This is a genomic window from Effusibacillus dendaii, assembly GCF_015097055.1.
GTDB lineage: Bacteria > Bacillota > Bacilli > Tumebacillales > Effusibacillaceae > Effusibacillus > Effusibacillus dendaii.
In genome coordinates this window covers 230,686-346,028 of record NZ_AP023366.1, presented here as the reverse complement: position 1 = coordinate 346,028, position 115,343 = coordinate 230,686, and the positions used below count along the sequence as shown (strand labels likewise).

General features: G+C 49.0%; 119 protein-coding genes, 6 tRNA genes and 1 riboswitch (1 of these 126 running past the window's edge). Of the genes, 8 read left to right on the top strand and 117 right to left on the bottom strand.

All coding sequences use genetic code 11. From position 1 onward, the window contains the following. The 16 genes from gcvH to sleB form a co-directional block, all read right to left on the bottom strand. A protein-coding gene (gene gcvH, locus skT53_RS01800) for a glycine cleavage system protein GcvH (protein WP_200759506.1) crosses the window boundary here: on the bottom strand, nucleotides 1–301 show its 5' portion. It extends 83 nt beyond the left edge of the window; 301 of the gene's 384 nt are visible here — the first part of the coding sequence; the start codon lies at nucleotides 299–301; its stop codon lies off the left edge, out of view. Nucleotides 302–384: 83 nt separating this feature from the next. Further along, nucleotides 385–1,425, bottom strand: coding sequence for an NAD(P)H-dependent glycerol-3-phosphate dehydrogenase (locus skT53_RS01795; RefSeq protein ID WP_200760829.1), 1,041 nt, complete (start codon nucleotides 1,423–1,425; stop codon nucleotides 385–387). Nucleotides 1,426–1,441: 16 nt separating this feature from the next. Then, nucleotides 1,442–2,035: a glycerol-3-phosphate 1-O-acyltransferase PlsY gene (gene plsY, locus skT53_RS01790; protein ID WP_200759505.1), complete on the bottom strand. Its 594-nt coding sequence runs from the start codon at nucleotides 2,033–2,035 to the stop codon at nucleotides 1,442–1,444. Between the two features lie 56 nt (nucleotides 2,036–2,091). Next, nucleotides 2,092–3,408 (bottom strand): ribosome biogenesis GTPase Der, encoded by a 1,317-nt coding sequence (gene der, locus skT53_RS01785; protein ID WP_200759504.1) that lies wholly within the window; start codon nucleotides 3,406–3,408, stop codon nucleotides 2,092–2,094. Between the two features lie 132 nt (nucleotides 3,409–3,540). Further along, nucleotides 3,541–4,914: a DUF512 domain-containing protein gene (locus skT53_RS01780; RefSeq protein WP_200759503.1), complete on the bottom strand. Its 1,374-nt coding sequence runs from the start codon at nucleotides 4,912–4,914 to the stop codon at nucleotides 3,541–3,543. A gap of 109 nt (nucleotides 4,915–5,023) precedes the next feature. Next, the gene (locus skT53_RS01775) at nucleotides 5,024–5,215 is read right to left on the bottom strand and encodes a capping complex subunit for YIEGIA (RefSeq protein WP_200759502.1); all 192 of its coding nucleotides are present in this window, start codon (nucleotides 5,213–5,215) and stop codon (nucleotides 5,024–5,026) included. A 6-nt stretch (nucleotides 5,216–5,221) separates the two neighbouring features. Continuing rightward, nucleotides 5,222–6,109 carry a YIEGIA family protein gene (locus skT53_RS01770; RefSeq protein ID WP_200759501.1) on the bottom strand — a complete coding sequence of 296 codons (888 nt, stop codon included), beginning with the start codon at nucleotides 6,107–6,109 and terminating at the stop codon, nucleotides 5,222–5,224. Continuing rightward, a complete protein-coding gene (locus tag skT53_RS01765) occupies nucleotides 6,106–6,738 on the bottom strand; it encodes a YphA family membrane protein (RefSeq protein WP_200759500.1) in 633 nt (210 codons plus the stop codon). Before skT53_RS01765 ends, skT53_RS01770 begins: the two co-directional genes overlap by 4 nt. 62 nt (nucleotides 6,739–6,800) lie before the next feature. Continuing rightward, nucleotides 6,801–7,865: a type 2 isopentenyl-diphosphate Delta-isomerase gene (gene fni / locus skT53_RS01760; protein WP_200759499.1), complete on the bottom strand. Its 1,065-nt coding sequence runs from the start codon at nucleotides 7,863–7,865 to the stop codon at nucleotides 6,801–6,803. Between the two features lie 2 nt (nucleotides 7,866–7,867). Continuing rightward, complete coding sequence (gene rpsA, locus skT53_RS01755; protein WP_200759498.1) at nucleotides 7,868–9,037, bottom strand: 30S ribosomal protein S1; 1,170 nt, start codon at nucleotides 9,035–9,037, stop codon at nucleotides 7,868–7,870. A 95-nt stretch (nucleotides 9,038–9,132) separates the two neighbouring features. After that, on the bottom strand, nucleotides 9,133–9,708 hold the full coding sequence (locus tag skT53_RS01750) for a lysophospholipid acyltransferase family protein (protein ID WP_200759497.1): 576 nt from the start codon (nucleotides 9,706–9,708) through the stop codon (nucleotides 9,133–9,135). Nucleotide 9,709: 1 nt separating this feature from the next. Beyond that, nucleotides 9,710–10,402, bottom strand: a complete 693-nt coding sequence (gene cmk, locus skT53_RS01745; protein ID WP_200759496.1) for a (d)CMP kinase — start codon at nucleotides 10,400–10,402, stop codon at nucleotides 9,710–9,712. Between the two features lie 96 nt (nucleotides 10,403–10,498). Beyond that, nucleotides 10,499–10,987, bottom strand: a complete 489-nt coding sequence (locus tag skT53_RS01740) for a hypothetical protein (RefSeq protein WP_200759495.1) — start codon at nucleotides 10,985–10,987, stop codon at nucleotides 10,499–10,501. 56 nt (nucleotides 10,988–11,043) lie between these two features. Next, the gene (locus tag skT53_RS01735) at nucleotides 11,044–11,730 is read right to left on the bottom strand and encodes a flagellar brake protein (RefSeq protein ID WP_200759494.1); all 687 of its coding nucleotides are present in this window, start codon (nucleotides 11,728–11,730) and stop codon (nucleotides 11,044–11,046) included. A gap of 147 nt (nucleotides 11,731–11,877) precedes the next feature. Then, nucleotides 11,878–13,200, bottom strand: coding sequence for a germination protein YpeB (ypeB, locus tag skT53_RS01730; protein WP_200759493.1), 1,323 nt, complete (start codon nucleotides 13,198–13,200; stop codon nucleotides 11,878–11,880). A gap of 26 nt (nucleotides 13,201–13,226) precedes the next feature. Beyond that, nucleotides 13,227–14,018, bottom strand: coding sequence for a spore cortex-lytic enzyme (gene sleB, locus skT53_RS01725; protein WP_200759492.1), 792 nt, complete (start codon nucleotides 14,016–14,018; stop codon nucleotides 13,227–13,229). Between the two features lie 522 nt (nucleotides 14,019–14,540). On the opposite strand from sleB, the gene skT53_RS01720 reads away from it, so the two are divergent. Further along, a complete protein-coding gene (locus tag skT53_RS01720; protein ID WP_200759491.1) occupies nucleotides 14,541–15,506 on the top strand; it encodes an asparaginase in 966 nt (321 codons plus the stop codon). A 234-nt stretch (nucleotides 15,507–15,740) separates the two neighbouring features. On the opposite strand, the gene skT53_RS01715 is transcribed toward skT53_RS01720, so the two are convergent. Genes skT53_RS01715 through skT53_RS01705 form a run of 3 tightly spaced genes read right to left on the bottom strand, consistent with a single transcriptional unit; the run spans nucleotide 15,741 to nucleotide 19,354 of the window. Then, nucleotides 15,741–17,012: a Glu/Leu/Phe/Val family dehydrogenase gene (locus skT53_RS01715; protein WP_200759490.1), complete on the bottom strand. Its 1,272-nt coding sequence runs from the start codon at nucleotides 17,010–17,012 to the stop codon at nucleotides 15,741–15,743. A gap of 45 nt (nucleotides 17,013–17,057) precedes the next feature. After that, nucleotides 17,058–18,197 (bottom strand): trans-sulfuration enzyme family protein, encoded by a 1,140-nt coding sequence (locus skT53_RS01710; RefSeq protein WP_200759489.1) that lies wholly within the window; start codon nucleotides 18,195–18,197, stop codon nucleotides 17,058–17,060. Beyond that, nucleotides 18,194–19,354 (bottom strand): trans-sulfuration enzyme family protein, encoded by a 1,161-nt coding sequence (locus skT53_RS01705; RefSeq protein WP_200759488.1) that lies wholly within the window; start codon nucleotides 19,352–19,354, stop codon nucleotides 18,194–18,196. Before skT53_RS01705 ends, skT53_RS01710 begins: the two co-directional genes overlap by 4 nt. Nucleotides 19,355–19,448: 94 nt before the next feature. Further along, nucleotides 19,449–19,569: riboswitch (SAM riboswitch) on the bottom strand. A gap of 131 nt (nucleotides 19,570–19,700) precedes the next feature. Here skT53_RS01705 and skT53_RS01700 point away from each other — a divergent pair. The 3 genes from skT53_RS01700 to skT53_RS01690 all read left to right on the top strand — a co-directional run bounded on the left by skT53_RS01700 (nucleotide 19,701) and on the right by skT53_RS01690 (nucleotide 22,490). Further along, the gene (locus skT53_RS01700; RefSeq protein WP_200759487.1) at nucleotides 19,701–20,996 is read left to right on the top strand and encodes an MFS transporter; all 1,296 of its coding nucleotides are present in this window, start codon (nucleotides 19,701–19,703) and stop codon (nucleotides 20,994–20,996) included. A 103-nt stretch (nucleotides 20,997–21,099) separates the two neighbouring features. After that, nucleotides 21,100–21,975: a phosphosulfolactate synthase gene (locus skT53_RS01695; RefSeq protein ID WP_200759486.1), complete on the top strand. Its 876-nt coding sequence runs from the start codon at nucleotides 21,100–21,102 to the stop codon at nucleotides 21,973–21,975. A 59-nt stretch (nucleotides 21,976–22,034) separates the two neighbouring features. Beyond that, a complete protein-coding gene (locus tag skT53_RS01690; RefSeq protein WP_200760828.1) occupies nucleotides 22,035–22,490 on the top strand; it encodes a DUF441 domain-containing protein in 456 nt (151 codons plus the stop codon). A 101-nt stretch (nucleotides 22,491–22,591) separates the two neighbouring features. Here skT53_RS01690 and skT53_RS01685 read toward each other — a convergent pair whose 3' ends face one another. The 12 genes from skT53_RS01685 to skT53_RS01630 form a co-directional block, all read right to left on the bottom strand. Beyond that, entirely contained in the window at nucleotides 22,592–23,191 is a 600-nt protein-coding gene (locus tag skT53_RS01685) for an adaptor protein MecA (protein WP_200759485.1), read from the bottom strand. A gap of 122 nt (nucleotides 23,192–23,313) precedes the next feature. Further along, a complete protein-coding gene (locus skT53_RS01680; protein WP_200759484.1) occupies nucleotides 23,314–24,303 on the bottom strand; it encodes a substrate-binding domain-containing protein in 990 nt (329 codons plus the stop codon). Between the two features lie 116 nt (nucleotides 24,304–24,419). Next, nucleotides 24,420–24,502, bottom strand: a tRNA-Leu gene (locus skT53_RS01675). A 46-nt stretch (nucleotides 24,503–24,548) separates the two neighbouring features. Beyond that, nucleotides 24,549–24,624: transfer RNA gene (locus skT53_RS01670), tRNA-His, on the bottom strand. Between the two features lie 170 nt (nucleotides 24,625–24,794). Continuing rightward, nucleotides 24,795–24,870, bottom strand: a tRNA-Trp gene (locus tag skT53_RS01665). Between the two features lie 151 nt (nucleotides 24,871–25,021). Next, nucleotides 25,022–25,106 (bottom strand) — tRNA-Tyr (locus skT53_RS01660). 5 nt (nucleotides 25,107–25,111) lie between these two features. After that, nucleotides 25,112–25,187, bottom strand: a tRNA-Thr gene (locus tag skT53_RS01655). Between the two features lie 3 nt (nucleotides 25,188–25,190). Further along, nucleotides 25,191–25,265, bottom strand: a tRNA-Asn gene (locus skT53_RS01650). 41 nt (nucleotides 25,266–25,306) lie between these two features. Next, complete coding sequence (locus skT53_RS01645) at nucleotides 25,307–27,220, bottom strand: ATP-dependent helicase (protein WP_200759483.1); 1,914 nt, start codon at nucleotides 27,218–27,220, stop codon at nucleotides 25,307–25,309. Then, nucleotides 27,192–27,467 (bottom strand): hypothetical protein, encoded by a 276-nt coding sequence (locus tag skT53_RS01640; protein WP_200759482.1) that lies wholly within the window; start codon nucleotides 27,465–27,467, stop codon nucleotides 27,192–27,194. Before skT53_RS01640 ends, skT53_RS01645 begins: the two co-directional genes overlap by 29 nt. Then, entirely contained in the window at nucleotides 27,467–28,243 is a 777-nt protein-coding gene (locus skT53_RS01635) for a hypothetical protein (protein WP_226375305.1), read from the bottom strand. The genes skT53_RS01640 and skT53_RS01635 overlap by 1 nt, the downstream gene beginning before the upstream one ends. 8 nt (nucleotides 28,244–28,251) lie before the next feature. After that, a complete protein-coding gene (locus tag skT53_RS01630; RefSeq protein ID WP_200759480.1) occupies nucleotides 28,252–28,716 on the bottom strand; it encodes a SprT family protein in 465 nt (154 codons plus the stop codon). Between the two features lie 68 nt (nucleotides 28,717–28,784). On the opposite strand from skT53_RS01630, the gene skT53_RS01625 reads away from it, so the two are divergent. Further along, a complete protein-coding gene (locus tag skT53_RS01625; protein ID WP_200759479.1) occupies nucleotides 28,785–29,471 on the top strand; it encodes a metallophosphoesterase in 687 nt (228 codons plus the stop codon). Nucleotides 29,472–29,526: 55 nt separating this feature from the next. Here skT53_RS01625 and folE read toward each other — a convergent pair whose 3' ends face one another. The 3 genes from folE to skT53_RS01610 all read right to left on the bottom strand — a co-directional run bounded on the left by folE (nucleotide 29,527) and on the right by skT53_RS01610 (nucleotide 33,122). Continuing rightward, complete coding sequence (folE, locus tag skT53_RS01620) at nucleotides 29,527–30,105, bottom strand: GTP cyclohydrolase I FolE (RefSeq protein ID WP_200759478.1); 579 nt, start codon at nucleotides 30,103–30,105, stop codon at nucleotides 29,527–29,529. Between the two features lie 119 nt (nucleotides 30,106–30,224). Then, nucleotides 30,225–32,711 carry a penicillin-binding protein 1A gene (locus skT53_RS01615; RefSeq protein ID WP_200759477.1) on the bottom strand — a complete coding sequence of 829 codons (2,487 nt, stop codon included), beginning with the start codon at nucleotides 32,709–32,711 and terminating at the stop codon, nucleotides 30,225–30,227. Nucleotides 32,712–32,924: 213 nt separating this feature from the next. After that, nucleotides 32,925–33,122 carry a cold shock domain-containing protein gene (locus skT53_RS01610; protein WP_200759476.1) on the bottom strand — a complete coding sequence of 66 codons (198 nt, stop codon included), beginning with the start codon at nucleotides 33,120–33,122 and terminating at the stop codon, nucleotides 32,925–32,927. A 99-nt stretch (nucleotides 33,123–33,221) separates the two neighbouring features. Here skT53_RS01610 and skT53_RS01605 point away from each other — a divergent pair, with 99 nt between their 5' ends. Then, nucleotides 33,222–33,605: a hypothetical protein gene (locus skT53_RS01605; RefSeq protein WP_200759475.1), complete on the top strand. Its 384-nt coding sequence runs from the start codon at nucleotides 33,222–33,224 to the stop codon at nucleotides 33,603–33,605. Between the two features lie 182 nt (nucleotides 33,606–33,787). Here skT53_RS01605 and skT53_RS01600 read toward each other — a convergent pair whose 3' ends face one another. Next, nucleotides 33,788–34,573 (bottom strand): SDR family NAD(P)-dependent oxidoreductase, encoded by a 786-nt coding sequence (locus skT53_RS01600; protein ID WP_200759474.1) that lies wholly within the window; start codon nucleotides 34,571–34,573, stop codon nucleotides 33,788–33,790. Then, nucleotides 34,570–34,944: a Lin0512 family protein gene (locus tag skT53_RS01595; RefSeq protein WP_200759473.1), complete on the bottom strand. Its 375-nt coding sequence runs from the start codon at nucleotides 34,942–34,944 to the stop codon at nucleotides 34,570–34,572. Before skT53_RS01595 ends, skT53_RS01600 begins: the two co-directional genes overlap by 4 nt. 118 nt (nucleotides 34,945–35,062) lie before the next feature. Here skT53_RS01595 and skT53_RS01590 point away from each other — a divergent pair, with 118 nt between their 5' ends. Continuing rightward, nucleotides 35,063–35,584, top strand: a complete 522-nt coding sequence (locus skT53_RS01590) for a hypothetical protein (RefSeq protein ID WP_200759472.1) — start codon at nucleotides 35,063–35,065, stop codon at nucleotides 35,582–35,584. Here skT53_RS01590 and nth read toward each other — a convergent pair. After that, nucleotides 35,570–36,235: an endonuclease III gene (gene nth, locus skT53_RS01585; protein ID WP_200759471.1), complete on the bottom strand. Its 666-nt coding sequence runs from the start codon at nucleotides 36,233–36,235 to the stop codon at nucleotides 35,570–35,572. The two genes, skT53_RS01590 and nth, sit on opposite strands and share 15 nt — an antisense overlap. Before the next feature lie 127 nt (nucleotides 36,236–36,362). After that, on the bottom strand, nucleotides 36,363–40,925 hold the full coding sequence (locus skT53_RS01580; RefSeq protein WP_200759470.1) for a glutamate synthase-related protein: 4,563 nt from the start codon (nucleotides 40,923–40,925) through the stop codon (nucleotides 36,363–36,365). A 356-nt stretch (nucleotides 40,926–41,281) separates the two neighbouring features. Here skT53_RS01580 and skT53_RS01575 point away from each other — a divergent pair, with 356 nt between their 5' ends. Beyond that, entirely contained in the window at nucleotides 41,282–41,620 is a 339-nt protein-coding gene (locus skT53_RS01575) for a hypothetical protein (RefSeq protein ID WP_200759469.1), read from the top strand. 266 nt (nucleotides 41,621–41,886) lie between these two features. On the opposite strand, the gene skT53_RS01570 is transcribed toward skT53_RS01575, so the two are convergent. The 79 genes from skT53_RS01570 to hslU all read right to left on the bottom strand — a co-directional run bounded on the left by skT53_RS01570 (nucleotide 41,887) and on the right by hslU (nucleotide 115,328). Continuing rightward, nucleotides 41,887–42,069, bottom strand: coding sequence for a hypothetical protein (locus skT53_RS01570; RefSeq protein ID WP_200759468.1), 183 nt, complete (start codon nucleotides 42,067–42,069; stop codon nucleotides 41,887–41,889). A gap of 74 nt (nucleotides 42,070–42,143) precedes the next feature. After that, nucleotides 42,144–42,725, bottom strand: a complete 582-nt coding sequence (locus skT53_RS01565) for an MgtC/SapB family protein (protein ID WP_200759467.1) — start codon at nucleotides 42,723–42,725, stop codon at nucleotides 42,144–42,146. Nucleotides 42,726–42,749: 24 nt separating this feature from the next. Further along, nucleotides 42,750–45,110 (bottom strand): FtsK/SpoIIIE family DNA translocase, encoded by a 2,361-nt coding sequence (locus tag skT53_RS01560; RefSeq protein WP_200759466.1) that lies wholly within the window; start codon nucleotides 45,108–45,110, stop codon nucleotides 42,750–42,752. A 227-nt stretch (nucleotides 45,111–45,337) separates the two neighbouring features. After that, entirely contained in the window at nucleotides 45,338–45,565 is a 228-nt protein-coding gene (locus tag skT53_RS01555; protein ID WP_200759465.1) for a YlzJ-like family protein, read from the bottom strand. Then, the gene (locus skT53_RS01550; protein WP_318978582.1) at nucleotides 45,565–46,335 is read right to left on the bottom strand and encodes a ClpP family protease; all 771 of its coding nucleotides are present in this window, start codon (nucleotides 46,333–46,335) and stop codon (nucleotides 45,565–45,567) included. Before skT53_RS01550 ends, skT53_RS01555 begins: the two co-directional genes overlap by 1 nt. A gap of 107 nt (nucleotides 46,336–46,442) precedes the next feature. Continuing rightward, complete coding sequence (locus skT53_RS18745) at nucleotides 46,443–46,919, bottom strand: CocE/NonD family hydrolase (protein ID WP_200759464.1); 477 nt, start codon at nucleotides 46,917–46,919, stop codon at nucleotides 46,443–46,445. Further along, on the bottom strand, nucleotides 46,913–47,380 hold the full coding sequence (locus skT53_RS18740; RefSeq protein ID WP_200760826.1) for a CocE/NonD family hydrolase: 468 nt from the start codon (nucleotides 47,378–47,380) through the stop codon (nucleotides 46,913–46,915). The genes skT53_RS18745 and skT53_RS18740 overlap by 7 nt, the downstream gene beginning before the upstream one ends. A gap of 42 nt (nucleotides 47,381–47,422) precedes the next feature. Continuing rightward, the gene (locus skT53_RS01535; protein WP_200759463.1) at nucleotides 47,423–47,866 is read right to left on the bottom strand and encodes a CocE/NonD family hydrolase; all 444 of its coding nucleotides are present in this window, start codon (nucleotides 47,864–47,866) and stop codon (nucleotides 47,423–47,425) included. 237 nt (nucleotides 47,867–48,103) lie between these two features. Next, complete coding sequence (locus tag skT53_RS01530) at nucleotides 48,104–49,771, bottom strand: ribonuclease J (protein WP_200759462.1); 1,668 nt, start codon at nucleotides 49,769–49,771, stop codon at nucleotides 48,104–48,106. A 169-nt stretch (nucleotides 49,772–49,940) separates the two neighbouring features. After that, the gene (gene dapA, locus skT53_RS01525; RefSeq protein WP_200759461.1) at nucleotides 49,941–50,822 is read right to left on the bottom strand and encodes a 4-hydroxy-tetrahydrodipicolinate synthase; all 882 of its coding nucleotides are present in this window, start codon (nucleotides 50,820–50,822) and stop codon (nucleotides 49,941–49,943) included. Between the two features lie 35 nt (nucleotides 50,823–50,857). Then, nucleotides 50,858–52,069 (bottom strand): aspartate kinase, encoded by a 1,212-nt coding sequence (dapG, locus tag skT53_RS01520; RefSeq protein ID WP_200759460.1) that lies wholly within the window; start codon nucleotides 52,067–52,069, stop codon nucleotides 50,858–50,860. 16 nt (nucleotides 52,070–52,085) lie between these two features. After that, entirely contained in the window at nucleotides 52,086–53,123 is a 1,038-nt protein-coding gene (locus skT53_RS01515) for an aspartate-semialdehyde dehydrogenase (protein WP_200759459.1), read from the bottom strand. 40 nt (nucleotides 53,124–53,163) lie between these two features. After that, on the bottom strand, nucleotides 53,164–53,757 hold the full coding sequence (locus skT53_RS01510; protein ID WP_200759458.1) for a dipicolinate synthase subunit B: 594 nt from the start codon (nucleotides 53,755–53,757) through the stop codon (nucleotides 53,164–53,166). Between the two features lie 16 nt (nucleotides 53,758–53,773). Beyond that, on the bottom strand, nucleotides 53,774–54,652 hold the full coding sequence (gene dpsA, locus skT53_RS01505; protein WP_200759457.1) for a dipicolinate synthase subunit DpsA: 879 nt from the start codon (nucleotides 54,650–54,652) through the stop codon (nucleotides 53,774–53,776). Nucleotides 54,653–54,932: 280 nt separating this feature from the next. Further along, nucleotides 54,933–55,190: a YlmC/YmxH family sporulation protein gene (locus skT53_RS01500; RefSeq protein ID WP_200759456.1), complete on the bottom strand. Its 258-nt coding sequence runs from the start codon at nucleotides 55,188–55,190 to the stop codon at nucleotides 54,933–54,935. A 131-nt stretch (nucleotides 55,191–55,321) separates the two neighbouring features. Next, the gene (gene dut / locus skT53_RS01495; protein WP_226375303.1) at nucleotides 55,322–55,786 is read right to left on the bottom strand and encodes a dUTP diphosphatase; all 465 of its coding nucleotides are present in this window, start codon (nucleotides 55,784–55,786) and stop codon (nucleotides 55,322–55,324) included. A gap of 38 nt (nucleotides 55,787–55,824) precedes the next feature. Beyond that, nucleotides 55,825–57,063 (bottom strand): M16 family metallopeptidase, encoded by a 1,239-nt coding sequence (locus tag skT53_RS01490; protein ID WP_318978581.1) that lies wholly within the window; start codon nucleotides 57,061–57,063, stop codon nucleotides 55,825–55,827. Between the two features lie 155 nt (nucleotides 57,064–57,218). After that, nucleotides 57,219–58,145: a polysaccharide deacetylase family protein gene (locus tag skT53_RS01485; protein WP_200759455.1), complete on the bottom strand. Its 927-nt coding sequence runs from the start codon at nucleotides 58,143–58,145 to the stop codon at nucleotides 57,219–57,221. 389 nt (nucleotides 58,146–58,534) lie between these two features. Further along, the gene (pnp, locus tag skT53_RS01480; protein ID WP_404828922.1) at nucleotides 58,535–60,805 is read right to left on the bottom strand and encodes a polyribonucleotide nucleotidyltransferase; all 2,271 of its coding nucleotides are present in this window, start codon (nucleotides 60,803–60,805) and stop codon (nucleotides 58,535–58,537) included. A 138-nt stretch (nucleotides 60,806–60,943) separates the two neighbouring features. Beyond that, nucleotides 60,944–61,213: a 30S ribosomal protein S15 gene (gene rpsO / locus skT53_RS01475; RefSeq protein ID WP_200759454.1), complete on the bottom strand. Its 270-nt coding sequence runs from the start codon at nucleotides 61,211–61,213 to the stop codon at nucleotides 60,944–60,946. Nucleotides 61,214–61,286: 73 nt separating this feature from the next. Continuing rightward, nucleotides 61,287–61,508 (bottom strand): hypothetical protein, encoded by a 222-nt coding sequence (locus skT53_RS01470; protein WP_200759453.1) that lies wholly within the window; start codon nucleotides 61,506–61,508, stop codon nucleotides 61,287–61,289. A gap of 1 nt (nucleotide 61,509) precedes the next feature. Next, nucleotides 61,510–61,746 (bottom strand): hypothetical protein, encoded by a 237-nt coding sequence (locus tag skT53_RS01465; RefSeq protein WP_200759452.1) that lies wholly within the window; start codon nucleotides 61,744–61,746, stop codon nucleotides 61,510–61,512. Between the two features lie 151 nt (nucleotides 61,747–61,897). Then, a complete protein-coding gene (locus skT53_RS01460) occupies nucleotides 61,898–62,848 on the bottom strand; it encodes a bifunctional riboflavin kinase/FAD synthetase (RefSeq protein WP_200759451.1) in 951 nt (316 codons plus the stop codon). An 11-nt stretch (nucleotides 62,849–62,859) separates the two neighbouring features. Further along, nucleotides 62,860–63,774 carry a tRNA pseudouridine(55) synthase TruB gene (truB, locus tag skT53_RS01455; RefSeq protein ID WP_200759450.1) on the bottom strand — a complete coding sequence of 305 codons (915 nt, stop codon included), beginning with the start codon at nucleotides 63,772–63,774 and terminating at the stop codon, nucleotides 62,860–62,862. After that, entirely contained in the window at nucleotides 63,771–64,745 is a 975-nt protein-coding gene (locus skT53_RS01450) for a DHH family phosphoesterase (protein WP_200759449.1), read from the bottom strand. Before skT53_RS01450 ends, truB begins: the two co-directional genes overlap by 4 nt. 2 nt (nucleotides 64,746–64,747) lie before the next feature. Further along, on the bottom strand, nucleotides 64,748–65,101 hold the full coding sequence (rbfA, locus tag skT53_RS01445; protein ID WP_200759448.1) for a 30S ribosome-binding factor RbfA: 354 nt from the start codon (nucleotides 65,099–65,101) through the stop codon (nucleotides 64,748–64,750). An 83-nt stretch (nucleotides 65,102–65,184) separates the two neighbouring features. Then, nucleotides 65,185–67,584 carry a translation initiation factor IF-2 gene (infB, locus tag skT53_RS01440; RefSeq protein WP_226375302.1) on the bottom strand — a complete coding sequence of 800 codons (2,400 nt, stop codon included), beginning with the start codon at nucleotides 67,582–67,584 and terminating at the stop codon, nucleotides 65,185–65,187. Beyond that, a complete protein-coding gene (locus skT53_RS01435) occupies nucleotides 67,577–67,903 on the bottom strand; it encodes a L7Ae/L30e/S12e/Gadd45 family ribosomal protein (protein ID WP_200759446.1) in 327 nt (108 codons plus the stop codon). The genes infB and skT53_RS01435 overlap by 8 nt, the downstream gene beginning before the upstream one ends. Continuing rightward, the gene (rnpM, locus tag skT53_RS01430) at nucleotides 67,896–68,174 is read right to left on the bottom strand and encodes an RNase P modulator RnpM (RefSeq protein WP_200759445.1); all 279 of its coding nucleotides are present in this window, start codon (nucleotides 68,172–68,174) and stop codon (nucleotides 67,896–67,898) included. Before rnpM ends, skT53_RS01435 begins: the two co-directional genes overlap by 8 nt. 14 nt (nucleotides 68,175–68,188) lie before the next feature. Further along, on the bottom strand, nucleotides 68,189–69,304 hold the full coding sequence (gene nusA, locus skT53_RS01425; RefSeq protein WP_200759444.1) for a transcription termination factor NusA: 1,116 nt from the start codon (nucleotides 69,302–69,304) through the stop codon (nucleotides 68,189–68,191). 30 nt (nucleotides 69,305–69,334) lie between these two features. Beyond that, entirely contained in the window at nucleotides 69,335–69,808 is a 474-nt protein-coding gene (gene rimP / locus skT53_RS01420) for a ribosome maturation factor RimP (protein WP_200759443.1), read from the bottom strand. Between the two features lie 136 nt (nucleotides 69,809–69,944). After that, nucleotides 69,945–74,267 carry a PolC-type DNA polymerase III gene (locus tag skT53_RS01415; protein ID WP_200759442.1) on the bottom strand — a complete coding sequence of 1,441 codons (4,323 nt, stop codon included), beginning with the start codon at nucleotides 74,265–74,267 and terminating at the stop codon, nucleotides 69,945–69,947. 18 nt (nucleotides 74,268–74,285) lie between these two features. Beyond that, nucleotides 74,286–74,912, bottom strand: coding sequence for a glycosyltransferase family 2 protein (locus skT53_RS01410; RefSeq protein WP_200759441.1), 627 nt, complete (start codon nucleotides 74,910–74,912; stop codon nucleotides 74,286–74,288). 73 nt (nucleotides 74,913–74,985) lie between these two features. After that, nucleotides 74,986–76,698 (bottom strand): proline--tRNA ligase, encoded by a 1,713-nt coding sequence (locus skT53_RS01405; RefSeq protein WP_200759440.1) that lies wholly within the window; start codon nucleotides 76,696–76,698, stop codon nucleotides 74,986–74,988. A 50-nt stretch (nucleotides 76,699–76,748) separates the two neighbouring features. Further along, nucleotides 76,749–77,900, bottom strand: coding sequence for a 1-deoxy-D-xylulose-5-phosphate reductoisomerase (locus skT53_RS01400; protein ID WP_200759439.1), 1,152 nt, complete (start codon nucleotides 77,898–77,900; stop codon nucleotides 76,749–76,751). Between the two features lie 9 nt (nucleotides 77,901–77,909). Further along, a complete protein-coding gene (locus tag skT53_RS01395) occupies nucleotides 77,910–78,698 on the bottom strand; it encodes a phosphatidate cytidylyltransferase (protein WP_200759438.1) in 789 nt (262 codons plus the stop codon). 12 nt (nucleotides 78,699–78,710) lie between these two features. Then, nucleotides 78,711–79,466, bottom strand: a complete 756-nt coding sequence (locus tag skT53_RS01390; protein WP_200759437.1) for an undecaprenyl pyrophosphate synthase — start codon at nucleotides 79,464–79,466, stop codon at nucleotides 78,711–78,713. 76 nt (nucleotides 79,467–79,542) lie between these two features. Then, entirely contained in the window at nucleotides 79,543–80,100 is a 558-nt protein-coding gene (gene frr, locus skT53_RS01385; protein WP_200759436.1) for a ribosome recycling factor, read from the bottom strand. Continuing rightward, a complete protein-coding gene (pyrH, locus tag skT53_RS01380) occupies nucleotides 80,097–80,825 on the bottom strand; it encodes a UMP kinase (protein ID WP_200759435.1) in 729 nt (242 codons plus the stop codon). The genes frr and pyrH overlap by 4 nt, the downstream gene beginning before the upstream one ends. A 161-nt stretch (nucleotides 80,826–80,986) precedes the next feature. Next, nucleotides 80,987–81,637, bottom strand: coding sequence for a translation elongation factor Ts (gene tsf / locus skT53_RS01375; RefSeq protein WP_200759434.1), 651 nt, complete (start codon nucleotides 81,635–81,637; stop codon nucleotides 80,987–80,989). 94 nt (nucleotides 81,638–81,731) lie between these two features. After that, nucleotides 81,732–82,445: a 30S ribosomal protein S2 gene (gene rpsB / locus skT53_RS01370; RefSeq protein WP_200759433.1), complete on the bottom strand. Its 714-nt coding sequence runs from the start codon at nucleotides 82,443–82,445 to the stop codon at nucleotides 81,732–81,734. Nucleotides 82,446–82,657: 212 nt separating this feature from the next. Further along, entirely contained in the window at nucleotides 82,658–83,080 is a 423-nt protein-coding gene (locus skT53_RS01365; RefSeq protein ID WP_200759432.1) for a hypothetical protein, read from the bottom strand. After that, nucleotides 83,077–83,538, bottom strand: a complete 462-nt coding sequence (locus tag skT53_RS01360; protein WP_200759431.1) for a DUF6115 domain-containing protein — start codon at nucleotides 83,536–83,538, stop codon at nucleotides 83,077–83,079. Before skT53_RS01360 ends, skT53_RS01365 begins: the two co-directional genes overlap by 4 nt. 15 nt (nucleotides 83,539–83,553) lie before the next feature. Then, nucleotides 83,554–83,859 carry a hypothetical protein gene (locus skT53_RS01355; RefSeq protein WP_200759430.1) on the bottom strand — a complete coding sequence of 102 codons (306 nt, stop codon included), beginning with the start codon at nucleotides 83,857–83,859 and terminating at the stop codon, nucleotides 83,554–83,556. Nucleotides 83,860–83,913: 54 nt separating this feature from the next. Further along, a complete protein-coding gene (locus tag skT53_RS01350) occupies nucleotides 83,914–85,332 on the bottom strand; it encodes a flagellar assembly protein A (protein ID WP_200759429.1) in 1,419 nt (472 codons plus the stop codon). 21 nt (nucleotides 85,333–85,353) lie between these two features. Next, nucleotides 85,354–86,058, bottom strand: a complete 705-nt coding sequence (locus skT53_RS01345; RefSeq protein ID WP_200759428.1) for a FliA/WhiG family RNA polymerase sigma factor — start codon at nucleotides 86,056–86,058, stop codon at nucleotides 85,354–85,356. A 15-nt stretch (nucleotides 86,059–86,073) separates the two neighbouring features. Next, nucleotides 86,074–86,475, bottom strand: a complete 402-nt coding sequence (locus skT53_RS01340) for a hypothetical protein (RefSeq protein ID WP_200759427.1) — start codon at nucleotides 86,473–86,475, stop codon at nucleotides 86,074–86,076. After that, nucleotides 86,472–86,951: a chemotaxis protein CheD gene (locus skT53_RS01335; protein WP_318978580.1), complete on the bottom strand. Its 480-nt coding sequence runs from the start codon at nucleotides 86,949–86,951 to the stop codon at nucleotides 86,472–86,474. The genes skT53_RS01340 and skT53_RS01335 overlap by 4 nt, the downstream gene beginning before the upstream one ends. Next, a complete protein-coding gene (locus skT53_RS01330) occupies nucleotides 86,948–87,565 on the bottom strand; it encodes a chemotaxis protein CheC (RefSeq protein WP_200759426.1) in 618 nt (205 codons plus the stop codon). Before skT53_RS01330 ends, skT53_RS01335 begins: the two co-directional genes overlap by 4 nt. Continuing rightward, the gene (locus skT53_RS01325; protein ID WP_200759425.1) at nucleotides 87,565–88,053 is read right to left on the bottom strand and encodes a chemotaxis protein CheW; all 489 of its coding nucleotides are present in this window, start codon (nucleotides 88,051–88,053) and stop codon (nucleotides 87,565–87,567) included. Before skT53_RS01325 ends, skT53_RS01330 begins: the two co-directional genes overlap by 1 nt. A gap of 14 nt (nucleotides 88,054–88,067) precedes the next feature. Further along, nucleotides 88,068–90,113 carry a chemotaxis protein CheA gene (locus skT53_RS01320; protein WP_200759424.1) on the bottom strand — a complete coding sequence of 682 codons (2,046 nt, stop codon included), beginning with the start codon at nucleotides 90,111–90,113 and terminating at the stop codon, nucleotides 88,068–88,070. A 14-nt stretch (nucleotides 90,114–90,127) separates the two neighbouring features. Continuing rightward, the gene (locus skT53_RS01315; RefSeq protein ID WP_200759423.1) at nucleotides 90,128–91,207 is read right to left on the bottom strand and encodes a protein-glutamate methylesterase/protein-glutamine glutaminase; all 1,080 of its coding nucleotides are present in this window, start codon (nucleotides 91,205–91,207) and stop codon (nucleotides 90,128–90,130) included. A gap of 22 nt (nucleotides 91,208–91,229) precedes the next feature. Further along, nucleotides 91,230–92,105, bottom strand: a complete 876-nt coding sequence (locus skT53_RS01310) for a MinD/ParA family protein (protein ID WP_200759422.1) — start codon at nucleotides 92,103–92,105, stop codon at nucleotides 91,230–91,232. Next, entirely contained in the window at nucleotides 92,098–93,396 is a 1,299-nt protein-coding gene (gene flhF, locus skT53_RS01305; protein WP_200759421.1) for a flagellar biosynthesis GTPase FlhF, read from the bottom strand. The genes skT53_RS01310 and flhF overlap by 8 nt, the downstream gene beginning before the upstream one ends. Then, on the bottom strand, nucleotides 93,396–95,435 hold the full coding sequence (flhA, locus tag skT53_RS01300) for a flagellar biosynthesis protein FlhA (RefSeq protein ID WP_200759420.1): 2,040 nt from the start codon (nucleotides 95,433–95,435) through the stop codon (nucleotides 93,396–93,398). Before flhA ends, flhF begins: the two co-directional genes overlap by 1 nt. A 15-nt stretch (nucleotides 95,436–95,450) precedes the next feature. Beyond that, nucleotides 95,451–96,527, bottom strand: coding sequence for a flagellar biosynthesis protein FlhB (flhB, locus tag skT53_RS01295; protein ID WP_200759419.1), 1,077 nt, complete (start codon nucleotides 96,525–96,527; stop codon nucleotides 95,451–95,453). Then, nucleotides 96,524–97,315, bottom strand: a complete 792-nt coding sequence (gene fliR / locus skT53_RS01290) for a flagellar biosynthetic protein FliR (RefSeq protein ID WP_200759418.1) — start codon at nucleotides 97,313–97,315, stop codon at nucleotides 96,524–96,526. Before fliR ends, flhB begins: the two co-directional genes overlap by 4 nt. A gap of 12 nt (nucleotides 97,316–97,327) precedes the next feature. Continuing rightward, entirely contained in the window at nucleotides 97,328–97,597 is a 270-nt protein-coding gene (fliQ, locus tag skT53_RS01285; RefSeq protein WP_200759417.1) for a flagellar biosynthesis protein FliQ, read from the bottom strand. Between the two features lie 68 nt (nucleotides 97,598–97,665). Beyond that, a complete protein-coding gene (gene fliP, locus skT53_RS01280) occupies nucleotides 97,666–98,424 on the bottom strand; it encodes a flagellar type III secretion system pore protein FliP (protein WP_404828919.1) in 759 nt (252 codons plus the stop codon). Next, the gene (locus skT53_RS01275) at nucleotides 98,421–98,981 is read right to left on the bottom strand and encodes a flagellar biosynthetic protein FliO (RefSeq protein WP_200759415.1); all 561 of its coding nucleotides are present in this window, start codon (nucleotides 98,979–98,981) and stop codon (nucleotides 98,421–98,423) included. The genes fliP and skT53_RS01275 overlap by 4 nt, the downstream gene beginning before the upstream one ends. A 20-nt stretch (nucleotides 98,982–99,001) precedes the next feature. Continuing rightward, nucleotides 99,002–99,364 (bottom strand): response regulator, encoded by a 363-nt coding sequence (locus skT53_RS01270; RefSeq protein WP_200759414.1) that lies wholly within the window; start codon nucleotides 99,362–99,364, stop codon nucleotides 99,002–99,004. Nucleotides 99,365–99,383: 19 nt separating this feature from the next. Next, nucleotides 99,384–100,661 (bottom strand): flagellar motor switch phosphatase FliY, encoded by a 1,278-nt coding sequence (gene fliY, locus skT53_RS01265; protein WP_200759413.1) that lies wholly within the window; start codon nucleotides 100,659–100,661, stop codon nucleotides 99,384–99,386. Then, nucleotides 100,651–101,649: a flagellar motor switch protein FliM gene (gene fliM / locus skT53_RS01260; RefSeq protein WP_200759412.1), complete on the bottom strand. Its 999-nt coding sequence runs from the start codon at nucleotides 101,647–101,649 to the stop codon at nucleotides 100,651–100,653. Before fliM ends, fliY begins: the two co-directional genes overlap by 11 nt. Before the next feature lie 32 nt (nucleotides 101,650–101,681). After that, entirely contained in the window at nucleotides 101,682–102,122 is a 441-nt protein-coding gene (locus skT53_RS01255) for a flagellar basal body-associated FliL family protein (RefSeq protein WP_200759411.1), read from the bottom strand. Further along, nucleotides 102,109–102,339, bottom strand: coding sequence for a flagellar FlbD family protein (locus skT53_RS01250; protein WP_200759410.1), 231 nt, complete (start codon nucleotides 102,337–102,339; stop codon nucleotides 102,109–102,111). The genes skT53_RS01255 and skT53_RS01250 overlap by 14 nt, the downstream gene beginning before the upstream one ends. Nucleotides 102,340–102,442: 103 nt before the next feature. Beyond that, complete coding sequence (gene flgG, locus skT53_RS01245) at nucleotides 102,443–103,246, bottom strand: flagellar basal body rod protein FlgG (RefSeq protein WP_200759409.1); 804 nt, start codon at nucleotides 103,244–103,246, stop codon at nucleotides 102,443–102,445. An 81-nt stretch (nucleotides 103,247–103,327) separates the two neighbouring features. After that, nucleotides 103,328–103,714 (bottom strand): TIGR02530 family flagellar biosynthesis protein, encoded by a 387-nt coding sequence (locus skT53_RS01240; RefSeq protein WP_200759408.1) that lies wholly within the window; start codon nucleotides 103,712–103,714, stop codon nucleotides 103,328–103,330. Nucleotides 103,715–103,724: 10 nt separating this feature from the next. Beyond that, nucleotides 103,725–104,132, bottom strand: coding sequence for a flagellar hook capping FlgD N-terminal domain-containing protein (locus tag skT53_RS01235; protein WP_200759407.1), 408 nt, complete (start codon nucleotides 104,130–104,132; stop codon nucleotides 103,725–103,727). A 40-nt stretch (nucleotides 104,133–104,172) separates the two neighbouring features. Continuing rightward, the gene (locus tag skT53_RS01230; protein WP_200759406.1) at nucleotides 104,173–105,774 is read right to left on the bottom strand and encodes a flagellar hook-length control protein FliK; all 1,602 of its coding nucleotides are present in this window, start codon (nucleotides 105,772–105,774) and stop codon (nucleotides 104,173–104,175) included. 80 nt (nucleotides 105,775–105,854) lie between these two features. After that, nucleotides 105,855–107,318, bottom strand: coding sequence for a magnesium transporter MgtE N-terminal domain-containing protein (locus skT53_RS01225; protein ID WP_200759405.1), 1,464 nt, complete (start codon nucleotides 107,316–107,318; stop codon nucleotides 105,855–105,857). Between the two features lie 53 nt (nucleotides 107,319–107,371). Next, complete coding sequence (gene fliJ / locus skT53_RS01220) at nucleotides 107,372–107,818, bottom strand: flagellar export protein FliJ (RefSeq protein WP_200759404.1); 447 nt, start codon at nucleotides 107,816–107,818, stop codon at nucleotides 107,372–107,374. After that, nucleotides 107,815–109,140: a flagellar protein export ATPase FliI gene (fliI, locus tag skT53_RS01215; RefSeq protein ID WP_200759403.1), complete on the bottom strand. Its 1,326-nt coding sequence runs from the start codon at nucleotides 109,138–109,140 to the stop codon at nucleotides 107,815–107,817. The genes fliJ and fliI overlap by 4 nt, the downstream gene beginning before the upstream one ends. Further along, nucleotides 109,137–109,931 carry a flagellar assembly protein FliH gene (gene fliH, locus skT53_RS01210; protein WP_200759402.1) on the bottom strand — a complete coding sequence of 265 codons (795 nt, stop codon included), beginning with the start codon at nucleotides 109,929–109,931 and terminating at the stop codon, nucleotides 109,137–109,139. Before fliH ends, fliI begins: the two co-directional genes overlap by 4 nt. Continuing rightward, nucleotides 109,924–110,934, bottom strand: a complete 1,011-nt coding sequence (gene fliG / locus skT53_RS01205) for a flagellar motor switch protein FliG (RefSeq protein WP_200759401.1) — start codon at nucleotides 110,932–110,934, stop codon at nucleotides 109,924–109,926. Before fliG ends, fliH begins: the two co-directional genes overlap by 8 nt. 12 nt (nucleotides 110,935–110,946) lie before the next feature. Further along, nucleotides 110,947–112,467, bottom strand: coding sequence for a flagellar basal-body MS-ring/collar protein FliF (gene fliF / locus skT53_RS01200; protein WP_200759400.1), 1,521 nt, complete (start codon nucleotides 112,465–112,467; stop codon nucleotides 110,947–110,949). Between the two features lie 36 nt (nucleotides 112,468–112,503). Continuing rightward, a complete protein-coding gene (gene fliE / locus skT53_RS01195) occupies nucleotides 112,504–112,794 on the bottom strand; it encodes a flagellar hook-basal body complex protein FliE (protein ID WP_200759399.1) in 291 nt (96 codons plus the stop codon). 10 nt (nucleotides 112,795–112,804) lie between these two features. Continuing rightward, nucleotides 112,805–113,269, bottom strand: a complete 465-nt coding sequence (flgC, locus tag skT53_RS01190) for a flagellar basal body rod protein FlgC (RefSeq protein WP_200759398.1) — start codon at nucleotides 113,267–113,269, stop codon at nucleotides 112,805–112,807. 2 nt (nucleotides 113,270–113,271) lie between these two features. Further along, complete coding sequence (gene flgB, locus skT53_RS01185; protein ID WP_226375301.1) at nucleotides 113,272–113,682, bottom strand: flagellar basal body rod protein FlgB; 411 nt, start codon at nucleotides 113,680–113,682, stop codon at nucleotides 113,272–113,274. Between the two features lie 257 nt (nucleotides 113,683–113,939). Further along, nucleotides 113,940–115,328 (bottom strand): ATP-dependent protease ATPase subunit HslU, encoded by a 1,389-nt coding sequence (gene hslU, locus skT53_RS01180; protein ID WP_200759397.1) that lies wholly within the window; start codon nucleotides 115,326–115,328, stop codon nucleotides 113,940–113,942. Nucleotides 115,329–115,343 lie beyond the last annotated feature (15 nt).

The window sequence follows — 115,343 nt, the reverse complement described above, 5'->3', positions numbered from 1 at the left end:
TCCAACCGTCATTATAAGGAGATTCATTCACCTTTTCCGGTGAATCAGCCAACGATTCGTTTACTTCCAGGATCGTTCCGCTGACAGGCGCATAAAGATCCGATACGGTTTTCACCGACTCTACGGTACCAAACGTCGAGTTCGCCTGCACTTCATCTCCCGCATCCGGCAGTTCCACAAACACAATATCTCCGAGCTCCGACTGGGCAAAATCGGTGATGCCTATGTACGCTTTATTGCCTTCCACACGAACCCATTCATGTTCTTTTGAATATTTGAGTTCACTCGGCAGATTTGCCATTTTCGTTTCCTCCCTTTTGTTTCGATTCATTTCGGTAATAACTATGAGTCAGCAAGTATTGTAGCAAAAAAAACCATACGGCGCTATGATTTCCATTTCATTGACAAACGGGCAACTTCCTCAATTTCGTGGGTTTTGCCTCGCCCCATCAATTCTTCTACTGCCTGCCGGATGCGTTTCCCTTCAAACAAGACGCTGTAAATGGCAAATGTGATCGGCATGACGACCTGATGTCTTTCCGCAAGTTGGTAGGCCGCTTTTGTAGCATTGACACCTTCCACCACCATATTCATAGAGGCCAGCGCCTCTTCCAGCTTCTTTCCCTGCGCCAATTGAAAGCCGGTTCGCCAATTGCGGCTGTGTTTCGACGTACAGGTGACGATCAAATCCCCGACTCCTGCCAGACCGGCAAATGTCATTTGCGCCGCCCCCATGCTGACTCCAAGTCTCGAAATTTCCGTCAGTCCCCGTGTAATCAAGGCTGCTCTCGCGTTATCGCCAAATTCCAATCCATCTGAAAACCCGACACCAAGCGCGATAATATTTTTTAAAGCCCCTCCCAATTCGGTACCGATTACATCCGGATTGGTATAAACGCGAAAATAGGCGTTCATCAACAGATCCTGAAACAATTCTGCCGTCGCCTGCTTCTCGCTCGCCACTACGACCGTTGTGGGGGAACGGCGAGATACTTCCTCCGCATGGCTGGGGCCTGACAGCACCGCCATATCGAAAGGATGCAGCTGCGGAATTTCCTGCTCGATCACTTGGCTCAAACGTTCCAGATTCTGGCTGTCAAACCCTTTTGTCGCATGGAGGAGTTTGATTCCCGGTTTGATAAAAGGCGACATTTGTTTGATCGTTTCACGAAACGCTAGAGATGGGGTCACCACCAGCACTTGGTTCGTTCCCTCTAACACAAATTCCAAATCGGTCGACGCAACAATCGAATCGGGCAGTTTAACACCCGGTAAATACCTGGAATTGGTGTGCTCTGATAAAATTTCATCGACCACTTCCTGTCTTCTTGCCCATAACGATACCTTACATCCGTTGTCAGCCAAAACCATTGCCAGTGCGGTGCCCCAACTGCCAGCCCCTATAACTGCTACCGAACGATCCATAACAACCTCCGTCGGTTCATTTTGATTTTCCAATCCGGCTCTCCTTGCCCTCCAAAATGCGGACAATGTTGGAGCGGTGCCGCCAGTATGACAAGACAGCCGTTACGATTGAGCTCCAAAAATAAACGCTCGGGGCGCCAGACAACCAGATGGCAATAGGCAGAATGGTTTGGAACAACAATGAAAAAACGGATACCATGCGTGTAATCAGCAAAATCAAAATGGCGACAATTCCTGCATACAAGGAAGCCGTGGGCACAATGGAAATCATTACGCCAATTGTAGTGGCCACTCCTTTTCCGCCGCGAAAACCGAAATAAACCGGCCAGTTATGACCCACAATGGAAGCCAAACCTGCCAATGCCAGACCCTCTTCCGAATGAGTCAACAGATAACCGATCCAGACAGCGACCACTCCTTTCAGCACATCCCCCAACAGTACAAAGATTGCTGCTTTTTTCCCTAATACACGGAGCGTATTGGTCGCACCCGCATTCCCCGAGCCGTGTTCCCGGATATCGATGTTCATCGTAATACGTCCGATCAGATAGCTGAATGAAATCGATCCGAGAAGGTAACCCAATAAAATCGCTAAAAAGTACAGCAACAAAATCTCCTCCGCACCCGATTTCTCCTGCTCCTCACATACTTTGTCTTACACCCGTGTTATTGCGATTTTTTACGGATAAACAACCGGATGGGCGTGCCCTCAAACCCGAATGCATCTCGAATCCGGTTTTCCAGGAATCGTTCATAAGAAAAATGCATCAGTTCGGGATCATTTACAAAAATAGCAAAGGACGGCGGTTTTACAGCCACCTGTGTGGCATAGTTGATGCGCAGCTTGCGGCCTTTGTCAGTAGGCGGCGGCGTCATCATAACCGCATCTTCAATCACCGAATTGACCGTTGAGGTCGAAATCCGCATGGCATGATTTTCCGCCACTTTTAAAACCAGTTCGATAATTCTGGGTACTCGCTGCTTGGTTTGGGCCGAAACAAACAAAACAGGGGCCCAAGCCATAAAAGGAAACTCTTTGCGTATCTGCTGCTCGAAACGATGCGCGGTTTTATCGTCCTTCTCCACAAGATCCCACTTGTTGACGACAATCAACATCGCTTTTCCTTCTTCCAGAGCATACCCGGCAATCCGTTTATCCTGTTCGATGATTCCTTCTTCCCCGTTAATCACCAACACGGCCACATCGGATCGTTCGATGGCTCGCAGCGCGCGCAATACCGAGTATTTTTCGGTGGTTTCGTAAACTTTTCCACGCTTTCTCATGCCTGCCGTATCAATAATCACAAAATCCTGACCTTCCCGCTGAAACGGCGTGTCAATCGCATCCCGCGTGGTACCGGCCACCTCCGAAACCAATACGCGCTCTTCCCCTAATATAGCATTGACAAGTGATGATTTCCCCACGTTGGGACGGCCAATCAAAGCGAATTTGACTGTCTCGGGACTGTACTCCTCTTCCTCTTCCGGCGGAAAATGTTTTACCACTTCTTCCAGCAGATCCCCGATCCCGATCCCGTGGCCGGCTGAAATGGCAACCGGATCGCCAAGACCCAATTCGTAAAAGTCAAAGCGGTTGTTCAAACGCTCCGGATTGTCCAACTTGTTGACCGCCAACACAACCGGTTTGCGGGATTTAAAAAGAATTTCCGCCACTTCCTGGTCGGTGGAGGTCAATCCCGCTTCCCCATCCACCAAAAAAATAATCACATTCGCTTCCTGCATCGCCAATTCAGCCTGCTCCCGAATCCGCAGCAAAATCTCATCATCACTGCCAACTTCAATACCGCCCGTATCAATAATATGAAAGCTGCGATTCAACCATTCAGAATTGGAGTAGATGCGGTCGCGAGTGATTCCCGGTTTATCTTCCACAATCGCGATACGTTCTCCTGCCAATCGGTTAAAAAGGGTTGACTTTCCAACATTCGGTCGACCTACAATCGCCACAACCGGTTTTGGCATAAAATGAAACCTACCTTTCGTAAAGAAAACTTGGCTTTCGCCCAGTCCTGAGACACAGCGAAAGCCTTTGGTTGCCAGTATGTAAAATCAGAAAGTAAAACTTTCTGATTTGCCGAACAATCGACCGTGGGATCAGACTGCACAGCCAAACATGCCGCCGTTTGTCAGTGTGCTCTCATACCGTCTGCGCGGCGGCAGATTCTCTGTCATGCCCAACGCGCCTTTAATCAGGCCTGTCGCATTGGCTGGCATGATAAGAACCGGCATACCCAGTTCATTCGAGACACGCTCTACCGTATAGTCGTCGAGAAACACATCGGCATCATCTTTCAGCATAATATCCGGAATGATCAGCACATCTGCGCGGCGGGCATTTTTTAACTGGTTGACAATATCAGAGCCGGTGGTAAGTCCGGTCACCGTCACCATAGGTCCGTAAAATTCATTGCGGATTACATGGAGATCAACCGTCAGGTTCGCCACATCTTTCAACAATGCGATTCCGCGCCGGATCGTATTGGCAGGTGATGTGCCGGTGACGACCGCCACATGCCGTTTCTGATCAATCGCGGCAGGGATCTGTCCTTTTAGATCCTCCAATTCATCCAGGAAATTGCGGATCAGTCCGACCCCGTTTTCCGTTTGGGCAAACTCATCATAACGGTCGGCAGGCGGCACCTCCCGCTCCGCCATCACATAAAATTCGTCTGCTGCATGTACGAAAGCAGCCCCTTTTTGCCGCAAAAACGTTTCCTGCCAAGCTTCCACCTGGTCGATCACCCGATTGGCCTCTTCCGGCGTTACGGTGCGCAAGTCGTACAATCCCTTGCGATGCTTGGTGAGCCCCACCGGAACAACGGACAAGGTGCGTACAGCTGGCCAATTCACCGCCAATTCCCGAATTGTGCGATCCAATTCTTCTCCATCGTTGAGGCCGGGACAGAGTACAATCTGGGTATTCATTTCAATTTCGTGTTCCGCCAAATAGGCGATTTGGTTGAGGATTTCGCCCGCTTTCTTGTGTCCCACCATAAAATTCCGCAGTTCCGGATTGGTTGTATGAACCGAAATGTTAAGCGGTGACATCTTTAACCTAGCAATCCGTTCCAAATCGGCCTGTTTTAAGTTTGTCAGAGTTACAAAATTTCCATGCAAGAAAGACAGACGGTAGTCGTCATCCCGCATATTGAGCGTCTGCCTCATATTGCCCGGAATTTGATCGACGAAACAGAACACGCATTTGTTATGGCAAAGTTTGATTCGGTCAACCGTCGGATGCTCCCATTCAACGCCGAGCGTTTCATCATATTCTTTTTCCACGTCAACCAGCCATTCTTCGCCGTTTGACTTAATCACTTCCAGCTCAATGGCCTCATCCGTGACGGCAAATTGATAATCTATAATATCTTTAATCGGCTGCCCGTTAATCGACTTGATTTCATCCCCAGGCTCCAGTTCCAATTCTTCCGCCAAGGAACCGGGTCTTACGGACTGGATTTTTGGCATCCGGAATTCACCTCATTTCATAGGGGTGGCTTAACCACTCAATCAAATATTATCCTATAAAACAGCCCTTTCCGTCAACTAAACATTCAAATCTGACACTTTTATTGAATCAATGCCGGACAATAATAAATAGATTCGGGTTCACCTCATGCGCGATCCCGTCCAAAATTTTTTCCAGCGTAAAGGAAAGCGATTGCAGTTCTTGTTCGTCCACCGCATAAAAAATCGGACTGCCGCCGCCCACTTTATCGCGTGAAGTTGTAATGACAGCCAGAATCAGATTTTCAATGGTCGTTCCCATTAAGATTCACCTCAAACGCTGCATCGCTTTTGATTGGAGCGGCTTGCGAATCGAATTTTCCAATACAGGAGAACGGAGAATTACCCCTTTCGCCGCCTCCAAATCCCTTTCCAGCGGCAGCAGAAAGAAAGCCAATTTTCCAGAATCGAGGTCCAGTTTTGACAGGGGTGCAAACGATGGTGTCCCACTGTCCCGATAGACGCCCAATATGGTGGAAACTTCATGAATGATCGCTTGCCGCTGCCCCAGATGGGCTAATGTGGTTCGCGCGTTGGCGTTTTTCGGAATCAGGACGATGCCAATCCCCTTCTGCAAAATATGCTCTTGTGAATCTTTTAAACCGATGTTCATAATATGAATGTCGTCGACATACAGATTCGGACCGTCAAACCGCAAATCCCCTGCATGCAGGAATGCAATATCCCCCACTACATCACCTGACATGAAACGCGCAAAAAGCGCAAGTGCAATCAGCCCGACCGCCGCTCCCCCATACCAGTGAAAAAAATAGGTGGCCAGTGAAGACAGAAAAGCGGTCGCAATGACCAAATAGTTGCGGCTTTCAAACACCATCGCAATTCCTTCAATATACGTGATCCCTCTTGGCACCAGTTCATTCTGATCGACATTCAGGAGCATCTGCCGTTCCATATTCCGCACGTCGCGAAACTGTTGGGCAGCTAATGTCAGAAACGTAACTGCCGTATAGTTGTGATCAAAAAGGGCCGGTACTGCTACCGCCCCCAAGCTGGCCGCTATAAATCCCAGTGCGATATGGATGACACGCCCGTGCGGATAAGTGGGATATTGCCGATGGTCTGTCCGCAGCATGTAGAGTCGGGTTATCACCCCGATAATGGCACCGACCAGTATCATTTTGGTATAGACACTCATGTCGGATCCCCTTCCGCTGTTTCATGCCGACGCCACAATCGGTAAAACAACAGGTTGACCATATGGACAAGCTGATCCGTTACAAACGAGATGATCATTGTAGAGGCCAGCAGTTCCATAATATCCGAATCCCCGAATAGAAAGGTTCCCGTTTCGGTCTGGAACCGGTTATGTTGAATCACGCCTGCCATAAGAATCCCGAACAATGCGGCATTCATGCAAAACAGAGGTTTTCGTGAAAACAAGTATGCGGACATAACGGCCGCCAGCGGGTACACAACCTGTTCGTCAAACAGGTAAAACGCGGGATCTTGCGGAACCAATACCATAAACACTAAATCTACGGCGGCAACGGTGACTATCGCCAACAAAAATTGAATCTGCTGTTTCCAACTGCGGATAGAGCCAAAAAAAATTCCGATCAGCGCCCCCACAATCACCGCTCCCAGATTGAACACCAGATTCGCTTTTTCTAAATTAAAATCGCCCGCTGTCCCAATCAAAAGCAAAACCGCTGCAAATTGTCCGTTCTTTAATCCACTGCTTTCTACATAACGGTTGCCCCAACCGGTTGCAAACATAACGGCTGCTACCCAGAACGTGATCAATGCAAATACATCCGGCCGCATAAAAAACTCCCTCCTAGGAAAACATGGTTTCCTGATAGGAGAGAGTTCATACCCATTTCGCGCTATTTCGCTAACGACCGCTTCCCATAAGCCAACGACCGGATGTCAATCTGGCGTACCTCACACCAGTCTTTCGTTCTACCTGTTACTACCACAGGCACCTCACGCAAACTGTCAATCGACGGCGTTCCCAAAATGGTCATCAGGGTGCGGATTTGCTCATGCCAGTTCTGAATGGCATCGACCACTCCGGAAACTCCCTCCTTCTCCAGCAGACGGAGAATCGGGCCAGCCACCCCAACCGCTCTTGCCCCCAGAATCATACACTTGATCATATCAAGCGAATGGCGGATTCCGCCGGACGCCACAAACTCGAGTTCATGACATAAGGTGGCTTCCAAGAGAGATACGGCTGTCGACTGCCCCCAACCGGAGAGAAAATCAAACTCCTGCCGTTTCCGCCTGCGGTTTTCAATCGAGATAAAATTGGTGCCGCCGCTTCCTCCTACATCAACAATAGATACGCCACGATCGATCAATTGTCTGTAAGTCTCCCGGCACATGCCAAATCCTACTTCCTTCACGATCACAGGGACGTTCAACTCGGCCGTGACTTTTTCCACATTTGCCAATATGCCTGTAAAATCACGGTCACCCTCCGGCATGATCATTTCTTGCGGGACATTGATATGAAGCTGCAGCAAATCGGCTTCAATCATGTCCACCGCCCGTTTTACCTGTTCTGGTGGAGAGGCGGCTGAAAGGTTGGCGATTATAATTCCATTTGGGTTCGTCTGACGGACAATCCGATACGTATCCTCCAAGTCGGGATCCTGTAATCCTGCACTTTGTGATCCGACGGCAAGCCCGACACCTGTTTCTCTTGCCACTTCCGCCAACGCCCGGTTAATCCGCTTCGTGGCATCCGCCCCGCCTGTCATCGCATTAATAAAAATCGGCGAACTGAAAGGCAGCCCGCCGATGCTCGAATCGATTCGACAATCCTGCAGTTTTGTTTCCGGAAAGGAACGGTGAACAATCTGGATATCGTCAAAATCGGATATTTCAACCGGTTCCCCTGTTAAGGCCAACCGGACATGATCCAGTTTACGCTGTTCTCTTGCCACAGTTACCGCCACTCTCCATTGTTCTTGAAGAGGTCGCCAAACATATCGCCCAGTGTGACGCCAGTCCCTGTTGCCTGATTCGTTTGCTGCTTCTCCACATACTTTTCCACTTCTTTTCGTCGATTGTCTCCCTCTGCTTCCCGAATAGAAAGAGAAATCCTTTTTTCCGATTCATTCACATCAAGCACTTTTGCTTTTACTTCCTGCCCGATTTCCAGCACTTCTTGCGGAGTTCCAATATGACGGTTGGCAATCTGAGAAATATGAACCAACCCTTCCACGCCCGGTTGCAGTTCCACAAAAGCGCCAAACGGCACCAATCGTTTAACGGTTCCCGTCACGATATCTCCCGTGTGATACTTTTCGTTGACTCCTGCCCACGGACCGTCTTGCGCCTCTTTAATCGAGAGTGAAATCCGCCCTTGTTCCGGATCCACTTTCAAGACTTTCACTTTGACAACATCTCCTTCTTTCACAACATCCGCTGGAGAATCCACCCGATGCCAGGCCATTTCTGAAATGTGAACCAACCCGTCCACATCACCGCCCAAATTGACAAACGCGCCAAAATTGGTCAACCGCCGGACAGTTCCCTCGCGTATTTCCCCTGCTTGAATCGTGTTCAGAAATTGATGTTTGGTCTGTTCAAACTCCTCATCCAGTACCGCTCGGTGGGAAAGAATCACTTTATTTGCGGAACGGTCCAGTTCCGTAACTTTGACACGCAACGTTTTGCCTTTATAATCACTGAAATCCTCTACAAAATGACGTTCGACAAGAGAAGCCGGAATAAAGCCGCGTACGCCTACATCAACCACCAGGCCGCCCTTAACTACGTCAGCCACTTTCACTTCAAACGATTCTCCGTTTGCAAAACGCTGTTCCAATTGATCCCAAGCCTTTGAAGCATCCACCGCTTTTTTGGACAAAACCAGTTTGCCTTCTTCATCGTTGATGCGAAGGACCTTCAATTCCAATTCATCGCCCACGGAAACGGCATCTGCCACATTTTCCAGACGCAAGGAGGATAGCTCGCCAATCGGGATCACGCCGTCATATTTATAGCCGACATCGACCAACGCCTGACCGTCCTCGAGCTTTGTAATTCGTCCTTTGACGATGTCCCCTTTATTAAGTGTAATTACATTCGCTTCTTTCATTTCTTCAATCATGAATCAACAACCTCCTCATCTTGGTTCCCATTCAGACCGTCGTACCATGGGTAACTACTGGTAGTATGTAAAATGCTTGCTGGTTTGATGCCTAGTTAAACCAATCTGCGAATGTGCTCCATTATCAGATCGCTGATTTCATCCGTTACGGCAGCAGCGGATTTGCCGTTTCTGTAGGAACTGAGTTCAATCGGTGGACCGTACGTAATGGTCGTCTTCCTGAAGAGTTTGTAAGGTCCACGAATTCCTACCGGGATTACGGTCGCTTGGCTGCGCAAAGCGAAAAACGCCGCTCCCTTTTTTCCAGCTTCTACTTGACCTGATTTGGCACGCGTTCCTTCTGGAAAAATGCCTACGACCCCGCCTTTTTCAAGTACCTGTAACGTAGCGCTTAGCGCCTTTCGATCGGCTGCCCCCCGCTTCACCGGAATGGCCCCCAGACGGCGAATGGCAGCCCCCAGCAAAGGAACTTTAAACAATTCCTCCTTGGCAAAGAAGGACACCTTCCGTTTCAAATAAATACCGATAGCGGGCGGATCCAGCAGACTGATATGGTTGGAACAGAGCAGAACAGGCCCTTCATTCGGTACATGCTCGCTTCCCCGAAGCTGCAACGGATAAAAAATCCGATAAAAGATCCGCAATACTGCACGTGCAAATATATAAAACATTCTACTCTTCTCCTTGTAGATTCGTGCCTATGTGTGCCTTGCACAATTCAACAATTTGTTCCGCCACCTGCGAAACGGACAGGGAGGTGGAGTCGATTACATGCGCGTCTTCCGCTTTGCAAAGCGGCGAGAATTCTCTCTGACTGTCCCGTGCATCACGCTTCGCAATGCTGTTTTTCAATTCTTCCAGATTGACCGGCTCTCCCTTGGCTGCCAGTTCCTGCATCCTTCGTTCGGCCCTCTCCTGTAAAGAAGCGGTTAAAAAAATTTTCACCTCTGCGTTCGGAAGCACCTGCGTTCCTATATCCCGACCGTCCATCACAACGCCTTGTGTTTGCGCAATGCGCCGCTGGATTTTTACCAATTGTGCCCGTACACCGGGAATCGTCGCTATTTGTGAGACAGATTCCGTGACTTGTTGGGAACGAATCTGATCCGTCACATCCTGGTTGTTGACTACAACCCGTAATTGTCGGCCGTCGGGGTTCAGGCGAATGTCCAAGTCGGCTGCAAGACGGGTAAGACTTTCTTGATCTGACAAATCAATCCCCGCCTGAATCGCTTTTAAGGCGACCGCACGGTACATTGCCCCTGTGTCTATGTATAGCAAGCCGAGTCGTTCGGCTACAATTTTGGCAACGGTGCTTTTTCCAGCGCCGGCCGGCCCGTCAATTGCCACTTTCATCCGATTCATCGCGTGTCCTCCTATGCGGTCCTTCAATGGAAAAGAAAAAGCAGGCAGTGCCCGCTCGGTTCCATACTAGCACAGGGTCGTCAACTGACACAAGGGTTATCGACTGTTAATTACAGGTTGTATCACCGCTTGGTGCGATTCGCTTGTTTCTACATAGGTTCCCGGCGCCGGACTGGCAATGGAAGGATCATTGTGGTCGATTTCAAAACGATACACGCCAGATTGTCCGGACGTATCGATTTCGATTTCATCATTTTGGGTAAATTCAATGCTCACCTGCGAATGAACCAGTTTGGCGACCGGTGTGTTGTTGATTTTCACCCACGCCGTAACGGGTCCGTTTTCCGGCGCCGGGCGAATGGTCAGTTGTTTCGTTAGCGATCGGGTTGTATCCTGCGCGGCGTTTTTGTTTTCCAACTGATCCGTCTGAATGAGCGCGTCCCGCACGGTTGGAATCGATAACGCCAGTTGACTGGCCAAAATACCCATAAATCCAAGCATGGCCAAGCGAAAAAACAATCTTTCCAACTTGGTTGCAAAATCCAACACACGGTCCTCGTACGGCTTCGGACGTCTTAATTCCATTCTCTACCACCGCCTATACGATCATCGTATGCTTGTTCGAATCGTTTCATACATTGTCAGCGCGGAGTTTTTAACCAGCCCCGTTCCCGCATCTCGATTTCCCTGCGAAACACATATTGTATAATGAGTTGACGATGATCTTCACTCAGCTCGACAAACTGGAGCGATGCGGTTTTTCGCGACGAAATTTCGGACACGGGCATAAACGAAACGACCCTCGCTTTCGCCACCACTCGGCGAAACTGTCCGTCAACCGGTATTTCCATATTGACTCCGATCAAATCACCTGTTTTTAAAGGGTGATCCTGCCTTAAGACAACCGACAATCCGCCGCCTGAAATATTATAGGTAAGGCATTCAAGCCGGTGGAGTTGGTTGGTTTGCAGATCCATGACTACCAGTTCAACCGGCAAGTTGGCCGGCACCCGGACATACGCCCGCCTTTGGTGACGGCGAATAGCCGTAATTTCGGGACGTTTGACGAGCACCAACTGGCTCTTCCGGAACAGGTTGTCTCCAATTGTGGCATCAAAATCACACGGTGTATTTTTTTTATCTTTAAACTTTAACCTAATGGGCGTACCTTCCGGCAACAAACCAGTTCTGTGTGTTTCGGAATCGGCCGGCACATCGAGATAGAGCCAATTTTTGTCCATATCTTCAATACGGCTGAGATATTCTCCCTTAAACGGACCACTCGGGACTTCAATCGTAACCGTCTGTCCAATTCTTGGCATCGCCATCCCATTTCCCTCCCAGAACTGTTTGATTTTTTCTCCAGAATTTTTTCCCTTAAATTATACATGCATTTTTTTGATTCCACAAATCTGATCAAAACTCCTTTATCAAGTAAAAAGGAGTGAGCTCTCACTCACTCCCGTAACGCTTGCTTACAATTGCTTTAACTTTTCCACCTTTTCCTCATTGCCGTTGTTCGCGTTTATATAAATCCGATATGTGTCATTGTCCATGGTTCCGATAAACTCGTAGGTCAAAATTTCTTGTCCGATATCATTCTCCACCAGCGCCATATTTGACTCTTGGATTTTGGTTCTGTTTGATACATATGTCCGTGCCTGCTGCTCTGTCAGTTTTGGCTGCCCGATAGTTCGCTGTTTGTGGTGAAACAAATAGTCCTGCCCGTTAAACCCGATGATTTCCCCATTATCCAGTGCCACTTTCACCGACAGCGTATCCGGGTACACCAAGACATTTCCCTGTTTGGGCACAAATGTGTAAACAGCCGAATTATCATGCTGTTCCGATTTTATCATGCTAAGATTCGGATACCCTTTGGCAGACAACCATTTTTCCGCCTTCTCTTGACCTGCCACAAGATCCAAAGCCGCATCTTTCACGTCACGGTTATTAACAAACCAAGTGACGTGCCCTCCTTTGATTGTCATGTCCATGTATTCATTTTGGCCGTTTGGATGCTGAAGCGTTACAGAATAGGACGGGTATTGCATACCTTTTCCGTTTTTCTGGACTTTAATTCCATTTGTATCCGGTTTGTCGAGGAATGCAGCCGCCTTTCTGGCTGCTTCCTCCTGCGATACATTTTGGCCGGACACGTTCGCAATATGAGGGCCATTTCTCGATTTGAGAGCAGACAGCGTATCGGATTGGATTTCCGGAAAATCGGACACTTTTTTCTCCACCGCCCGGAACCCGTCGACAATTTGGTTATCTGTTTTCTTGTGCGTTTGTGTCAGGGCGAGTTCCGCGTCCATCCAGCGAAGATTTTTGGTCAGAACATCCGTCTGCAGTTTTTGAATGTCCTGCTCAATTGAATTTGCCTCCGCGTAAAGGCTTTTCAACGTTTTCCATTCGCCGTCCGCCAATGGTTGCTGCTGCTGATCACGGACAGCCGTCCGATAGGAAAAATCGCCAATATCCTTTAAAAAAGACTGCGTTCGATTAAATGGCATCAAATTTAACGGAAGTTGTCCCAAATCTGCTTGTGCCGAATAGGAAACTCGCCATATATTTGACAAGCAAGGCCCCAACTGTCGATTCGTATTGATCGCCAATGCTTTGCCAAGTTCATCCTGGAGAAGGTCCATATGGGAGGAAAGGTCATGAAATGCACGCTGATACTGATTCTCCGCTTTGATTAACAATGCCTGTTTTTGTTGGTGCTCCCGATATCCCCAAAAACCGACCACAACTAACGCAACAACTGCTACCATCGAGACAATCTTGCTGACCATGGGTAGTCCTCCTTGCCCGGCTAACTTTATAAACAGAAAATGTGCTTGCCGATTTTCTTGATCTGCGGACGCGACCAGATCCATTTCGAAGTCGCCGTTTCAGGATTAAAGTAGTACGTGGCTCCTCCCGACGGATCCCATCCATTCAGCGCATCTCTTACTGCTCTACGTGCCGTTTCATTTGGCGTTAGCCAGATTTGACCATCCGACACAGCGGTAAACGCTCCCGGTTGAAAAATAATTCCGGGAATGGTATGAGGAAATTGCGGGTGTTGCAATCGGTTTAGAATCACTGCCGCAATCGCCACCTGCCCGATATAAGGTTCGCCCCGCGCTTCTCCATAAACGGTTTGCGCCATCAGTTGTAAATCCCCTCTTGAAAATCGGCTGGAAGCCAAAATGGTCGACCCAGACCGCTGGCTCTCCGCCGCTCTATTTCCTCTGGCCGCATTATTTCGTCCGGCCGTATTTCCGCTCTGTTGCCATGGGTTATAATTAGGGGTCGCCCTTTTTAACATGTCAATCGTTCTCACTCCTGCTTTTCCGTCAACCGGCATACCGAACCTGTCCTGAAAATTGCGGACGGCCCAGTACGTTCTCCAGCCAAAGATACCGTCCACATTTGCTTTGTAAAATCCTAAAAGTTTCAAACGTCCCTGCAGTTCACGCACATCGATTCCTGTACTTCCTTTCACCAAAATGCGATTGGTAAACGTAGGGATCGCATGATTGAACTGTGCGGCTTGTTCCGTCTGAAACACGAGAACGGCAAAACACAAGGCAATACCGGTCAAACATATGCTCCATCTGAGACTCATGAGTTCCCCCTCCTGAAAACTAATCTCGCTTGTATTTTGAGGAAGAATTTGACCGTTTATGCCTGTTTTGGGAAGGAAAAAAAATACAGGAGCGTTCAGCTCCTGCAACGACGGGGATTAGCGTAGCGTTTCGATTTCGAAATCCTTTTCATTGTCGCAAAGACAACGTTTAAAACCAGTATCGACATGACCTTTAAAATCACAGGAACCTCGAAGAATGAAGCTTTCACCACATTTTCTGCATCGTATGTGCACCTTCACCCGATCATTGGCCCTCACAGCGGCATCATCTCCCTGCCATGATGAAGATTTAACGACCTCTCGCATAGGATGCCCCCTTTCGCATGACTCCATAGCTCATTATTGTCAGACGATTATACGATATATACCAAAAAAGTCCAGATGGTTTATTCACTCATACAACATTCGCGAGAACATCACGTTTTCCTGCAAAATTTGACAATTATTTTGATTGTTGGTTCTATAGGTACAACGGCTATTTTTCGTATATGGAGGGGTCAAATGAAACGGATTGTAATCGTCTCTGTCGGCGGCACCATCGATATGAAAACAGACGAGACCGGGGTAAAGCCAACTGACAGGCACACGGCGGAGCAGTTGCAGTACCGACTGTCAGAATTCGCTCACATTGAGCTGCAGCCGATTTTTAACCTGCCCAGCCCTCATCTCACGTTCGATCATTTAGAGAAACTTCGCGACTTGATTCTGGACATCCGGAATCGTCCTGACGTGGATGGCGTTGTGGTGACACACGGCACGGATACACTGGAGGAAACGGCCTATTTTTTGGATATCCAGCTTCCTCCGGGTATTCCGGTTGTATTGACGGGAGCTATGCGTTCCTCTGACGAAATCGCGGCCGACGGTCCTGCCAATCTCCTGCAAGCGGTTTGCACAGCAGCCTGCGGCGAATCTGCAAACAAAGGAGTACTGGTGGCATGGAACGGGGAAATTCACAGCGCCCATGATGTTGTAAAAACGCATACCAGCCGACTGGACGCTTTCCAATCGCCGCAGACGGGTCCGCTTGGATCAGTCGACAGCCGTTCTGTTACGTTTTATCATATACCAGCCAAACATGAATATTTTCCGTCTGCGCCCCTCACACAGTCAGTCGGATTGGTTAAAATGGCCATTGGTATGGACAGCGGAATCCTCCATTATCTGATCAACAAGGGAAGCAATGGGTTGGTGATCGAAGCGTTAGGGCAGGGAAATGTACCGCCTGCCGCCGTTCCCGGCATACAGGCGGCCATCGCGAAGGGGATTCCCGTGGTGATAGTTTCCCGCTGTTTACGAGGAAAACCGAAGGACGTGTACGGCTATGAAGGCGGCGGCAAACACCTGCGGGAGATGGGCGTCATTTTTTCAAACGGGATCAACGGACCGAAAGCGCGCTTGAAACTGATGGTTTTGCTCGGTTGCCAGTTCCCTCTTGATGCAATCCGGGCTGCGTTCGAACAGTAACTTTGCCGCGCGAGTACTATTGCCGGGCGGACCGGTTCGGAACAAGTGATTTGCGGCGTATGTAATACACCGTTCCGGGTCCAGTTTCGGCCACACGGTATGAGAGCCGGTTATGCATGTGCGTGCAGACGGCAGCCTTGTCTCCTGACTAAGCACAAAGATTTTTGGAGTGCATGCGCCAATCGTAAAAAAACAACCCGGCCGAGAGAACCGGATTGTGTTTACACTTGGTAATTACAGCCAGCCGCGCAGTTTACAAGCCTCTGCCGTACGTCTGACCCCCACCATATAAGCAGCCAACCGCATGTCAATTCGGCGGGATTGCGCGGTTTCATAAACGGTGCGGAATGATCGAACCAGGATTTCCCTTAGTTTGTTATCCACCTCTTCTTCTGCCCAATACAATCCCTGATTATTTTGCACCCATTCAAAGTAGGATACGATGACACCGCCCGCATTGCCCAATACATCAGGCACCAGAAGAACTCCCCGATCATGCAGTATTTTTGTGGCTTCCAACGTAGTGGGGCCATTTGCCGCCTCCACTATAATTTTGGCTTTTATATTTGCTGCGTTTTCCCGCGTAATCTGGTTCTCAACCGCGGCAGGGACCAGAATATCGCAATCCAGTTCCAATAACTCACGATTCGTGATCGTATTTTTGTAGAGTTTGGTTACAGTGCCGAAAGAGTCTCTCCGGTCGAGCAAATAATCGATATCCAGACCTTTCGGGTCATACAATCCGCCATACGCATCCGAAACACCGATTACAACGGCACCCGCGTCATGCATAAATTTGGCCAGATACCCCCCTGCATTGCCAAACCCCTGTACCACAACCCTGGCGCCTTTCAGGTCGATACCTGCCACTTTGGCAGCCTCCTGGATGGCAATCGTCACCCCTCTGGCAGTAGACCGGTCGCGTCCCAGCGATCCCCCCAACACCAGCGGTTTTCCTGTAATGAAACCGGGCGAATCAAATTCCCGAATTCGGGAGTACTCATCCATCATCCATGCCATGATTTGTGAATTCGTATACACATCCGGCGCTGGAATATCCTTATTCGGGCCGACGATTTGTGAGATGGCGTGAACATAGCCACGGCTCAATCGCTCCAATTCACGGAACGACATTTCACGCGGGTCGCAAATAATGCCGCCCTTTGCCCCACCGTAAGGGAGTTGTGCAATACCGCACTTTAAGGTCATCCAGATGGCAAGCGCCTTCACTTCATCTTCTGTAACGTCCGGATGGAAGCGGATGCCTCCTTTCGTAGGTCCGACCGCATCATTGTGCTGAGCCCGGTAACCAGTAAATACACGGGTGCTCCCATCATCCATTCGGACGGGAATTCGAACGGTCAGCATCCGAACCGGCTCTTTCAGCAGTTCGAACATATCTTCTCCATATCCTAATTTTTGCAGAGCTTCTTTTATGACCATCTGCGTCTGTTTCAATACATTCAATGTTTCGGTGGATTGATTGATATCCGCTTGGTTGATCATCCCTACACCCCGTTCTTTAATCGATCATTCGTTTCTCTTTTTCATTTATATTTTCTCCAATGCCTGCTCAATATCCTTCAACAAATCATTTACATCCTCCAAACCAACAGACAAACGGAGCAGCCCATCGCTGATTCCCCGTTTTTTTCGTTCTTGCGGAGGCATTGAGGCATGCGACATCCGTACCGGATAGGACAAAATGCTTTCCACCGCACCGAGACTGACAGCAAATAGCGGCAATTGCACATGCTCCACAAAAGTTTTCACTTTTTCCGCATTTCCCAGATCAAACGACAGTACCGCGCCAGGCCCTTTCGCCTGTTGAAAATGAATCTCTCTGTCCGGATGATCTTCCAGTCCCGGATAATACACCTGTCGGATACGCGGATGTTTCGCCAAATAACAGGCAATCTCCGTAGCAGACTGTTGACTTTCTTTCATACGAACAGCCAGAGTCTTGATTCCCCGCATCAATAGCCAACAATCCTGCGGACCCAGAATCCCCCCAAAACCGTTTTGAATGAGATAAATTTCTTTTGCCAAAGCCGGATCGTTAACCGTTACAAGACCTGCCACGACATCCGAATGGCCGCCCAAAAACTTGGTTCCGGAATGAACCACTACGTCGATGCCCAATTCATGCGGCCGCTGTAAGTAGGGAGACATGAACGTATTGTCGACTACGGTAACAATCCCTTTTTGTTTGGCAAGATCGGCCGCCTTCTTCAGATCGATAATCTTCAAGGTCGGATTCGACGGTGTTTCAAGCATCAGAAGTTTGGTATCCGGTCGTATAGCCGCTTCCATTTGTTCGATTCGACTGGCATCCACAAACGTCGTCTCAATGCCCAATCGGGAAAATACGCGTGTCAGCGCCCGGAACGTGCCTCCATAAATGTCTTCGCAAGCCACCACATGAGACCCGGTCGGGAGCGTCAGCAGGACGCCGCTGATGGCCGCCATGCCGGAAGCGAATGCATAGCCGTAACGGGCTCCTTCCAGCTCCGCAATGATTTTTTCCAAGGCCTGTCGGGTCGGGTTGCCGGAACGGGCATAATCAAACTCCTGATGCCCATCCCAATCCTCCTGGTGAAAAGTCGATGCCTGAAAAATCGGTACGCTGGAGGCGCCCGTCTGTTTGTCGATTTCAAATCCTGTATGAAGTGTTCGCGTCTCAAATTTCATTTGGCCGCCACCTCCGATTTGGCCGCCTGCAGCGCCTGCGCCAGATCATGAATAATATCGTCTGCATGTTCAATCCCGACAGAAAACCGCAGCAGTCGGTCGGTTACGCCGTAAGCTTCCCGCACCTCTTTGGGAATATCAAAATGGGTCTGTTTGGCCGGATACGTCATCAACGATTCGACGCCGCCCAGACTTTCCGCAAATGTAATCATTTTCAGATTTGCCAAAATCGGTTCAATCATGCTCTCATGTTCCACTTCAAACGAAAGCATGCCGCCGGCCCCTGTGCACTGTTGATCATGCACCGATTTGCCGGGCGCACCATCCAACCCTGGAAAATAAACAGTTGTAACAGCCGGGTGGGTGGCCAGCCAGGCGGCGACTTTTGCTGCGTTTTCCTGATGTTTTTCCATGCGGAGAGCCAACGTCTTCATGCCGCGGATCATTAACCAGCTGTCCTGTGGGCCCAAAACGGCGCCAATTGAATTTTGCAGGAAGAAAAGACGCTCGCCCAGCTTCTCGTCTTTTACCGCCAGCAAACCGCATAACACATCATTATGGCCGCCCAGATACTTTGTTCCCGAGTGCAGCACAATATCGGCTCCCAAATCCAACGGACGCTGAAAATAAGGGGTCATGAACGTATTGTCAACGATCGTAAGCAGTCCATGTTCGGCAGCAATCGATACACATCCTGCAATATCTGTGATTTTCATGGTGGGATTGGTTGGCGTCTCGATAAAAATCGCTTTGGTGTTGGGCTGTACCGCCGCCTTTACCTGCGACAGGTCGGTGGAATCGACATAGCTTGTTTCAATCCCTTTCCGCCGCAAAATCTGTTCAAACAACCGGTAAGTGCCGCCATACAGATCGTTTGTGGAGATCAGATGATCGCCCGGGTCGAACAGTTCCACCAGACAGGCAATCGCCGCCATACCGGATGCAAAAGCGAATCCCCGCTTCCCGTTTTCAAGATCGGCAATTGTTTCTTCCAGTACTTTTCGGGTGGGATTTAGCGTTCGAGTGTAATCAAAACCTGTGCTTTGTCCAAATGCCGGATGCGCAAAAGTGGTAGCGTGATGAATCGGCAACGAGACCGCACCTGTCAGCGGATCCTGCCGATTGCCTGCTTGCGCCAATTTTGTCTCAATGTTCATCTGAAAAATCCCTCCGAATTAGGCAAAATACAAAACAACAAAGGGCCTTCCCCATTAAGAGAAAGACCCTTGTCCGTAAATATCGACCCGTCCTCTCTTATCTGTCAGGAAATATTCCTGCAGGAATTAGCACCACAAATCGCACTCTTTGTGGAGGCGCGATTCCGGTTGCCGGGCTTCATAGGGCCAGTCCCTCAGCCAACTCTGGATAAGAGCGATTTTCAATTCTTGGATTCACTTTACAATTGTTCCTGTCTTTTCGTCAAGTGTTTTTAACAACAACTGCCTGCATTTTGCAACAGGAGGCGGAAAGAATAGAAGTACAATCGTGAAGGGGCTGAAACAAATGGAGCAAACAGCATCGAACGGAAAGAAACTTTCTTTGCTGCCTTTGATTGCCCTTGGCAGCGTCCCGCTCATTATGGTATTAGGAAACTCCATGTTGATTCCGATTTTAACAACGATGCAGGAAGAGCTGAACATCTCCAAATTTCAGGCCAGTCTTGTGATCACACTATTTTCAGTCCCTGCCGGTATCATCATTCCGTTGGCCGGTTTTTTGTCAGATCGATTCAATCGGAAAACGGTCATCATTCCCTCCTTGATTCTCTATGCACTGGGAGGGTTAATCGCCGGAGTTGCCGCTTGGCTTCTGGATAAGCCATTCGGGGTAATCATGGCCGGTCGTGTATTGCAAGGAATTGGCGCTGCGGGTACGGCACCGATTGCGATGGCATTGGCGGGTGACATTTTTAAAGGAGCGGCTCGCAGCCAAGCACTAGGATTAATCGAGGCTTCAAACGGTTTAGGGAAAGTGTTAAGCCCTATTCTAGGCGTTCTTGTCGCTTTTATTGTATGGTATGCCGCCTTCTTCGCTTTTCCGGTGCTTTGTATACCTGCCGCTCTGGCCATTTGGTTTTTCATTAAAGAACCGAAGAAAAAGAGTGAACCCCAATCCATTAAACAGTACGTATCGTCTTTAAAATCAATTTTTGAAAAAGAATGGAAGTGGCTGATGACTGCTTACTTTACAGGGGCGAGTGCTCTTTTTATTTTGTTCGGCGTATTGTTTTACCTCTCACAGATTCTGGAAGAACAATATAAAATCGACGGTCTTCCAAAAGGCGGTATTCTGGCGATTCCGCTGTTGGCCATGTCCTCTACCTCCTATATTACCGGCGCCAAAATCAAAAAACGAAAAGGCTTGATGAAAAGCTTGATTGTAACAGGCATGCTGCTTGTGGCAGTGCCACTGGGACTTGCCGCAATCATCAAAAATACGTATATACTCCTGGCGCTGCTCGTTATAAGCGGTATCGGAACCGGTCTCGTCCTCCCATGCCTTAATATGTTGATTACCTCCGCCGTCAATATGGAAAAACGCGGGATTGTTACATCGTTTTACGGTTCGGTTCGTTTTTTGGGAGTTGCGATTGGACCACCCGTATTTACTTGGCTGATGGAAATTTCAAGAGCTGTCATGTTTTTCTCAGTGGCAGGCTTGGCCCTGGTGGCAGCCGGTTTATCGATGTGGTTGATTCGGGTTCCCGACTCGGAAAAAAAGCCTCCTGCTCCCACCCCCGGTTCCATCCCGCACGAAACGATGCGAAATATATTGGCAAAAAAGAAAGCACGGGCGTAACACCTGCGTCCGTGTTCCGCATACGATATGGAAGCCCAGTAGGTTGAAATACCTTTCAGGAGGTTCTGCCGGGAATCTACGTTGGATGAAAGGAGATTTTTAAATGGCCGAAGTATCGTTGCAGAAACCTTGGGAATTTATCCTTGACGATCCGCTGCCTGGACGAAACGAAAAACCCCGCATCAGCGGATGGACCATGTTAATCGATACAGGTTTAGGAATACGGCAAACGATGGATTTGGCGGAAATCGCAAGTGGTTATATTGATTTTTTGAAAATCGGCTTTGGAACTTCCCAACTCTACGGAAAGTCATTACTGCTGAACAAAATCAACATGCTGCGTGATTATCAGATTCATGTGTACCCGGGCGGGACTCTGCTTGAATCGGCTGTCATGCAGAACCGTTGGAAAGAATTCATGCAAGAGGCGAAAAAAATCGGATTCTCCGCCATCGAGGTATCGGACGGTACGCTTTCTATTTCAAAAGGATTACGGAAACAGCTGATCGAAGAAGCAAGGGATTTAGGGTTTTTGGTATTGAGCGAAGTCGGCAAAAAAGAAGAGGGCACACATCTGCCAATTGCGGAACAATTGGAAATCATTGAGCAAGATTTGGAAGCAGGCGCCTGTAAGGTCATCATGGAAGGACGCGAATCAGGTAAATCAGTAGGAATTTATGAAGCAAACGGCAACATACGTGAAAATGATATGGATTTTCTGCTGAACAAAATTTCATCGCCTGATTTAATTATTTGGGAAGCCCCTCTTAAATCTCAACAGCAGGAATTAATCGCTCGGCTGGGGGGGAATGTGAACCTCGGCAATATCGCCCCGCATGACATTCTGTCCGTAGAAGCGTTGCGGCGGGGGTTGCGGAGCGATACACTGCGGCACGCTGTGCAAAACCAACGGGAGAGCGAGATGTATGTCGCGAATCCGAGCCGTTTCATGACCTCGATCTATGTCGAGGGACAATGATTTCCCCCGCATAACCCCCATCCCTCGTCCATATATTGTATGGAGGCTAAGGGGTGGGATTGATGACAGGGGAACTCATACTTGTTTTTTTGATTGTCATCGGCATTATCGGCAGGGCCAGTATTCTTGCAACCGCTGCCAGTGTATTGTTAATTTTAAAACTTACCAATCTGCAACGATATTTCCCGATGTTGGAGAGACGCGGTCTGGAGATCGGTCTGCTGTTTCTGATGATCGCGGTCCTGGTTCCATTAATCAACGGGAAAATACAGTCTAAAGAGTTATGGGGTACTTTTCTGACGATTTCCGGCATTTGTGCACTGCTGGGCGGTATTTTTGCCACGTATTTAAACGGGCAGGGCCTGACCATGTTAAAAATGGAGCCCCAACTGATGCTGGGTCTGGTGATCGGTTCCATCATCGGGATTGTTTTCTTGAAAGGGATTCCAGTTGGCCCCTTAATGGCGGCGGCGATCGCAGCCATGCTGATGAAACTGTACCAATGGCTTCGGTAAGAGCATACAACGGCTCGGTAAGAGCATCTCTACGGCTGAGGTCAAAGCCAATCCAGGTGAAAAGTAAAAAGACGGGAGAGTCCGTCTTTTTTGCTGTAGGTTTAATTGAAATACTGCAGGAGCGTTTCAATGGCGCGATCGGCCACAATCAGTTTTCCGTATTCATCCAGCACAGCTTTGGTTGTAACGGCCAAATTTCCGTATTCGTGGAAAATGGACCAAAGTGAGTCGGTATCCGTCTGTTCCAATTGACCATCAGATACGTACAGGTAGTAGCGATCCTTATAATGGTATAGGGATGCGCTTATGTCCAGCCAAGCATGCACCGCTTTGGCGGCAGACAGTACATTTTCAAAATCATCGAACACAAACAGAACGCCGTCCGCCTGATCGACAAGAATGACCGGTTCTTCATCCTCATCCGCCTCATCTTTCGACTTGTCCGCTTCTTCTGGAATCGCTGGAACCTGCGTTACGATTACTGCCACCCCTTCGGTTGGCATGGTGAACGCCTCCACAGCAATCGGTCCCATCACTTCAAAACCCACTTCCAAATAAGCGCGTTCCATCATATCCCAAAAAAGTTCCTGCACTTTTCGGCCATTTTGCCATATTTCATCACGGTCAATGCCACGTTCTTCCAAATCTTCGTAACTGATAAAAATTCGAACTTTATTTTTACCGAGTCTTTCTACCAGCATTTGAATCCCTCCTTTTATAGGATCCCTATTTTCAGTATAGCCCATTTGTCATCCCTTTTCTGTAACCGATGTTACGATGGCGAATGCGCCTCCGCACAGAAAGAGAGACTGATGGACCTGAATCAGGTAGATTTTCTGACGGTTATTTCGTAGGGTAAACGAAAGGAATATTCTTCTACGTTTTCATGGTGGATCAGTTTGGTCATGAATCGCATTGCGACGGCCCCCATATCATAAATGGGTTGTGAAATCGTTGTGAGTTCCGGCCGAACCATGACAGCCAGGCGTGTATTGTCAAACGAAATTACTTTTACCTGATCGGGCACCTGCAATTTGGCATCCAAACAGGCATGGATGGCAGCCACACCCAGTTCGTCGCTCACCGCTATGACGCCATCGGGCACGACGATTTGGTGAAATGATTCCCTGAGCATTTTCAGGCCATCCTCATAACGGAGACTTGGACATTCCAGAATTTGTGGTGGCAACCCGGCTTGCTTCAACGCTTTTTGATACCCTTCCTGACGAGGGGTGCCGACCACCGCATGATCCGAGCTTCCGCTAAGAAATAAAATTCTTTTGCAACCTTTTTCAATCAAAAAACGGGTAGCGTCGAAAGCAGCCTGCCGATTGTCAATGTTAACAGAAGGAATGCGTCCTTCCGGATCAATCGTCGAACAGAGTACAACCGGTAACTGCGCTTGCTCGAATGCCTGCAGCAACTCCTCTGTTACCTGACTGCCCATAAACAACACGCCATCTACCTGTTTTTCCCACATCGTACCGATGAGATCAATTTCCCGGTCTGCCTGTGCATCCGAATTGCTCAAGATGATCTGATAATTGTACATAGTGGCGATATCTTCCATGCCACGAACCATTTCCGCCACAAATGGAGCCGACACATCAGGTACAATAATTCCGATTGTTTTTGTTTTCTTGCTTGCCAGTCCGCGGGCCACCGCATTCGGTCGGTATCCAAGCGTTTGTATGGCGTCAAGTACCTTTTTTTTAGTTTCATCTTTAACAACCGCTGTCCCATTCAATACACGTGAAACGGTTGCCATCGAGACACCTGCTTCTCTCGCTACGTCATAAATCGTTGCGCTCATGCTGACCACGCCCTTTTATCGGAAGAAATGATCCTTTCGACTATCATAACATAGATACGGCAAAAAACACAGAAGCGAGTTCACTGCTCCTGTGTTTAGTTTGTTCGGGAGGAAATTGGTGCGGATGAGAGGACTCGAACCTCCACGGTTGCCCGCTGGAACCTAAATCCAGTGCGTCTGCCAATTCCGCCACATCCGCATATCAAAATGTGTCTTCTCATCCCGTCCTCTGAGATGTAACTTATTGGGGTGAGTGATGGGAATCGAACCCACGAATGTCGGAGCCACAATCCGATGCGTTAGCCACTTCGCCACACCCACCATAAAACAAGGATGTTTTACTCCGCGTTGATCACATGGACGTGATCGGTTTTAGCGGAGTTTCCTTAACTTATTTACCGCGTTGATCACATGGACGTGATCGGTTTAAACGGAGTTTCCTTAACGTTTTTATTCGGCTGTTTATACAGAGTTTCCCATAAAAACCAAATTGGCAGGGGCAGCAGGATTCGAACCCACGACATGCGGTTTTGGAGACCGCCGTTCTACCAACTGAACTATGCCCCTGGATAATCCCACCAAGTGAAGAGAAGCGTTGCTATTGCAAAGTTTCGCAGGCTACAAATGCAACGTCCTGTTGCAACGCCTGCATTAGCACGTCCTGTGCGTCACTTGGTGGGAACCCCGGAAAAGTGAATACGCTAAGCCAGCAAATAAGTGGTGGAGGGAGAAGGATTCGAACCTTCGAAGGCGAAGCCAACGGATTTACAGTCCGCCCCGTTTGACCACTTCGGTATCCCTCCCCATATGGAGCCAGCGACAGGAATCGAACCCGCGACCTACTGATTACAAGTCAGTTGCTCTACCTGCTGAGCTACGCTGGCGTGTGGCTCCTCGAGTAGGGCTCGAACCTACGACCCTCCGGTTAACAGCCGGATGCTCTACCACTGAGCTATCGAGGAATGGGAACAACGTGTAGAATAACACGAAAATCCGCTTATCGTCAAGGACCAACTTCAGCCAATCGGATAGTGTCCGCAATTTCTTTAAGAAACGGACTTTGTTTTACTTTTTCTCCCCGATACTGTTTGGGCGCCGACAGAATCAACCGGTCTTTCGCTCTTGTCAATCCGACATAAAACAGCCGCCGTTCTTCCTCCAACGCTTCCATCCCGTGTTTCGCTGACAATGATTTGTTATGCGGCACAATCCCATTCACCACCCCCACCAGGAAAACGGTTTTGAATTCCAACCCTTTAGCTCTATGGAATGTCATAAACTGGACACCATTGTCCGTTCCTCCCGCCTGATCAATCGCACTTCTCAGCTTCTCCACATGGGCTAAAAAATCAGCTACACTGCCAAACGGACGCACAATTTGTTCCAACAGTTCAACCGGTTCGAAAACGGTTTGCCTATTTTGTCCGGTCTGTGCCACAAAGCTTTCCAGATAGCGGTCATACCCGATCTTTTTGCGAACAAAACGGAGTGCCTCCTGCGGCGACATCCCTGTTATTTTCTTCAAATCCCACGTTAGTTCCTGCAACTTGTGACGTGGTTGGCGGGGAACCAGCGGCGATTTTGACAACTGCGCCAAATCCGTGTTTTGTGTTGGCGAAACAAGCCATGTCTGAAGTCCGGTTTCATTGATAAACCGATTGGGACGGTTCACGATCTGCTTGAAAGAATCCCAGTCGGACAGGTTGCAAGCCAGTTTAAAATAACAGACCAGATCGTGCACCTGCCAGCGACGGTAAAACTGGTCTTCCGATTCCTGCAAGGAAAACGGAATTGAACGAAGCGCCAACTGTTCGACGACAGCCTGTCCCTGCAAATTGGTTCGATACAGCACCGCTATATTGCGTGAGGAATCGCCATTTTGCAACATTCTGTCAATCCGCTTGGCAATTTCAACCGCTTCCCGATGTTCATCCGATGGCGTGATTAAAAGCGGACGTTCACCCGACCGATTGATCCCCGTATAATGTTTCGGTTCCCGCTTTTGATTATGATTGATAGACGCTTTCGCTGTCGCAATAATCGGTTCCGCAGATCGATAATTGGTCGCCAGGACGATTTTCGTCGCCCGATGCTGCTGCTCAAAAGACAGAAGGTAGTCCACTTCGGCTCCCCGGAAGCGGTAAATCGATTGATCATCATCCCCGACAAGAGTCAGTTCGGCTTTTGTTGACAGCATTTTTAAGATCGCGTATTGAACCAGATTCGTGTCCTGAAACTCATCGACCAAAATATGCCGGTAGCGCCCCGCATACTCGTTGCGTACGTCCGGCCGCTCTGCCAACAAGCGGTAACAGGCGACTTGAATGTCATCATAGTCCCATCGGTGATGCTCCTGTTTCCATTCCTCATACTGCTCAAAAATCTTTTTGAATTCAATGTTCTCCTGTTTTTTGGCACGAATCTGCTGTGGCATGATCAACTTGTTTTTACACAAGCCTATTTTAGCGGTCAGTTCGGCTGTTTCCTCCGGACTGCCTTCCTTCCCGGCAGCCAACAATAATTGACGGAGCACCTGCCTCTGTTCCCGGTCTTCAAGTAACTTCGGAACACTGCCCATGACTTGCAACAGAATCCGGAGAAATACCGAATGAAAAGTTCCAATTCGTGCGGATTGCGCCCGTATCGCATCCATACCGGGGAGAGAAGCCAATCGATCAGACATTTCCCGGGCTGCCGCCTTCGTAAACGTCACAATTAACAAATGGCGTGGTTCAATCTGGACAACCTGCATCAGATAAGACGCCCGGCAGGTTAAAACGGTCGTTTTGCCGCTGCCCGGTCCAGCAAATACAACAAGCGGTCCACCCTGATGGGTGACCGCCTGTTTTTGCAATTCATTCAGCTGTATGCCAACACTTTTCAGTTGGTTAAAAAAAGCTTCGTACGTTCTCATCATCCGTTTCCATCACTCCCAACATGTTGTTGTTGGGGCTTTCCCATTTTTGAATAAACTGTCTCAGACGTTCCGTTTGCTCCCGAAGCTGTTTTTTTGCAATCAGCAGCGATTCGATGCCTGAAAGATCTTCTTGGTCAAATAGTTCCAACATTTGACGAGGCATCGATTCCATTCGGTTTTCCCACTTTCGGACCACAATCTTCAGGCGCTCAAACCGCTGCTCAAGACCGTCCGAAAAAGTACGCATTAGACGTTAACCGAATCGGTTTGCCGACTCCATTTTGCAATCATTTCACGCAGATCGGAAGCAAACGAGGAAATACGTCTTTTCTCCTGCATCAAACGTTCAATTGACGAGAGATCCTCCAAATCAAACATTCGGATAACTTCCTGTGGAATCTCCTGTTCTCTTTGCGCCAACTGATCAAGATAACCTTCCAACTCGTGGGTTACCAGCTCCACTATATCATTTGTTTGACTCACTTTGGTTTCCTCCTTACCCTTTTTGGGGACATCAACAGTGTCCAGATCCCATTCGGTCAATACCCATTCCCCTTCTTCCAGCCGGGCAAACCGCCAATCTCTTTGCAGATCGACCTTCGACATCAATTCTCCTTTGCTTCGGTTCATTCGCTGCTGAAGCATCCGGAGCAGTTCCCCTTGCTTCATCGGTTGTTTTGACTGCTGGAAAAGATCATAAATCTCCTGGTGCAGCGCATCCGCGTCCACTTCCCGCAGCCTCCACCGATCTCCATCAGACACAAACGGCCCGTGTTGGGCTTGCAATGATTTCTGCAAACGAATTCGCAGAGATTCTTTCGATCGGCTTTCACGAAAGGAATATTCGTCCATCAAAATCGTTTCCAGTTCCTCTATTGACAGACTACTACGACGCAAATAAAAAATCCGTTTCAATGCCCCCTCCAGGCTGTATCGGTGTAAACTGATCACATCCTGCAAATGACAACCCTCCATCCAATCCCAAACCCCGACTGCCATTTTTTCTTCGACTTCACAGCGCATAAATCCTTCTAGGAAAGGCGCCGTTGCGAAATCAATTTAAATGAACCGCGGCATACTCCGCAGCAATATTTTCTCGTGTTTAATTTTCGTTTGCGTTCGAATTTCTGACCGCAAGCGGTACAAATGTATTCATAGCGTACTTTCACAGTTCGCCGAGCGCCCATGTCCTTGCAATAGCGGTGCCCGCCTACCTGCTGAAGCAGCTTTTTAAAATCGGCGTCTTTATGCCTGTATCCCGCTCGGCTTAAATGAAGATGGTAATGACAGAGTTCATGTTTCACAATTCCAATTAATTCTTCCATCCCATAAAGCTCCAAAGGACGCGGGTTGATTTCGATGTTGTGACTGCCCAGCAGGTAGCGTCCGCCCGTTGTCTGCAGGCGAGAGTTAAATAAAGCCCGGTGTAAAAAAGGCTTTCCAAAAAACCGGTCTGACAATTGTTCGACAAGTTGTTGCAGTTCTTCATTCGTCATAACAAAACCTCATGTTTCATCCAAATTTGAATTCAGGTACAATTTGGAGACAGAAAGGATGTGTTCATTTGCGAATCTTTGCGATAGGCGATCCGCATCTTTCCTTCGCGGTGCAGAAACCTATGGATATATTTGGTGAACAGTGGGCCGATCACCCGGTCAAAATTGAATCGAACTGGATACGTGTCATTTCCCGTGATGACTGGATATTAATCCCTGGTGATATCTCTTGGGCTTTGCATTTAGAGGAAGCGAAGCCTGATCTTCAGTTCTTGGCGAATTTGCCCGGCAAGAAAATTTTGATCCGGGGAAATCATGACTACTGGTGGTCAACCGTTTCAAAAGTCCGTCGCCTGTTGCCAGATTCGATGTATGCGCTGCAAAATGATTCAATCCAAATCGGCGATATTGCGGTGTGTGGAACGCGTGGCTGGAATTGTCCGGGAAGTTACGATTTCAGCGAACACGATCAACAGATTTACGAGCGGGAAGTCGGGCGTCTCAAGCTGTCACTGGATCAGGCAGACAAACGGGCGAAAGAACGATGGGTAATGCTGCATTATCCACCCACCAATGAGAAACATGAGCCCTCCGGTTTTATTGAGGTGATGCAAAAATATGACGTGTCCGTTTGCGTATATGGGCACCTGCACGGGGAAGGCCATCGAAATGCGCTGCAAGGAGAACATTTCGGCATCCGCTTTTATCTCACAGCTTGCGATTACCTCAATTTTCAACCGGTTCGTCTTTTATAAATGCTGTTGAAAAAACGTCCTTTGCAAAAAAGGACGTTTATCAGGCAAGCGGGCATTAATTGGACAATGAAGATTGACACATCAAAGCCATTGTTTCCTGTCGAGCATCCTTATTTTCCGCATAAATCCCCCGTACTGCCGTGGTGATGGTCCGGCTGCCAGGTTTGTTGACTCCCCGCATCGACATGCACATATGTTCCGCTTCTACCATGACAATTACGCCGAGCGCTTCCACTTTTTCAAATAAAACATCCGCAATGGTGGATGTGATTCGCTCCTGCAGCTGTGGTTTTCTAGCCACCGCTTCGACCAGACGGGCTAATTTGCTGAGTCCCGTTACACGTCCGTTACTCGGCAGATAAGCGACATGCGCTTTTCCAAAGAAAGGAACCAAATGATGTTCGCACATCGAGTAAAACGGTATATCCTTCACCAGTACAACTTCCTCATGCAATTCGTTAAATATCGCACTTAACTCTGCAGACGGGTCCTTATGTAAACCAGCAAATATTTCTTCGTACATACGGGCGACGCGATCCGGCGTGCCCCGTAATCCTTCCCGATCGGGATCTTCACCAACTGCTTCCAGAATCATCCGTACAGCTTGTTCAATCTTAGCTTTATCAAAAGACATGTGCACAACCTCCTACTGCTGACAAACTCTGACAATAATTTCAACTAACTATAACATACTTATTTGAAACCGTCTAAGCCAAAAGACCCCCTCCTGCAAGGCCGGGGGCTTTGGTTTCTTTAATTGGACGGCGTTGTTGGCAGCAGACCGCCGGAGGATGGTGTGGGAGTGAACAAGATGGAACCGTTTCCTCCATTATCAGTTCCGGTGGTGTTACCACCGGGATCCGAATTCGTTTGACCTGGCGGAACGGAAGGCGTCTGGCCCGTCCCCGGCGTGCCGTTTCCTGCTGGATTATTGTCCGATGAACTGCCGCCCGGGCTATTTTTGCCGTTTTTAGGATCTGTCTTACCGTTTCCAGGCTCCTGTTTTGACGGTTTGCCCGTGTCTTTCGGTGGAACGCCGTTTTTGTCATTTGATTTATCCGGATCATTCGCTGTCTTGATTGTTAAGGCATTTGATTCGCCAGCCTGTTTGTTGTCTTTCAAGTTAATCGCGCTAATCGCATAAGAATAAGTTTTGCCCGGTTGTACATCCGTATCCACAAACGTTGTGACATTGCCTTTGAAAATTGGAAGTGCGCCTTCCGTTTGTTGCGAACCTTCCGTCCGGAACACGTAATATTGGATATCCCCTTGTAAAGCAGTCCAGCTCAACATGACGGTCTTCCCGTTCCACGCACCGGTTAAACTAATCTCCTTCTTATCCGGTTTTGGCGGCTCTTCCGCAGGTGCCGTTGCGAAACTGCCCGACGGATAGGATTTTAAAACATCTGTCATCACTCTGCTAAACAGTCTTGCCGGGTAACCGCTCGATGTAATCGAACCGGAATCCTGCAAATAATAGCCATTTGAATTATCAAATCCCATCCAGACAGCGGCTACCAGTTCCGGTGAATATCCGACAAACCAAGCATCCCGGTTCGAACCGGCGATTTGGTCACTGTATTCGGTAGTTCCCGTTTTCCCCGCAATCTGACGTCCGGAAATTTGGGCCAGCGACCCCGTCCCTGATTGAACGACCGACTGCATTAAGGAGGTCAATGTGGCCGCCGTACTGTCCTTCATGACTTGCACGGAACGTGGGTTTGCCTGCGCCAGACTATCGCCTTTCGAAGTTTTGATCTGACGAATCGCGTACGCCTCAATTCGTTTGCCGCCATTGTCAAACGGTTGATAGGCATCGGCCATTTGCAGCGGCGACACCCCCACATTCAATCCGCCAAGTGCAATTCCCAATCCGGTATCGCTTTTGTCGAATGGAATTCCGGCCTTTTCCGCCATCTGTTTACCCGTATCGATTCCAATTTCGTTTAACAGCCAGACGGCTGGAATGTTGAACGACCATTTGACAGCTTCCCGCATCGTAACCGTATCGCCACGGGGAATTTGCTTATGATTGTCCCAGTCCCTCGGCGTATAAGGAGGGTTGCCAGGGAACGTAGTTCCCGGTTTATCGACCAAAACCGAGTTAGGGCCATATCGGCCTGTTTCAACAGCAGGGCCGTACACCACCAGTGGTTTAAAGGATGAACCAGGCTGTCGACGCATCTGAAACGCCCGATTGAAGTTCATAAAAGAAGTGGTATCACGTCCACCGACCATCGCGCGAATTCCGCCTGTTTTCGGGTCGACGATCACCATCGCGCTTTGGACTTGTGTTCCATCCTTCGCATTTGGCGGAAAATTGGATGGGTTGCTAAACTGCTTCTCCAACTGCCGTTGCGCGTTAAAGTCCAAATTGGTATAGATGTTTAACCCACCACGCAAAATTTGTTCCCGCGGAATCTGGTATTTCTGCTCCGCTTCCTGCAAAACGTACTCCACATAATGAGGGAATTGGAAGTTACTCGGATCACGCTTCAAATAATCCTTGGTTACCGGCTGTTTCGCCGCATCATCCGCCTGCTGCTGCGTGATATATCCCTGATCGACCATATTTTGCAGGACGATTTTACGGCGTTTAAGCGCTTCGTCCAGATTGTCATAATAATAACTCGGAGCCTGCGGCAATCCGGCCAAAAAAGCGGCTTCCGCCAAATTCAGATCTTTCGCCGACTTCCCGAAATATATTTTCGCCGCCAACTCTACCCCGACGGCTGAAGGGTGAAAATTCACCTTATTCAAATACATTTCCAGAATGTCATCTTTTGTATATTGCCGTTCAATCTGAGCGGCCAATGCAATTTCTTTCAATTTGCGAACAATCGTTTTATCCTGGTTAAGATACGTATTTTTCGCCAACTGCTGCGTAATCGTACTGCCGCCTTCCACAGCGCCGCCAGCCAGAATGTCACGAAAAAGCGCACGTGCCATCGACTTGAAATTAACGCCACTATGTTGATAGAATTCACGGTCTTCCGTAGCTATGATTGCTTGCTTCAGATATTCAGGAATCTGTTTATAGGGAACCGGCTCCGCCTGTTTCGCACTTAGTTCTATCGGTTTTTCGTTTTCATTGATACCATAAATTTTGGTTACCGTTGCTGGTGCTTCCAGTTTCGATGGATCGAGCGTCGGCAGTGCCACGGCGCATCCTACACCCAGAACGATCGCACCTGCAATGATGGCGGCCAGGATAAGGCTGCGTATCAGTTTTTTCCCCATTCAGGTTTCACCTCTCCCCGCCATTCTACCTTATTCTTCATCAACCTTCGACCGCAAGAAAACGGTATAATCCTTCAATCTGTCCGATAACTGGCTTAATCCGCCGTTTATGACCGGTTCTGGTCTGCCTTACAGCCTTTTCTGGTTTTTTTCGCAACAAAAAAACTCCGAATCGCTTGATTCGGAGCGACCGGAGCTATCTCAAAGCGGACTTTACATTTTAACAACATTTGCAGCTTGCGGTCCGCGGTTGCCTTCCACAATGTCAAATGAAACCGTTTGTCCTTCTTCGAGTGTTTTAAACCCGTCTGTCTGGATTGCGGAGAAGTGTACAAATACATCGCCACCGTCTTCACGCTCGATGAAACCGTAACCTTTTTCTGCGTTGAACCACTTTACTTTTCCTTGCATGGGAAACCTCCTACAGGTACATTAAAAATAGGCCTTTCATTAGACATTCTACCAATAGGTGCACGTGAAGTCAAATTAAGGATTAGGAGAAAAAACCAGATGAAAGATGCAAAATCGGTTCCGCTGCGAACCGTCTATTCCATTTTTGTTGAAGAGCCGGATGATTTTTATTTTCATCCGCGTGGAGTGCTTATGGTGGACGAAAAACTGAATATTAGCCTGTTTTGCTCTGATGCAGATCATAATTTTCTGCTGCGGGTGATTCGTAAGTTTCCCTACGCTGAACTGGAAAACGGGGTGGAATGGAACGGATATGAGTTTGAATGTAAAGATCAAACCGCCACAGCGTTCGAAAAACACGGGAATTCCCCGGATGCGATCCCGTTTATTTTAAAGGATATTTATGATTCCAGTCCCCGGCAGTATTTTTTTCTTGAGAAAGCTCTGAAAAATGGGCCGCTTTCTAACCATCTGTCGCCGTAAATCAGCGGACTGTCGGCAAATGGTCCTCCCTCAGATGGAGGACCCCTGCTCCCTTTAGTCGACAGGATTTTCTATATGTAATCCTCTCGACATAAGGGCAATGGATCCGATCGGGTGCCTGTCACTTTGTCGGGTGTAACTTTGGCTCGCCTACGCCAGCGGCTTGGCGAAGCCAGGTTTCTTTATGGTTTTCGCCGATATAGTTTGCCAGTCCCCCGCGCGAACAGGTTTGGCATCAATGCTTTGATTTTTATGACAGGCACCATTCCGCCTGGGATCACAACCTGCGGAATCTCCTGTTCGATCGCCCGAACAATCGACTGGGCCACTTTGTCCGGTTTTAACATAAACCGCCTGGCAATAGGCGGGATATGGTTCAGATCCGCCCTTTCAAAAAAAGGAGTGTCAATCGGACCGGGGTTTACGGTTGATACCAGAATCCCTTGCGGGCGGACTTCCTCTCGCAGCGCCTCGGACAGCCCGATCACGGCAAATTTTGTTGCGGCATAGGCACCATGAGTCGGGGCGGCCATAAATCCGGCCAATGAAGCAACATTTACGACATGGCCAAAATTTTGCCTAATCATAATCGGAACAACGGCTTGGATAAAACGAACCATGCCGAAATAATTTACATTCATCATCTCTTCGACAGTCTGCATGTCCATTTCAAGAACCGGTTTGAATACGCCGAATCCGGCATTGTTGACCAAAATATCGATTCGGGCATAGTGATTCCCTACAAGTTCGGCCGCTTGCCGAACAGAATCCGCATCGGTTACATCCGCGGGCGCAACGAAACATTCGCCGCCTTTCTTTCTAATTAGATCAGCCAGCTCATGCAGTTTGTCTGCAGATCGAGCTGTGACAGCCAGGCGTGCCCCTTTTTCGGCAAACGCCAGAGCTGTCTGCCACCCAATTCCGCTAGATGCTCCTGTTATCAATGCCACCCGGCCTTTTAGGTTCATTCGGTTCCATCCTCTTCGTAACCGACCTCAACAGCCGCGTTCACAATGTAAACCAGGTCGTTCTTATCCCCTTTATCGGCCAGTACCACACCGCTGGAACACAACAGCCCGCCGGCAACCGCTTCGATAGTTACCTGTCCGTACGGAAATACCGATTTCACCTGCTCCAGGTCAATTTTGTCAAGGTCAGCGGGAACCCCGAGCTTTACTCTTACCCGCATATTGTTCAGATCTTGCCCTGGCAATAAAGAGCGAAGACCTGGCATCGAATTGTGCTGAATCGCATTCCGCACCGCCCTCATAGACGCCACGGTAATGTCCTGTCCATGCAGGTCAATCCCCATTCCGATTTCAATAAACATCACTTTCATCGTAAGACCCCCTAAAATACGAACGTACGTTCTTGACAAACGTCTTCTGTTTTTTTACAATCAACCTACAACAAGATTTCAACAACTTTGACTTTCAAACGATAAGGAGTTGGATCCTATGTTGCTCGTCGCCGATCGACACCAAACGGCAAATCACCATCATTCCATTGCGCGCTATGTGTTGGAACGGTACTCTCAACCATTTGATACCGTTCTGTTAAACGGATTGCACGCCTCCCCGTCTATTCTGAGAATTGCCAAACAGGCGCTTCGCCATCCAGAAACGTATGCATCCCGCACAGGATTGGAATCTTTTCTTACGCGGGTTCCTGATCACTGTTTTCATCTGATTCTGTTTGACCCATCGGAATTTCTTTCAGATGATACGATTCAGCAGTCGAATCTTTTGTACCACATCATGCGTGTATTGCAGCCGGGCGGAAACTGCATGTTTGTTGCCAGCGACAGCCGCCGAAACGGCAAAATTGTTCCGAACGGATTTCGGCTTGTTCACCGATTCATGGCTGCTCAGTTTCAGTTAGCCAGACTCATCGGACAGGCGGCTGATGACTCCCTCCCGTTTCATCTGCATCCGCACCAATATCTGGCTGTATTCAGAAAACCGTTAGCGCCTGCCTGACCGTGTCTTTTCCGCGTTCTTTTGTTCTGCTTTAAAATAAGCGCAAATCTCTTGCATAGGACAAATTTCGCATTTCGGACTACGGGCAAAACAAACCCGTCTGCCATGCAAAATCAACGCATGATGAGCAAATGTCCACTTTTCCTTTGGCAATTTTCTCATCAAATCCCGTTCTGTCCCCAACACATTGTTTGCTTTTGTCAATCCCAGCCTGTGGGACAGCCGATTCACATGGGTATCAACCGCAATTGCGGGAACACCGAATGCGTTACTCATTACAACATTGGCCGTTTTCCTGCCAACCCCCGGCAAATTCACCAATGCATCATAATCGTTTGGCACTTCTCCGTTATGCTCGCTGACAAGAATTTGGCAAGTTTCCAAAATATGCTTTGCTTTCGACCTGAATAAGCCGATTTTACGAATTTCGTTCTCTAACTCCTCCTGCGACAAACTTAAAAAATCTTCCGGTTTCGGATATTTGGCAAACAAACCAGGGGTTACTTGATTTACCAACTTGTCAGTACATTGAGCGGACAGGATTACCGCAATCAATAGTTCAAATGCGTTGCGGTGGACCAGTTCGCAGCTTGCATCCGGATACAACTGTTCGAGATGACTCAATAGAATAGGAATTTCACTTTTTTTCATATTTTCAGTTTGCCCAAAACATTTCTTCGTGTCAATTTCATTTCAATCCCATTGTGATTTCAATTTTAATGCCTGACTAATTCAAGGCAGAAAAAAGACGGCGAAATCGCCGTCCTGCTTTAATCCATTATTCAGTTGCAATATCCTGATCGGTTTGTGCAGAAGCCGGTTTAACCATCATGAAATGTTGTTCCGGATGAGCCAGCAGCGCTTCCACTTGGTTTGCTTCTTCTTCTTGGCCGCTCCGTCGCAACTCTTTGACATAATTGCCGATCAGTTCTTCCAGATCACGTTTGCCTTGCGGGTCCAATTTCGACAGCGCCACTTTCGCGCCTTTCGCAATCCGTCTGCGCAGCGCATTTTCGTCCAACCCCATTTCCGGTTGTACCCGCAGGTAAATAACACCGCCCGTCATACCGGAACAGATCCAGGGACCGGGGTCTCCCAATACAACTGCCCGACCGTTTGTCATATATTCAAAAGCAAATCCTTTAATATTTGCCCGAGACCCAATCATACCGCGGGAATCTTCCACCGGTGCTTGCAGCTGACCGCCAATCACAATATCTGCTCCAGACAGCCGGATTCCAGCGCGTGAATCGGCATTGCCCTGGACGATGAACAAACCTCTTTGCGCACCGTAAGCCAGACCTTTTCCGACCGAGCCGTCTACAAATTTACCATATTTGTTTTTCCCTTTCAGAACAATCACTTTACCGCCAAGCGATGTTTTGCCGACACCATCCTGAGCACCGCCCTGGATACGGATATGAACCCCGGTTGTGTTATAGGCAGCAAAACCGTTTCCGCCAACCGAACCATTGTCAAAATTCACTTTCGCTTTGTTGAAAGAACTGATTTCACCCTGCTTCTTGCCGCGTGTCACAGAACCGGACAAGTAGCTGCCGATTACCCGATCACTCGCCAATGTAGTCCCTGCTTGACGAGTTACCGTATCAGACCCGGCGGCTACTTCCATCACCGTTTCCATGGCAAGCCGTTCAGTCAAGGAATTCACGCCAACTGACGATACGCGCAATTCTGGAACGGCGCCGCGAATTGGTGCCTGCGACTGCACCGGCGCCAATAAGTCAGACAGATCCAACCGATCCAGCTCACGTGTTTGCTCCAACAAATCGGACTGTCCTACCAGATCCTGCAAACGGGCAACTCCCAATTTTGCAGTAAGTTGACGTACATGTTCGCCTACTCCCTTAAAATATCCCATCAGGTGTTCAACCGCCAGATCGAATTCACGCGGCTTGAACATCTTTAATCCTTTTTCTTTTGCTTCTTCGATCGATTCCATCTGGGTTGCGATTCCTACCGGACAGGTGTCCTTATGACAAGCTCGACAGCTGATACAGCCGATAGCAACCATCGCCATGGTTCCAAAACCAACGCGGTTTGCACCCAGTAGTATCAGTTTCATTACGTCAAAGCCTGTTTTCACGCCACCGTCTGCCCAAATTTCAACTTTGTTGCGCAAGCCGGACTCAACCAGTTCACGATGAGCGAGTTTCACACCGATTTCGACCGGAAGACCCACGTATTTAAGAGCATGAGCACGGGCAGCACCGGTTCCTCCATCATAACCGCTCAATGTAATGATATCCGCTCCCGCTTTGGCAATCCCGACTGCAATGGTGCCGATATTTGGCACAACCGGCACTTTCACAGACACACGAGCTTTCGGATTGGCTGTTTTCAACTCGTCAATCATCTGCGCCAAATCTTCAATCGAGTAGATATCATGATTGTTGGAAGGAGAAATCAAATCGGTTCCCGGCTGTGCGTTCCGGGCGGCAGCGATTTTCGCAGTCACTTTCGAACTTGGAAGATGGCCGCCTTCGCCTGGTTTTGCTCCCTGTCCAATTTTAATTTCCAACAGGTTCGACGAATTGGTCAATTCAATATTGACGCCAAATCGTCCGGATGCAATCTGCATACCTCTGTGATTCGGATATTTTCCGATCAAATCTTTAATTTCGCCGCCTTCTCCATTCAGCGAAATCATGTTCAACCGATAAGCCGCTTCCGCATAAGCACGATATGCGGTTTCGTTCTGCGAACCAAATGACATGGACGAGATCAAGAATGGTAAGCTGTGCTCACCGATTGAGATATCCGTATCTTTCGGCTCCACTTTGGAAGTGGGATCGTTTTTTAGATCCAACACATGGCGGAGCGAAATTGGATTGTTCGTTTCCATCTCAACCATTTTGTCAGCCAAATCGGAGAAAGGCTTGTTGCCTGCAGCCACATCACCGGCCAACTTCCAGATACGCGGGAAATAATGGAACGTTTTCGCCATCTTTTTCGTTTCTTCTCCGGAAGCGATTCTGGACCGTTCTTCCGAATCAGACTGCAATTGATCCCAGCCGAATCCCGCTTGCTCTGAGCCGTAAAAGTTAACAGTTTGGAGAACCTTTTGAACTTCCGGTTTCAAACCGATCGACGAAAACAGACGATCGTAACCGCGCAACTCATGGATACCCAAGGTAGAAATCACTTTTTCTAAACCTTTGTGCAATGCCTGATACAGTTTTTTAATGCTTTCCTGCGGTTCCACCAGTCCTGCCGTTTCCCACATCATATACGGATTGACCGCATCAGCGCCAAGACCGATCGCCACGGAGATGTCATGCAAATTGCGTAGCGCTCCGGAACGCAAGACAATCGATGTGCGACGACGTAAGTTTTCAGCACCGGACGCTGTCGGATATTCCTTCAGCGCGTGATGCACTGCAGAAACAACCAGCATCGGATCGACATATCCGTTATCGTAACGGAATACATGCCGATCATCGATCACTAAAAGATGAGCTCCGGCCACAACCGCCTCGACTGCATTCCTTTCAATTCTGTGAACGGCATCCTTTACCGTTTCTTCCGCTTTCCGAACCGCATCAATTGCGATAATCGAATGCGGGCCCGCATTAAATTCACGGATCAGATCTTCAAACAGATAAGTACCTAATTCATGCGCCATAGGACGGTACTCATCGATCGAAAGCGGTGAACCATTTCGATGTCCGCCAACCAGCAGCGGTGTATGAATTTCCAATCGACGCAAAACGTGTTGATGGTGACCTTGCAGAGAAGGACGCGGCCCCAACACCACACGTGTGGAGAAATGCTCGATTTCCCGTTCACGGTCAATTGCCGGATTGGTAACCACCGCAACCGTTTCCTTAAAAAAGTCGGCAATATTTTGCCGTTCTCTCGACAACGCAGCCAGCGGCCCGTCAAACCCGAGCGAACGAACCGGTTCCAGTCCCGTATTCGCTTGCTGTTCAACCAAATCCAAATCAGCCGTATCCCAACCAAAAGCAGCAAGCAGACGGTCTCTCGTTTCAGCATCCGATGCAGGGTCTGCTGTTGGCAGGAAGAATTCACCTTCCAGCGATGGGGTTCCAAACCCGATCGTCTTCCGAAAACCCTTAAACCGATAGCGTTGTTTTGCAGAATGTAACACCTGTTGTTGCATTTCGCTATACGGAACAATCGTTGCGGAATGGGCGTTGCGGTCAATCTGTACCGCCACTTTCTCACCGGGTGCGATTGCTTTCGGGTCGTTTACCATTTCCGTTACAGGTACGACACCCTGTTCGGACGAGAAATAATAGGATGTGTCCGTCTCAACCAACCACACTGGACGCAGCCCCAGCGCATCAACCGAATAGAGGCACTGGTCCCCGTAACGGGAAACAATCCCAGCCGGTCCTTGTGCGAACGGTCCCCAACCGGAGCGGAAGAACATATACATATCCTGCAATTCATTTGAGAATTGTTTGATTTCATTAATAATAGGCGGGAAAATCATTTCCATCGCTTCAAAGAAGCTGATCCCATAGAGATGGATCATGCCCTCGATGGTACGGTTCATGTCCTGCGAGTCACTGCCGCCATGAACCAATTGAATGCCAAGCATCTGCGCTTCTTCGCGCAGCTTCTGAATCGTATTGATTTCCCCGTTATGCCCAAGCACCGAGAACGGTTGAACCCGTTCAAAAACAGTAGTGGTGTTTGTGGAATAACGGTTGTGACCCAGACTAATCACCGATCGGCAATCTTTACTCTGCAGATCGGGATAATAAAGGGGAAGAATATTGGCTGAACCCCGTACTTTGTAAATGGCAATGTGCGAACTTAAAGACACCACGTGGAACGGCATCTCCGCTTCGATTTGACATTGCAACTGGAACAGTTGTTTTTCCAATTCCTGTCCCTGCAATTTGTCATGATGGAGCGCGAGCTGCACAAACAGCGGTTCATCATGCCGCCCTTGCGGTCCAAGCACATCCGAGTTTACGTTAGCCTCCGTTGATACCAAAACCGAAAAACCGGCCTGTTGGAAAAATTCTCGCAATTTAGGCAACCAGTTTTCTTTTTGCGCTTTCTCTTCTTTCAATAGAAAAAAATGACCGACAGCAAAACCTGGCTGCTCCGATAGCGTAGCAGGCAGGTTGTTTCGCATCAGGTTTTTGGCCCATAGTTTACGGGGAATGTCGATCTGGATTCCGCATCCATCCCCTTCACCGTCAACAAAACCGGCCCGATGCGACATTTTGATCAGTGCATCAAACGTTTTTTGTATGTTGTCATGAGTCGGAGTCCCGTTCTTTTCAATCACCGAGACGATACCACATGCGTCATGTTCCTCTTTTACTTTGCGATTCTTCCACATCTGCAGCACCCCCAGTTGAATAAACAAAAAAGAACCCAGCCAATTGAGCAGGGAACCTGTCCGTCAGGTCTTTTAAACCTCCGGTGTAGCCATTGGCCTGCCCCGCTTGGTCCTGTCCATAAGGCCGGATCCCTAGGGGCACTTCCACTTAAGTAAGACTATACAACATAACGTATTATAACACAATATAAAGATTGATTAGGGAAGTAAATGGTAACAACCGGAATTTCTTAGAAAGGGAATTCAGGAGGTATATTTCTATTCAAGGAGCATATCATGGAATATGAGTCATTTTGACTCTTTGTTCAGTTGCACTCGGAAACTGACAGACACATAATACAGAAGAGGTGTTTGAAATGATGTCAGGTTCCGAAAATGAAAAAAATGTGGCGAAAGCATTACTTCAATTAAATACTTACCTGGAAGCTTTAGAGTTGCCATATAACGTCAAAGACGTCTACCGTTTGGCGTATAAGAAACGACTTGGAAAATATTACAACGACCAATGGATCGATCTGTTGTTGGATGATCCGAACCGTCAGGATATTTTGACTGAGCCGTATACGGTCTATTCCATTGCCGAGACATTGACCGAAAACGGCTACAAACCAATGATTTACGCACTGTTACGGATTGCCCATCAATTGGAAATCGGTTACTCCCACGCCTATGTGATTGGCATCGCACACGAATGAAAAAACCTGTTTGCATCCGACTGATTCGGAAGCAAACAGGTTTTTTGTTTAGTCGATAGGAATTTATAAATTTTGTCCTATCGACATAAGGGCAACTAAGGTTCGCCAGCCTTTGGCTTGGCGAAGCCAAGTTTTCTTTATCGTTTTTGCCTGCGTCGTCTGTATGTAGCCAAGTAGAGTACCAGAGTGACCGCCAGAACAATAGTACCGTACCAAATCCAATTTCCCCATGCCACCCAAGCCGGATGCATAAACACCCTCCTTATCTACGAAAAATGCCTGGACAATTCGGCAATAAAAGATTTCAGAGAATTCTCTGTTCCTTCACCGAAATCTGCGTCCAACGATTCATACTCTTTTAAGTCATTTTTAAGAACATCGAGAACGTGCTTAATAGTCGATTCCGGCACATCATAAAGATGGATGACGCGTGAACTTTCCGACCTCACAGGGTCACCCCTTCTCTTTTTCGATAGTTTTACCTGTCAAAGCTGTTGCCATACATATTGGATTTGGTTGTCTGTCACCGCTGACCGGTCGTTCTTCGTAAAATTCTCTGAGCGGGTCGCCCCAAACTTCGGGTACGCCGGGAAATGCGTGGGAGAGCATAATCGCTCTGCTGTTGCCCGATTCTGCTTCTTATCCGCCAGGTGAATGCTTTCGGAAAAAGCTGTGGAAAATCGAGCACAATATAGGCAAAGAGCGAGGCTATCAAGGCGGGTAAATACATTCCTGCTGACAACATCAAACCAATCGCGCTGGCTGTCCACATCCCGGCCGCCGTTGTCAAGCCTTTGATCTGTGATCCGTTTTTGAGGATCGACCCGGCTCCCAGGAATCCCACTCCCGCCACCACTTGCGCCGCGACCCGTCCAGTGTCGTGCATCATGCTTCCGATAGCGGGGAATCCGTATATGGAGGCGAGCCCAAACAGGCAAGACCCGAAACAGGTTAACGTATAAGTACGAAAACCGGCCCCCCGTTGTTCATTCACCTCCCGAAAATAACGTTCTCGTTCAAATCCCATGATGCCGCCCGCCAAAAACGCCAAAAACAACCGTAGCAAAACTTCTGACAGTGTATCGGGAAACAGTTGGGCAAACATAGAACCACCTCCACTCACGGTGAATTACAATCCATTTTGCATTTGCGACCATTGTTCTTTACTCAACAACACTTCACGCGGTTTCGAGCCTTCAAATCGGCCTACAATTCCACGCTCTTCCATTTGATCAACCAATCGCGCCGCCCGCGAATACCCGACTTTCAAACGTCTTTGGAGCATCGAAACAGAAGCTTGCTCGGACTCAACAACCAGCTTTACTGCTTCCCAAAACAATGAATCCAATTCTCCTTCCTCCGGCGTGGACTCCTCTTTCATCTCGCTCAAATCAAGATGGTAAGCTGCTCCTTGCTGTTCTTTCACATAGGAAACCAACCGTTCCACTTCCGCTTCAGATACAAATGCCCCCTGCACACGGACCGGTTTTGATTCCCCGACCGGCAGATAAAGCATATCCCCCCGGCCTAATAATTTCTCTGCCCCGCCCATATCCAAAATGGTTCGCGAATCCATCTGCGAGGAAACCGCAAATGCAATGCGGGACGGTATGTTTGCTTTAATAACACCTGTAATGACATCAACAGAAGGCCGCTGTGTAGCCAAAATCAAATGAATTCCCGCAGCGCGGGCCATTTGCGCCAATCGGATGATCGCCTCTTCCACATCGGTTGGGGCAACCATCATCAAATCGGCCAACTCGTCAATGATGACAACTATATACGGCAGTGGGCTTTTGTTCGCCTGTTGCATGATAGAGTTGTAGCTTTCCATGTTGCGTGTGCCTTCTGCGGCGAACAATTCGTATCGATGCTCCATTTCCTGCACGACTTTTTTCAGTGCGTAGGCAGCCCGTCGCGGATCTGTAACCACAGGAGCCAACAGATGAGGAATTCCGTTATAAACGTTCAATTCTACCATTTTCGGATCAATCATTATAAATTTAACTTCACTTGGTTTTGCTTTATACAAAATCGACGCGATAATACCGTTGATACAAACCGACTTCCCGGCACCTGTCGCTCCCGCTACCAACAGATGCGGCATTTTCGCCAAACTTCCGACAATCGGTTCTCCGCTGATATCCCTTCCCAACACGGTAGACAGCTTCGATGGTGAAGTGAGGAATTCATTCGATTCAATCACTTCCCTCAGCGTGACAATCGCCACTTCGCGGTTTGGAACTTCAATACCAACCGCTGATTTGCCAGGAATGGGAGCTTCAATCCGGATATCCTTGGCTGCCAATGCCAATGCCAAATCATCAGCCAGATTTACGATTCGTGATACTTTAACTCCGATTGCAGGCTGTACTTCATAGCGGGTTACGGTCGGTCCCCGATGCGCCTCGGTAACTTTCACCTGTACACCAAAACTGGCCAACGTTTCCTGCAATTTTAACGCGTTTGATTCCAAATCTTTATGGTCTCCACCCGTTCGCGGACCATAAGGAGCCTCCAAAAGATCCAGCGGCGGCAATTCGTACGTATTGTCTGCGGTCTGCATCTGGAGAACCAATGGATCTGTTTCTTCGTAATTCGGAACTTCGCTTTTAACGGCTTTGCCGGTTTGACGTTCTTTATATTTTATAGTGATCTGCCCATTTTGTTTACCGCCCGGCAGAACCTGCAGGTGTTTGGACGGCGATTCCACTTGATCGGCAAAATCCCTGATCTTTAAAGGTTGTTCATCATCAAAAACAGGCTCCGCTACAGCGGCGGCCGTTTGCGTTCGCGTTTCAGCCGGTCGTTTGACGTTCTTATTCTTAGCGGTTTCCTTCGGGGGTGATGATTTTAATACGTGCCACGCTTCCTTTACTTCTTTTGCCCATTTCCGCAGCCATCCCGCCGCAAGCTGGCGGCCTTTGCGCAAGCCAGCGGTAAGGGATTTGCCGGAAATCAAAATCAAGGAGATAACCCCCATGATCATCATGACAAAAAGCGTACCCGCTGTATCAAACAGCGTATGCAGTAAACTAAATCCCAGGAACCCTATAATTCCACCGCCGAATTCGATATTTCCAATTGGCCGGTCCGAAGATGCAACGGTATGGGAATCGTATAATGTCTTGATTCTTTCATTCGTGACCAACCAGAGATCCGATTTATGGCCGGGGCTTAAAATTTCCAAATATAAATTGTAATGGTGGAGGACGGCCATTGTTAAAATGGCAAGAAGAATTCCTAAGTGCCGGGAGGTCAAACGAGGGGTTTGTTGTTTGACCATAAAATAAACAGCCAAATATATCAGATAACCGCTAATCATCCAGTAGGAAATACCTGCTGTATACATCGACACACGCATCAAAATTCGGCCTGCTGGCCCCATTCCGGCAAACGAAAGGATAGCGACCGCCAATAAGAGCAAGCCTAGGATCTCGTATTTGATAAACTGTTTTGTTTTTCCCGTGCTTTTTTTTCTTTTGGCCATTCCATTCTCACCCAATTTAAAATAAACTTGGCTCATCCAAACATCTGGCGTAGGCGAGCCCCAAATTACACCCAACTAAGTGACAAGCACTTCACTCACGAGTACGAATGCACATTCAACTCGACCAAAGAAAGAGCACCCGACGGGTGCCAGCGTAATTGTTATAGTTATTGTTTCTTCAGTGACCTGCATATTCCTGCCGCTGCAACCGGATTTTCCAGAATCGGCTAGGTAAGCGATGCAATCGGAACCAAGGACCCGGGTGATAAACGGGGGTCCATGTAGTCATAAGGGTTGGCAGACAGCAGGCGGACGATTTTACCCCAGCCGTTGCCACAAGGTTCCACGATCATTTTGACTCTTTGATAATCGGTCTCAAGCCAATTGTAGGAGGTGGAATCAAATCCTTCAAAAACGGTTTCAAGCGGGATAGCTGCCCAATAGAGCATTGTCATTATTGGACACCCCCCGATTTTTGAAGTTTTTTCTGTTCGATCAGTTGATTCAGGTGCCGTAACGCTTCGCCAAGACCTCCCATTTCATCGATGAGACCATATTCTACAGCGTCCCTGCCAACCACGGTGGTTCCGATATCACGCGCCAATTCGCCCGTTTTGAGCATCAATTCACGGAATTTGGGTTCCGTGACACGGGAATGCTTCGTCACGAAACGAATCACTCGTTCCTGCATCTTCTCCAGGTATTCAAAAGACTGGGGAACCCCGATCACAAGGCCGGTCAATCGAATGGGATGGATTGTCATGGTCGCCGTTTCACTGATAAAAGAATAATTGGATGCCACGGCAATCGGCACGCCGATCGAATGGCCACCGCCTAACACCAGTGTAACGGTCGGCTTTGACAGGGAAGCGATCATCTCCGCAATTGCCAAACCTGCTTCCACGTCACCTCCTACCGTATTCAAAATAATCAGTACGCCTTCAATTTTATCGTTTTGTTCAGCAGCCACAAGCTGCGGAATAATATGCTCATATTTGGTCGTTTTGTTTTGCGGCGGAAGCACAATATGTCCTTCAATCTGACCGATCACGCTGATGCAGTAAATGTTTGATTCATCACTGCCGGCAACTCGCGTTTGTCCAAGGCTTTCAATATTTTCCAGCAGTGGATTGCCCTTGTCAACGACCGGCTGCGTTTGCGGGGCAGCAGGCATCTGCGGTGGATTCGGTTCATTCATCTGCGGTGCAAAATTGAAGTTATTCATATATGGCCTTTCACTCCTCATTATCCGATTCGCCTCTAGTATGGTTCATGCAACGCAAAACAATGCAAAAAACTGCCAGCCTTAGTCGGCAGTTTCTTATTTCATGACTACTCCTTATTCGGCTTATCCTCGTCCGGCCGGTCGTCGCCCGGTATGATCGGCAAGATGATATGCGAAGGATGTTCCGCATCATGATGAATCGTATTTTTGGCTACCACTGTTTCCGCATCCTCACCCCACTTGTGTCCAGTATTGGGGGTGTTGTCAAATCGCAGATAGTTGCTGCTCGCAACGTCGGCCCGAATTCGATGACCTGCTTTGAAGATATTGCTGGCAGGGCCAAGATCGATCGTAAATTCATAGATTTCGCCGGGAGTTAAAAGAGTCTCTTTTTCCCGGGATTCGTGGTATCTGGCACGAAGAATGTTGTCTTGGATAATAATCGACCGCCCATCAGGGTAAACATCCGTCAATTTAACCGCAAAATCGGTATCTTGCGCAGAAGAAGACGCCCAAAGCTCTGCTTCCATCGGCCCGGTCACTTCTGTATCCTTTTTCAGCGAATCGGTTGTATACGTCAGCACGCCCTTCTCAATCGATTGCTGGTCAACGGCCCCCGTTTGTCAACCGGAGTTGTTCGCGTCAAATTACCGCCGATAGTTGAGGTGGGATGCTTCGGGTCATGCAGGTAAGCATCAGGTTGTTCCTCTTTTTTTTGCTTTTGTGTGTTCAGAGTTCCATCGTTTAAAGACGGGACGGTACCGGATTTGCCGTCATGCAGGTAATATTCTGTGTAGCGGGTACGTGCCAGGGGCCATTCGTTTTCCCAGCGCCAATGTCCCTGGTTTGCCCCTCCCATTACATGCAACTTAACAGGTGGTTCATCCATAACGCCGTTATTGATGCCCTTCAACCAGTAGTCAAACCATCGAAGCTGTTCGTATCTCCAATTTTCCGCACCATTTGCTCCCGAGAAGTATCGCTTAGATCCGCTTTCGGGAAAGTAAACGGACCTACCTTGCTGGTCGGATACCCGTGGGTCCAGGGTCCAATCATAAGTTTCTGGCTTTTTCGGATATTGACGTTTTTATCTAACGCTTCGAGTTTCCGCTCTTTTGGCCCCTCTTTGGAATCTCAATATAATTATTACTCCTGCCATCAGCCCGCCACTTCGTTTAGAGGCGTTACCTGTTGTATCCTGAACCACCACTGCATATCCTCTTTGCGCGAAAAAAGGGCTTTCCGCTTTTCCATAACTTTCTTTGCCGTAGGGTGTTCTCATGACCAAAGTCGGGAAACCTTTTTCTTTTTCCGCTTCTGTCTTATCTTTTGGCAAATAGACATCCGTTTCCAGTTTAATTCCATCCCTCATATCTGCCATTACGTTCGAGAGCACTTCGTATTGGTAAAGATCAGGGGCCACTGATGACCCGGTTGCTGCCGACGTCTGAGCAGGCAACAAAATCAAAGCCGTGATCGTTGACAGGACCCATGCAAAGGATAAGACTACAGACCAGATTCTTTTCCGCATAATTTATCCCTCCCTTTTTTCTACCCGCTGAAACATGCGACTAATGCGCTGCTGCCACCTCAAATTGATGAAATATTTTGAATAATATGTATTATTTAATCCAATTTAAAATGTGACAAAAAAGCCTGACATATCGTCAGGCTCAGGCTTCCGTGTGTACTCTTAGACTTCTATAAAGGATCTAGACTTCTATAAAGGATCTAGACTTCTATAAAGGATCTAGACTTCTATAATGATTTAGACTTCCATAATGATCGGCAAGATCATCGGACGACGGCGGGTTTGTTCGTACAAATACCGTCCCAATGCATCCCGTACACCGTTTTTGATCGAGGACCACTCGTTCACGTTTTCGGAAACCAGTTTTCCGAGCGTTTGCGTTACGATTTTATTCGCTTCTTCCAGCAGTTCTTCCGATTCCCGCACATAAACGAACCCGCGTGAAATAATGTCTGGCCCGGACAAAATCGCGCCGTCCTGTTTGGAAAGCGTTACCACCACTACAAGAATCCCATCCTGCGAGAGCAGCTTCCGATCACGCAGTACGATATTTCCGACATCCCCTACACCCAGACCGTCAATCAGTACATTGCCAGCCGTGTATTTTGGACCGAGTCGGCCTTTTCCTCCTTGAAATTCGATTGAATCCCCGATGTCGACAATAAAAATGTTGTCCGGATCGACTCCCGTCGAAACTGCCAGCTCGGAATGCCGTTTTAACATGCGGTATTCCCCGTGAACCGGTATAAAGTATTTCGGACGAACCAAATTGAGCATCAGTTTCAGTTCTTCTTGACTGCCGTGCCCCGAAACATGAACACCGGAAACCGCTTGGTAAATAACATCCGCACCAATTCGGAACAACTGGTCAATGGTACGAGAGATAAACTTTTCATTGCCGGGTATCGGAGATGATGCAATAATCACCGTGTCTCCCGGCATGACTTCCACTTTCCGATGTGTCGCCCTGGCCATCCGCGTAAGCGCGGACATTGGCTCCCCTTGACTTCCGGTTGAAAGGACAACCACCTGCTCTGCAGGCAACTTATTTACTTCGTCAGGATCGATCAGAGTCCCCGGATTCATGCGAATATATCCGAGTTCGTGGGCAATCGTGATATTATTCACCATACTGCGGCCTACCACAGCCAGCTTTTTCCCAAACTTTTCCGTAGCATCAATGATTTGCTGAATCCGGTGCAAATTGGACGCAAACGTGGCAATAATAATTCGTCTTTCCGCTGACGCAAAACAGTCGTTGATCGTTTGACCGACTACCCGTTCCGACATGGTATAACCGGGACGTTCCGCATTGGTGCTGTCAGACAACAGCGCGAGAACCCCTTTTTCACCTAGTTCCGCCAATTTGAAAAAGTCGGCCGGTCTTCCATCAACCGGGGTGTAGTCAAATTTAAAATCGCCCGTATGGACAATCACACCTTCCGGCGTATCGATCGCGAATCCGACCGTATCCGGAATACTGTGATTATTGTTGAATACACTGACCGTAAACTCACCCAATTTGATGACGCTCTTATTGGTGATCACATTCAGCTTTACCAGATCAAGCAATCCATGTTCGCGCAATTTGCCTTCGATCAGACCCAGTGTCAATCTTGTCCCATAAACCGGTACATTTAAAAGTTTTAAGAAATAAGGAAGCCCCCCGATATGGTCTTCATGTCCGTGTGTGATCAGAACCCCCCGCACTTTTGTGCGATTTTCAATTAAAAACGTTATATCGGGGATTACAATATCGATGCCAAGCATCTCTTCTTCCGGAAATTTCAGACCGGCATCGACGACGATAATGTCGTTCCCATATACGTAAGCGGTCATATTTTTGCCGATCTCACCGACTCCGCCCAAGGGAATGATCGACAATTTGTTGTTTGACTTGCTCAAAAACTGCACCTCCATGTTCGATTCTGCGTCCAATTCCTCAATGATCGCCCCAGTTCGTGTTCACGATAACCCGCACCAGTCACTTGCAAACATTATACATGAACCCCGACATTCGAAACAAGGTTCCTTCCGCATTAGTATATACAAAAAAAAGCCCTTTCGGGCCTTTTTACAAATTCGGATAAAAAGGTTTCAGGATCGAACGCAAATACCTTATAAACTTCTCATCTGATTCGACTAACGGCAAGCGCACACCGCCAACCGGAACATCGATCAGGTTTAATGCCGCTTTGACCGGGGACGGGCTTGGTTGCAAGAACAATCCTTCAAAAATCGGCATCAGTTTGTTATGCAGCCCGACTGCCCGTTCGGTTTGCCCGGCTAAAAAAGCGTCGATCAGTTCTTTGATCTGAAGTCCCACTACGTGCGATGCGACAGACACGATACCGTACCCGCCAAGAGCCAGAAATGGCAGCAGCAATTTGTCGTCGCCAGAATAAACGGTGAATTTTTCCGGTTTATTGGCCATCAGCTTAAGCACCTGGTTGAAATCGACCGGCGATTCCTTGGTCGCCACTACGTTCGGTATTTCGGCCAAACGCAGCATGGTCTCCAAATCAACATGGACACCTGTTCTGCCCGGAATGTTGTAAATGATGTTGGGAAGCGGTGTTGCTTCGGCTATCGCTCGAAAATGCCGATAAAGCCCTTCCTGCGAAGGCCGATTGTAATAAGGAGACACCAACAGCAATCCATCTACGCCGCACTGTTCGGCCTCTTTTGAAAACTCAACAGACGCTGCGGTATCGTTGGTGCTGGTTCCGGCAATCACCTTCGCCCGCCCATTTGCAAATTCAACCACTTTTTTGAACAGATCCAGTTTTTCCTGGTGCGACAGTGTCGGTGATTCACCGGTCGTTCCAGTCACAACAATCGATTCGGTCCCCGTTTTTAACAGATGGTCAACCACCTTTTGCAAACGGTTGTAGTCGATTTTCAGGTTTTCATCAAAAGGGGTTACCATGGCTGTTACAATTCTTCCAAAATCCAAGTCTACACACCACCTATTTGTTCTGCAAGACTGCTTTACAAGTGCAAATCAAATTTCGTATGGAGAGCGCGAACCGATTTTACCAAATCATCTGCGCGAACCAGACACCAAATGGTTGTATGGGAATCAGCCGATTGCAGCACTTCCACCGACTCCTCCGCAAGCGCCTCCATAATGGCCGCCATCACTCCCGGAACTCCCGCAATGCCAGCTCCCACTGCTGATACTTTTGCGCAATCAGGCAGCAGCTTATATTCAACCCCAAGCTCCTGAAGGGTTGACTCAACCTTCATCCGGTCTGCATCCGCAACGGTAAACGTAACATCTTCCGGTCGAACCGAGATAAAATCCACGGAAACTTGCTGTTCCTTCAGAGTTTCAAAGATCTTCAACTGTTGCTTTTCCTTTTGTGGGCATGTGATATGAACTTGCGCGACAGGAGCCGTATAGGTAATTCCGGTAATGATACGATCCTGCACAGCAAGGGGTTCCAACCGGTCCAAATCGGTCTGACTGACAATCAGTGTTCCTTCGTCTTTCGATAAAGTGGAACGCACTCGAACGGGTATATTTTTTTGCATGGCGATTTCGACCGCACGAGGGTGAATGACTTTTGCTCCTTGATAGGCCAAATTGCAGATTTCCCCATAGGTAACCGTTCGCAGTTTCTTTGCATTGTCTACGATACGGGGGTCGGCCGTCATGATACCATCCACATCGGTAAAAATATCGACCCGCTCCGCGTTCAAGGCAACCCCCAAGGCGGTTGCCGTCGTATCGCTGCCGCCTCGGCCAAGTGTGGTGATATCACCGTTTTCTGTCATTCCCTGGAACCCTGTCACAATTACGATCTTGCCGGAATCCAGCTCATCCAGAATTCGACCAGGGTCGATCGAAATAATTTTTGCGTCCGAGAACACATTATTGGTTTTGATTCCCGCTTGGGCTCCCGTCATGACACAGTTCTCATACCCCTTTTCCGCTAACGCGGAAGATAACACGACAGCAGAAATCAATTCCCCGCATGACATCAGCAGGTCCCGTTCCCGCTTCGCTATCCCTGTCGAATCAATAAGACTCAACAACGTATCGGTGGCGTACGGTTCCCCTTTGCGCCCCATTGCGGAAACTACAACCACTACATGAAAACCGGCCGCAACGGCGTCTGCTATATGTCCAATCGCCAGTTCACGGTTCTCTTTTGTTGCAACCGAAGTCCCCCCGAACTTTTGTACCAGTTTGCGCATCCCCCGGAACTCCTTTTTACTTTGATCTCACCATGTGTTCTGCAATTTGCACCGCATTGAGTGCAGCGCCTTTTAACACGTTGTCAGATACAATCCACATGTTTAATCCGCGAGGATGGAACAAATCGCGGCGAATCCGTCCCACATAGGTGTCAAAGTGACCAGCCGAGTCAATCGCCATCGGATACGCCTGTTCCGGCAGATCATCCACCACCGTTACACCAGGCGCTGATTCCAGAAGCGAGCGCACCTCAGCCAGGTCAAACGGTTTTTTGGTCTCGATGAATACCGACTCGGAATGACCGAAGAAAACCGGCACCCGTACGCAAGTTGGAGTAACCTGAATTTCATCGGTGCCGAAAATTTTACGGGTCTCGTTTACCATTTTCATTTCTTCCTTGGTAAATCCGTTCTCTTCAAATACATCAATTTGCGGGATCGCATTGAATGCAATTTGATGATGTTTAGGCAACGATTTGACCGGAAGAACTTTTGGTTCCGCCGGCTTACCATCCAGAACCGCACGGGTTTGTTCCCGCAGTTCGTCAATTGCCGCCTGACCGGACCCCGAAACGGCTTGGTATGTGGAAACGATAATCCGCTCAATTCCGTACGCATCGTGAATCGGTTTTAACGCTACCACCATTTGAATGGTAGAACAATTCGGATTGGCAATAATCCCTCGATGTTGTGAGATCATGTGCGCATTGACTTCCGGTACGACAAGCGGGACCTCCGGAAGCATCCGAAATGCACTGGTGTTGTCAATTACAACGGCCCCTCGCTCCACAGCGGCAGGCGCCAATTTTTCCGAAATCGAACCTCCTGCTGAAAACAGAGCAAAATCTATACCTTCAAACGCTTCCGGAGTCGCTTCCTGAACGGTATAAGCTTTTCCCTTAAAGGTGATCTGCTGGCCAGCGGAACGGGCTGACGCCAAAGGGCGCAACTCGCCTACCGGAAAATCCCTCCGTTCGAGAGTCTCCAGCATTTTCTGGCCAACGGCTCCCGTTACTCCAACAACTGCCACATTATAAAGCTTTTTGTTTTCCATTCGTAGCAACTCCTTACAACTGTCATTCTATCTGACGGACTTATTTTGTGTATCGCTCAATTAAAACAGGCTGCAATTGTTTCTTATCCAATGCCGCTTTTAAAGTATCATATACAAGATCCATCTTCGCCACAAGGGAATTCATTTTGTTAAACGGATCGTCCTGACCAAATGGTACCATAAAAATATTCTTTGCGGACATCAATTTTGCAATGTTCGACATGTTGAGACCCAAACCGTCATTGGTGGAAATCGCAAGAACAACCGGCCGGTCGTTCCGCATCGTCGATTTTGCCGCCATGAGAACGGGAGAATCGGTCATTGCATTTGCCAAACGGGAAATGGTACTGCCGGTGCAGGGAGCAATCAACAGCGCATCCAATTTTTTGCTCGGACCCAGCGGTTCTGCTTCCACAATCGTTTTAATCGCCCTTTGCCCTGTTACCTGCTCAATTTCAGTCATCCATGCATCCGCTTCGGCAAATCGGGTATTCGTGGTTTGAACGGTATGGGAAAGGATCGGAACCACTACAGCCCCCATATCCACCAGATTTCTCATAACCGGGCGAACTTCGTCATAGGTGCAATGCGAGCCGGTAATGGCAAATCCAATTGTTTTTCCTTTAAGATCCATAAAGTTACCTCCAGGATTATGCGTGATCCAAAACAAGTCGGAAGATCGATTTGGCGAGAATCTGTCCAGCCGTTTTTGGCGCAACGATCCCTGGCAAACTTGGAGCAAGCAGCGCTTTTATCCCTCTTTTTTCCGCAAACCGAAAATCGGTTCCACCGGGACGTGAGGCAATGTCAATGATCACACAGCTTCTTTTCATACGGGACAATACTTCTGACGTAATAACCTGAGCCGGAATCGTATTAAATACGATGTCTGCCTCCTGTAACGCATGCGGGAGCTGCACTAAGGGAAAGGCGGTGCATCCCATTTCGAATATTCGGGCAAGGTCCGCTTCTTTACGGACCCCCACCATGACATTCGCGCCGATTCCTTTGCACATGCGGGCGATGGTTACACCACAACGGCCGAACCCCAATACGGCCGTATTGGAACCGTGTAATGTAATATCCGTATTTTCCATCGCCATCTTGATGGCTCCTTCGGCGGAAGGAATCGAGTTTAAAATGGCCACCTCGTCCAATTCCATTAACTTGACCAGATGCAATCCATGCCTGCGGCAAACATCGATCAATAATTTTTGAGCAATTCCGGTAAAAATTTTGCATTTCTTGGGCAGCGCAGAAAAGTGTTCATCTGTCAGCGTGATCGGTTGCTCCGAATATTGGGATTGAATCGTCCAATCATCGCTCATTCCCGTAAGCGGCAGGATGATGGCATCCAAATCGCTTATCACTTCTGTCGTTATCTGCGTTTTTAACGTATCCAGCATTTCCAAATGCAGATTGTCAAAACCGACCAGGTATACGGACGCGTCCAGATCCAGAGCCTGCTGAATCACCTCATTAATTCGCGCATCCCCGCCCAGAAACGCCATCTTGATACCTGTTAACATGATACGTACTCCTTTCACCTCATTGTACGCGAAACCATTCAAAATTCAAGGCAATTTTGATTTGTAAAAAAACGCACCTGACCTGCTCCAAGGCCTCGGATGATGCACGTGCTGCATTCTATGCGAATACCCAGTAGGCGGTTACAAAGAAAACTTGGCTTACGCCGAGCCTTTGGTGAAGGCGAAAGCCAAAGTTACACCCACCAAACTGACAAGCACTTTAGTGGGGTCCGGTTGCCCTTGTGCCGGTTCCCAGTACAAAATGAAGAGAGAGCGAGTTTTATTCGCCCTCTCCTCCGGTGTTTCCGAGATCCAGTAAAATCATGTCTGTGCCGACTGTTCGAATGGCATCCCAAGCGATTCGGCGGTCCGTTTCCCGTTTCCCTTTTCGTAAAATCCCCTGTTCCTGCGGCAGCCACATATCGCCGATTTTCCCGGTTTGTGGATCAATGGATAGATCTGCGCGGTTCAATTGTCCAATTTTTTCCCCTGTCTGCATGTCGACCAGAACTCGATCCATAAGCTCGCTTAAGAGCATGACGCAAATCCCCCTCATTTGGCTTTTGGTATGTTCTATGTTTGGACAGCACTAAAAAGTCCAATAAAAAAGGCTTCTACCGAAGCATATTCATTCAGAACCTGCGTCTAATAGAGGAAGCCTTTTTCGTATCAGCTTCCTGTAGAACCAAAACCGGAACTGCCGCGATCTGTTGGATTTAATTCCTCAACAATCTGCACATCAGCCTGTACAACAGGCATCAGTACCAGTTGGGCAATCCGTTCGCCCGGTTGAATGGTATAATCTGTATCTTCCTGGTTGACCAGTACACATTGGATTTCTCCCCTGTAATCGCTGTCGATTACCCCCACAGAGTTGGCCAGATTAATGCCGTGTTTGGTTGAAATTCCGCTGCGCGGAAAAACGAGCCCCACAAACTGCGGAGAAGGAAGTTCGATCGCAATTCCGGTCGGGATTTTTCGTCTCCCCTTTGCTGGAATTGTAACTGGCTCCTCAATGCATGCGGCCAAATCCATTCCTGCCGCCCCAGCAGTGGCGTAAAACGGAACTGGAACCGTTTCGCCGATGAGCGGAGACATTTTTTTGATGGAGAGAGTGATACGGTTTTCTGACATACGAACACCTCAAAATCGGGAACACCTTAGTCGATTGCTTACTCGGGCAGATTCAATTCGTTAAACGGGCCAATCGCCGCCATCGCCCAAGGCCCGCCGCAAATTTGCCCGGCAATTTGCTTGAGCCGATCAATAGATACCTCGTTGATCCGGTTGATTGTCTCATCCAGCGTAACCTGTTTATTCAGCAACAGTTCATTTTTGCCGACACGGTTCATTCGAGAGACTGTGCTTTCCAGGGAAAGCATCAGGGATCCTTTTACCTGTTCTTTCGCTTTGCGAAGTTCTTCCTCTGTCACACCTTTGTCCGCAACAGCCGCAAGGATTTGATAGGTGAGATCGACAACCTGTTGCGCCTGATCGGGAGACGTACCGGCATATACGCCAAATGTTCCGCCATCCCGGTAGGAGGCGTAGTAGCTGTATACGGAATACGCCATTCCCCGTTCTTCCCGGATTTCCTGAAACAATCGTGAACTGGAGCTGCCTCCCACAATATTGTTCAATAAAATTAACGGATATACTTCCGGAGCGTCAAACGCAAAGCCGGTTGTGGACAGGCAGATATGCGCCTGTTCGGTTGCTTTTTGTCGAACCTGCCGATTTGCATGAAACACGGGCGGCCGATGGTCGATTTGTTGACATTTTCCGGATAGACCCGAGAAAAACTGTTCCGCCGCCTGATGCACTTCATCAATTTGTACATTGCCAGCCACTGCCAACACCATGTTGTCCGGCGTGTAACGGGCTTTCACGTAGTTGACAATATCGTCTCTCGTAAAAGACAACAGATTGGCTTCCGGTCCGAGAATCGTGTATCCTAGTGTATGATCGGGATAAATCGTCGCTGCCATCAAATCATGCACCTGATCGTCTGGCGTGTCTTCATACATCTTGATTTCCTCAATGATTACCTTGCGTTCTTTTGCCAGTTCCTCCGAATCAAACTTCGAATTCAGCAACATATCCGCAATCGTTTCCAACGCGATGGAAAAATGTTCGTCCAATACTTTTGCGTAATAACAGGTGTATTCCTTGGATGTGAACGCATTTACATGACCGCCGATTCCGTCGAACAGTTCGGCGATTTGACGGGCGGAGCGTTTTTCCGTCCCCTTAAACATCATATGTTCGAGAAAATGAGAGATCCCATTCGTCGATTGGCTTTCGTCCCGTGAACCGGTGTGAATCCATACCCCGAGCGAGACGGAACGCACAGAAGGAATCTCTTCTACTACCAATCTCATTCCGTTTGTCAAAGTCCGTTTATAGAACAAACCTATCCTCCTCAGCGTGACTCGGCGCCTGCGGCGCGCCATAGTACGACTTTGTATCTTTGGTGCCAAGAGCCAACCGGTTACCCGGCTGCAGGTTCATGCCATCCTTGCCTCCACACAAATATAGCAGAGGAAAGGTACATCCTACAATATAATTATTCCGGCTGCCTTACAGGTGACAATAAGTCGCTGACTGTTACCAATCGAAATCCTTTCTGCTGCAAAGCGGGAATCATTGTTTTCAACGCCTCTGCTGTTGGAGCTGTCGGATGCATTAATACCATGGCCCCGTTCACCGCTTTCGGAACAATTCGGTTGATAATTTGCTGGGATGGCGGCCGCCGCCAATCGACTGTGTCCAAAGTCCAAAGCACGGTTGTCATACCACTTTGTTTGGCCAAACGTACCGTTTCGTCATTGTAGGAACCGCTCGGAGGAGCAAACCATTTGCTTGAAACAGCAAGCGTATTTTTAATCGCCGTTTGCGTTTTTTCAATCTGTTCAAGCTGCCTGGCAGCCGATAAACGTGCCATATCCGGATGCGAGAATGCATGATTGCCGATTTCGTGTCCGGCGGTTACAATCTGGCGAGCAACGTCCGGATTTTTTAAAAGCCAGGAACCGTCCAAGAAAAATGTGGCTTTTGCCGCATGACGTTTTAATTCCTCAAGGATGGCTGGTATGTATTCGGTGCCCCACGCCACGTTGATCATCAGAGCCATTTCTTTTTTAGCCGAGTTTCCTTGGTAAATGGGGAGAAGTGGCAAATCTTTGATGGTTATTTGCGGAGGAATCTGTTTGTATGCATAGGGAATCGGGTATCCGGAATTTTGCTGCAAGCGGTTCCACGTCTCTTCTACATCGATTTCGAGCCCATTCAGTTCCGGAATCACATTCGCTTTCCCCGCGCGGCTGATTTTTGCATTTACCGGTAAAAGTTTCTTTTGGGTTGCGATTTCTTTCAATTGATTATAAGTCAGTGCTTCTGCCGTTTGGAAAGCGTAAGCGGGCTCTTTTAGCGGTACCGAGGTGCATACAGCAGCAGCCAGGATCGTGGAAACGGTTAAGGAAAAAAGCTTCATGATGATGCTCCTTTGCAGTTTTCGTTAGTTTGCGCAAAAAAGAAGAAAAAAGTCGGCGGCCGTACAGGCGTTAGTAAGAAACATCCGCGTTCTCTCAACCTGCAAGACAGTCCTGCCTGCGTAAAAGCTAGCCGCGAAGGAGACAGGGTTGCCATCGAACGGCTCGCATGCATGGCTCTCGTACCGTTTAGATCGAAAACGGACCGTTTCGAAACAAGTGATTCACGGCGTATGTGATACCTCGTTCCGGGTCCGGTTTCGGTCACACGGCAAGAGAGCCTCTTATGCATGTGCCGTGCAGACGGCAACCCTGTCTCCCAAGCGCAAGGCTTTTCGGAAAGGAGGACTGTTTATACACAAAAAAAAGAGTCATCTCAGACTCTTTTCAATCAACTTTTTGGTTGTTCGGTAGGGGAGTTTTCCCGATCCCCGCGTGGTCGGTCCCGATCACTGCGCGGTGGATGATTGTCCCTGTCGCCACGCGGCGGGCGGTTGTCCCGATCACGGTTATCCCTTTCCCGACGGGGGGATGCAGGATCTTCTGGCGGTTCTCCACGCAATTGGCGCAATGCGGCGCGGCGGGACAAATTGATACGGCCTTGCGGATCGATCTCTGTCACTTTGACCGGAATCTCGTCTCCGACTTTGACTATATCTTCCGTTTTCTCGACCCGTTCTTCCGCCAGGTGGGAAATATGGACAAGTCCTTCTTTACCGGGCAGCACCTCTACAAATGCGCCGTATTTTTCGACGCGGGTTACGCGGCCATTGTAGATTTCACCGACTTCCACTTCTTTTACGATGCCCTCGATTATAAGACGTGCCTTTTCGCCTGCCTCAAAATCTGAGGTAGCAATAAACACGCGGCCATCCTGTTCAATGTCAATTTTAACGCCTGTTTCTTCGATGATTTTATTGATCACACGACCGCCAGGCCCAATCACTTCCCGGATTTTATCTGGATGAATCCGCATGGTGATAATACGCGGCGCGTATTTGGACAGTTCTGCACGAGGCTTGGAGATCGCTTCCATCATTTTGCCAAGAATGTGCATTCGTCCACGATGCGCCTGTTCCAATGCCTCTTTTAAAATCTGGCGATTCAACCCTTTGATTTTGATATCCATCTGCAAGGCCGTTACGCCTTTTTCCGTACCGGCAACTTTAAAGTCCATATCGCCCAGGTGGTCTTCCATGCCTTGGATATCGGTCAGTACCGCATATCCTTCCCCTTCTGCCACAAGGCCCATCGCCACACCGGCAACTGGCGCCTTGATCGGTACTCCAGCGTCCATCATCGCCAGACAAGAACCGCAGATGCTGGCTTGCGAAGTGGAGCCGTTCGATTCAAGCACCTCGGATACCAGACGAATCGTATACGGAAACTCTTCTTCAGACGGTATGATCGGTTCCAGCGCACGCTCACCCAACGCTCCGTGACCAATTTCCCGACGCCCCGGCGGCCGCAGCGGGCGCGCTTCCCCCACCGAGAAAGGAGGAAAATTGTAATGGTGCATGAACCGTTTCGTCTCTTCCAAATCCAACCCGTCCAAAATCTGGACATCGCCAAGCGCGCCGAGTGTACAAACGGAAAGCGCCTGCGTTTGCCCGCGCGTAAACAGACCGGAACCGTGCGCCCGCGGCAGTACACCCACTTCGCTCGTAATCGGCCGCACTTCGTCCAGGGCCCGTCCGTCCGGACGTATTTTTTCAAATATAATCGCTCTGCGAACTTCTTCCTTGACAATATTATAGAGCGTTTCTTCTATGTCTGCCTTCTGCTCCGCAAATTGTTCCGGGTTGAGAGCCTCAAAACGCTCCAGCGTAGCGTGGTTGACCGCATCAATCGCGTCTTGCCGGGCTTGCTTCTCTGGGATGCGAATCGCCGCCTTGAGTTTCTCAGTGGCAAATTCACGAACCTGCCGATCGATCGCTTCGTCAACAGTATGTAATACAACTTCCATTTTTGGTTTGCCGACTGCCTTTTGAATCTCTTCTTGAAAAGCAACCAGGCGTTTGATTTCTTCGTGGCCAAACATGATAGCTTCCAGCATGACGTCTTCCGGCACTTCCTTGGCGCCCGCTTCTACCATCACAATGGCATCTTTCGTACCTGCCACCGTCAGATGCATGTCACTTAACGGTTCCTGCGCCACTGACGGGTTTATTACAAACTGCCCGTCAATGCGCCCCACAATGACGCCCGCAATGGGACCGTCGAACGGAACATCAGAAATCATCAACGCCACTGAGGTCCCCAGCATAGCGGCAATCTCCGGTGCACAATCCTGGTCCACCGACATCACAATATCCACAATCTGCACATCATTCCGAAAACCTTCCGGAAATAGCGGGCGGATTGGGCGGTCGATCAATCGGCTCGCCAAAATCGCTTTTTCGCTCGGTCGACCTTCCCGTTTAATAAAGCCGCCCGGGATTTTGCCCACCGCATACAAACGTTCTTCATAATTGACTGTCAACGGAAAAAAGTCGAGATCTTTCGGTTCCTTGGAAGCCGTCACAGTAGCCAGAACGGCCGTTTCTCCATAACGAACCATAACGCCGGCATTTGCCTGTTTGGCAAATTTCCCCGTTTCAAAACTTAATTTCCGTCCGGCCAATTCGGTTTCAAACACACGATGTATGTCGCCTTCGATCATAATCGGCCAGTATCCTCCCTTCAACGCTGCACGAAAAATAAAAATATGTATCAACCTTATTATCTTCGGCATACGGTCAGTATTTCCTTCTTTCCCAAACAAAAAACAAGAAGCGGGTAAGTCCCCGCTTCCTGATGATTATTTGCGCAGGCCCAATTTTTCAACCACATTCCGGTACCGGTTGACATCCTTCTTGCGAAGATAGTTCAACAGGTTACGGCGGTGTCCGACCATTTTCAGAAGACCGCGGCGGGAATGGTGATCTTTCTTGTGTACGCGCAGATGATCGTTCAAATAGTTAATTTTGTTTGTCAAAATAGCAATTTGAACTTCCGGAGAACCGGTATCGCTTTCATGCACTTTAAATTGAGAGATCAATTCCTGTTTTTGTTCCATAGATAACGACATACTGCACACCTCCTTTTTCAAATTATCCCCACAGCCCAGATGTCGGCGAGGTACCCGAAATCCACGCTGAGGTTCATTTGCCGATGACAGTGATCACTAATCTGCCCTGAGCAATGTCCTTTGCCACGATATCAAAAGTGCGTCCGCTTTGTGACAAGAAACTGCGGAATCGGGTCGCTACCGGAACATGGCCGGGAATCTGGCTGGCAGCCCGGACAATGTCATCGACCCGGATCCCTCGTTGCCGTTCCTCATACAGCCTCTGTTTCGCATGCATGGTGACAATGATCTTCATATCAGGAAAAAGGTTCAGCGGAACCCTTCACGTGATAATCTGCATCGGTCTCGACAAACAGCGAAAATAGCGCATCCTGAAACGCCGCAAGGTAAGGGTCGGTGATCCCGCTTTTTCTGTACAGCCGAATCATTTCGCGATTTAACCGCTGAAATTCTTCGCTGATACAGATGCGGGCAACTTCCCTGCACAATTGAATCAGATTCGCATCACGTGAGTCAACGGATGGGTATTTCACGGCGCATTTCCCCTCACAGCCATGATGTGCTGCGGCATCAAGCCCGTTCATACCAGAATGAAGTATAGCATAGATTGGTCGACGAGTAAACCGACAGCACTCGGTTGTTTAAATTTATGCGTCCTGTCCGTTGTCCTATAACCGTTTCAGACTATGACTTCATACGCACCAATCGCCGTTTGGCCTCTTGAACATCGGACCGGATCTGTTGAACAAGTTCCTCAGCCGAAGAGAATTTTCTCTCTGAGCGGATAAAATCAAGAAACTCAATTTTAACGTTCTGGTTATACAAATCCCCGGACCAGTCAAGCAGATGCGCCTCCAGGCTGATTTTTTTCTCATCGTCCTGAAAAGTAGGTTTCATGCCGATATTCATGACCGCGTCATACACCTGATGGCTGTCGGTCAAATGAACCCGCACCAGATAAACGCCTGCACGGGGCAGCACAAATTTGTAGGAAGGCTCCACATTCGCAGTCGGAAACCCGAGCAATCGGCCTCTTGCTTCCCCGTGCACGACGGTCCCGGTTACTTCATAATACTTTCCGAGCAAATCAGCCGCCAACTTCACTTCCCCCAGCAGCAGCTTTTCCCGTATAAAAGATGACGAAACCTTTTCCCCGTAGAGGTTGACGGCAGACACCACATGCACCTGCCGGCCCGCCCGTTCCATCAAAGCTTTTAAACGTGTGACATCGGCGCTGCCGCCCTTGCCAAACCGGTAATCGAAACCGGCCACCACAACTTCCGCCTGAGAGCGCAGCAAATATTCGTCCACAAACGATTGGGCCGATACGCAGGAAAACTCTTTATTAAAATGAACCACATAACAGATGTCTACCTCTAATTCCTGAAAAATCTTCAGTTTCACAGGCAATGGGGTCAACTGTTGGTCGTAATTGGCTCCCGCTCCCAATACCTGACGGGGATGCGGGTCGAATGTCATCACGGCAAGTTTCAAGCCCCGGGCAAGTGCCAGCTGTCTTGCATCCTCAATAATCTGACGGTGCCCCTTATGGACGCCATCAAAATTTCCCAACGCCAGCACACTCGGTTCCAAAGGCCATTCGCTCGCGGTATGATCGATTCGTACTGTTTTCATCCCGGTGCCTCCTATTGCTTAAACACTTTCTCAGGCTTTATGTTGCATACATCCCGATTCGTCCGTTCGATCCGGTAGATGGCCACAAGCCTGTTGTCCTCGGTTTCCAGACAGATTCGATCACCCGTCTGCCAGCGTCGATTTTGCATAGGGATCGCCATCGGCCTGCCGTTACATACCCGGTTTAGCTGCTCCCCTGTAATCCGTACAATCGGAAAATGGGAGATCGCCGCCGTGGGAGAAAGCAGATATTTGTCGATCTCCCCTGCCTGGACCGCTTCTTCAATCGTTTCCAGCGTATGGGCCGATTCAATCCGAAACGGCCCGGACCGAATGCGGGTAAGCGCAGACATATGGGCGGGAACCCCTGCCATTTTGCCTATATCATGACAAAGCGTTCGTATGTAGGTCCCTTTTGAACATTCTACTTCAAAACATACTTTTGGATAGGGAAGATTTAGCGTAATACTTTCGATATGTATAGAATAAATGGTGACTTGACGGACTGGAAGATCGACCTGCTTTCCTTGCCGGGCCAGGTCATACGCACGTTTGCCATCCACTTTCACTGCGGAATAGGCGGGCGGGATTTGCTCGATTACCCCTTGGAAGCGATTGAACACAGAACGGATCTGTTCTTCCGTTAAAGACACCGAGTCCACCGATTCGATCACCTGACCGGATGCATCCTGTGTGTCGGTGGCAAATCCAAAGGTAAGCTCTCCCCGGTAGGCCTTGTCTTGATCCAGCATGTATTCGGCGATTCGGGTGGCATGTCCGATACAAATCGGCAAAACCCCGTCTACATCAGGATCCAGTGTGCCTGTATGGCCAATTTTTTTGATGCAAAGCAGCCGCCGCAAGCGACCCACCACCTGCTGTGACGTCATTCCTTTCGGCTTGTTGATGACCAGAATTCCGTTCATGTGGCCAGCCACTCACTTACTTTCGCAAGAACATCTGTCTGCGCCTGTTCAATGCTGGAATGCAGCGAACAGCCGGCCGCCCGGGCATGTCCTCCGCCCCCATAAAAAAGCGCAATTTGGCCAACGTCCACCCGATATTTGGAACGGAGACTGACTTTAACAGATCCGTCTTCTTTCTCCCGAAACAGGATCCCCACCTCGACCCCCTGAATGTTGCGTGCATAACTGACAAGACCCTCCACGTCCTCATCACGAGCTCCAAGGCGATCAAGCAGATCTCTTTTCACTGCTATCCAAGCCACCTGACCGGATGAGTCACGCTGCAAAGTCCCCAGCGCTTCACGAATCAACTGCGCCTGCGCCCAGGTCAGCGTCTCCAGAAGACGGTCCGCAATCTCGTACGGGGCGACCCCAATCTCCAGAAGATCTCCCACAATCCGATGTACGGCCACCGTCGTGTTGCTGTATCGGAATCCACCTGTATCGGTCATAATCCCGGTATATAGGCAAATGGCCATCGGCAAACCAACCGAAACACGCAAAAATCCGGCCAGGTCATAAACGATTTGCGAAGTAGCAGCCGCATCCAAATCGACCAAATTGGCCTTTCCAAACAAATCGTTCGTTTTATGATGGTCAATATTTAGAACTGCCGCATCCGGCAAAAGCAAATCGGCACAGGATCCCAACCGGCGAAAATCACCGCAGTCAAGTGCCACGACCGTTGAAAACTTTTCCGAGATGGATGAACAGATCTGGATCTTGTTGCTGCCCGGCAGAAATTGAAACTTTCCCGGCACCGGTTCTTCCGCTGCGATTACAACCTGTTTGCCCAACGCTTCCAGCAAATGGGCAAAGCCAAGTGTCGATCCGAATGCATCCCCATCCGGCTGCACATGCGTCACCAACAGAAAACGGTCATTTTGCCGGATAAAATCGGCTGCTTCCTGCAACATCCGATTTTTTTCCATTTTTATTCAGTCCTTTCGGAATTGATCTCCCGCAACGTTTCTTGAATCTTTGTACTATAATCAAGCGATGTGTCAATTTCGAAGGATATTTCCGGCGTCAGACGCAAGCGGATGCGCTGCCCCACTTCGTTGCGTATAAAGCCGCTCGCTTTTCTCAATGCTTTCAACGTCTCATCCTTTTGATCCTGGTTGCCTAGCACGGACACAAACACTTTCGCAATCTGTAAATCACCGCTTACTTCCACATCGGTGACCGTAACAAAACCGACGCGCGGATCCTTGACCTCTTGGCGAATAATTTCGGAGATTTCCTTTTTCAACTGCTCAGCCACACGACTGACGCGAATTTTCGCCATATCGATTCCCCCCATGATTTTAGAAAAGGCGAAACCCGGATTTGTCAGAAACAGACAAAACCGGGCAGGATGCCATCATTCGATTACACTTTTACAGCTTCCATAACGAATGCTTCAATGATATCTCCCTCTTTGATATCGTTAAAGTTTTCCAGTGTTATACCGCATTCATACCCGGATGCCACTTCACGCGCATCGTCCTTGAACCGCTTTAACGTATCCAATTTGCCTTCATAAATGACAATGCCGTCGCGAATTACGCGGACTTCCGAGTTGCGGGTAACTTTCCCCTCTGTCACATAGCAGCCGGCAATCGTGCCCACTTTCGACACTTTAAACGTCTGTCTGATTTCCGCTCGGCCTTGGATAACTTCTTTATATTCGGGATCCAGCATCCCTTTCATGGCCGCTTCCAGCTCTTCGATCACATTGTAAATCACGCGGTAGAGGCGAACGTCCACTTTTTCCGATTCAGCGACCCGCCCTGCATTCGGTTCCGGCCTTACATTAAATCCAATCACGATCGCATTGGAGGCGCTCGCCAACAGAATATCCGATTCGGTAATGGCGCCAACGCCTTTGTGAATGACTTTCACACGAACGCCCGCAATATCAATTTTTTCAAGTGAACCCGTCAATGCTTCGACCGAACCCTGCACGTCCGCTTTAATAATTACGTTCAGTTCTTTGACGTCACCTTCCTGAATCTGTTTGTAGAGATCCTCCAGTGTAACCCGGCTCTGAACGCCAAGCTGTTCCTGACGGTGTTTTGCGATCCGTTTTTCCGCCAAGCTTCTCGCCTTTCGTTCATCATCATACACAACAAACAAATCGCCGGCACTCGGCACGTCATTCAAACCAAGAATCTCGACCGGATAGGAAGGACCTGCCTCTTTCACACGACGGCCTTTATCATTCACCATTGCCCGCACGCGACCGAATGTCGTACCAGCAACCACAATGTCACCGACTCTCATGGTTCCGTTCTGAACCAGTACGGTGGCTACAGGTCCGCGTCCCTTGTCCAACTCCGCTTCAATCACAGTGCCGCGCGGTCTTGCTGTTGGATCCGCCTTCAGTTCCGCCATCTCCGCAACCAGCAAAATCATTTCCAGCAGTTGATCCAACCCTGTTCTTTGTTTTGCGGAAAGCGGCACAAAAATCGTATCGCCTCCCCACTCCTCCGAAATCAGCCCATATTCACTCAGTTCCTGACGTACACGGTCCGGATTTGCGTCCGGTTTATCCATTTTGTTGACCGCTACAATAATGGGAACGTTTGCCGCTTTCGCATGGTTGATCGCTTCCACCGTTTGCGGCATTACCCCATCGTCAGCCGCCACAACCAGGACGGTGATGTCTGTGACCTGTGCGCCACGGGCCCGCATCGTCGTGAACGCTTCATGACCTGGCGTATCCAGAAAAGTGATTTTCTTTCCGCTGACCTCCACTTGATACGCCCCAATATGCTGCGTAATCCCCCCCGCTTCCTGAGCGGTCACATTCGTCTCCCGAATCGCGTCCAGCAGGGTGGTCTTTCCGTGGTCGACATGTCCCATAATGGTTACAATCGGCGGCCGTTCCTGCAGTTTTGCCGGATCCGCCTCTTCAATCAGCATATCAAGCGCCTCTTCGTCGACCGGCTCTTTCACTACCACCTCAACGCCAAAATCTGACGCAACCAGTTCGATTGCATCTGTGTCAATCTCCTGGTTAATCGTGGCCATGATTCCAAGAAACAGCAGCTTTTTGATAATTTCGGACGGTTCCCGTTTGATCAATTTCGCCAATTCACCGACGGTAACGGCACCTTCAATCTCGATCTTCTTCGGTCCTTCCGGCTGTTTAGGCAGATTGGACTGTTGCTGGCGCGGTTGATTCCCTTTGCCGCCTTTTTGATTACGTTGGTTCTGGTTGTTAAATGGTCTCCGGTTGTCTTTCGTAGCCTGTGGATTTTGTTTTGGTTTCTTCACAATCTTGTCTCGGTTGACTGTCCGTTCGTCATCCAACACGTCTTCCACGATGGCACTGGCTTGTTGCGCATGCAGCGGTCTTTGACCAGCCTGTAATTGACCGGGACGATTCCCTTTCGGCTGACCACCGCCTGATGGACGATTGCCCTGTCCTTGTAACTGGCCCTGGACTTGTCCTTGTGGCCGATTTTGCGTCTGTTGGCCGCTCCCGTCTTTCGTCTGATTCTGGGGCGTCTGATTCGCAGATGTACGGTTCTCTGTATTACCCTGCGTACGTTCTTGAGCAGCAGGACGTTCGGCGGCGGGTTCCGCCGGTTGTTTCCACTGTTCATTCTGCGCGGCCCGACTTTTCAGGTCGGCCATAAAGTTCTCTACGGCTGACACCATTTCCGAATCCATGACGCTCATATGGTTGGCGACTTGTATGTTCAACCGATTCAATATCGTGATAATCTCTTTACTTGACATATTCATTTGTTTCGCATATTCGTAAACGCGCAACTTACTCACATCTTTCACCCCCGATTTGTTCCTTTGACAACTGCAGAATCCGATCTGCAAACCCATTGTGTGTCACAACCGCCACGACCCGTTCGATTTTCCCAAGCGATACGCCGAGTTCCGTTTTTGAAAACGACTCGATTAACGGAACACGATAAGTGGCACATTTGTCCCGGTACTTTTTCTGTGTATTATGTCCCGCATCGTTCGCCAAAAAAGTTACAAGCGCTTGGCCGGAGCGAACTTTCGCCAGGCAGGTTTCATCGCCCGTTGCAACAGCGCCCGCTCGCATCGCCATCCCCAACAATTGGAGAATCTGATTATTCATCCGACTTCACAAGAGACAATTCTCTTTCCAACTGCTCGTATATTTCATCCGATACGTTGATTTTGAGAGAACGGTCAAGCGATTTTTTCTTTTTGGCCATTTGGAAACAGGCTTCCGTTTTGCATATATAAGAACCTCGTCCGGATTTTTTGCCGGTTGGGTCAAGAAACACTTGGTTGTCGGGACTGTGCACGACCCGGATCAATTCTTTTTTCGGTTTCATTTCTTGGCATCCAACACATTTCCTGAGAGGAGTCTTTTTTTGCACCATGCAAATCCCCGCCTTTACTGTTCTGCACCTTCGAGATCAGCGTCTGATAATTCAGCAGGTTGTCCCTCTGCATGCACATCTGACTGATTAGCAGAGCCTCCCAGTTGGGACTCGCTTTTAATATCGATTTTACACCCGGTCAGTTTGGCGGCCAGTCTGGCGTTTTGCCCCTCCTTGCCAATTGCCAGGGACAGTTGATAATCGGGCACGACCACATGCGCCACTTTTTCATCTGCCGCTACATGCACGCTTACCACTTTTGCCGGAGACAGTGCGTTCGCCACAAATTCAGCCAAATCATCGCTCCAGCGAACAATGTCAATTTTTTCGCCTTTCAGTTCGGTCACGATGGTTTGCACTCTTGTACCGCGCGGACCGACACAAGCCCCGACCGGGTCAACGTCCGGATTTTTCGTGTGGACCGCGATTTTCGAACGTTGGCCCGCTTCCCGTGATACCGATTTAATTTCGACAACTCCATCGTAAATTTCCGGCACTTCCAATTCAAACAGCCGTTTCAAAAGCCCTGGATGCGTTCGCGAGATCATCACCTGCGGACCTTTGGTTGTTTTTTCGACTTTGGTAATATACGTTTTTACTCGGTCATTGTGTTTGAACTTTTCGCCCGGAATTACTTCCGTAAAGGGCAGCACCGCTTCGATCTTGCCCAGATCCACGTAATAATTCCGCCCATCCTGCCGCTGAACAAGACCTGTTACAATATCGTCTTCCCGATCGATAAATTCGGTGTAAATCAATCCGCGCTCGGCTTCCCGAATACGCTGCGTGACAACCTGTTTTGCCGTTTGTGCGGCAATCCGACCGAAATCTTTCGGCGTCACTTCGATTTCCACAATGTCACCGATCTGTATACCCGGATCAATCTCTTCTGCCGCATCCAACGAGATTTCCAGCCTTGTATCATCCGGTTCCTCAACCACTTGTTTGCGCGCATATACTTTTACCGTTCCGGTTTGTTTGTTGACGTCCACACGCACATTGGCCGCTGAATTGAAATTCCGTTTGTAGCCGGAAATCAAAGCAGCTTCAATCGCCTCAATCAATACATCTTTCTTGATTCCTTTTTCTTTTTCAAGCTGTTCTAACGCATCCATAAAATCCACATTCATGGAACTGCAGTCCCTCCTTTACAGCATCTTTCAAAACGTGACAGACAAACGGGCGTTGGCAATCTTGGCAACCGGAATCTGATACTGTTTACGGATCGTTTTCTGTAATTCATTGATCACGAGCCATTCATCATCGTAAGATACCAGTTCGCCAACGAACTCTTTTTTGCCTTCCACCGGTTCAAACGTTTTCAGATAGATCTGCTCACCAATCGACCTGACAAAATCGGACGGTTTCTTCAACGACCGTTCCGCGCCGGGAGAGGAGACTTCCAGAAAGTAGCTGTTTGGAATCGGGTCGACTTCATCCAGTTTGTTGGATAGTGCTTCACTTACCCGGCCGCAGTCTTCAATATCCACTCCGCCCGGCTTATCAATAAAGACCCGCAGGAACCAATTTGCCCCTTCTTTGGCGTACTCGACATCGACCAATTCAAGACCTTCCTGACTGATAATCGGCGTCACCAATTCTTCCACAATATCGACGACTCTGGCTTTAGACATCCTTTCCCTCCTGGGGAACGACCCCTTATAGAATATTGAAAGAGTGGGTTGCCCCACTCTTCATTAAACGGAAGTAAATTCTAAAATACCCAGATAATTATAACACGCAGTAAAGGAACCTGCAAGATTTCCTTGCCTAAAACAAACTCAACTGATTTGTCTCCGGCAGACCCTGCAGACAGCCAAACCCCTGCAGCAGTTCAATCACCGTTTTGGAAGCGCGGGAACGCTGCTGCAAATCTTCCACCGACAGAAACTCGCCCTGTTCTCTTGCCGCCACAATGCCTTTGGCAGCCGATTCACCAACACCTGCCAATGCGCCAAACGGCGGCAGCAAACCGTCTTCCAGCACCTGAAAGCGGGTGGCGTCCGATTTGTACAGATCAAGCGGATAGAATTTGAATCCTCTTGCCGTCATCTCAAGCGCCATTTCCAGCACTGTCAGCAACGATTTCTCCTTGGGAGAGGCTTGCATCCCTTTTGCCTCGATTTCCTCAATCTTTTTCCAGATGGCCTGATACCCCTGGCACATCAACTGCAGATCAAAATCATCCGCCCGCACCGAAAAATAGGTCGCGTAAAACTGCAAAGGCCGATACACTTTGAACCAGGCGATGCGGACAGCCATCAAAACGTAAGCGGACGCGTGCGCCTTCGGGAACATGTATTTGATCTGCTTACAGGACCAGATGTACCAATCAGGCACACCAAACGATTTCATGTATTCCTCGTCGTCCGGAGAAACTCCTTTCCCCTTCCGCACCGATTCCATGATCTTGAACGCACGCCCCGGCTCCAACCCTTGATAGATCAAGTACACCATGATGTCGTCACGGCAGCCGATCACATCCGCCAGTTTACAGATCCCTTTGCGTATCAATTCCTGTGCGTTATTCAGCCACACGTCCGTGCCGTGCGACAGACCGGAAATCTGCACCAATTCCGCAAATGTGCTGGGTTTTGTGTCTTCCAGCATCTGACGAACAAATTTTGTTCCGAATTCGGGAATTCCGTATGTTCCCGTATTGGATCGGATCTGTTCCGGTTTGACGCCGAGCGCCTCCGTGCTGCTAAACAGCGACATCACCAACGGATCGTCTGTCGGGATCGTTTTCGGATCAAGTTCGGTCAAATCCTGCAGCATACGGATGACGGTTGGATCGTCGTGACCCAGAATGTCCAGTTTCAACAGATTGTCATGGATGGAATGGAAGTCAAAATGCGTAGTCCGCCATTCGGAACTGTTGTCATCCGCCGGGAACTGAATCGGACAAAAATCGTATATGTCCATATAATCCGGCACTACGATAATACCGCCCGGATGCTGTCCGGTTGTCCGTTTGATGCCTGTACAGCCTTTCACCAGACGGGCCACTTCCGCATTTCGGTAGGTCTTCCCTCTCTCTTCCCCGTATTTTTTGACATATCCAAAAGCTGTCTTTTCCGCCACCGTCGCAATCGTACCGGCACGATACACATAGTCGACGCCGAACAGCTCCTGTGTATATTTATGGGCGCGCGGTTGGTATTCGCCAGAAAAGTTAAGGTCAATATCAGGCACTTTGTCGCCTTTGAAACCAAGAAATGTTTCAAACGGGATGTCCTGTCCGTCTTTTTTCAGTTTGTGACCGCATTTCGGACAGTCTTTGTTGGGCAAATCAAAACCGGAACCGACCGAACCGTCCGCAATAAACTCACTGTACTTGCATTGCGGACACAAATAATGGGGCGGCAGCGGATTGACTTCCGTAATGTCTGAAAAAGTCGCCACCAGCGAAGAACCGACCGAACCGCGTGAGCCGACCAAATAGCCGTCAGACAGCGATTTTTTCACCAAACGGGAAGAAATCAGGTAAATCACGGCAAATCCATTCGTGATAATCGAATTCAACTCTTTTTCCAGGCGCTTTTCGACAATTTCCGGCAACGGATCCCCGTACAGCCGTTTGGCTGTTTCGTAACACATTTTTTTCAACTCATCCTCGGCGCCTTCGATCACCGGTGTGTACAAACGATCGGGGATTGGGCTGACCTCTTCAATCCGGTCCGCGATCAGTCGCGAATTCTCAACCACCACTTGATGTGCCAACTCTTCTCCCAGATAGGAAAATGCGTCCAACATTTCATTTGTTGTCATAAAATAAAGCGGCGGCTGGTCACCGGCCATTGAATCGTTCAACGACTGGAGAAACACATCGCGGTATACTTCATCTTCCGGATTCAGAAAATGAACATCGCCTGTCGCGACAACCGGTTTGTCCAATTGACGACCGATTTCCACTATCTGTCTATGATACTCTTTTACAGAATCGAGCGACGAGACCGATTCGTTTTTGAGAAGCGGTTTATAATGTGAAAGCGGCTGAATTTCCAAATAATCGTAGAAGCCAGCTATATCAACCAAATCCTGTTGGCTTTTGCCTCGCAAAATGGCCTGCATCAGCTCCCCCTGCTGACAGGCGGTGCCAATCAGCAAGCCTTCCCGGTGCTTTGCCAACAGGCTTCTCGGAATACGCGGATAACGGTAAAAATATTTCACATGTGATTCGGACACCAGTTTGTAGAGGTTCTTCAAACCGGTCTTGTTTTGCACCAGAACCGTGGTGTGGATCGGACGCATCCGGGAATAATCGACCGTACCGTCGTTTTCATTCAGCTGCGACAGACGGGTCATTCCCCGTTGTTTCACATCTTTCAGCATGTGCTGGAACACTTTTGCGGTCGCCACTGTATCATCCAGTGCCCGGTGGTGATTCACCAACTCAACGCCGAATTTTTGCGTCAATGTTTTTAAGCGGTAGTTCTTTTCGCTTGGATAGAGCTTACGGGCCAGCGGCAACGTATCAAGCACCGGATTGGTCCAGGGCTGCATGCCGATTCGCGCCGCACATGCCGAAATAAATCCGAGGTCGAACTCCGCATTATGCGCGACCAATACCGCTTCGCCGACAAATTCACGGAATTTCGGCAGCGCTTCCGCCAGCTTCGGCTGCCCCTTCACCATCTCGTTGGTGATGCCGGTCAGTTCGGTGATCTTCGGCGTGATTTCCGTTTCCGGATCAATCAGCGTAGTCCACTCTTCGAGGATCTCCATTCCTTTCATTTTCACGGCTGCAATCTCGATTAATGTGTTTTCTGCCGCATTCAAACCGGTCGTTTCCGTATCGAATACGATATAGGACGTTTCCTCGTCAATCGCAAAATTGTTGCTGTCCGTCAACTGGTAAACGATCGGCACGCCGTCATCCACCAGATAGGCTTCCAACCCCAAAATACATTTAATTCCCGCCTTTTTGGCGGCGCTGTAAGCGTCAGGAAACGACTGCACCACACCATGATCCGTAATGGCAATCGCCGGATGACCCCATTTGGCGGCTTGCGACACAAGATCTTTGACAGCCGTCACGCCATCCAGCGTGCTCATCTGGGTGTGCAGGTGCAGTTCTACCCGTTTGACTTCCGCCGTATCCGTCCGCTTTGGCGGATCCACTTCAAACAGATCCTGCGCAATCAAAACCAGTTCCTTGGCAAATGTATCAAATTGAACAGAACCTCTGACCTGAAGCCATTTCCCTTCAGAAAGCTGTTTCAACATATCGGCCATTTTGTTGTCTTTGGCGAACAGTTTACAGAGGATCGAATCGGTAAAATCGGTGATATGAAATTGAAAAAGCGTCCGGCCGCTGGCCAGCTCTCTCGTTTCCAAATCGAAAATTTCCCCTTTGATGACCGCTTTTCGCATCTCATCGCCAATCATTCGAACTTCGATGACAGGATCTTCAATCGCACGACCGATCGCAATCCGCTCCGGAACTGCCGATTCCGCATCCGACTCCGTTTTCTCCTTCTCTTCTTCCGCCAAAATCGCCTGCCGCATCTGCTCGACCAGCGTCTGTTCGGCCTCCCGATTTTTTTGGCGGATGTGCTCCTCTTTTTCCTGCGCCTGCTCGTCCAACTGCAGCTTCACTTGAACAGCCAGTCCCAGTTCGTCGCGGAACCATTTTTCCAATGCGGAGGAAAATCCTTTCTTCTGCAGATGCTCCATTGTCAAACGATTTAAAATCGAGACCGATACAAGCCTGTCTTCCACAACCATTTCCGATTGGCGCAGTGTGGCGGAAGAAACCGGATCTTGGCCGCAAACCGATTCCACTGCAATCGGCCAGTAATCAGTCACCCACTGTGTCAAATTCTCCTCATCTGCCGGGTAACGGAAATGGATTTGAACATCTGCTGCGAGCGGAAAACTGCCTTGCAATGCCTGTTTGATTTGCTGATAGACAGCAGACGGAAGGCGGTGCAAACAGGCCAAATAAAGTTTGATTTGCCGCTTGGAACGGGATACAATCACTCTTTCAATCACAATTTGCTCGCTATACAGCATGATTTCCGCTTCATTCAGATTCAGCAGTCCGCGAAAATCGGCCAACCGTTTCCCGTTTGTCTCCACCAAATTCAAGACCAGTTCCTCCTTAAACTACTTCCCCATCACCCGAAAAATCTCCCAGTACATTTTCAAGCGGGCGGCAAATCCTTTCGTAAGCCCCAGCTTCTCTTCTTTCATAATCTGTGTCAGATCATGCAGGATCACTTCCGCTACCGGAAGTTTCATCCGTTTGGCATGAGCGGTCAACGCATAATCGACCCCATAGCGGGCGTTCGCCAAACCGGGCATAGTTTCCAACAATTCGCGCCGCAGCACGCGTTGTCCGGTAATTGACGGAGCCACTTTTTGCGCCCAATCGGTCCGTTTCCGACCAGCCGAAAAAATCCCCATCGACATTGCCGCTTCTCCCTGCAGCACAGGTGCCGCAAGCAATCTCAAATGATCAGGACGCAATCCGATCAAATCGGCATCCAACAAGGTGAGAAAAGGGGTCCCGCATGCCCGTAAACCGGCAGCAATGGCCCCTCCTTTTCCCTGATTCGTTTCCAAACGGATCACCCTCGCGCCGTATTGCAACGAGACATCCGACGTTTGGTCGGTGGAACCGTCATCCACCACCACCACTTCCTGAAAATCATCGCGCATGCCGATTACAACCTGCAGTACGCGGCCAATATTGGATGATTCATTATAGGCGGGTATAATCAAGGTATTCAACGTTGAAACCTCCACCAAAAGAAGTTCCCGGCTCCTCTCCCCGCTTGTCCAGCAAAACCGTTTACCTGACTTCTTATCGACCGATTGCCCGCACTTTTTCCATAATCCGAGCAACCGCTTCTTCCACGCTCAAATCGGATTTGTCCGCAGCATCCCGTTCTTTATATTCGACAACCCCGTCAGCCGCTCCTTTGCCGACTGTAATGCGAATCGGAATTCCGACCAGATCCGAATCCTTAAACTTCACACCTGGCCGTTCGTCACGGTCATCCATCAGCACTTCCACACCGGCGCTTTGCAATCGCTCATACAGTTGGTCAGCCAGCGCCATCTGCGTTTCGTCCTTAACCGAAACCGGAATCAGATGAACATGGAAAGGCGCAATCGCGAGCGGCCAGCGCATTCCGTGTTCATCACTGCTCTGTTCAATAATAGCCGACAGCACGCGCGAAACGCCAATCCCGTAACAGCCCATCACCATTAACTGTTCACTGCCTGTTTGATCCAGATAAACAGCGCCCAGTTTTTCACTGTATTTCGTTCCCAGCTTAAACACATGGCCGACCTCTATCCCGCGGTAAAACTGCAGCGTTCCGGCACAACGGGGACATTGATCTCCCTCGATCACATTGCGGAAATCGCCCGTGCGATCCAGTGTAAAATGAACGCCTGGCTGCACATTTCGCAGATGATGTTCTTTTTCATTCGCGCCAGTCACAACTGTTGGCATCGCCGCTACCGCCCTGTCGACCAGAATCGGAATCGAAAGCCCGACCGGTCCTGCATAGCCGACAGGAGCTCCCGTCACGCGTTCCGTCGTTTCTGTATCTGCCAATTCTACCTGTATGGCGTTCAAAAAGTTCTTGATCTTTATTTCGTTTGCTTCATGATCGCCGCGCACCACAACGGCAACCGGTTGACCATCCGCCAGGTAGATCAGCGTTTTGGCGAACTGTTTTGCATCAAGTCCGAGCGACGTGGTCAACTGATCAATCGTCCGAAGTCCCGGTGTATGAAATTTCTCATGCGCACCGGCCGCCACTTTCCGGTACTGCTCATTCCCTTCGCCCGCTTCCGCCTTTTCCAGGTTGGCCGCATAATCACAGTGTGAACAGACAGCAATCGTGTCTTCTCCTATGTCAGCAAGCGCCATAAATTCATGTGTACCGCCTTCGCCGCCAATCGCGCCTGCATCTGCTTCCACCGCCCGGAAATTCAATCCGCATCTTGTAAAAATCCGGTTATATGCCTCATACATCGCCCAGTATGATTTGTTCAGCCCTTCCCAATCGGCATCAAACGAGTAGGCGTCTTTCATCAAAAATTCCCGTCCCCGCAAAAGCCCGAAACGAGGCCGCCGCTCGTCGCGGAATTTCGTTTGGATCTGATACAGATTCATCGGCAGTTTGCGATACGACCGCACCTCGTTGCGCATCAATGTGGTGACCACTTCTTCGTGTGTCGGTCCTAACGCAAATTCCCGATCATGCCGGTCTCGCAAACGAATCAATTCGGGACCGTATACTTCATAACGGCCCGACTCCTGCCACAACTCCGCCGGCTGCATGGCAGGCATCAAAATTTCCTGGGCGCCCGCCCGATCCATCTCCTGCCGGACAATTTCCTCCACTTTCCGAAGCACCCGCCATCCCATCGGCAGGTACGTATAAATGCCGGCCGCCAACTGGCGAATAAACCCGGCCCGCACCATCAGACGATGGCTGACCGTTTCCGCTTCCGTCGGCGCTTCCCGCAATGTAGGCAGCAAATATGTAGACTGACGCATTTTCTTTCCTCCTGCTATTTTTAGAATCCCATTCCGCCTGATCTGGCCAGTTATCCAGCAATCTCTCGTTTCGCTGTTTCACGCGCCCATTGATCAAGCGCCAAAATTTCATCCAACGACGGATGGCTGACGGGTGCATGCTGTTCCAACACGGATACAAGTGTCCGTTCGATATCCAAAAAGCCAATTTTCCCATCCAAAAACAGACTCACTGCCATCTCGTTCGCCGCATTCAAAACGGCGGGCACGCTGCCTCCCGCTTTGCCCGCCTGAAAGGCCAAACCCAAAATAGGGAAACGGGTCAGGTCCGGCTTATTGAACGTTAGCGTCCCGACAGACAATAAATCCAGCCGAGGCCAGTTCGCTTCGAGCCGTTCCGGGTATGCCAACGCATATTGAATGGGAATTCGCATATCGGGCGTCCCCAATTGCGCCAATACCGACCGGTCCTGAAACTCGACCAGCGAATGCACAATGCTTTGCGGATGAATTAACACTTCAATTTGCTCGTATGGCAGATCAAACAACCAGTGCGCTTCAATCACTTCCAGCCCTTTGTTCATCAAAGTGGCTGAATCGATCGTAATTTTCGCCCCCATAGACCAGTTGGGGTGCGCCAACGCATCGGCCAGACTGGCCTGCTGCATTTCATCCCTGGTTTTATCACGGAATGCGCCGCCACTTGCTGTCAAAAGAATACGCGCCACCTGCTTGCACGACTCGCCGTGTATACATTGAAAAATCGCCGAATGCTCGCTGTCGACCGGCAGAATTCGAACCCCTTTGCGCCGGGCCAAATCGGTGATCAAGTGACCAGCCGCCACCAATGTTTCCTTGTTTGCCAGAGCGATTTCTTTGCCCGCGAGGACCGCCGCCATCGTCGGGCGCAAACCGAGGGTGCCCACAACCGCTGTGACAACCAGTTCCGCATCAGCAGCAGAAGCCACCTGCTGCAGTCCGCTTTCTCCATATTCCACCTGCAGCGCATGTCCGAATCTCGCTTGCACTTCCTTTGCCAATTCCGCCGTTGCAACCGAAACCAGGGACGGACGAAATTTTTCAATCTGCTTCGACAGAACCTCGATTTGTGAACCGGCGGCCAGCGCCGTTACCTGAAACTGTTCCGGGTGGGCCGCCACAACATCCAACGTCTGTTTCCCAATAGAGCCGGTAGATCCTAATATAGAAAGCTTCTTGGCCATTCTTTCACCTCAAAACCGAAACGATACAAGCAAATGATACGCGATCGGCGCCGCAAACAACAAGCTGTCAAAACGGTCCAACATACCACCGTGGCCGGGCAGAATCGTTCCCGAATCTTTTACATCCATCGACCGTTTCAATCCCGATTCGACAAAATCCCCCGCCTGTCCGGCAACAGAAACGATTAACGCCACAATCACCCAGTTCAAGAGCGACACATCGCTATGCAATACAAAAGAAAACAACACGCCAATCAGTCCAGCCGCCAGCAGACCGCCAATCGTTCCGGAAACAGTTTTGTTCGGCGAGATGGAAGACCAAATTTTGGGGCCTTTGAGCGCGCGGCCTACAAAGTAAGCCCCTATATCGGTCGCCCAAGTGGTAAACAGGACAAACTGGAGCAACAACAGCCCCTCCGGCAATTCTCTCAACCGCAATACATAATGAAAGGACAATCCAATATAGATCGTTCCCACCAAAATATAGGACATATCGCGAAACGTATATCTGTTTTTCATGGCCACGGTCAGAAACAGGAAACCATATACAATCCAAAGCAGCATGGCAGGCTGTTGCAGCAGCCACCCCGTTCCAAAATGAATCCATAAAAGAGTCATCAGAAAACCAGTCAAAGCGGGAAGTTCAAAAAAACGGTATTGCTTCATACGGAGCAGTTCGGTAAAAGCAACCAATCCCAAGAGGGAAATAAGGCCGGCAAACAAATAATCACCAATGTACATAATAGTTAAAAATATGATTCCACCAATGACGCCCGTTAAGACCCTTTGGTATAGCAAGTCCGCTCACTCCTATTTCAGCCCTCCGAAGCGTCGGCCTCTTTTTTGATACGCATGAATCGCTTCGTAAAAATGCTCTTTCCGGAAGTCTGGCCAATACACATCGGTAAACCACAATTCGGTATAAGCGCACTGCCATAGCAGAAAGTTGCTGAGGCGCAGTTCGCCGCTGGTCCGGATCAGCAAGTCCGGATCCGGAATGCCGTTTGTCAGGAGGCAAGCTGAGAGGGTCTGTTCATTGATGTCTTCCGGTTGCAGCGTTCCCGCTTTCACCTGGTCCGAAATTTTCTTGACCGCTTCTACAATTTCGGATCGGCTTCCATAATTTAACGCAATATTTAACATCATACCCGTGTTGGACTTGGTTTTTTCAACCGCTTCCAAAACTGACTCGCGTGTCCACAGCGGCAACGCCTCCAGGTCACCCAACATGCAGACCCGGATGTTGTTTTTGATTAACGATTCCAGTTCCAAAATCAGGAACTCCTGCGGCAACCGCATCAGATAATCAACCTCTTGCTCAGGACGTTTCCAGTTTTCTGTCGAAAACGCATACAGAGTCAAAATTCGTACGCCTATTTCGCTGGCCGATTCCGTAACCCGTTTGACGCTTTCCATGCCGGCCCGATGACCGGCAATCCGGGGCAAGCCACGTCGTTTAGCCCATCGTCCGTTTCCGTCCATGATGATAGCCACATGGTACGGAATTCCTTCCTCGGACAAAGATGGGCGCTCCGTTCTTCGTTTCCAAAGTTTTCTCCAGTTCATGCTTGTCAGTCCCCCGGAATATTAAGAAAACTTGGCATTCGCCAAGTCCTTGGACTTGTGAATGCCTCAGCTACACTTATACTTCCATAATTTCCTGTTCTTTCGCCGCCAACAGCTTGTCGATTTCGGCAACGTAACGATCCGTTGTTGCTTGGATCTTCTCTTGGGTGCGGCGGCTTTCGTCTTCCGAAATATCGCCCGATTTTTCAAGTTTCTTTATATCTTCATTGCTGTCCCGCCGAATATTGCGGACCGCTACACGAGCCTCTTCCGCCATTTTGCGGGCCATTTTTGCCAATTCCTGCCGTCTTTGCTCCGTCAGAGCCGGTATTGCGATCCGGATGACTACCCCGTCATTTGTGGGTGTCAGTCCCAGATCGGATTTTTGAATGGCTTTTTCAATTTCGGATAAAACGCTTTTATCCCACGGAGTAATGACCAACAAACGAGGCTCTGGCGCTGTCACGCTGCCAACTTGATTGAGCGGAGTGGCTGTACCATAATAGTCCACTGTAATCTTATCCAAAATTGCCGGGTTGGCGCGACCTGCCCGAAGTGTGGCAAATTCCCGCTTTAAACTGACAATCGCTTTATCCATCCGTTCATCCATTTGTTTCAAAACGTCCACTGTCATTTTCGTTCCCCCCGTACAATGGTGCCGATATGTTCACCGGTAATCACCCGTTTGATATTGCCTTTCTCCGTAATATTAAACACGATAATCGTCATATTATTATCCATGCAAAGCGAGATCGCTGTCGAGTCCATTACGCCAAGCCCTTTGTTCAACACTTCGAGATAAGTCAATTCCTCATATTTTTTCGCGTTTGCATTGGTTCTCGGGTCACAATCATATACCCCGTCCACTTTGTTTTTTGCCATCAGGATGACTTCTGCTTCAATTTCAGCGGCTCGCAAAGCGGCTGTCGTATCGGTGGAGAAAAACGGGTTGCCTGTTCCCGCCGCAAATATTACAACACGATTTTTCTCCAGATGCCGAATTGCTTTTCTGCGTATGTACGGTTCGGCCACCTGTCTCATCTCAATAGACGTTTGTACGCGCGTCTGCACTCCGTTGTTTTCCAGCGCATCCTGCAACGCCATTGCATTCAGGACAGTAGCCAACATCCCCATGTAGTCAGCTGTCGCCCGATCCATCCCCTGAGAACTGCCGGAAACTCCCCGCCAGATATTGCCGCCGCCAACAATCACCGCCACTTCTGTTCCCATCTCGACAATTTCTTTTATCTGAACAGCGGTTGTCTGGATCACTCCTGCGTCGATCCCGTATCCGCCATCACCCGCAAGGGCTTCACCGCTTAGTTTGAGCACCACCCGTTTGTACTTGGGCTGAAGCATCTTTCACCCTCCACTTCCACTTTAAGAAAAATATTTTCTACAAACAGCCCCGTTCTCCTGCACCGGATTCAAAAGCTTCTATCGGAACACGATGGCAGAAGCGTCGTTCATTCACTGTTTGAAAAAAAGGGAACACCGTCTGTGTTCCCATATACAGCTTGCTAGATTTTCGCTTGCGACATTACTTCTTCCGCAAAATTGTCTTGTTTCTTTTCCAATCCTTCGCCCATTTCAAAACGAGCAAAGCGGCGGATCGAAATATTTTCACCGATTTTGGAAATCTGTTCATTCAACAGTTCCTGTATCGTTTGATCCGGGTTCTTTACAAATTCCTGTTCCAGCAGGCAGGTATCTTTAAAGAACTTGTCGATCCGGCCTTCTACAATCTTATCCACAATGTTGGCCGGTTTGCCTTCATTTAGAGTCTGTGCCCGCAAGATTTCTTTTTCTTTTTCCACCACATCGCCAGGCACCTCTTCCCGCCTTACGTACTGCGGCTTAGCGGCTGCAATGTGCATCGCCACATCTTTTACGAAGGAACGGAATTCTTCCGTTTTGGCAACAAAGTCCGTCTCGCAGTTGACTTCGACGAGAACACCGATTTTACCGCCCATGTGGATGTAAGATTCGACAACACCCTCCGCTGCAATACGGCCTGCTTTTTTGGCTGCCGCCGCAAGACCTTTCTCACGGAGAATTTCCACCGCTTTTTCCATGTCGCCGTTCGCGTCCTGCAGAGCTTTCTTACAGTCCATCATACCGGCGCCCGTTCTTTCGCGAAGCACTTTTACATCATTCGCTGAAACGCTCATATCTAAATCCTCCTTATGTAGTTGCGCACGAATTGACAAGCATATAAAAAGGGATGCAAGGGTCCTCCCACCCTGACGCACCCCTCCTCAGTCATTACGCAGTTTGTTCGTCGTCGTCGTCACTGCCGCCCTGCGTGCCTTCCAAGATTGCATCTGCAATCTTAGCCGTCAGCAATTTTACGGCACGAATCGCGTCATCGTTGCCAGGAATCACATAATCGATTTCATCCGGATCACAGTTTGTGTCGACAATACCGACAATCGGAATACCGAGTTTACGTGCTTCTGCAACTGCAATTCGCTCTTTCCGAGGATCGATAATGAACAAAGCACCCGGCAGACTTTTCATTCCTTTAATACCGCCGAGAAACTTCTCCAGTCGGTCCATTTCTTTACGCAGTTGAATGACTTCTTTTTTGGGCAGAACGTCAAACGTTCCATCTTCCTGCATTTTTTCCAACTCATGCAGACGTTCAATCCGTTTACGAATTGTGCCAAAGTTGGTCAACGTACCCCCCAGCCAACGCTGGTTCACAAAGTACATGCCGGAACGTTCTGCTTCTTCTTTAACAGAGTCCTGCGCCTGTTTTTTGGTGCCGACAAAAAGCATGGTTTTCCCTTCCGCAGCCAGGTCACGCACAAAGTTGTAAGCTTCTTCCACTTTTTTTACTGTTTTTTGCAGGTCAATAATATAAATTCCGTTACGTTCGGTGAAGATGTAGCGAGACATTTTGGGGTTCCAACGGCGCGTTTGATGGCCAAAGTGAACACCCGCCTCCAGCAATTGCTTCATGGAGATGATCGCCATATCTTCCACCTCCTTTCTGATGGTTGATTTTCCTCCGCTGTTTTCATTCCGTTGAACACGGCACCATGCGAAAACAAAAATCATCGATTCCGCTTGTCACCGCACCATTCAAACGGTCCAGCAGCGTGTGTATTTAACACCATGTGTTACTATACCATAACCGCACAACGGGTTGCAAGAACCTAACAAAAAACCATTGCATGCAGCAATGGTTATCGTGTAAGGACGCGCAGAACTTCGTTTGGATCTGCGTTTAGCGGCAGTTCATACGTACCGGAACGAATATGTCTGCTTTTATCCTGCGCCCCCCATAAAAAATCCTGCGATTCTTTGAGCACCCCGCGCTGGACAAGCAAATCGGCTACTTCACTAGCCACCATTCCGTTTTTAATCTCGACTTGTACTTTCGTTGTGGCGGAGTTTGGTTGGTTCTGACCTTGTGAGTCGGCAGGTTGCGGTGCGGCAGCAGATCCTGTCGGAGCGGATGGTACGGTTGCCTGTAAAGATCCCTCTTTTCCGACGGAAGAGGGAGAAGCCTTTGTACCAGCCGCAAGCAAACCGTAAAGCCCGAAAACAATCGCAGCCACAAGCAACCCGCTGCCAAACCCTAACAAAAATTTGCGATCTTTAATCATACTGTGTTCCCCTGCTTTACCAGACTTAAAATCATCTGAATTTCTCCCATTCCAATTCCTGTTTGTTTCGCTATTTGCTCCGGTGTCCGCCCCTCATTCCACATCGTTACAATCCGGCTGTAATGCTCGTTGAAAACGATAGCAGGCGTCGGTTCCGAATCCTTGACGGATCGCTTGGTTTCCCTGCCTTGGGTTGACAAAAACTCAACCTTCGCTTCCAACTCTTCCAATTTCTCTCTATTTTCCTCTGTTTCTCGCTGCAGTTTCGTCTCCAGTTGTTTAATCGTTTGCAGCAGATACTGGTTTTCTTTTTCAAACTCATCCATGAACGCTTGCAAACTTTCTTCCAGATCCTTGTCCACCAGATGGGGGACTGATTCCTGCTTTCCTTTCAAAACGGCAAACAGGATCACTCCAATCCCCAACAGGGACATGAACAAAAAAACGCTAAGATCCATAATAACTCTCCTCTGCTACCCTCGAAGATCAATGTGTTTTCCTTTATACGGATGTTTGGCTTCCTGCTGTTCCGCTTTTTTGCGACGCCGTTTTGACCCTGGAGTGGATGATTGATCACCGGTTTGTTGATTCTGATTCGAGACGGTCTGGTTCTCGTCCGCCTGGTTAGGACGGTGAATCTCTTTTTCAATTTGCTTATGCATCGTTTGTTCAAAAGCGGCTTGTTGGTTAAGTTGTTGCTGCTGCAGTTGCTGCTGGATTTTGGCTACTTCCGTAACTTTTGGAATGGAAATTTGCAGTTCAATGTTTCGCTGCGACATACGCCATCACCACCAATCGCAAAGTGCAAAGCAGACGAACCTTCCGCTTTATTTTCACAGAGGTACGGTTCGAACCTCTGCATCCCGAATGACGAAAGAAACATGTGACAACGAGTCACGAACAAAATATATATAATTGCTAAGCATAATTTTGACACCCGGATGCACCGTATCAAACACGTTGACACGAGCGCTTTTCAAATCCTGCAAAACCATCTCAATCTCAGAACGGCGGAACATCAGTTCCTCTCCTTCCAATTTGTAATGATTCAGTGTCAATTTCAATTTCTGCAGGAGGGCCGCTTTGTCAGGCGGCAGATTGTGCCCGCCGGCGTTCATATTTTCAAGCAGGTCAACCGCTTTTTGCGTTTTGTCCACATTTTTAATCAATTCTTTCATTTTTTCGTTAATGGACGCCAATTCAGCACGCAAATGCGGATGCACGCCCACTTCCAGTTCAGTTGGTGTGGCCATCTGCGATCCCAATACTTTCGTAACGACTTCTTCACCGGCCCGCACGATGCCACCCACTATCACACCCTTGCGCCCTTCCATGATCACTTTCGCACCGGCGCTGACTTGGCTATGCATGATACTTTCTCCTACATAGCAACTGCCTTCCACACTGATACTCGCATTTTGGATGAAAGGGGTTCGCAAATTGCCGCCGGAACGTATGAAGCCTTTATTTCTGCCCTGTACGCCGCCACGAATTGTAACGTTGCCGTCCGCTTCCACCGTTGCAGCATCCACGTATCCCTGGATCTCCACATCGCCTTCCGCTTTAATCCGAAAACCGGGCTGTACGTTTCCCAAAATACGGACAGAACCGCTGAATTCAATATTTCCAACGGAAAAATCAACATCTTTTTGCACCACATATTCATTAAATATGTTGATCTTGTTTTCCCTTTGGATAAAAACCACGTGTCCGTCCGTTTCAGCCAACAAGGTGCATCCGTCTTCGTCGACTTTCGTGTTTTTCCCCTGCGGCAGCCGGTAATCACGCCCCTGTTTGGCAATAATCGGTTGGCCACTGACTGCCATCCCATCGACCCCTGGCTGGGGTGGAATCCGCTTCGCCAAGACGGCCCCTTGTTTGACCGTATTCACAGAGCCCATATCGAAATAATCGACTTTTCCCGTTTCGAGAACTTTCGGAGTGCGCTGACCGTCCTCTTCTATATAGATTTCAATGATTGCGTCTTGCCCTTTTTCCGCTGGTTTACCGACAGCAATACGCAGACGTTGTTGGATGTGAGCGGCTGGATCCGACACAATTTGCTGACAGAGCGCCATGTCGATCCCCAGCAGAATACCCGCATTTTTTAAAAAATCCAATAATCCCTCGATCGTGAGCTGTATATCCGCAGGGGGCTCTTTTTCGATCAGCAATGTCCCGTAGAGACCCTGCTCTTCCAGGAACACTTTACAATTTTTGATCCACCAGCTTTTCTCCTCCATCCCTTCCATGTCGGCCCCCTGTATCATTATTTAGATCAAGTCATTTCTCTTGCGGCTGAGTGCGCCGCGCAATCTGCAGATTGCTTTCGTATGGAGCTGAGAGATCCGTGCAGAACTGACTTGCATAATTTCCGCAATTTCTTTAAAAGACAATTCTTCATAATAATACAACGCCACTACCATCTTTTCCTTCTCCGGCAGACGGTCGATCGTCTTAACAAGAATATTTCTAATTTCATCGCGAGACAGTTTCGTATCCGGATTTTCTGCTGAAAAATCAGGCAGTCCATTATACCCAACCGTATCGTCTCCGTCCGAATACATAAATTCTTCCAAAGAATAGACAGAACCGGCTGAAATGTGTGTCAATCGTTTCTGCAATTCTTCCTGGCTGATTCCCAAATGAGCGGCGACTTCTTCATCAGTGGCCGATTCCTTCTTGTTGGCTTCCACAAACGCGTAAGACCGTTCAATTTCTTTCGCCCACAGCCGTACCTGCCGGGGCACCCAATCCATTTCACGCAGACCGTCAAGCACAGCCCCTCGGATTCTCCAGGTGGCAAAAGTTTCAAATTTTACACCTCGCTCAGGCGTATAGCGTTCCACCGCTCCAATCAAGCCGAGTGTACCCATACTAACCAAATCTTCTCTTGCAATATGGGACGGCAACCCTTTTGACAGACGATTGACGACCTGTTGAACGAGCGGTAGATATTGTTCAATTAACTCGTTCATCTGCGTCCACCTCCGTTACTCCTTCATCGTTCGTACAGCCTGCACCGCCCGCGCCGTCATCTCGTCATCCATCGAATCTACATTTTGGACAACCCAAGGTTGGAAATCAGCGGGGGACGGAGGAGTGTCAAATGATTCGGGCGGCAAGGATACATCAAACTGTTGCCCCAATGCGGTTTGGGCTGAATCTGCATTCGTTTCGCCGGTCAGTTTCGGATCGTCCGCCGTTTTTCCCAATGAAAAAAACAACTGCGTTCCCCATGATAGAAACAGCAAAAATACAAATCCAACCAATCCCCTCTGCAGGCTGGTCCACAACAAATTCCCTCCCAGCAGACTTGCGGCAAAACCGATTGCAAATCCCGCAACGCTTGCCCACCCTATAAAATTGGAACGGTTTTCTTTTTTCGGCTTCATATCGTTTTGACCCCTTGTGAAACTGTACGGATCGTCAACATACCATCCACAGGTGAAAAATCAATGGTTCTTCCGGAATTGCCACCCGTATCTTCCGATCGGAGCGGGATTCGCAGCAGCGTAAGCGCTTCTTTTACCGCTTCCACATTGCGCGGTCCAATACGAATCAAATCGCTCTGGGTTAGAGTAGAAAACATTTGAGCGCCGCCTGCAATTTTCGCGACCATTCTGCTGACGACAGCCCCTTTTTCCTGCATTTTTTTCACCAGCAAAGGGATCGCTGTATCGGCATATTTGGCCGGATTTTCAACCGTTTGCGCCGCAGCGTTAGGCAGCATTACATGCGCCAAACCGCCCACTTTTACAGTCAGGTCGACAATTGCCACTCCCACACAGGAACCTAATCCAACCGTCCGAAGGACATCCGGTTCAACCGCTACGTTTAAATCAGCCATACCGACTTTTACGATGTTCAAGAGTGTTCAACCCCCAACCTCTTGAAGATCGTTTGCAAAGAGGCAGGGTCAGGTAAAAAGAAGAACTGGCTTTCCACATTTTCATTGCCCTGCCGAAATTCAGTCTCTACCACAAGCACCGTATCACAAGACATTCCTACATGCATAAAAGCCACATTTAGCAGTGCTCCTGCCATATCAATCGAAATCGCTGGAACGGATTGGTACATTTTCGATTGGGTAAGGTCGGAAAAGGCGGAAATATAAGAACCGCAAAGAATATTGCCAATTTCCATCAGGGCCGACAGTTCATATTCGTTGTACAGATTGACTTCCGAGCCCGGCATTAATGCAGAAAGCAGCATTTTGGCGCTTTCTACGTGCAGCATCATGAACATACTGCCCGTTATGTCTCCGTCCACCCGGAAGAAAACACCGACTACTTCCTGTTCAGAGTTTCCGACTACTTCGTCAACTTCCTGCAGAGGCGCCACGTGCACACGCGGCACACTCATCTCCACCTCTTTTTGCATCAAGATGGACAATGCAGTAGCGGCATGACCGGCGCCGATATTCCCTATCTCCTGAAAAACGCTGAGTTGAAACTTGTTAATAGTAGAGAAAGGATCCTGCATTATTCGCTCTCCACTTCATTAAACTGCTGCAGTTCCTCTATATTCAGCACCTTTTCCAGGTTTAGAATAATCAACAGCCGTTGGCCCAGATTGGCAACCCCGTCCAGATAGGCGGCCCGCAAACCTCCGACCACTTCCGGCGGCGGTTCAATCGCAGACGTTTCAATATCCACCACATCGTTGGCGGCATCAACAATCAGCCCGACTTCCATGTCGTTTACCGCTACAATAATAATCCGGGTAGAATCCGTGTAATTCTCAGTCCCCAGGTTAAACCTTGTTTTCAGGTCAATGACCGGGGTGACAACACCGCGTAAATTCATCACCCCTTTGACAAAAGCGGGGGTTCTCGGGACACGGGTAATTCGCTGCATTCGCTCAATCGAACGGACCTGATTCACTTCCACGCCGTATTCTTCCTCTAGCAAACGAAACACGATATACTTGCGGTCATTGATTCCTTGTTCCAATTCCTGTTTATCGATCATGATAGCCTTCCTCCCTAATGAATCAATGCGTTGCAATCCAGAATCAATGCAACTTGTCCGTCACCCAGGATGGTAGAACCGGAAATACCCGGAATTCCGCTGGACAGATATTTGCCTAACGACTTTAACACCACTTCATGCTGTCCGATAAATGAATCGACTACCAACGCCGCCAGCTTCTCCCCTTTGCGGACGATCACCACATTTTCGCTGTCATCCGTTTTTTCCTGCAGACGCGGGATAGAAAACACTTCCTCCAACGAGACGAGCGGCACGACTCGGCCACGGAAATCCATCACCGTCTGGCCATGCACACTTTTGATTTCGGACCGTTTTAAATTGGCCGTTTCAATAATAGACGTCAGCGGAATGGCGTACTTTTCATCATTGACCTGTACCAGCATCGCCTGAATGATAGAAAGGGTAAGCGGCAGTTGGATGATGAATTTGGTTCCTTCACCAATCACCGAGTTAATCAGCACGCGACCGCCAAGCGATTCAATTTTGTTTTTTACCACATCCAGACCGACGCCTCGTCCAGATACGTCAGAAATTTTTTCGGCCGTGCTGAAACCGGAACGGAACATAAAGTCAAATACCTGATCATCCGACAGGTTTTCACCGCGTGCTGCGTCAACAAGTCCCCGTTCAATCGCTTTTTGCAAAATTTTATTGCGGTCGATGCCGCGCCCGTCGTCTGAAATCTCGATAAACACATGATTTCCCGAATGATAGGCGTAAAGGACCAACTTTCCTGTTTCACTCTTACCTGCCCTTTTCCGCTCATCCGGTGTTTCCAGACCGTGATCCAAAGCGTTTCGCAGCATATGTACGAGCGGATCACCAATTTCGTCAATCACAGTACGATCCAGTTCTGTTTCGGCGCCAAAGATTTCAAACTCAACCTTTTTGTTCAATTCTTTCGCCAAATCGCGAACCATCCGCGGGAATCGGTTAAATACCGTTTCCACCGGGACCATCCGAATGGTCATGACAATCGATTGCAAATCGGTGCTGACCCGGGTCATGTGCTCAACCGTTTCAACCAATTCCAGATTGTTGATTTCGCGTGCAATCTGTTCCAGTCGTGTGCGATCAATCACCAATTCGCTAAACAGATTCATCAACACGTCAAGCCGCTCAATATCCACACGCACCGATTTGCCGGCAGACAGTTTTTTTGTTTCGCCAGATTTGCCGTTGTTGCCGTTTTTCCCGTTCTTCACAGTGGATAAAGAGGCAGCCGGTGCCTCCGACGCCTGTGTTGCGGCAGCAGCTTCCGTTTCCGCTTTGTCCGCTTCCTGTTGCAGTTCCTGGGCAGAATGAACCGTAACTGAGGCAACCTCCGAAACATTTAGACCTGTTTTCTTCACCGTTTCCGGATCCGCATCCGTTACCAGAACGATCTGAAACTCGTTTTCAAATTTCTCTTCTTCCAAATCTTCCACTGTCGGAACTGATTTGATAATTTCGCCTATTTCCTCGTACGCGTTAAACACCATATAGGATCTTGCCGCACGCAGTACACAGGCGCTATCCAACACAACATCCACAACATAAACATTCTTGCCGTTGTTAAGCGATTCGCTGATCACCGTTTTTTCATACTGATTGAATGACCAGTCGACGGTTGCCGAACCATCTTTCGGGTTGTCAGCCGAAGCTGCTTGCGCCAACGGCTTACCCTGCACGATGGCATTCAACTGTTGAACCGCTTCTTCAATCGACGCGGTAGAGTCAGCGCCTGTTTCGATAATGTCAGCCAATTGCGTCTCCAACAGGTCTACACAACGGAACAGTACATTCATCACATCTTCGGTGACAGGCAGTTTATCATTTCGCATCAAATCCAAAGCGTTTTCCATTTCGTGCGTCAAATGGGCCATTTTTTCAAACCCCATGGTAGCCGCCATCCCTTTTAAGGTATGAGCGGAACGAAATACCACATTGACGATTTCGGAACTGGGGGCCTGTTCGAGTTCCAACAGATTTTCGTTGATTGCTTGCAGATGTTCTTTTGATTCCTCAATGAACATTTCCATGTATTGATTCATGTCCATTTCAAGTCACCTCCCTAGGATGATAAAAAATTCAGGATTTGTTGGGCGACGTTTTCCAACGGAACCACCGCATCGACACACCCCGTTTCAAACGCCGCTTTTGGCATTCCATATACAATGCACGTTTCTTTTGCTTCCGAGATGGTTTTTCCGCCGACCTGCTTAATGGACCGAAGCCCTTTGGAACCGTCGCTTCCCATTCCGGTCAAAATCACCGCCTGCAAAGAAATGCCGTGCAACTTCGCGACCGAAAAGAACAGATTGTCGACTGCGGGACGATGCCCTCCAACCGGCGGCGACTGGTCCAACTGAACTTCGCATCGGCCGCCTGTCTGTTTGATTTCCATATGATAATCGCCCGGTGCTATATAAACATGACCCATTTCAAGCACCTGACCGTTTGTTGCCTCATCAACCCGAATCGCACAAATCTGATCCAACCGTTTGGCAAGTGACTTCGTAAATCCGGGTGGCATATGCTGGACTACCACAACCGCCGCCGGCAGATCGGCAGGCAACTGAGTAAGTACGGTCTGTAAGGCACGCGGACCGCCAGTTGATGTTCCGATGGCCACCAGTTTCTTCAGTTTCCCGTCAACAAACGGAACCGATTTTGCAGATTGTGCGGATTTCTGACTCGAAATACCGGCAAATCTATCGTATCCCGTGGGTGGTGAAGGCCGCATCAGTGGTTTTCGATTTTTAGCCGCTTTCACTTTCGCAATCAATTCACTCGCTACCTTTTCGATATCCAGCGAGATACTGCCGGACGGTTTCGCGATAAAATCAAACGCTCCCAGTTCCAGGGCGCGGATTGTATGATCAGCGCCCGCTGTTGTCAAACTGCTGAGCATGATCACCGGCAGCCTATGCTCCATTTGAATTTTGGGCAACGTTAGCAAACCATCCATCACCGGCATCTCAATATCGAGTGTAACCACATCTACATCGTGCTTTTTCAAGAGATCCAATGCCTCTTGGCCATTCCTCGCTGCTGCCACTACTTCTATGTCTGAATCTGCCTGCAGCATATCTGTAATCAGTCGTCTCATCAACGCAGAATCATCGACAACCAGTACGCGAATCGGAGTCAACGCGACCCCCCCTTGTCAAGATCTAGTTGCGAAACACTTGTCTCATACGGGAAAGGAATGATTTGATCCCCATATCCATCGACTGGACTCCGGTTGGCATTTTCAGCTGTTTTCTAACCAACTGGTCAATGCAACGACTGGCTGGCGAGTCGGGATACCTTACAAAAAAGGGAACCTGTTGTTTGACCGCCTCCGATACCTTCGGATCATCAAGCAGATAACCAAGTGATTTCAGATCAAAATTGAGAAATTTCTTACTGACCAACGATAATTTTTCCGCGACTTGTTTGGCCTCCATTATCGACGTTGCCCGATTGACCACCAGTTGCATGTTGAGCAAACGCCCGCTTTCCCGGGTAATCAGTTTGATCAATGCGTACGCGTCTGTAATCGCAGTCGGCTCCGGCGTGCTGACAATAATCACATCGTCTGACGACAAAATAAATCGAAGCGTTCCTTGATTCATTCCAGCCCCTGTATCGATGATCAGAAAATCGGCAAATCCCTGCAATTCACCCAGCTGCAGCATAAGATATTCGAACTGGTCCGGTTGCAGCGTCAAAAAATCCCGTAAACCGGAACCGCCTGCAATATAATGAATTCCATACGGTCCAAGCTCCAAAATCTCCCATATGGTCGCCTTCTTCTGCACCAGATCGGCAAGCGTTCGCCGCGGCGTTTGCCCCATCAAAACGTCAATATTTGCAAAACCGACATCGGCGTCCAGGACCACCACCTTTTTACCGCATGCGCTTAATCCGAGTGCGAAATTCAGGGAAAAATTCGATTTGCCCACGCCGCCTTTACCGCTTGTAATCGTAATTACGCGTGTCGCGGGGCGTATTTCATCTGTGGCGACCGGAACAATTTGTCGAAGGCGCTGCGCTTGATCAAACATTATGATTCTCCCCCACTATCAAACTGGCGATCTTTTCGGGGGTCGCCACCTCAATGTCATCCGGTACATTTTGTCCGGTGGTAAAATAGGCAGAAGGCTTTTTAAACCGGTAGCTAAGATTAAAAATCGCACCGTAACTGGTTGTTTCATCCAGCTTTGTAAAGATGAACTTGTCGATCGGAACCCCTTCAAAATTCGATACGATTTGCTCCAGATCATTCGATTTGGTAGTAAGCGACAGCACCAGAAACGTTTCATCCGGTTTGCAGGCGCCCAAAAAATCGTTCAACTGGCTGACGTATGCGGTATCCCCATAGTTTCGACCGGCCGTATCGATCAGAATTAAATCGAGATCTTTCATCTTCTCAATCGCCTGTTCGATCTCGTCTGATGAAAAAACCACTTCCACCGGCATCTGAAGGATATTTCCGTACGTTTTCAACTGTTCCACAGCAGCAATTCGGAACGTGTCCGCTGTAATAAAACCGACTTTCCTTCTGTTTTTCAAAAATTCGGCTGCTGCGATCTTTGCAATGGTAGTCGTTTTTCCGACACCAGTCGGTCCTACAAAGGCCACTACTTTGGAGGTCGAAGCGAGCGGTGCCGGAAGCATATGATCATTGATTTCTTTACTGATTAAATTTATCAAAATATGTCGAAATTCCTGCTCATCTAATGAATGAATTTGTTCATTTTCTTTCAAAATCCGTAAAACCAACGATTCTATCAGTTCGTCAGACAAGTCATTCCGTTCCAAATCGGAGCGGATTTTTTGAATCGGAGCAGGAAGTATATCACTGCCGGTATGCAGAAACTTGGAGATCACGTCACGCAACCCTTGTACTTCTTTCAGGATTTCCGCCTCGAATTCTCCACCGCGGGTTTCCGCTGTCTGTCGCTGCAGAGAGATTTGCCGTTCGACAGCTGCCATCAAACCGGCAACCTGTTTCGCATCATACTGCGTATCGGCTGGCAAGGAAGCGCGTTGGACCGCAGATGGCTGTCTGCCTGCAGAGGATGTCTGCTTAGTCGGTACCGCTTGCTGCTTTCCAACCGATGTTTTGTTTTGGCCATAAGCTTTCGCGGCAGCGGAGACGGGCGTTTTTACGGCAGTCGGCGGACCGTCGTTTACCGCAGCCACAACTTCCAATTGCGTCGCGCCAAACATACCGAAGACACCCCGCTGCTTGACTTTTTTGGAACTGAGTATTACTGCCTCATGTCCTAAATCCTGTTTGATCCTGTTTAACGCTTCCGGCATGTCTTTGACAAGATACCGTTTTACGATCATCAGATGGTCACCGTCCCTCCGCTTTTTACTTCCACCGACGGATCCAGTTCGTTATAGGAAAGAACCGGCAAATCGGGTAATATCCGTTCCAGCAGCCGTCTAAAATGCATCCGTATGTTGGGGGATGTGAGAACAAGTGGCGAATGGCCCGCTGTCGCCAAAGATTGAATTTGCTCGTTCAAAGATTGATAGATTTTCTGCGAAATGGCCGGATCCAAAACCAGATAGGAACCTTGTTCCGAATGTTGGATGTTGTCGACCACCGTCTGTTCCACATTTGGCGCCAGCGTGATCACCGTCATCGGCTGGCCGGGCGGTCGGAACTGATGGGTAATTTGCCGCGCCAGCGCGGCTCGTACATATTCGGTCAGCATGTCCGGGTCTTTCGTATAGGCAGCGGTATCCGCCATTGTTTCCAAAATGGTGACCAGATCCCGGATCGATACTTTTTCTCTTAATAGGTTGGACAGCACTTTCTGAATATCCCCGATTGAAAAAAGATTCGGCACAACTTCCTCAACAAGCGCCGGATACTGATTGCGGATCGACTCGACAAGTTGCTTCGTTTCCTGTCTGCCCAACAATTCATAGGCATGCCGTTTCAAAATTTCAGTTAAGTGAGTAGCCACCACCGATGGCGGGTCGACAACCGTATACCCCGCCATCTCCGCCGTATCCCGCATATCCTCCGATATCCACAACGCGGGCAAACCGAATGCAGGTTCTTTTGTTTCAATCCCCACCACGCGTGGATCATCAATACCGGGGCTCATCGCCATAAAGTGATCCAAAAACAGCTCACTTCTCGCCACTTCAACCCCTTTCAATTTGATGACATATTCATTCGGCCGCAGTTGAATATTGTCGCGAATTCGAATGACAGGGATCACAATTCCAAGTTCTAACGCCAACTGGCGGCGAATCATGATGACGCGATCCAACAGGTCGCCGCCCTGATTCGTATCGGCCAGCGGAATTAACGCATAACCGAATTCAAATTCGATCGGATCGACATGCGTTAATGTAACAACGCTTTCCGGACTGCGCACTTCCTCCTGCTCCTCCTGCTCCGCCTGCACCTGCTGTTTAATCGCTTCTTCCGCTTTTGTCTGCTGGATTCGAAAGCCTCCAACAGCCAACAATCCCGCGAGAGGAGCTGTTCGCAGGATACCAATGGGGGTAAATACGCCAAGCAAAAGAAGCATGCCGGCCACCACATAGAGCATTTTGGGATAGGAAAGCATTTGACGCAGCACATCTTGGCTCAAATTGCTGTCAGACGCAGCACGTGTAACGACCAGACCTGTAGCGGTCGAAATCAGCAAGGCCGGGATTTGGGAAACCAAACCGTCCCCGATCGACAGCAATGTATATTGCTGTAACACCTGTGTGACACCCATACCCTGGTTATTCATCGTCATACCGACAATAAATCCGCCAATGATGTTGATTACAACAATGATAATGGAAGCGATTGCGTCTCCCTTGACAAACTTGCTGGCCCCGTCCATCGCTCCGTAAAAATCGGCTTCCCGTTCGATTTTTCGTCTGCGCTCACGCGCTTCTTTTTCCGTAATCAGACCGGCGTTCAAATCTGCATCTATGCTCATTTGCTTACCGGGCATCGCATCCAGCGTAAAGCGGGCTGCCACTTCCGCCACACGTTCTGCCCCTCTGGTAATTACAATAAATTGGATAATGACAAGAATCAGAAATACAATAAAACCAACAACCGCGTTTCCGCCCACCACAAAGCTGCCAAACGTGTGAATCACTTCACCCGCTTCTCCCTGTCCAAGAATCAAACGGGTAGAAGAAACGTTAAGTCCAAGGCGAAAAAGAGTGGTGATCAACAGCAGCGCTGGAAAAATGGCGAATTGCAGAGGTTCTTTCGTATTCATTGCGATAAGTAAAATGGTGAGGGCAACACTGAAATTGATGATCAGCAAAAAATCCAGCAGCCATGTAGGCAACGGAATGACCATCATCACCACAATCCCCAAAATGCCGAAAATCACACCCGCGTCTTGTATGCGCAACGTTTTCACCTCACTTTAGACTTTTCGTTTCAATCGGTACACGTAAGCCAGCACTTCTGCAACCGCCTGGAACAGGTCTTCCGGGATCTGTTGCCCGATGTCAACGGTACGGTACAACGTCTGTGCAAGCGGCCGATTTTCCACCAGCAGCACTCCGTGTTCCCTTGCCGTTTGCTTGATTCGCTGCGCTACCTCATCAATCCCCTTTGCCAGCACAATCGGCGCTTCCATGCGGTCCCCGTCATACTGCACAGCCACCGCAAAGTGGGTCGGGTTGGTAATTACCACATCCGCTTTCGGCACATCCTGCATCATCCGCCGCATCGCCATCGCCCGTTGCCGTTCCTTGATTTTCCCTTTGATCAGCGGATTCCCTTCCGACTTTTTAAACTCTTCTTTGATGTCTTCCTTGCTCATCCGCAAACTGCGTTCATGATCATAGCGCTGGAAAAAATAATCAAACACAGCCAGCACCAGCATCAATAAGGCGCATTTCCAAATAATCGTGTAAGTCGTGTCGCCAATCGCCGCCAGAATGCCTCCTGGTTCAAGCCGCGTCAGATTAGAGAACGATCTGATTTGCTGCGTCACCGTATCGTAAACCACATACCCAATCAAGACGACTTTCATCAGCGATTTGGCCAATTCGGCCAAAGTGCGCACCGAGAATATTCTTTTAAATCCGGCTATCGGATTGATTTTTTCAAATTTGGGAGTAATCGGCTCGATTGTAAAAATGCCGCCGACCTGAAGATAGACCGCCAAGAAACCTACTATTAAAACAACCGCCAAAATCGGCAAAACCAATTTCGCCGTTACCAGCATCAGATTCAAAAACAGCCGGTGTGTATTTCCCTCTGTCAGCCACATCATCAAATCAGTGGTCAAACTGTTTTTCGTAAAATCAGTCAGATTCGTGATATAGAAACCGCTCATCATCTTTAAAAGCAAAATGGCGCTTAACAGAATAACCGCCGAAGACAGTTCGGGGCTGCGCGGAATTTGTCCTTTTTTACGGGCATCCTGCAGTCTTTTTGGCGTGGGTTTTTCTGTCTTTTCACCCGCAAACTGCTGCAAATCCCACCGTATCATGGCGAACCTCCCAGCAACTGAAGCAGCATGTCCACTTGCCGAAAAATCAGCTGAAACATATCCTGCAGAAAATAAACAAACACCGGCATTGCAAGAATCAGCATAAACAACCCCAAAAAAATTTTGGCTGGCATTCCGACCACAAAAACATTCATCTGCGGTACGGTTCTGGCCAATACCGCAAAACCAACGTCGGCCAGGAATAGCGTTGCAACAGCAGGCATTGCGATTTTAACAGCCAGCAGGAAAAGAACGGACATCGCCTTAAAGAAGAACTCAATCAACCCATCTGTCATCACAAAATGGTTAATCTGAACAAACTGAAAGCTTTGCAAAACGGCCGTAATCAGGGCATAGTGCCCATTCAATCCCAGGAACAGAAGGATGGCCAGCAGATTTTTAAAACTTCCGAGAATCGGTACGGCCGCTCCCGTCTGCGGATCAAATACGTTCGCAATCGAAAATCCGATTTGCATGTCGATGATCTGCCCCGCCATTTGCACGGCCGAGAAAAGAAGCAAACACGTATACCCGATCATCAGCCCTACCAGCGCTTCCTTGACAACAGCCAAAAGCAGCAGCAACGGGCTTGACAATCCTGCCGTTTGGTTTTGCAAGTCGGGAGCCGCCGTGAAAGCAATCAGACTTACAAAAAAGGACAAACCGATTTTAAATGGGGCAGGCACGCCTTTCATGCCAAAAACGGGTGCAACCATAAACATGCTGCTGACACGTGTCAGTATGAGCAACAACGTTTCCGCTTGCATGAGCAGTTGATCGTAATTCACAAATATCTCCGCCTATCGCACGAATTGCATCAAATTGCCCAGAACACCATTTGTAAAATCAAGCATCACCGAAAGCATCCAGGGACCAAAAACAGCCAAAGCGATAACAACCGCCAGAATTTTGGGGATAAAAGACAACGACTGTTCTTGAATTTGAGTGGTGGCTTGAAAAATGCTGACGATCAGCCCGACCACCAGTCCAAAAATCAGGATGGGCGCGGCGATTTTAAGGGTTGTCCACATCGTCTGCTGCCCTAATTGAATGACAAAACCGGTTCCCACGTTTTAAAACCTCCACAGCGAGACCTAGCGCGTAAGCGCCAAGGCGAGACTTGTGCCCTTTGGGTACATTACTGGTATCCTTGCAGCAAGGATTTGACTATCAGATACCAACCGTCTACCATTACGAACAATAGAATTTTGAACGGCAAAGAGATCATTACAGGGGGAAGCATCATCATCCCCATCGACATCAATGTAGTCGATACAACCAAGTCTATAATCAGAAACGGTATAAAGAGCATAAAACCAATTTGAAAAGCGGTCTTCAGTTCGCTGATCGCATAAGCAGGCACCAACGTGGTCAACGGAATTTCTTCAATCGTTTTCGGAACCGGATCTTTTCGGTATTCGATAAACAACATTAAATCCTTTTCCCTTGTCTGTTTGGCCATAAATTGCTTGAAAGGAATCGCCGCCTGATTTAACGCTTCCGTTTGTGTAAGCTGTCCGGCCAGGTATGGTTGTACCGCCTTTTGATTGACCTGCGAAAGCGTTGGAGTCATCACAAACAGTGTCATGAAAAGAGCCAACCCGATAAGCACTTGATTTGGCGGCATTTGCTGAATGGAAAGCGCATTTCTCGCAAACGAAAACACCACGATGATGCGTGTAAAGCAGGTCATCAGAATTAAGATCGACGGTGCCAGCGAAAGCACAGTCAGCATCAAAATAATCTGCACGCTGGTCGCAACGTTTTGCGGGCTTTGCGAACTGCTTACGTTCAGGTCGATGCCCGGAATTACCACTTGCTCCGCATTTGCCGTCGTACCGTACAACACACTACCAATCAACACGGTGAGGATAAGCAGCAGTTTTAGTTTCATCATTTATCTTCCGATTCCCATTCTGTGATCTTTCTCCGCTGCTCTTTCAATTGCCGCAGTTTTTCCTGCAATGCATCGTGGAAAGGAACGGATTCAACTGGTTCTTCCACATCCTGTTTTAGCTGGACAGGCAACCATTTCGTCAACCAACTTGGCAATTCGGATCGAGTTGCAGCAGGAGCGTGCTGTTTTAAGCGTGCCACCGATTCCTCATCCAGAATCGTATCCAACAGCGTAACATCTTCGCCTACCCCGATCACGTAGACACGATCTTCAAAATGTACCAGATGAATGGATCGGTTTGTTGCCAGCGGGTGAACGGCAATACTGCGCATCAAGGAATTTGCTTGACCGGCATTTGTTTTCATAGCCAGGAACTTAATGAATAGATACACGACACCGACTACCAGCCCAAGCACAACGATCATCTGTAGAATTCCAAACAGCAGGGACCAATCATTCCCGTTTCCAACCGTAGATGAAACCTGTTGCGTGTTAGCCGGGTTATTCCCCTGTTCAATCATCTCCTGCACCGTTTTTCCTAGTGCCAAAAGACGCACTGTCCTGTCCCCCTCACCCGTTACCCGAGCACCTTATTGATCGCTTCCAGCACACGGTCCGCCTGAAAGGGTTTTACAATGAAATCTTTCGCCCCCGCTTGAATGGCGTCAATGACCATTGCCTGCTGCCCCATCGCAGAACACATAATGACTTTTGCGTTTGGATCAAATTGGCGGATTTCTTTCAAGGCCCCAAGACCATCCATTTCAGGCATTGTAATGTCGAGCGTCACCAGATCCGGGTTCAGTTCTTTATATTTGACCACCGCCTCTTTTCCATCCTGTGCTTCGCCTACAACATCGTAACCGTTTTTGCTGAGTATCTCCTTGATCATCATTCGCATGAAAGCCGCATCGTCGACAATTAAGATTTTTTTAGCCATGGTAGATCCCCCTAGTTGATTATTGGAGTTTAGTGATACGTTCTTCTGGAGTGATGATGTCTGTTACACGCACCCCGAAATTTTCATCGATGACTACGACTTCACCTTTGGCAACCAGTTTATTGTTTACCAAAATGTCAACCGGTTCCCCAGCCAACTTGTCCAATTCCAGTATCGAACCGGGGCCCAACTCAAGAATTTCCCGTATCTGCTTACGCGTTCTGCCTAATTCAACTGTAACCTGCAGCGGGATATCCAACAGCAGCCCCAGGTTTCCATGCCCCATAACGTTCGGATCGGCTGCGCCAAACGAAGAAAATTGGGCTGGCTGTACGTTGATAGCGGGCGGCGACATGTAACCGCCTGGAGGCATCCCGTAAACGGGTGCAGACGGATACGCATTTGGCATCGGCATAGCTCCGCCAGCCATCGGGGATTGATACGGCACACCAGGTTGCTGCATAGGTGGTGTCATCATTGGTTGCTGCATCGGTGCAGAAGGCTGCTGTACGGGTGAAGCCGCGATCGGCTCTTGCGCAGTTGGCTGCGGGATGTTAGAAGTAGGAACTGACTGAGAGGGTGCCATTTCCGGTGCCGGTTGTCCAACCGTATCTTCCGTTTCCGTCTTGCCGGTCAGTTTGCTTAACATCGTTTTGGCAAAAGCAAACGGCACAAGGTTCATAATTTGCGAATCAATCAGATCGCCTACCGTTAAACGGAACGAAATTTTCACCAGCGATTCATCGCCAGGAAACAACGCTGCGGCCCGCTGTTCGTCAAACTCCATAACTTCCACCTGCGGAGGCGTAATGTTGACCAACATGTTAAAAATCGTCGACATGGAAGTAGAAGCAGATCCCATCATCTGATTCATTGCCTCTGCCACAGCGCTCAAATGGAGTTCATTCAGCTCGCCGGGAGTCACTTTGCCTTCGCCGCCAAGCATCAGATCGGCAATAATTTGCGCGTCTTCCATTCGCATAGCAAGCACGTTTGCCCCGATGAATCCTTCCGAATAGTCCACTTTCACAACCACATGGGGAATTGGCAAGTCGTGCTGCAATTCCTCCCGTTTCACAATGGTGACAGTCGGAGTCGTGATCTCGACTTTTTGTCGGAGCAAAGTGGACAAAGCGGTAGCTGCCGTACCAAACGATATATTGCCAATCTCCCCCAACGCGTCCGATTCAAAATCTGACAGACTGTATGACGATTCGGCCTCCGGTTCGCCACCGCCACCCCCTTGTTTGAGCAACGCATCAATTTCTTCTTGCGACAGAAAATCTTTACCTGTCATCTTCTATCAGCCCTTCCTCAAGTACATGAGTGATCTGTACAGCAACACGCCCCCGGCTGATTCCCGGTTGACCCAGATACTTCCGGTTTTCACCCACATTGATATGAACTTTCTGGTTGACATCCTGATCGAGTTTCACGACATCACCTACAGCCAGTTGCAGGAATTCACCGACTGAGATCGACGATGTACCCAGTTCGACAGCCACCGTCAAATTGGTTTTTTTCAAAGACTGTTCGAGCGCCTCCTGACCTTTTGTATTGTCACGAGGTTTTTTTACATTCATCCAATAATGGGCGGACAATTTGGGCATGATCGGCTCCAGCACGACATGCGGCATACAAACGTTGATCATTCCCGTCGTTTCCCCGATTTTGGAAGAGAGTGAAACGACAGCCACCGTTTCATTTGGTGAAACCAATTGCATAAACTGCGGATTGACTTCCAGAAGGTCCAGCTCCGGATTCAGGTCTGTAACCCCTTTCCAAGCTTCCCTCAAATAGTCCAACGACTTGCCAAACATCCGCATCATGACAGTCATTTCAATTTCCGTCAAATTGCGGAAATCATCCTGTCCGACTCCCGGACCGCCCAGCAGCCGGTCCAGCATCGCATATGCGATGTTGGGGTTAACCTCCATTACAAATTTTCCATCCAATGGATTGACCCCAAATACATTCAGGATCGTCACTTTCGGAATCGAGCGGATAAATTCTTCATAAGGAAGCTGTTCCACCGAAACGACCTGGATTTGAACATACGTACGCAATTGAGCGGAAAAATAAGTGGTGAGCAGCCGGGAGAAATTTTCGTAAATCCGGGTTATGCTGCGGATCTGGTCTTTCGAAAATCGCATGGCCCGCTTGAAATCGTAATTTCGGATTTTTCGTTCCGTTTCTTCTTTACGAATCTCTTCGGCTGACAACTCACCGGACGACAGCGCCGATAACAGAGCATCAATCTCGCTTTGTGACAACACTTCCGCCATACAGAATCACCCCCTTTCATCCAAAATACGTGTTACTGGATCACAATATCCGGAATGTAGACATCGATCACTTTGCCGTTTTGCAAGTACTGGTTGACTGCGTCCTTGATGTGCTGCTTCAAGAGTTGGACCCCTTCCGTTTTTTGCAGATCCACATGGGTGGTCGTATGAAGAATCTGTGTAATCGTGTCTTTGACCTGCACTTTACGCAAATTCAACTCATCCATCGCTTTGCTTCCATCGACCTGCAGGTAAACTTGGATTTGAATCAGGCTGGAACCGGCTAAATTTGTCGTAATCTTCTCGACTTGAAACTGCGTCGCCGCCAATTTGTCCGCTGCTACCGGCTTAGGGGCTTTCGGCTGGTTTTGCGCACTGCCTATGTACTGCAAGCCTACGATAGCAACAACGCCCAGCATGGCAATTGATATGATGATAATCAGTGCGATATTAAACAGTCTATTCTGAAACACCTTGTTCACCTCGTATACGACCAACTTGCAAGCCCATCAGTCCGATTTTTTGATAGTATTCGGTCACCAGACGTATCACATCGTCAACCGGTTCCCTGACCACGACTTTTTTGCCAGTCACCAGCGTGATCACCGTGTCAGGCGTCCCTTCCACCACTTCAATCAATGCGGCGTTAACCACCAGCTCAGACCCGTTAAAACGTGTAACACGGATCATCTACATCCCTCCTGCGGAGGCACCGGGCTCTCCTCCCGCCAACAGTTGTTTATCCTATATATTCGTTAGGCGGGAGAAGAAATCCGGCAACTCTTATCACTTACTATCGTTTCAGGTTGACAACTTCCTGCAAAATCTCATCAGATGTCGTGATAATCCGCGAGTTTGCCTGGAAACCGCGCTGAGCCACGATCATCTCGGTAAATTCGTTCGTCAGGTCGACGTTCGACATTTCAAGCGCACCGACGATCAGTTGGCCTGCGCCGTTCTGACCGGCAGTTGTAATCAATGGATTGTTACCTGCACTGCCAGAGTTATTAGTCGGCACATACAAATTGTCGCCAACTTTCATGAGACCGCCCGGATTCTGAAACTTCGCAATCTCCATCTGTCCCATAGACTGCGTGGTTCCAGTATTATCTACGTATTTTACATTCCCCAGACTGTCGATCGAAAACGACTGCGCGGTGGCCGGCAGCTGAGTGGTTACTCCTTTTACCCGCATACCGTTAGAAGCAAGCACTAAGTTTCCAGCTGCGTCTATTTTAAAGTTGCCGTCTCTTGTATAAAAATCGCTGGCGCCATCGGTTACAACGAAAAATCCATCACCGTTAATCATCGCATCTGTCGGAACATTGGTGGTCTGGGCGCTGCCTGGCGTTTGGAGCGTATCAATCGAAGCCGTTGCGCTGCCCAGTCCGATCTGTTTCGGGTTGATACCGCCAAGACCCGCGCCGCCGCCAGGTGCAGTCGCACCTCCCACCGTCTGGCTCAAGATGTCTTTGAACATTACCCGCCCTGCCTTGAAGCCAACCGTGTTGACATTTGCGATGTTGTTGCCGATCACGTCCAGTTTGGTCTGAAAACCCCGCATGCCTGAAATTCCTGAATACATTGAACGAAGCATGTAAAACTCGCCTCCTTGTAGTTGTGAAACGCCTCTGTCATTCGGCGTTTCGGGGCCTCCAACAAGTGGGCCGGCCCATTTTCAGAGAATTAACGCACTGTCAATATTGGTGAATACATTTTCTTGCATCGAACTTTGATCGACCGCCGTGATAATAGTCCGATTCGGAACATTTACGACAAACGCGTTACCCTTGTAGAGAATCAGCGATTCCCGACCGCCTTTTGCCGCTACCTGGTTAATCGCTTCTCCGATGCGGCCGAGATCCGATTCGTTGAGACGAATATCCCGTTTTTGCAATCGTTGTTTCGCATGGTTGGAGACAATCACATCAGATTGCTGCAATTGTTTGTCCAACTGCGCCTGAAACGCTCCCGGTTTGGCCACCGAACGACGCTCCGCCGATTGTGTCGGCAGCTTGCTTGTCGGCAAAGGTCCACGAACCTTAAACAGCCAATCCTGGCTCATACCCCCCACCTCACTTGCTCATACTGATGATAGAGTCCAGCGGAACCAGTTGGTTACCTACCTGAACCTGCATGGTCCCGTCCTTCATTTGGGAACCGCTGACTACCCCCTGTACGTTGCTTCCATCCGCACTTTTGTAAGTCACAGTCGTTCCCAGTAATTGCGCGGCAACCCCCATCGTCATTACACTCTGCAATTTCTCAAGTCCGCTCGTCATGTTTGTCATCTGTTCGAGCGAACTGAACTGTGCCATCTGCGCGATAAATTGCTCATTATCAGTCGGCTGCAACGGATCTTGATACTGCAACTGGGTCATCAACAACTTCAGAAAATCATCTTTGCCAAGCGTTTTGTTGACCGCCTGCGAGAGCGAGTTGCTTGTCGATGATGTTGTACCGCTTGTCGCACTTACTGCCATACCGCTCATCTCCCTGTCATGATTTGTCTCCGGATCGTCACTATGCTGTCATATCAAATTGCCCGTTTGCTTTCTCACCCCAATCCCCTGTCAAGAAAGCGCTGTCCTCAATTGAAATAGGAGCATTTCCCTGTTGACCACGGTTTGGATTATGGGTTCCCGATCCAGTCTGCTGCTGCGGATTCTGTTGACCACTGAACATGCCTTGCGGACTGGCTGATGTATTGTTGTTGGCAGAAGAGGAAACCACTTCCAGCCGGACGACTTGGATGCCTTGCGATTCAAGTTGCTGCCTCAGCATACCGATTCCGGAATCGAGCAACCCTTTGGCATATTGTGTATCAGCCGAGATCTGCAGAGAAATCCGACCATTCTCACCGGCAATTCGAACCTGCATTTCACCGAGCCCCTCCGGCACCAACGTAATCCGCATTTCATTCATTCCACCCTGCTGAACCAAAGTAGCCTGTTTTAACAACATGCCGCCAAAATCGGTTTTAAACTGTTCCGCAGGGATCGTAACCTGTATCGGCCGTTGAGCAGTTTGTCCAACCGATTGGCTCGCTCCGTCAGCAGGCTTGCCAGTTGCCATTTGGAACAGCAACAGCGAATTCAAATCGGAATCAGCAGTTTTTGCCGAAAGATTCGGATTCGTTCCCCGATCAGGATTTCCCAAACCGTTTGTCTGGTCTTGGCCCGCCTGCTTTGCATCCGGTTGAGTCTGTGAAACAGCTGACTGCAAACTGTCCAGTTCCGGACGTATCTGAGCGGGTTGCTGCATGCCAACCGGTTGTGACTTGCCGGTTTTGGGCAGATCTTGCTTGCCGTTTGTTTTCGAATCGACTGCTGCAGCTTTACTGCTGCCTCCTGCAACGAATGTCAAGAAGGCACCTTGTGCCGTCTGGATCGAGTTGACCGATTGCGCGGTCTGACCGGCTGTTTGAACGGCATTCACGGATTCCAATTCTGTATTGACTGGCTGCATCGAATCAGCGGATTGCAAAAGCTGAGCGATCGTTTCCACCAGGGACTTGTCTTGACCCATTGCCTGTTTCATTTTGGCAACAGCCGTTTCCACAGGGATTCCAGCAGCTTCCAATACCTTGGCCAATTTATCCTGCAGGATGGTCAATAGATTTCCGGATCGATCCAATGGCGTTTCTGTCGCCGTCTGTCCGTTTAACCCAACAGATGCTTGACCGGAGGCAGCCAACAATTGCCCGAAAACAACCAAGTTGGACGAAAAAGGCGCCAGCATGCCTGCATTTGAAGCGCCAATCTGACTCATGACGGCATTCTGAGTTGTTCCGCCTGCACCTATCGGCTCAGCAGTTCCCAGAGAAGCCCCAAGCAAACTCTGCAACTGACTCGCGCTCATCCCGAGCATCGCCAACACATCGGCCATTTGCTGCGGGTCCAGGCCGGACAGCAATTGCTTCAACCGATTCAGGGCAGGTGCTCTATCGGTCGCCGAATCCTGCGCCAATTGATCGGCAAACAACTTCTGGAACAAATTGGAATTCTTTGCACTACTAACGGAACTCCTGCTTGCATTACCAGCAGACGCCGCAACAGATGTTTGTGCCGTTTGCGGAACCGCCGTTACCGCCATTTGCGGAGCCATACTTCCCATCGTATTCATCGTTATCACCTCCTCTCAAAGACATTGCCAAATTGCCAATTCCCGAAGGCTTATAGATATTCCCAATACCCGGAAACCCGCTATTGTTGCATGATTTGCGCCACTTTCTTTGGATCCATATACTTGATCATTTCATCCCGCTTGTCCCGATCCATCTCATCCACTACCTGTTTTGCCTGTGCAGGCGGCATACTCTGAACGATTTTAGCGGCCGCCGCAGGATCCATTCGCTCATAAATATTTGCCTGTGTGCTCCAATTGCTGATGGACGGCCAATAATCTTTATCCATTTCAATCGAGATGCGCGCTGCATCCTCCGGTTTCATCTTCGATAAAATCTCGGCCCGTTTGTCCATCCCCATTTCCATCAACTTTTCTGTAGTTGTTTCAATCGGCAGTTGGGCAAGTATACTTGCCGCTTTTGCAGGATCCATAGCATCGTAGACGTTTGTCGGCCCTTGTGCAGGGAAAGGTTCATTGACGTTGCTGGATTGCACCCTAGCCGCAAGATTCGGGTCCAATTTTTCAAGGATTTTGGAACGGGCTTCCGGTTCCATTCCATACATCACATCACGAATCTCCTTTAACGGGAGTTGCGATAAAATGCTTGCCGCTTTATCAGGCGACATCGAACCGTATATTCTGGCAGCTTCTGTATAATACGGACTTGATTTCGCATTCGCAGAAGCAACCGAACTTGGAATTGGCGGGCCTGCCACAGGCGCAGAAGCCGTTGGCGTTGATGTCGGCGTTGACGTTTGCAGCGGCAGACCCGTTTCGATGCTGGCCGCATATTTCGGATCCATGTTTTCCAGAATCGGCGCCCGGCTTTCCGGATTCATACCGCTCAAAATTTGGCGGCTATCCGCAACGGGCATGGAAGACAACACGGCTGCCGCTTTGGCGGGATTCATCAAGCCATAAACTTTCGCCTGGTTCGTAGTGAAAGGACTGGCTGCAGCCGCATTCTGAACCGCTACGCCAGATTCAATGCCTGCCGCTTTTTGCGGGTCCATTTTTTCGAGAATTGACGCTTTCGCGTCCGCATTCATGACACTCAGGATGTTTTTCGCATCAGCCACAGGCATTTGAGAAAGGATGGAAGCTGCGTTTTGCGGCGACATATTGCTGTACATTTTGGCCTGTTGTTTCCACTGCGCCATGTTTTGCTGCAGCTGCTGATCCGCTTTTAATTTATCGGCTGCCTGCTGCTGCAATTTCGCCAGTTCCGAATTTTTCGTATCCAAATCAGCCTTCAGCAAGTCGTTCGTCTGTTGCGACATACCTAACGCCTGTTTTACATCCTCCAACATTTTTTGCAATTTGCTGACTTGCGATTGTTCCTGTTTTGTCGCTTCGTCCGGCGGAATAATGGCGCTCAGCCCCGGGGTATGACGGGCTACCGTCAACAACTTTCCGGTTACGTTATATCCCATCAACTGAAGGACTAACCCCACCATTACACTCGTAAACAGCAACGGAAGGATAATCATGTAAAACAACCATTCCATCTTTCCGTAATTGCGTTCCGTTTGTTCCGCCATTATCTCTCTCTCCTTTCCGATTACTGGTAAAATCCGGTGTGTGCAAACCTTTATTAAACATTCTGTGCGCGATATTGCCGTATGCTCACTTCGTCAAGTTCCGTCTGCTCCAGTTTGCCGACCGTTTCCTTCCATATCTGCAACTGTTTTTCATACAAGCGCTGCCAGATTTGTTTCTCACGGTGACGTTCCAGCATTAGTTCTTTCATCCGATTTACATGTTCGTCCGCATGGCGGCAAACCTGTTGCTTCAGTTCGATCTGATGCCGTTTCTGATTCAGCCATAGAATCCAGGACTGCCATTGCTGGCCAGAAATCCCGGTTTGCCGTTCCCTGTCAAAATCGGCTGCCAGTTGATAATACTCGTTTTGCAGTTGTTGCAGCTCCAATTCCGCCTGCTCCAATTGCCGGATCGCCTCCGCCAGATCGAGTTCTGTTTGGCGAGCCAGCGATTCTTTCAAGGAACCGATTTTATGGGTGGTCCGCAATTTGTCGTTCACAGTTCCATTCCCCCAAACAACTCGATAAGCGATTCAACGGCTGTCTCGTAATCCGCCTTTTCATCAACTGTTTGAACCAAAAACTGGTCCATCAGCGCCCGGTACTGAATCGACTTGTCTATAATCGGATTTGAACCGGTGCGATACGCCCCGATATGGATCAAATCCTCCGCCTCCCGGTAGGCAGCCGCCAATTTTTTAAAATTCGCCGCTGCTTTCCGGTGATCCGGTGAAACGAGATCGTTCATCACCCGGCTGACACTGCTTAAGACATCAATTGACGGAAAATGACCTTTATTTGCAAGTTCTCTAGATAATACGACATGTCCATCCAGGATTCCTCTGACCGCATCGGCGACCGGATCATTAAGGTCATCCGCATCCACCAATACGGTATAAAAACCGGTAATCGTACCTTTTGAACTTGTCCCGGCCCGTTCCAAAAGTTTCGGTAAAACGGCAAAAACGGAAGGGGGATAGCCTTTTGTGGCAGGCGGTTCCCCGACCGCGAGTCCGACTTCCCTTTTTGCCATTGCGAAACGGGTAATGGAATCCATCATTAAATTGACATGCAACCCTTGGTCTCGAAAATACTCCGCGATAGCGGTTGCCACAGAAGCTCCCTTAATGCGAACAAGCGCCGGTTGATCAGAGGTGGCGACAACCAGAACGGAACGAGCCAGACCTTCCGGCCCAAGGTCTTTTTCGATAAACTCGCGGACTTCTCTGCCCCGTTCACCGATTAACGCAATCACGTTGACATCGGCTGATGTATTGCGGGCAATCATACCCAGCAAAGTGCTTTTGCCAACCCCGCTGCCGGCAAAAATCCCGATCCGTTGTCCCCGTCCTACGCTTAACAACGAGTCAATGCATCTTACCCCGACGCTTAAGGGGGAACGGATGACGGGTCGGGCCAAAGGATTGGGAGGTTCGTTTTCGGTCGGCCGTTCGTCGCTGCTTGCCAGCGGTCCCAACTCGTCAATCGGCTCGCCGAGTCCGTTCAAAATCCTCCCCAACAACTGCGCACCGACGGTGACATGCAGCGCTCTGCCAGTACCCCTCACTTCGCTGCCAGGCGCAATCGCTCCCAAATCGCCAAGCGGCATGAGCAACACGCGATCATCTCGAAACCCAACCACTTCCGCCATACAGGGCACATTATGATTCGCCGGATAAATCCAACAAACATCGCCCATTTTGGCAGCTGGACCATGTGCTTCAATCGTCAGTCCAATGACCTGTTTGACTCTTCCATAATGAACAAAACGAGACGATTGTCTGATGATTTGCAAATAATGCTGCAAAGGGAATTGTTTCATGGCAGACGGGTTGCTGCAGCCTCCAACAACGCCTGTTTCACCTCTTGAAGTTGAGTATCGATGCGTCCGTCCACTGTCCCAAGCGGTGTCCGCAGCACACAGCCGCCCTTCTCGATTGTCGGATCCGCATGTATCTGCAGGTTGACTTTGCCCGACGATTGAGCGATCAGATCGTCTTTTTTGTCCAGCAAACGAACCGCATCTTCCGGGTGTACATACAGCTCAACAACAGACCGGTCGACCAGTTCTGCGATTGCCGCTTTCACTGTATTCTCTATCCAACCGGGGTCTGTCGCCAATTCTTGTCCAATAATTTTGCGGGCAATCTCGCAGGCAAGCTGCAGCAACTGCGGCTCTGTTTGCAGGAGATATTGCTGTCGGTCTTCCTCCGTCTGCCGGATCAATTGCAACAGATGTTCCACCTGCTCCTGATATTCAGCCTGCGCGGCGAATCGGCCTTCTTGTACCCCTTGTTCGACCCCTTCTCGCCGACTGTCGTCTAACAATTGTTCCGCCTGCGCTTTCGCCTGCAAACGGATCGTTTCCGCTTGATCTGCCGCCTCCCGCAAAATGCGCTCCGCTTCCGTACGCGCGTCCGACAGAATTTTTTCGGCCTGTTCCTTCGCCTCTTGCAACAGTTCTTCCGGTGTAAGGGCGACTGGTAAACAGTCGTTTGTATCTGTCGAATCCGTTCCCGAAACAGGCGGCGTGACGTACGTTACCACCGGAATCGTATCAATCCTTCGCTGACCATTGACTGTGGCATAAAAAGATTTCACGATCTTAGACAATGACGTCATCACCTCCGCCACGGGCAATCACAATTTCGCCGCTTTCTTCCAGGCGGCGGATCACACCTACAATCCGCTGCTGCGCTTCTTCCACATCACGCAATCGGACAGGCCCCATAAATTCCATATCCTGCTTGAATGTTTCGGCCATTCGTTTCGACATATTTTTGAACACCAATCCCTGTACGTCTTCGCTGGCCACTTTCAACGCCAATTGCAGATCGGATGTTTCCACATCGCGAATGACTCGCTGAATCGCTCGGTTATCAAGCAGCACAATATCCTCGAACACAAACATCCGCTTCTTGATTTCGTCCGCCAGTTCCGGATCCTGCAGTTCCAGAGCCTCCAGAATCGTTTTTTCCGTCGCCCGGTCGACACCGTTAAGCACTTGTACGATACCGTCGATGCCACCGCCTGCCGAAAAGTCATGAACAGCCATTTGCGACAGTTTGTTTTCCAAAACTTGTTCTACATCACTTACCACTTCAGGCGAAGTGCGGTCCATCAAAGCGATCCGTCTTGCCACATCAACCTGCAATTCCTGCGGCAGCGCCGATAGAATCATGCCAGCCTGAGGAGGCTCCAAATAGGACAACACCAATGCAATAATTTGCGGATGCTCATTCTGAATAAAGTTCAAAATCTGATTCGGATCTGCCTTGCGGGCAAACTCGAAAGGCCTTACCTGCAAAGATGCTGTCAAACGGTTAATGATTTCGATTGCCTTCTGGTTTCCCAGCGCTTTCTCCAACACTTCCTTGGCGTAATCAATACCGCCTGCCGAAATATATTCTTGCGCTATACAAATTTGGTGGAACTCTTCCAAAACTTGTTCTTTCTGTTCCGGCTCAATCCTACGAACATTTGCAATTTCCAGTGTCAACTGCTCCACTTCATCATCCCGCAGATGCTTAAAAATTTTCGCGGAAATTTCCGGACCTAAAGATACCAGCAGAATCGCGGCCTTTTGGCGACCGGACAATTTCGGTGCACGCGCCATGTCAGGTCACTCCTACTCTTCTGCAAGCCATGTCCGCAGCAGATTGGTGAATTCTTCCGGTTTTTGGTTGACCATTTTTTCCAGTTGTTTTCTCATGCGTTGTTGAGATGTTTCTTCCGGCAGAACAGGAACTTGTGAGACCGGAACCGGCTGCAGATCCTCCTCTTCGCTGGCCGCTCGCCGTCTGCGGGCAATCACATACGCTCCGCCGCCCAGCAACAGCAAGCCTGCCACGATACCGCCAATCGCCCAAGGATTCTGATACCAAGCGGGCTGGAAAGGATTCTGCGGCGCCTGGAAGGTTGAGCCCATAACCGTAATATCCGTGTTATTGGTTCCGTCATTTTTGTATCCTATCGCCGTCGCTACCAGATTGGTAATATCCTGTTTCTGTTGATTGTTGACGGTTCCGTTCAGCAGTACGGATACGGAGACTTTTTTGACGGTAAACGCTTGTCCGGCGGTTTGGATGATCGATTTATTAATTTCATAGTTGGTCGTTTGCGTCCGTTTGTCAGTGCTGCTGTTGCTGCCTGTCGCCGACTTCGTTTGTGAATTGACGTTGTTTGTCGCATTGCCGGCTGGACCTGTGACAGGAGCCGCAGTATTCTGAGTCGATTCGCTCGTTCTCTGCTCCGAGCGAACAATTCCCTGATCGCTTCCCTGGATCGGAGAAGCATACTGTTCATCCGTCCGCTGCACTTTATCAAACGAAACTTCCGGGTTGACGATTACTTCCACGTTTCCATACCCGTACATTCGTTCCAACGCATTGCGGATTTTTTGCTCATAATCCTGTCGAATCTGCTTGCGAACTTGCAATTCTTTATCGGCGCCTGGACCTGTCTGGTTGTTCGGCTGCTCCCCGTCTTCCAGCAGACGGACTCCGTTTTGATCAATGATCGTTATGTTTTCCGGTTTTAATCCTTGCACAGAACCGGATACCAATTGTCGAATTCCAAGAACCTGTTCATGCGTAAGCTTGACTCCGGGAGCCACTTTCAAGAGAACAGACGCTTTGGCATCCTGCCGGTCCGGTTTCAGAAACAGCGTTTGATCCTGCATGACGATATGTACCTGTGCGTCCTGAATGCCCTGAACCGAACGGATCGTGTTCGCAATGCTTCCCTGCAAAGCGTTTAAATATTTCACATTAAACTCGTTTTCTGTCATGCCGATTACGCTTTGTTGATTAAAAATCCCAAAATCGATATACCCGGTTTGCGGCAAATTGTTCATGGCCAGTTGAACACGCGCACGGTCCGCATATTGTTCCGGCACCAAAACACTCGTCCCCTGGACTTGATTTGGAATCTTCATCTCATCCAGTTTTGCGACAATTTCTCCCGCTGCATTTGCTTCCAAATTCGAGTAGACCGCCACATAATTCGGACGAAACGCGAACCAACTGAGAAGCGCAACCGTGATGACAAAGAAGATCCCGGCAATCATCAGATTCCGGCGTTGATGAGGCTCCAGTTGTTTCCAATACTCCGAAAGGCGCCCAATCAGTTCACGAATTTGTTGGTTCACTTTGCCACCTCATAACCATGTCTTGAACTAACGATTTTACATCTGCATGCGCATGATTTCTTGATACGCTTCCACCGCCCGGTTACGAACCTGGACGGTCAGTTGAACGGCTAGCGACGCTTTTTCACCGGCAATCATGGCCGTATGCAAATCAGGCCCTTGTCCGGCAGCCAATTGCTCCCCGATATTCGCCGATTCCGTTTCCAAATCGGCCACTTTGTTTAACGCGTCGCCTAACACTTTCGAAAAAGAGTTTTCTGTTGCAGACGGTTTATTATCAGATGTTCCAGCCATCACCGGAAACATGTTTGACACCGGATTCATCATGCTCGATCACCTATTTCCCAATTTCTAACGCCCGCATCGCAATCGCTTTTGAGGCATTTACCGCTGTCACGTTCGCCTCATAAGAACGCGACGCCGAAATCATATCCACCATTTCGGTTGTAACATCTACATTCGGCATTTTCACATACCCGTACATCGGATCCGTCGGATCCTTAACAGCATCCGGATGTTTCGGATCGTAAACCAACTTGTAAGGCGTTTCTTCATCCTTTTGAACGGCCGCAACGCGAACCCCCTGACCCGGAGCTTGCAACTGATTTTGCAGCACTGACGCAAAATTCGTTCCCGGCTGAACAGCCTCGAAGATTACCTGCTCTCTTTGGTAAGGACGCGCAGGGTCATCCACCGAACGGGTAGACTCCGCATTCGCAATGTTGTTTGCAATCACGTCCATCCGCAACCTCTGTGCGGTCAAACCGGATGCGCTGATATTAATGCCATCAAACAACCCCATTTTTAACGCCCTCCTTGAATAGCGGTCCGCAATCTCGACAGATGGCCGTTTAACTCTTGAACCAGCAAGTTATACTTGATCTGGTTGACAGCAAGTTGAGTCATTTCCGAGTCAACATCCACATTGTTGCCATTGTTGTTCACCGTTGTCGAATTCTCCACAACAATCTCCGGTTGAATCTGACTGAAGGATTGGACTCCGATCGGAATGTGGCGAGGATTTGTGATCATTCCGGGCAACGCGGAAGCACCGTTTAAATAGTCCAGCAAAACATCGTCAAACGATACATCGCTCCGTTTAAAATTGGGGGTATCAATGTTGGCGATGTTATTGGCCAACACTTTCTGGCGCAAACTTGCGGCATCCAAGGACCGCTCATAAATCTGCATGGATTTTGTATCAAAAAAACTCACTACGGTTCCCTCCACAAGAGGTTTATTTTACTAGTTCGTCAGGGTCTTTCAAAATCCTGCACCTTTCGACAAAACAGGAGTAAAAAAGGCTTCTACCGAAGCATATTCAAGAAGAAACAGCGTCTAATAGAGGAAGCCTTTTTCGACAGCCGAAAGTATAAAAATGGTGATGGAATATCACATTTTTATACTTTTTAAGCTGTTAAAAAAGCCCCTGAAGCCACACTTCAGGGGTAATCATTTTGACTGTTCAGGTTTTACAAAATAAACTGGCTTAGATCGCGGTTCTTGACGATTCCCGAGAGCTTTTCCTCAACATAAGCGGGTGTAATCACCACTTTCTGCGGACCGATGTCCGCCGCCTCGTAGGAAAGGTCTTCCAGCAACTTTTCAAGAATGGTGTGTAAGCGGCGGGCCCCGATGTTTTCCGTCTGCTGGTTGACGATGGTTGCCAGTTCGGCAATTTTTTGGATGGCTTCCTCCGTAAACTCGACCTCAACGCCCTCCGTTTTGAGAAGCGCGATATACTGCTTGGACAGCGCATTTTGCGGTTCTGTCAAGATACGACGGAAATCGTCAGCAGTCAAACTTTGCAATTCCACACGAATTGGAAATCGGCCCTGCAACTCGGGGATCAAGTCGGACGGTTTGGAAATATGAAAGGCGCCCGCGCCAATAAACAAAACATGATCCGTTTTGACAGGCCCATATTTGGTCATGACAGTCGAGCCTTCGACGATTGGCAGGATGTCACGCTGCACGCCTTCCCGCGACACATCAGGACCCCGGTGGTCTTTGCCAGCTATCTTGTCGATCTCGTCGATAAACAAGATGCCCGACTGTTCCGCCCGGTTGATCGCATCCTGCGTAACCTCGTCCATATCGATCAGCTTCTGGGCTTCTTCCTGAATCAAAATCTTTCGCGCGTCTTTTACCGGCAGTTTGCGCTTTTTGCGCCGTTTTGGCATGAAGTTGCCGAGCATTTCCTGGATATTCATGCCAATTTCCTGATTTCCGCCGCCTCCCAATAGATCCAACATCGCAGGCGAAGAATCTTCGACCTCCACTTCCACAATTGTTTCTTCCAGATCACCGCGCGCCAACGCCGCCCGAATGTCGCGCCGCCTAGCCTTAATATGGTCCGGTTCTTCCGCATCCTGTTGCTTCTGCTGACCGCCTCCCTGAAACAACATTTCAAACGGATTTTTGAATTGGTTTTCTTTGGCCGGACTGGGAACAATCATATGCACCAACCGTTCTTCTGCCATTTGGCGGGCACGGTCTTCCACATTGGCCATTTTTTCCTCTTTGACGATGCGAATTGCGGTTTCCACAAGATCGCGAACCATCGCTTCCACATCGCGCCCCACATAACCCACTTCCGTAAATTTGGTGGCCTCCACTTTCACGAACGGGGCGCCTACCAGTTTGGCCAGGCGTCTTGCAATTTCCGTTTTGCCGACTCCGGTCGGACCGATCATTAAAATGTTTTTGGGCGTCACTTCATCCCGCATCTCTTCCGGCAGAAGACTTCTCCTGTAACGGTTGCGAAGCGCCACCGCTACCATCTTTTTCGCCTCCTTCTGGCCGACGATGTAGCGGTCCAGTTCGGCTACAATCTGTTTGGGCGTCAGATTCTTTTGCATGTTCGGTTTCCCCCT

Bases quoted from the DNA above. Each gene is read 5' to 3' on its own strand.
- folE (WP_200759478.1), bottom strand. From the start codon at position 30,105: ATGTCTTTTGATAAAGCTAAGATTGAACAAGCTGTACGGATGATTCTG.
- pnp (WP_404828922.1), bottom strand. From the start codon at position 60,805: ATGATCGAAGGCGACATACATCGTGTGTTTGAAACCGAATTGGCCGGA.
- skT53_RS01510 (WP_200759458.1), bottom strand. From the start codon at position 53,757: ATGGATCTTAAAGGAAAAACAATTGGATTTGCCATTACCGGCTCGCAT.
- skT53_RS01640 (WP_200759482.1), bottom strand. From the start codon at position 27,467: ATGCGTACTTTTTCGGACGGTCTTGAGCAGCGGTTTGAGCGCCTGAAG.
- skT53_RS01270 (WP_200759414.1), bottom strand. From the start codon at position 99,364: ATGGCTAAAAAAATCTTAATTGTCGACGATGCGGCTTTCATGCGAATG.
- skT53_RS01515 (WP_200759459.1), bottom strand. From the start codon at position 53,123: ATGGAAAACAAAAAGCTTTATAATGTGGCAGTTGTTGGAGTAACGGGA.
- flhB (WP_200759419.1), bottom strand. From the start codon at position 96,527: ATGATACGGTGGGATTTGCAGCAGTTTGCGGGTGAAAAGACAGAAAAA.
- dpsA (WP_200759457.1), bottom strand. From the start codon at position 54,652: ATGTTAACAGGTATCAAGATGGCGTTTCTGGGCGGGGATGCGCGAATT.
- frr (WP_200759436.1), bottom strand. From the start codon at position 80,100: ATGACAGTGGACGTTTTGAAACAAATGGATGAACGGATGGATAAAGCG.
- skT53_RS01330 (WP_200759426.1), bottom strand. From the start codon at position 87,565: ATGCAGGATCCTTTCTCTACTATTAACAAGTTTCAACTCAGCGTTTTT.
- skT53_RS01350 (WP_200759429.1), bottom strand. From the start codon at position 85,332: ATGGAAGGGATGGAGGAGAAAAGCTGGTGGATCAAAAATTGTAAAGTG.
- skT53_RS01615 (WP_200759477.1), bottom strand. From the start codon at position 32,711: ATGGGGAAAAAACTGATACGCAGCCTTATCCTGGCCGCCATCATTGCA.
- hslU (WP_200759397.1), bottom strand. From the start codon at position 115,328: ATGCAAAAGAATCTGACGCCCAAACAGATTGTAGCCGAACTGGACCGC.
- fliM (WP_200759412.1), bottom strand. From the start codon at position 101,649: ATGGCGGAAGTGTTGTCACAAAGCGAGATTGATGCTCTGTTATCGGCG.
- rbfA (WP_200759448.1), bottom strand. From the start codon at position 65,101: ATGGCGAAAATTCGCGTCAGTCGTGTGGCTGAGCAGTTGAAAAAGGAA.
- skT53_RS01240 (WP_200759408.1), bottom strand. From the start codon at position 103,714: ATGAGCCAGGATTGGCTGTTTAAGGTTCGTGGACCTTTGCCGACAAGC.
- skT53_RS01705 (WP_200759488.1), bottom strand. From the start codon at position 19,354: ATGAACATTGAGACAAAATTGGCGCAAGCAGGCAATCGGCAGGATCCG.
- skT53_RS01635 (WP_226375305.1), bottom strand. From the start codon at position 28,243: ATGCGCTGTGAAGTCGAAGAAAAAATGGCAGTCGGGGTTTGGGATTGG.
- der (WP_200759504.1), bottom strand. From the start codon at position 3,408: ATGCCAAAACCGGTTGTGGCGATTGTAGGTCGACCGAATGTTGGAAAG.
- skT53_RS01740 (WP_200759495.1), bottom strand. From the start codon at position 10,987: ATGGAATTAAGACGTCCGAAGCCGTACGAGGACCGTGTGTTGGATTTT.
- skT53_RS01435 (WP_200759446.1), bottom strand. From the start codon at position 67,903: ATGAATAATCAGATTCTCCAATTGTTGGGGATGGCGATGCGAGCGGGC.
- skT53_RS01405 (WP_200759440.1), bottom strand. From the start codon at position 76,698: ATGCGTCAGTCTACATATTTGCTGCCTACATTGCGGGAAGCGCCGACG.
- skT53_RS01470 (WP_200759453.1), bottom strand. From the start codon at position 61,508: ATGAAGATCATTGTCACCATGCATGCGAAACAGAGGCTGTATGAGGAA.
- skT53_RS01765 (WP_200759500.1), bottom strand. From the start codon at position 6,738: ATGCGGCCGGATGTATTTGCATTGATCACGTTCTGGGTAGCAGCCGTT.
- skT53_RS01715 (WP_200759490.1), bottom strand. From the start codon at position 17,012: ATGATCAACCAAGCGGATATCAATCAATCCACCGAAACATTGAATGTA.
- skT53_RS01685 (WP_200759485.1), bottom strand. From the start codon at position 23,191: ATGCTGGTAGAAAGACTCGGTAAAAATAAAGTTCGAATTTTTATCAGT.
- skT53_RS01560 (WP_200759466.1), bottom strand. From the start codon at position 45,110: ATGGCCAAAAGAAAAAAAAGCACGGGAAAAACAAAACAGTTTATCAAA.
- skT53_RS01360 (WP_200759431.1), bottom strand. From the start codon at position 83,538: ATGGATCTTAGCGTTTTTTTGTTCATGTCCCTGTTGGGGATTGGAGTG.
- skT53_RS01555 (WP_200759465.1), bottom strand. From the start codon at position 45,565: ATGACAATGCTCTATTGGGCAGCTATCCCGCTTGAAACCGTTTTTGAA.
- dut (WP_226375303.1), bottom strand. From the start codon at position 55,786: ATGTCAGAAAACCGTATCACTCTCTCCATCAAAAAAATGTCTCCGCTC.
- skT53_RS01535 (WP_200759463.1), bottom strand. From the start codon at position 47,866: ATGCGGAAAAGAATCTGGTCTGTAGTCTTATCCTTTGCATGGGTCCTG.
- fliY (WP_200759413.1), bottom strand. From the start codon at position 100,661: ATGACAGGTAAAGATTTTCTGTCGCAAGAAGAAATTGATGCGTTGCTC.
- skT53_RS01750 (WP_200759497.1), bottom strand. From the start codon at position 9,708: ATGTTTTATATATTTGCACGTGCAGTATTGCGGATCTTTTATCGGATT.
- rimP (WP_200759443.1), bottom strand. From the start codon at position 69,808: ATGTCTAAAGCCAGAGTCGTCGATATTGTGGAAGAATTGGTGACGCCG.
- tsf (WP_200759434.1), bottom strand. From the start codon at position 81,637: ATGAGCGTTTCAGCGAATGATGTAAAAGTGCTTCGCGAAAGAACGGGC.
- skT53_RS01225 (WP_200759405.1), bottom strand. From the start codon at position 107,318: ATGGCGGAACAAACGGAACGCAATTACGGAAAGATGGAATGGTTGTTT.
- skT53_RS01460 (WP_200759451.1), bottom strand. From the start codon at position 62,848: ATGAAAACAGTACGAATCGATCATACCGCGAGCGAATGGCCTTTGGAA.
- skT53_RS01310 (WP_200759422.1), bottom strand. From the start codon at position 92,105: ATGTTTGATCAAGCGCAGCGCCTTCGACAAATTGTTCCGGTCGCCACA.
- pyrH (WP_200759435.1), bottom strand. From the start codon at position 80,825: ATGCTTCAGCCCAAGTACAAACGGGTGGTGCTCAAACTAAGCGGTGAA.
- skT53_RS01775 (WP_200759502.1), bottom strand. From the start codon at position 5,215: ATGGGAACGACCATTGAAAATCTGATTCTGGCTGTCATTACAACTTCA.
- skT53_RS01230 (WP_200759406.1), bottom strand. From the start codon at position 105,774: ATGAATACGATGGGAAGTATGGCTCCGCAAATGGCGGTAACGGCGGTT.
- skT53_RS01630 (WP_200759480.1), bottom strand. From the start codon at position 28,716: ATGACGAATGAAGAACTGCAACAACTTGTCGAACAATTGTCAGACCGG.
- skT53_RS01320 (WP_200759424.1), bottom strand. From the start codon at position 90,113: ATGGACATGAATCAATACATGGAAATGTTCATTGAGGAATCAAAAGAA.
- flgG (WP_200759409.1), bottom strand. From the start codon at position 103,246: ATGCTTCGTTCAATGTATTCAGGAATTTCAGGCATGCGGGGTTTTCAG.
- nth (WP_200759471.1), bottom strand. From the start codon at position 36,235: ATGAAAAAAAGTGAAATTCCTATTCTATTGAGTCATCTCGAACAGTTG.
- skT53_RS01645 (WP_200759483.1), bottom strand. From the start codon at position 27,220: ATGATGAGAACGTACGAAGCTTTTTTTAACCAACTGAAAAGTGTTGGC.
- rpsB (WP_200759433.1), bottom strand. From the start codon at position 82,445: ATGGCGATCATCTCCATGAAGCAATTGCTGGAGGCGGGTGTTCACTTT.
- fliE (WP_200759399.1), bottom strand. From the start codon at position 112,794: ATGATGAATCCGGTGTCAAACATGTTTCCGGTGATGGCTGGAACATCT.
- skT53_RS01400 (WP_200759439.1), bottom strand. From the start codon at position 77,900: ATGGCCAAGAAGCTTTCTATATTAGGATCTACCGGCTCTATTGGGAAA.
- skT53_RS01355 (WP_200759430.1), bottom strand. From the start codon at position 83,859: ATGTCGCAGCGAAACATTGAACTGCAAATTTCCATTCCAAAAGTTACG.
- skT53_RS01500 (WP_200759456.1), bottom strand. From the start codon at position 55,190: ATGCTCTTAAGCGAGCTTATGGATCGAGTTCTGGTCGACATGCAGACA.
- skT53_RS01340 (WP_200759427.1), bottom strand. From the start codon at position 86,475: ATGAAGCCGAAAAAAGAAAACCGTTCCAATTTTATAGGGTGGGCAAGC.
- skT53_RS01770 (WP_200759501.1), bottom strand. From the start codon at position 6,109: ATGAGTGTCTATACCAAAATGATACTGGTCGGTGCCATTATCGGGGTG.
- skT53_RS01485 (WP_200759455.1), bottom strand. From the start codon at position 58,145: ATGAAGCTTTTTTCCTTAACCGTTTCCACGATCCTGGCTGCTGCTGTA.
- skT53_RS01390 (WP_200759437.1), bottom strand. From the start codon at position 79,466: ATGAACTGGAGAAAACTTTGGAAACGAAGAACGGAGCGCCCATCTTTG.
- rpsO (WP_200759454.1), bottom strand. From the start codon at position 61,213: ATGTCGTTATCTATGGAACAAAAACAGGAATTGATCTCTCAATTTAAA.
- skT53_RS01695 (WP_200759486.1), top strand. From the start codon at position 21,100: ATGGCCGAAGTATCGTTGCAGAAACCTTGGGAATTTATCCTTGACGAT.
- skT53_RS01565 (WP_200759467.1), bottom strand. From the start codon at position 42,725: ATGTTTGCCCAACTGTTTCCCGATACACTGTCAGAAGTTTTGCTACGG.
- ypeB (WP_200759493.1), bottom strand. From the start codon at position 13,200: ATGGTCAGCAAGATTGTCTCGATGGTAGCAGTTGTTGCGTTAGTTGTG.
- skT53_RS01235 (WP_200759407.1), bottom strand. From the start codon at position 104,132: ATGGCAGTAAGTGCGACAAGCGGTACAACATCATCGACAAGCAACTCG.
- cmk (WP_200759496.1), bottom strand. From the start codon at position 10,402: ATGAATCGGATGAAAGTGGCAATTGACGGGCCGGCCGGCGCTGGAAAA.
- flgC (WP_200759398.1), bottom strand. From the start codon at position 113,269: ATGGGGTTGTTTGATGGCATTAATATCAGCGCATCCGGTTTGACCGCA.
- skT53_RS01720 (WP_200759491.1), top strand. From the start codon at position 14,541: ATGAAACGGATTGTAATCGTCTCTGTCGGCGGCACCATCGATATGAAA.
- sleB (WP_200759492.1), bottom strand. From the start codon at position 14,018: ATGAGTCTCAGATGGAGCATATGTTTGACCGGTATTGCCTTGTGTTTT.
- skT53_RS01590 (WP_200759472.1), top strand. From the start codon at position 35,063: ATGTTGCTCGTCGCCGATCGACACCAAACGGCAAATCACCATCATTCC.
- skT53_RS01550 (WP_318978582.1), bottom strand. From the start codon at position 46,335: ATGAATAACTTCAATTTTGCACCGCAGATGAATGAACCGAATCCACCG.
- flhF (WP_200759421.1), bottom strand. From the start codon at position 93,396: ATGATCGTAAAACGGTATCTTGTCAAAGACATGCCGGAAGCGTTAAAC.
- fliG (WP_200759401.1), bottom strand. From the start codon at position 110,934: ATGGCGCGTGCACCGAAATTGTCCGGTCGCCAAAAGGCCGCGATTCTG.
- skT53_RS01250 (WP_200759410.1), bottom strand. From the start codon at position 102,339: ATGATCCGTGTTACACGTTTTAACGGGTCTGAGCTGGTGGTTAACGCC.
- skT53_RS01780 (WP_200759503.1), bottom strand. From the start codon at position 4,914: ATGCCAAAAATCCAGTCCGTAAGACCCGGTTCCTTGGCGGAAGAATTG.
- rnpM (WP_200759445.1), bottom strand. From the start codon at position 68,174: ATGGTGCAAAAAAAGACTCCTCTCAGGAAATGTGTTGGATGCCAAGAA.
- skT53_RS01735 (WP_200759494.1), bottom strand. From the start codon at position 11,730: ATGGCGATGCCAAGAATTGGACAGACGGTTACGATTGAAGTCCCGAGT.
- skT53_RS01450 (WP_200759449.1), bottom strand. From the start codon at position 64,745: ATGGAAAAAAATCGGATGTTGCAGGAAGCAGCCGATTTTATCCGGCAA.
- fliP (WP_404828919.1), bottom strand. From the start codon at position 98,424: ATGATGAAACTAAAACTGCTGCTTATCCTCACCGTGTTGATTGGTAGT.
- skT53_RS01610 (WP_200759476.1), bottom strand. From the start codon at position 33,122: ATGCAAGGAAAAGTAAAGTGGTTCAACGCAGAAAAAGGTTACGGTTTC.
- dapG (WP_200759460.1), bottom strand. From the start codon at position 52,069: ATGCGCAAACTGGTACAAAAGTTCGGGGGGACTTCGGTTGCAACAAAA.
- skT53_RS01575 (WP_200759469.1), top strand. From the start codon at position 41,282: ATGATGTCAGGTTCCGAAAATGAAAAAAATGTGGCGAAAGCATTACTT.
- skT53_RS01680 (WP_200759484.1), bottom strand. From the start codon at position 24,303: ATGAGCGCAACGATTTATGACGTAGCGAGAGAAGCAGGTGTCTCGATG.
- skT53_RS01710 (WP_200759489.1), bottom strand. From the start codon at position 18,197: ATGAAATTTGAGACGCGAACACTTCATACAGGATTTGAAATCGACAAA.
- skT53_RS01580 (WP_200759470.1), bottom strand. From the start codon at position 40,925: ATGTGGAAGAATCGCAAAGTAAAAGAGGAACATGACGCATGTGGTATC.
- nusA (WP_200759444.1), bottom strand. From the start codon at position 69,304: ATGAATGTGGATTTTATGGATGCGTTAGAACAGCTTGAAAAAGAAAAA.
- fliI (WP_200759403.1), bottom strand. From the start codon at position 109,140: ATGAAACAATTCCCTTTGCAGCATTATTTGCAAATCATCAGACAATCG.
- skT53_RS01605 (WP_200759475.1), top strand. From the start codon at position 33,222: ATGAAAGATGCAAAATCGGTTCCGCTGCGAACCGTCTATTCCATTTTT.
- skT53_RS01600 (WP_200759474.1), bottom strand. From the start codon at position 34,573: ATGAACCTAAAAGGCCGGGTGGCATTGATAACAGGAGCATCTAGCGGA.
- skT53_RS01365 (WP_200759432.1), bottom strand. From the start codon at position 83,080: ATGATTAAAGATCGCAAATTTTTGTTAGGGTTTGGCAGCGGGTTGCTT.
- skT53_RS01345 (WP_200759428.1), bottom strand. From the start codon at position 86,058: ATGAACGAGTTAATTGAACAATATCTACCGCTCGTTCAACAGGTCGTC.
- skT53_RS01325 (WP_200759425.1), bottom strand. From the start codon at position 88,053: ATGATCGATAAACAGGAATTGGAACAAGGAATCAATGACCGCAAGTAT.
- truB (WP_200759450.1), bottom strand. From the start codon at position 63,774: ATGAACGGAATTCTGGTCATCAACAAGCCGAAAGGAATGACGTCACAG.
- skT53_RS01700 (WP_200759487.1), top strand. From the start codon at position 19,701: ATGGAGCAAACAGCATCGAACGGAAAGAAACTTTCTTTGCTGCCTTTG.
- skT53_RS01795 (WP_200760829.1), bottom strand. From the start codon at position 1,425: ATGGATCGTTCGGTAGCAGTTATAGGGGCTGGCAGTTGGGGCACCGCA.
- skT53_RS01595 (WP_200759473.1), bottom strand. From the start codon at position 34,944: ATGAAAGTGATGTTTATTGAAATCGGAATGGGGATTGACCTGCATGGA.
- rpsA (WP_200759498.1), bottom strand. From the start codon at position 9,037: ATGATTGAAGAAATGAAAGAAGCGAATGTAATTACACTTAATAAAGGG.